The sequence below is a fragment of the Kitasatospora sp. NPDC087315 genome, from assembly GCF_044744345.1.
Classification (GTDB): domain Bacteria; phylum Actinomycetota; class Actinomycetes; order Streptomycetales; family Streptomycetaceae; genus Kitasatospora.
Genome location: NZ_JBIUYD010000017.1, coordinates 1 through 115343, shown reverse-complemented (window position 1 = coordinate 115343; position 115343 = coordinate 1). Strand labels below are relative to the sequence as shown.

Genomic DNA, 115343 nt, shown 5'->3' with positions numbered 1-115343 from the left:
TTCACTGCTGCTCGACATTGCCGATCCGGGCAACGACATCAACCACGCCCCGATCCTGGCCCGGGTCCGGCTCAGCCGGCACGACTACCCGCGGGCACTCCAGTACAAGATCGACGAGAAGTGCAAGTAACCGCCGTACGGCGCACCGGCCCCGGTCCGAGACCGGGGCCGGTGCGCGCTGCACCCGCCCCCTACCTGCTCAAGACCCGGTGAACGCCGGCGCGGCTGTGCTGCCAGTCTGGATCCGACCCTTTGAAGACGGTCTCCAGTGTCTTGCGGATCTCGCCGGGGCCCGCGCCGCCAGGCGCGCATCCTCGCCGCGCGGCGCCGGCGGACAGGTGGCTTCGCCCGTGCCCTGAGCGCGGCCCGGGCGGCAGTGGCGGGACGCCTCGGGATTGCCGGTGCCGGCAGCCCGGAGAGCTCCCGTCATCACAGGTCACAACGCGGGTCTTCGTCTTCAGGGCACCCGTCGGCAGTCATCGTTCGGTAGATCCACTTCAAATCTCGAGCACGCGTTTCACATATCCCCCTCTTTGGGCGGCCTCGATGCTCTAGATTGATTTTCGCCTCGCATGGTCGGACGCGAGGCGACAAATAATGATCTACAGGTCCGGTGCTGCGGACGGCTGGTAGTCGCGTCCCCGGCGGCAGACGTGGGGTGATCAATTCTTGGCGCCCGAGAGGGGGCTTTGAGTGTGGAGAGCAACCGTCGACGGTTTCCCGCGTATCTCGGGACTCTGGCAGGACATTCGGGTCCGCCGGCGCCTGGGCGGGATGTTCGAGTAGCGCTGCAATAGCCGGTTTGCCGTCCGCGGGGGGTGGGGCCTCCCGGGGGTAGGAACAGCGCGGCACGGGAGGCGGGGCCTCCCAAGGGGAGGAACAGTGCGGGAGGCGCGGGCCTCCCGGGGGGAGGAACCGTGTGGAGCGAACACGTCGAACCCACTGGTGACCTGGAGCGGGCTGTGGAGCAGGGGGAAGAGGAATTAGTCAGCCCGTTTCTATCGGCGCGGGGGCGCCCGATGAACGGGATAATCAGCCGGCCCGAGATCGACTGGGAGCAGCAGTACCGCCGTACTGTGATCATCAGCGATACCGTGGCCACCGCCTTCGTGGTAGCGGCGATAGGCGGCTTCTTCGGGGTTCGGGACGCGGCCAACTGGCACGAGAAGTGGGGAATTCTCGCCTTCGGCACCGAGCTGCTGGTGCTGGGAGCGCTCGCGATGACCCGGTCGTGGGCTCCGGCCGTGCTCGGCCAGGGCGCCGAGGAATTCCGCCGGCTCGGACGCTCACTGTTCACGGCGGCCGTCGTACTGGCGCTCGGCGGGATCGCCCTCACCTCGCGCAACATCAAGCTCTGGATCTTCGTCGCGATCCCGGCGATCACGCTCATCACCATGACCGAGCGGTATCTGCTGCGCCTCTGGCTGCATAAACGGCGGAAGGAAGGACGGTGCCTGCGCCCGGTGCTCGCTGCCGGGAGCCCGGCCACCGTGCGCGACCTGATCACCCGGACCCGCAAGTTCCCGCACCTCGGCTGGCGGGTGGAGGCGGTGTGCACGCCGTACGCTCTCGGGGACAACGGTGGCCGACTGGACGGAGTGCCGGTCGTCGGCCGACTGACGGACGTCGCCAACCACGTCCGCCGCGACGGCTACCGTGTCGTTGCGATCACACCGGACCCGCACTGGTCACCGGACCGGCTGCAGCGGCTGGCCTGGAACCTCGAAAACGGCGATGCCGAGATGGTCGTGGCCCCCGTGCTGATGGAGGTGGCCGGCCCGAGGCTGCACGTCGACGCGGTGCTCGGGATCCCGATGCTGCGGGTCAGCATGCCGACCTTCACCGGGGGCCGCCGGGTGGTCAAGGAGGTCGTCGACCGGCTGGGCGCCGCGGCCCTGCTGATCCTGTTCGCGCCGCTGATGGTGCTCGTCGGGCTGCTCGTACTGGTGGACAGCCGGGGTGGGGCGTTCTTCCGACAGCACAGGGTCGGCAAGGACGGCCGCGAGTTCACCCTGGTCAAGTTTCGCACCATGGTCGCCGGGGCCGACCGGGCACGTGCCGGGCTGGCCGACCGCAACGAGGGCGCCGGCCTGCTGTTCAAGCTCCGCCGGGATCCGCGGGTGACCCGGGTGGGAGGAGTGCTGCGCCGGTACTCGATCGACGAGCTCCCGCAGCTTCTCAACGTGGTCACCGGCTCGATGTCGCTCGTCGGTCCGCGGCCTCCGCTACCGGAGGAGTCCGCCGCGTACGGCCCGGACATCCGGCGGCGGCTGCTCGTCAAGCCCGGGCTCACCGGCCTGTGGCAGATCAGCGGGCGCAGCGACCTGCCGTGGGAGGAGGCGGTCCGGCTGGACCTGCGGTACGTGGAGGACTGGTCGCTCGCCCTTGACGCGGTGATTCTGTGGAAGACGCTGCGTGCGGTGCTTCAGGGGCAGGGGGCCTACTGATGCGCGGGGGGCGTCGTCCGATCGGCGCGCGGATGGCCGGCCAGAAGGGCCTGCCCGAGGGGAGGAACGGGTCATGAGGGTCAGCGTCCTGGGGCTCGGCTACGTGGGCTGCGTGTCGGCCGCGTGCCTGGCCAGTCTGGGGCACGAGGTCATCGGGGTGGACGTGAACCAGGTGAAGGTCGACCTGGTCAACGACGGCAAGGCCCCGGTGGTCGAGGAGCGGATCGGCGAGCTCATCGCCGAGGTCGTGCGGGCCGGAGCGCTACGCGCCACCGCCGACGTCCGCGAGGCGATCATGGGCAGCGAGGTGTCGCTGGTCTGCGTGGGCACGCCGTCGGAGCCCAACGGCAGCCTGTGCACCACTTACCTGGAGCGGGTCACCGAGCAGATCGGTGCCGCGGTGGCCGAGCGGGGCGGGCGGCAGACCGTCGTGTTCCGCAGCACCATGCTCCCGGGCACCTGCCTGAACCTGCTGGTACCGATCCTGGAGAAGTACGCCGGCGGCACGGCCGGCGTGGACTTCGGGGTCGCGGTCAACCCGGAGTTCCTGCGCGAGGGCACGAGCGTGCGGGACTTCTTCGACCCGCCCAAGACCGTCATCGGTGAGCTCGACCCGGCGAGCGGCGACGTGGTCGCGGCGCTGTACGAGGGATTGCCCGGCGAGGTGTTCCGGGTGCCGGTCCCGACGGCCGAGGCGATCAAGTACGCGGACAACGCGTTCCACGGCCTCAAGATCGGCTTCGCGAACGAGCTGGGCGCGGTGTGCCAGGCGCTCGGGGTGGACTCGCACCAGGTGATGGACGTGTTCCTGGCCGACCGCAAGCTGAACATCAGCCCCGCCTACCTGCGGCCCGGCTTCGCCTTCGGCGGCTCCTGCCTGCCCAAGGACCTGCGCAGCCTGGTCCACGCGGCGCAGCGGGCCGACGTCTCGGTGCCCATCCTCTCCCACGTGCTGCCCTCCAACTCCGAACACCTGCAGCGCGCGGTGGAGTTGGTCGAGCGCACCGGCAGGCGTCGGGTGGGCCTGTTCGGTCTGTCCTTCAAGCCCGGCACCGACGACCTCCGCGAGAGCCCGCTCGTCGAGCTGGCGGAGAGGCTCTTCGGCAAGGGTTACGACCTGCGGATCTACGACCCCAACGTGAACCTCTCCCGGCTGCTCGGCGCGAACCGGGAGTACATCGAGACCCGGCTGCCGCACCTCGCGCAGCTGCTCGCGGAGTCCGTCGGCGAGGTGCTCGAGCACGCCGAGGTGTGCGTGGTCGGGACCAGGGATCCGGCCGTGCTGTCCGCGCTGCCCCATGGCGACGGCCCGGTGATCGTCGACCTCGTCCACCTTCCCGACGCCGAGGCGCGCCGGACCGAACGGGGGTACGTGGGCCTTGCCTGGTGACACATCGTTCGGTGACACGGTCAGTGGCGACGGGCCGGCCCGTCGCGCGCTGATCCTGGTGGAGAACCTGTCGGTGCCGTTCGACCGGCGGGTGTGGCAGGAGTGCACGACGCTGCGCGACGCGGGCTGGGAGGTGCACGTCATCTGTCCCCGGGGGAGCAAGCGGGACACGGAACCGGAAGCGGCCATCGACGGGGTGCGGATCCACCGCTATCCGTTGCGCGCGGCCACCGGAGGGCCGGCCGGCTACCTGCGTGAGTACGGGTCGGCGTTGTGGCACACGGTCCGGCTGGCCCGCAAGGTCGGCCCGGTCGACGTGGTCCACGCCTGCAACCCGCCCGACCTGCTGTTCCTGCCGGCACTGTGGCTGAAGCGGCGCGGCGCGCGGTTCGTGTTCGACCAGCACGACCTGGTACCCGAGCTGTACCTCTCCCGGTTCGACCGCGGCGAGGATCTGCTCTACCGCGCCGTGTGCGCGCTGGAACGGCTGACCTACCGGGCCGCGGACATCGTGCTCGCCACGAACGAGAGCTACCGGGACGTCGCGCTGCGCCGTGGCGGTCAACGGCCGGCGGACGTCTTCGTGGTGCGCAGCGCGCCCGACACCGACCGGTTCCAGCCGGTACCGCCCGAGCCGGAGCTGAAGCGCGGCAAGCCTCATCTGCTGTGCTACCTCGGCGTCATGGGCCCGCAGGACGGCGTCGACTACGCCTTGCGGGCCCTCGCGAAGCTGCGCGACGAGCTCGGGCGGACCGACTGGCACGCGGTGTTCGTCGGCGCCGGCGACGCCTTCGACGCGATGGTGGAGCTGTCCCGGCGGCTCGGGCTCTCCGAGCAGGTGCAGTTCACCGGGCGCGTTCCGGACGCCGATCTGGCGCGCTACCTGTCCACCGCGGACGTGTGCCTTTCTCCCGACCCGCGCAATCCGCTCAACGACGTGTCGACCATGAACAAGGTCCTGGAGTACATGGCGATGGGCCGGCCGATCGTCTCGTTCGACCTCCGGGAGGCCCGGGTCTCCGCCGGTGACGCCGCCGTCTACGCGCCCGCCAACGACGAGGCGGGGTTCGCCGGGCTCATCGCGCTGCTGCTGGACGATCCGGAGAAGCGGGCCTTGATGGGCAAGCTCGGCCAGGAGCGGATCAACGGGCCGCTCTCCTGGCGGAACTCCCAGCGATCGCTGCTCGCCGCCTACGCCGCCGCCTGTCGTGACCACGCTCCGGCGTCGGCGGGCGACCAGAACCGGCCAGGGGGAAGGCCGCGCCGTTGAGCGATGAAACGATACGCCTGGTCACGATCGGTCGGATCCTCCGTCGGCGCTGGCGGCTTCTCGCCGTCCTCGCCGTGGTGGGTGCGCTCGTCGGCTACGGCAGCTCCCTGCTGTTCCCGCCGAGTTACACGACGTCGGCATCGGTGCTGCTGCCTGGGGTGTGGCAGGAGCGCGAGCTGATGACCCAGGCGGAGATCGCGACCAGTTCGGTGGTGATCGACCGCGCGGCCGCCGCGCTCGGCTGGAAGGGCGTCGACGGCACCCAGCTGCGGGACCGGGTGAGCGCCACGGCCTCGGACGGGAACATCGTCAAGGTCTCGGGTACGGCCGAAACCCCGGAGCGCGCACAGCAGCTGTCCGATCAGATGGCCAAGCAGTTCGTCGCGTTCAGCGCGCGGATAGCGGGCGACGGCACCGACCCCGGAGCGGCGCAGCCCGAGGCGCTTCGGCAGATGGTGGTTCAGGCCAGCCGGCGCATCACCGAACTGGCCGATTCGGCCAATCCGGGGCAGACCGTGGAGAGCGTGCAGACCCGCACCGAACTCGCGAAGCTGCGCACCGCGCTGGAGGAGGCCGTCAAGAAGCTGGACCAGGTCGACCCGGCCTCCACCAAGGCCGCCATGGTCGTCATGGGGCCGGCGGCCCGGCCGACCGGCGCGGTGGCGCCGACGAGGATTCAACTCATCGTCGGCGGTGCGCTGTTGTTCTTCCTGGCGGCGGTCATCGGCCATCTCGCCGCCGCCCGGATGGGTCGCCGGCTGCGCACCGAACCGGAGATCGCCGCAGCGCTGGGCTCGGCGTTCCTCGGCACCGTCGACGTACCCGCCGACCTGCCCGGGCACCGGCCGGAAGGCCGTGGCCCGCGGGCCCGGATCCGCCGGCTGCTGGGCATCGACGTCCGGTGGGACCTGCCGGCCCCGCAGGCCTCCGGTGACGAGGCCAGCCGGCGGATCCGCTTCCAGCGGGTGTGCGCCCGCCTGCGGGACCGGCTGCCGTCCCCCCGGCGGCTGCTGGTCGTCGTCCCGGACGGCGACGAGCCGGCCCGCCTGGCCGCCGGGCAGCTCGCGGCCGAGGCGGGCGGCGATCCCTCCCCGAGCTCTTCGAGCAGGGGATACCCCATGCTGCGGGTGGTGGGGGTTTCGGTGTCCCGGCCGCTGGTGCCGGACCGTGACGACGAGTCCGGTGCCCTGGTCGTGCTCAGCGCGGGCAGCTGGACCGCGGCGGAGCTCGCCGGCATCGCCGGGGCGTGTGCGGACGCGAAGCACGAGGTCGTCGGCATCGTCCTCGCGGCCCCGGTCCGGGCCCGTACGACGCAACCCTCCGACCGTCAGGGCGCCACGCCGGCGCTCGCGGTCGGCGACGATGCGAGGAGAGGTTCGGAGTGACGACGAGCAGGACCGCGGAGTCGTCGGCCGCCCCTCCCCTGGTGGACCTCCAGTCGCTGGTGGTCGCGGTGCGCAGGCGCCGCCGCCTCTGGTGTTCCCTGGCCCTGATCGGGCTGCTGCTCGGCGCCGCCGCGGCCGTCCTGCAGCCCGCGCCGCCGAGCGCGGTGACAACGGTGCTGGTCGCGCATCAGGCGGACCAGCCGAACGACCCCGGAACGCTGATCCGCACCGACGCCGCCCTGCTGCACACCGTGGGGATCGCCGGCCAGGCCCTCCAGTCCCTCGGGTCCTCGGAGAAGCCGGAGGACTTCCTGAAGGACTACGGGGGCCTCGGCCTGACCAACAACCTGCTGCAGATCACCGTGACCGGACACAGCGACACGGAGGCGGTGGCCCGCGCCAAGGCGCTCGCCGAGGCGTTCGTCGCAAGCCACGTGAAGCGGATACAGCAGGCCGCGGACGCCGAGGCCAAGGCCCTGCTCGACGAGCGCGACCGGATGAAGGACGAACTCGCCCAGGTCAACAAGGCGATCGGGGACGGATCGCAGCAGAGCGGGCCGAAGACATCGGCGAACCTGGAGTCGCTCTACGCCAGCAGGGCCGATCTCACCTCGCGGATCACCGACTTCGGCCAGCGCGCCGCGGCGGCTGGGGCCGGCACGCCCCGGCTCGTCGCCGGCACCCAGATCGTGGACGCCCCGCACGCGGTGAAGCAGTCCCTGCCGAAGACCGCCGCGACCGACGCCGCCATCGGCCTCGTCCTCGGCCTCGTCCTCGGGCTCGCGGTGGCCTCGGTCGGCGCGGTGGTGGCGGACCGCCCGGTGCTGCGCCGGGAGATCGCGGCGGACCTCGGCGCCTCGGTCATCGCCGAGCTGCCCCACCGGCCGGCCGGACGGTGGCAGCGCAAACGGACCCGGGCGGCCCGGACCAGGCTCACCACGACCCTGGCCCGCACCGTACGCGGCTCCGAGGAGGCGGTGTCGCTGCTGGAACTGGGCTGTGCGCGCAACGCGAGCGCCATCGCCCTGGACCTCGCCGGGGCACTGGAAGCCGAGGGGCCGGTGGCCGTCGTGGACGGTCTGCCCGGCTCGCAGCTCGCCGGCCGCCGCCGCAAGGCCGGAGGCCCGACCGTGGTCGACGGCGGGGGCGCCGAGTCCGTACCGGGTGAGCAACACCGGCTCGGCGTCGGCTCGGTGGCACCCGGCACGGCGTGGACCGACCTTCGCCACCTCGGCACCCGGACGGTGCTCGTCGTGCGGGCCGGGCACGGCAGCGCCGCCTGGCTGCACACCGTGGCGCGCCAACTCGCGGACCAGCACATCGCGGTGATCGGGGTGGTGCTGATCGACCCCGATCCGCGTGACCGGACCGACGGCACGCTGTGGGACAGGACCGACGTCGCGCCGAGCGGCCGCAACGAGCGGCCGGCCCGGCAGATCGGCACGGGCCGGCGGCGGACGGAACGACTACCGGTGTGGACCGCACGGGTCCCCGACAGCGACCAGGAGGCGAGGTAGGACATGTGTGGCATCGCAGGCACGTACCGATGGCCGGACGGGAAGGCCGTGACCGACCTGCTCACCGAGACCCTCGCCCACCGCGGTCCGGACGGGGCGGGCCGGTACAGCCACCCCGTCGGTGACGGCGAAGTGCACCTGGGGCACCGCCGGCTGGCCATCGTCGACCTGTCGGAGACCGGCGCCCAGCCGATGGTCTCGGACGGCCTCGTCCTGACGTACAACGGCGAGCTGTACAACGCGCCCGAGCTGCGCGCCGAACTGGCGGCCGCTGGAGTGCGCTTCCGTGGCACCTCCGACACCGAGGTGCTGCTGGAGGCCTGGCGGCGCTGGGGCACGGACTGCCTGCCCCGGCTGCGCGGCATGTTCGCGTTCGGGATCTTCGACGAGCGAACCGGTGAGCTGGTGCTCGCCCGCGACCAGCTCGGCATCAAGCCGCTGTTCCTGGTGCGGCGCGGTGAGGGCCTGGTGTTCGCCTCCGAGCTCAAGGCGCTGGCCGCCGCCACCGGGGGCTCGCTGGAGGTGGACCACGCGGCGCTGGTGGCCTCGCTGCTGTACTACTGGGTGCCGGACACGCGGTGCGCGTTCCGCGAGGCGGAGAAGCTGCCGCCGGGCAGCTGGCTGCGGTGCCGGCCCGACGGCCGGGTGGAGCGCGGCCGGTTCTGGCACCTGCGCGACGTCGCCGCCGAGGGCCGGGAGCGGGCCCGGGCCGGCGAACTGCCGGACCTCGCCGCCATCGTCGAGGAGTCGACGAGGCGTCACCTGCTCTCCGACGTTCCCGTGGCGACCTTCCTCTCCGGCGGGCTGGACTCCAGCTACCTGACCGCGCTGGCGGCCCGCGACCACCCCGGGATCTCCGCCTACACGATCGGGTTCCGCGCCGAGGACGCCAGGTTCGAGGCGATGCCGGACGACCTGCGCTACGCCCGGCAGGTGGCCGAGCGGTTCGGCGTCGACCTGCACGAGATCGAGATCGCCCCGGACGTGCTCGACCTGCTGCCGCGGATGACGTACCACCTGGACGAGCCGATCGGCGACCCGGCCGCGATCAACACGTTCCTGATCTGCTCGGCCGCCCGGGAGGCCGGGGTCAAGGTGATGCTCTCGGGGATGGGGGCCGACGAACTGTTCGCCGGCTACCGCAAGCACCTGGCCAACCTGATCGCGCTGCGTTACCAGCGCGTCCCGCGACCCCTGCGGCGCGGCCTGTCCGCGGCCGTGGACCGGCTGCCGGTCGCCACGGCCCGCCGGGGGTACCGGTCGGTGCGGTTCGCGAAGCGGTTCCTCTCCTTCGCCGATCTGCCGGAGGAGACCGCGTTCCGGCGCAGCTACACCATGTACGACCAGGAGGAACTGCTCGCCCTGGTGAATCCGGACCTGGCCGGGACGGTCCAGGACGTGCTGACCGAGCACGCGGACGTCTACCAGGACAACGACCTCGACGACTTCGTCAACCGGATGTGCCTGGGCGACGCGCGGATGTTCCTGCCGGGCCTGAACCTCGCGTACACGGACCGCTCCAGCATGGCCGCGTCGACCGAGGTGCGGGTGCCGTACGTGGACGTCGAGGTGGTCAGGGCGGCGTTCACCGTGCCCGGCGACCGCAAGATCGTCGGACGCCAGGGCAAGGCCGTCCTCAAGGAGGCGGCCACCTCGATCCTGCCCCGGGAGATCGTGTACCGGCCCAAGGGCCTGTTCAGCGCCCCGCTGCGGGCCTGGATGAGCCGGGACCTGGCACCGCTGGTGCGCGAGGTGGTGCACGACGGCGTGCTCGTCAACTCCGGTCTCCTGCGCCGCGACGCGCTCGCGCGCATGGTCGCCGAGGACGCCGCCGGGCAGCGGGACTTCTCCAAGCATCTGTGGCATGTGCTGACCCTCGAGTACTGGTACCGCGACGCGACCTCCGGGTCCGGCCGGAGCACTCGCCCGGCAGCGTAGAAGACGGCTTAGAAACAAGGGGACTTCGGTGAAACAGGTCGTGCAGAACTACAAGAGCGGCGAGCTGGCGGTGCTCGACGTGCCGGTGCCGGGGTGCAAGCCGGGCGGCGTGCTGGTCCGCACCGCCTACTCGCTGATATCCACCGGGACCGAGCTCATGAAGGTCTCCGAGGCCGGCATGTCGATGCTGGGCAAGGCCCGCTCCCGGCCGGACCAGGTGGCCAAGGTCATGCAGAGCGTGGCCACCAACGGGCTGCCCGCCACCTACCGCAAGGTGATGGGCAAGCTGGACTCCTACACGCCGCTGGGCTACTCGCTGTGCGGGGTGGTCGAGCAGGTCGGCGCCGGGATCGACGATGTGAAGGTCGGCGACCTGGTGGCCTGCGCCGGCAATGAGCACGCGCTGCACGCCGAGCTGAACTGGGTGCCGAAGAACCTCTACGCCCCGGTGCCGGACGGCCTCGCGTCGCGGCACGCCGCCTTCGGCACCGTCGGGTCCATCGCCCTGCAGGGCGTGCGCCAGGGCGAGCCGCAGCTCGGCGAGGTGGCGCTGGTCATCGGCCTCGGGCTGATCGGGCAGCTGGTGGTGCAGCTCCTCACCGCCGCGGGGGTGCGCGTCGTCGGGGCCGACCCCGACCCGGTGCGCTGCGAGCTGGCCGAGCGCCTGGGTGCCGTGGCCTGCGGCGATCCCGGGTCCGCGGCCGTGGAGACCGCCGTCGCCGAGCTGACCGACGGGCACGGCGTGGACCAGGTGTACCTGGCCGCCGGCGGCGGCAGCAACCAGCCCGTCGAGCTGGCCGCCCACCTGGCCCGGGACCGCGGCCGGGTCGTCGACATCGGCAAGTGCCGCCTGGACCTGCCGTGGAACGCGTACTACGAGAAGGAGTTGGACGTCCGGTTCTCCCGCTCGTACGGCCCCGGGCGCTACGACCCGTCGTACGAACTGGAGGGGCGGGACTACCCGGTCGGCTACGTGCGCTGGACGGAGCGCCGCAACCTGGCCTGCTTCCTCGGCCTGATGGCCCGCGGCCGCGTCGACGTGGACCCCCTGGTCTCCCACATCGCCGACTTCGACGACGCCGTCGAGACGTACCGGCGCCTGAAGGACGGCGACCTGAAGGCCGTGGCCGTGCTGTTCCGCTACCCCGAAGCCGCGGGGGACGAGAAGGCGCAGGCCCCGGCGGTGGCGGTGCCCGCGGTGCGACGCGACGCCAGGACGGCCGCCCCGGCCCGGTCCGCGCCCGCCCGATCCGCGGGGGCGCCGGTGCGCCTCGCGTTCATCGGTGCGGGCAACTACGCGACGTCGATGCTGCTGCCGCACCTGGCTCAGCGCGAGGGCGTCTCGCTGTCCACGGTCGTCACCACGACGGCGCTGTCCGCGGCCAACGCGCAGCGCAAGTTCGGCTTCGCCCAGGCGACCACCGATCTCGACGCCGTGCTCGGGGACTCGTCCATCGACGCGGTGTTCGTGGTCACCCGGCACAGCTCGCACGCCGAACTGACCCGGCAGGCGCTGCTGGCCGGCAAGACGGTGTTCGTGGAGAAGCCGCTGGCCCTCACCGAGGACGAGCTGGCCGGTGTGCTCGCGGCGGTGGAGGAGTCCGGCAACGACCGGTTGCAGGTGGGCTTCAACCGCCGGTTCGCGCCGCTGCTGCGGGAGGCCAGGACCCGGTTCGGCACCCGGACCGGTCCGGCGAGCCTGCGCTACCTGGTCAACGCGGGCCGGCTGCAGCACGGCAGCTGGTACCTCCAACAGGGCACCGAGGGCTCGCGGTTCGCCGGCGAGGGCGGCCACTTCATCGACACGGCGAGCTGGCTGCTGGAGGCCGACCCGGTCTCGGTGTACGCGGTCGCCACGTCCGGCAACGAGGACCTGCAGGTCGTGCTGCGCTACCCGGACGGCTCCACCGCCACCCTCAGCTACGTCACCACCGGCGCGCCCGGCTTCCCCAAGGAGACGCTGGACCTCGTCGCGGACGGCAAGGTGCTGAAGCTCGACGACTTCGTCCGCGCCTCGGTGTATTTCGAGAACACGGTCGGCCGCAAGCGGTGGGTCAGCTCGCGGCTGCCCAAGGCCCGGGACAAGGGCCAGTCCGCCGAACTGGCCGCGTTCATCAAGGCCGTGCGGACCGGCGGGCCGATGCCGGTGCCGCTGGAGTCGCTGGTCGCCACCACGGCGGCCACCCTCGCCGTGCAGGCCGGCCTGGCCGGCGGCGCGCCGGTGGCGCTGGCGAGGTCGCTGTGACCATGAGCCCGGGGTGGTACCTGCGGCGGCTGTCCCGGATGGGACCGCGGGAGGTCGGCGGCCGGGTGGGCGACGCGGTGCGCAGGCGGCGGTGGCGGTCGGCGCCGCCGCAGGGCCCGAGCGTGGCCGGCGCCCGGTTCACCGCCGTCCTGCCCGCCGGGACGATCGCCGCAGTGCCACCGGACGCCGCGAAACGCCTCGTCGCCGAGGCGGACCGGCTGATGGACGGGCACGCCGAGTTCTTCGGGGTGGACCGCGACGACCTGGCCGCCCCGGACTGGTGGTCGGACCCGAAGACCGGGCGCCGGGCGCCGTCCGGCTACGCCTTCGACGTGCCGTACCGGAACGAGGACGCGGTCGGGGACATCAAGCAGATCTGGGAGCCGTCCCGGCACCAGTACCTGACCGTGCTCGCCGCCGCCTACGCGATCACCGGGAACGAGCGGTACGCCGAGCGCGTGGCCGAGCATCTGCGGTCGTGGTGGGCGGCCAACCCGCCGCTGCGCGGCGTGCACTGGATCAGCGGCATCGAGCTGGGCATCCGGCTGCTGTCCTGGGTGTGGATCCGCCGGCTGCTCGACGGCTGGCCGGGCGCGGCCGGGCTGTTCGAGGGCAACCCGGTGGCGCTGAACCAGATCTGGCACCACCAGCGCTGGCTGGCCGCCTTCCCCAGCCGGGGGTCCTCGGCGAACAACCACGTCATCGCCGAGGCCGCCGGGCAGTTCGCCGCGGCCTGCGCGTTCGGGTGGTTCCCCTCCTCGGCGCGCTGGCGAGCCGGCGCGCTGCGGTCGCTGGAGCGGCACCTGCGCGGCAACACCTTCCCTTCCGGCCTCAACCGCGAGCTGGCCACCGAGTACCACGGACTCGTCCTGGAGCTCGGCCTGGCCGCGCTCGCCGAGGCGGACGCCGCCGACGTGCCCGTCCCCGCGACCGTCCGGCTGGTGCTGCTGCGGATGACCGACGCGCTCGCGGCCGTCGTGGACAACCGGCTGCGGCCGCCGCGCCAGGGGGACGCGGACGACGGGCACGGTCTGGTGGTGGACGGCGCGGGCACCGACCGCTGGGCCTCGCTGCTGGCCACCGGCAACGCCGTGTTCGGCCGGCTCCCCTGGTGGCCGGCGGCGACCGGCACCGATGTGCGCACCCCGCTGCTGGCCGCGCTCCTGCGGCCGTACGGAACGAACGGAACCGTGACCCGCCCGGCGAGCCGGCCGGTCCACTTCCCCGACGCGGGGATGAGCATCCTGCGCGCCGGGGAGGAGATCTGGTGCCGCTGCGACGGCGGTCCGCACGGGTTCCTGTCCATCGCCGCGCACGGCCACGCGGACGCGCTGTCCGTGGAGGTCCGGCACGACGGGGTCGACGTGCTCGCCGACCCGGGGACGTTCTGCTACCACGGGCAGCCCGAGTGGCGGCGGTACTTCCGCTCGACCCTGGGCCACAACACCCTGGAGCTGGACGGCGCCGACCAGTCCGTCTCCGGCGGCCCGTTCCTGTGGATCAGGCACGCCCGCAGCCGCGTCCTGGTCGCGGACACCTCCGACCCGACCGTGGTCCGCTGGTGCGCCGAGCACGACGGCTACCAGCCCTCGGTGCACCGCCGCCGGGTCGAACTGACCGCCGCGAGCCGGGAGCTGCGAATCGTCGACGAGGTGCACGGCCCGGGCGGCACCGTACGCCTGGCCTTCCACCTCGGCCCGGCGATCGCCGCGGAGCTGACGGGCCGGCGGGCCGTGCTGACCTGGACCCGCGACGGCGAGGAGCGCTCCGCGGTACTCGACCTGCCGGGGCAGCTGTCCTGGCAGGCGCATCGCGGCGAGAGCGAGCCGCCGCTGGGCTGGTACTCCGCCGGCTTCGGACGCAAGGAACCCGCCACCACGCTGGTCGGCACCGGCTTCGCCGACGGCGCGCAGGGGTTCACCACCGTACTCGGGTTCCGCGGCTAGGGGGGGGCGGGTGGGGATCAAGAGGCGGCGGTGGGGGGCGTCGGCGGCGGCGCCGCTGACGCTGGCCCTGCTGGCGGCGACCGGCTGTACGAGCTCGCCGGACGCCCCGGCGGAGCCGACCGCCACGTCATCCGGGTCCGTGGCCGGGTCCGTGGCCGTGGCCCGGGTGTGCGCCAACCCCGCGGCCGGGCCGACGAGCGCGCCGGCGGGCGCGGTGACGGTCGACCCCGCGGTGGTCGGTGACCTGGCGGCGAAGACCGGGAGCAGCCCCCCGAACACCACGTTCTGGCTGCTCCCGGGCAGGCACACGCTCGAACCGGACCGCTACGCCCAGGTCATGGCAAAGGAGGGGGACACCTACCTCGGCGCGCCGGGCGCGGTGCTCGACGGCCGGAAGACCAACAACTACGCGTTCAGCGGTACCGCCCCCGACGTCACCATCCGCTATCTGACCGTGCAGGGCTTCGTCGCACCGCACGACGAGGGCGTGGTCAACCACGACATGGCCGACGGCTGGGTGATCGAGCACGCGACGATCCAGTACAACTCCGGCGCCGGGCTGATGGCCGGTGCCCGCCAGCAGGTCCGCGCCAGCTGCCTGCGCGACAACGGGCAGTACGGAATGAACGCGTACAAGACCGGCGACTCCATCAAGGGCCTGCTGGTCGAGGGCAACGAGGTCGTGGGCAACAACACCGACGACTGGGAGAAGCAGCAGCCGGGTTGCGGCTGCACCGGAGGCATCAAGTTCTGGGCCGTCAACGGCGCCGACATCCGCGGCAACTGGGTGCACGACAACCGCGGAACCGGGTTGTGGGCGGACAACGACAACAACGACTTCCGCTTCGAGGACAACGTGCTGGAGGCCAACGACGGTGCCGCGCTGATCTACGAGACCAGCTACAACGCCGTCATCCGGAACAACACGATCCGGCGGAACAACTGGGTCGAGGGCCGCCGGCACGCCGCGGACGGCGACGACTTCCCGCACGCGACCGTCTACGTGTCGGAGGCCGGCGGCGAACCACGGGTCCCGGCCCGCACGGACAGGATCGAGATCGACCACAACGTGCTGGAGGACAACTGGTCAGGGATCACCCTCTGGGAGAACGCCGACCGGTTCTGCAACAGCCCGGCCAACACCTCGACCGGCTACTGCACGTTGCTGGTGAAGGACACCCGACGCTGCGTGAAGCCGGCGATCGACACCGCACCGCTCTACGCCGACTGCCGGTGGAAGACCCAGCGGGTGGACATCCACGACAACCGCTTCGCCCTCGACACGTCCGTCGTCAAGTGCTCGGTGGAGTGCGGCCGCATGGCGGTGCTCTCCAACTACGGCACCTATCCGGACTGGTCGCCGTACAAGGGCAAGCGGGTGGCCGAGGCGATCACCCTCAAGCAGGACAACCGCTGGCACGACAACGTCTACCGCGGGCCGTGGAGCTTCATCGCCGACGACCCGGGCCGGCCGCTCGACTCCGCGCAGTGGCAGGGCATGCCGTACCAGCAGGACGCGGGCAGCACCTTCGCCGCACAGGCCGGTGGTTGAGGTGCGCGGGGACCGGACGCGCGGCGGGCCGACGGGCGGACCGAATCAGGCGACCGCGCGGCCCGGTGCCGAACACGGCCCTGACGGCACGCCGAAGGCCGTCTGGATCGTCTGGGCGCTGCTGGGCCTCAACACGCTCGGCTCCGCCGGGGCGAAGACCATCGTCACGCTGCCCCGCTCCCTCATCCAGATGGCCACCATGGGCTCGCTGGTCTCCGCGTTCGCGCTGGCGCTCGCGCTCAACCTCCGGCTGCGCGTCCGGGCCGGCGCCTTTCTGTTCCTGCTCACCATGCTGCTGGTGCCGAGCGTGATCTCCAGCCTGCATCTGGAGGTCGGGTTCGGTGCGCTGTTCCGCTGCGGCCGGCTGACGATCTTCATCAGCACGCTGTGGCTGATCAGCCGCTGGTGGGCCGACAGCCTGCTGTTCGTCCGGACCCACATCCGGATGTATTTCGCGGTGCTCGTGTCGGTGGCCGCCGGTCTGGTCATCTCACCGGGCACGGCCATGCCCGAGTACTACGGCGGGCGCCTGGTCGGCGCGTTGTGGCCGCTCACCCCGCCGCAGATCGGACAGTACTCCGCGGTGATCATCGGGCTCACCGTGCTGCTCCTGCTGGACGGCCGGACCACCGGGGCCGGCGCGGCGGTGATCATCGTGCCGTCCTTCGTCCTGCTCGCGATGACCCACACCAGGACGGCCACGATCGGCCTGCTCGTCGGGTTGGCGGTGGCGATCGGCTCGCTCATCCTGACCAGCGCCGCCGCCCGCCGGTTCTTCTCCTGGGCGGTGCTGTGCGCCACGGTGGCCGCGGTGGCGTTCGCCTCCGCGCTGCAGACGTGGTTCATGCGCGGACAGAGCAAGGAGAACTTCTCCAACCTCACCGGTCGGGCCAAGGTCTGGGACGCCCTGCTGACGGAGCCCCGGACGATCCCGGAGAAGGTGTTCGGCACAGGTCTGGGCGACAAGTCCTTCGGCGGGCTGCCGATCGACAACAGCTGGCTGGCCGTCTACAACGAACAGGGTCTGCTCGGCATCGCCGTCGTGGCGGCGATCCTCCTCGCGCTGGGCGGGGTCGCGTTGCTGCGCCCGCCGTCGCTGTCGAGGGCCTGCGCGATCTTCCTGATCACCTACGTCGCGATGTCGTCGTACACCGAGGCCGGGCTCGGCGACGCCTCTCCGTACCTGCTGCACCTGGCCCTGGCCGCCGCCCTGCTCGCGACACCCGCCGAGGCCGCGCCCTTGACGACATCCCTGACCACGTCCTTGACAACACCTTTGACAACGCCCGCAGTCCCGCGACGACGCATCCCGCGCCGGGACCGGAATCGGGAGGTGACCTGACCATGCACATCCTCGTGGTGCACAACCGCTACTCCTCGGCGCAGCCGAGCGGGGAGAACGAGGTCGTCGACCAGGAGGTGGGGCTGCTGCGCGAGGCCGGCCACCGGGTCGAGGTGTTCGAGCGGCGCAGCGACGACATCGCCGCCCGGTCCCTGCTGGGCAAGGCCGCGGTGCCGCTGCTGGTGCCGTGGAACCCGGCGGTCCGCGCGGAGCTCGCCGCCCGGCTGCGCACCGAGCGGCCGGACGTGGTGCACGTCCACAACGTCTTCCCGCTCCTGTCGCCCGCGGTGCTGGCCGCCTGCGCCGACGCCGGTGTGCCCGCCGTCGCCACGCTGCACAACTACACCCAGGTCTGCCCGCCGGGCACGCTGTGGCGGGACGGCCGGCTGTGCACCGAGTGCGTCGGGTCGGCGGCGACGCTGCCCGCCGTCCGGCACGGCTGCTACCGGAACTCCCGGCTGGCGACGGTGCCGCTCGCGGTCAGCCTGTCGGTCAACCGGCGGCGGTGGTGGTCCGGCGTGGAGCGGTTCTTCTGCATCTCCGCGGCGCAGCGTGACGTCCTGGTGCGGTCCGGCGTGCCGTCCGAGCGGCTGGCGGTGAAGCACAACTTCGTACCCGACCCGGGCGCCCGCCGGGCGGGCGACGGCGAGCAGCTGCTCTTCCTCGGCCGGCTCGCGGAGGCCAAGGGCGTGCGGCTGCTCATGGCCGCGTGGGACGAGATCGCCGCAGGCGGCGGTGTGGGCGTGCCGCTCGTGCTCGCCGGCTCGGGGCCACTGCGGCAAGAGGTGACCGCCTGGGCGGCGGGCCGGGACGACGTGCGGTACGTCGGCCTGTACGACCGGGCCCAGTGCGAGCAGGCCGTCGCGCGGTCGGTCGCCGTGGTGGCTCCCTCGATGTCCCTGGAGACGTTCGGCCTGGTGATCGCGGAGGCGATGGCGGCGGGGGTCCCGGCCGTCGCCGCCGGTCACGGTGCCTTCGTCGAACTCGTCGAGGACGGGGTGACCGGGCTGCTGCACCAGCCGGGCGAGCCCGCCTCGCTCGCGTCCTGCCTGCGCCGGATCACGGCCGGGCCGGCCCGCAACCGGGAGATGGGCCAGGCGGCCCGGCGCCGATACGAGCAGAACTTCAGCCCGGCCGTCGGGCTGGAGCGCCTGGTGGAGGAGTACCGCACCGCGATCGCGGGTCGGTCCGGCGGCGCGGACGGCGCGCCGCCGGCAGGAAACGGAAACGCTGGCTCGCGGCGGGGCACCCGCGCGAGCAGGAATGGGGGCAGTAGATGACACGATGCCGACTCTGCGGCTCGGCGGCGATGGCGAGCGTCGTCGATCTCGGGGCGACCCCGCCGTGCGAGAGCTTTCTCGCCGCGGACCGACTGGACCGGCCGGAGCCGGCGTACCCGCTGCACCTGCGGGTCTGCACCGACTGCTGGCTCGCGCAGATCCCTCCGCTGATCACACCGGAGGAGACGTTCACGCAGTACGCGTACTTCTCCTCCTACTCGACCTCCTGGGTGGAGCACGCACGCACGTTCGTCGCCGATGCCGTACAGCGGCTGGACCTCGGCCCCGACGCCTTCGTGGTCGAGGTCGCGAGCAACGACGGGTACCTGCTCAGGCACGTGGTGGACCGGGGGATCCGCTGCCTCGGCATCGAGCCGTCGGTGAACGTCGGCGCCGCGGCGCGGGACGCGGGCGTGCCCACGCTCACGGAGTTCCTGGACCCGGCCACCGGCTCGGCCGTCCGCGCCGAGCACGGCCCGGCGGACCTGGTCGTGGCCAACAACGTGTACGCGCACATCCCCGACGTGGTCGGGTTCACCCGGGGGCTGCGCGCCCTGGTCGCCGACGACGGCTGGGTCTCCATCGAGGTGCAGCACCTGCTGACCCTGATCGAGGAGAACCAGTACGACACGATCTACCACGAGCACTTCCAGTACTACACGGTCGCGTCCGCGACCCGGGCGCTGGCGAGCGGCGGACTCGCGCTCGTGGACGTCGAGCTGCTGCCCACGCACGGCGGCTCCATCCGGCTGTGGGCCCGGCCGGCCGAGGCGGCCGGCGAGCCGACCCGGCGGGTGGCCGACGTGCTGGACCGGGAGAAGGCCGCCGGGCTGCAGGAGCTGTCCGGGTACACCGAGTTCTCCGCCCGGGTGGCCAAGGTGCGCCGGGACCTCCTGCGGTTCCTCATCGAGGCGGCCGAGCGCGGCGAGACGGTCGTCGGCTACGGCGCCCCGGGCAAGGGCAACACCCTGCTCAACCACTGCGGCATCCGGCCCGACCTGCTCCCGTACACGGTCGACCGCAACCCCTACAAGCACGGCAGGTTCACCCCGGGCACCCGCATCCCGATCCTGCCGCCGGAGCAGATCAGCACCGACCGGCCGGACTACGTCCTCGTCCTCCCGTGGAACCTGCGGGCCGAGCTGGTCGAGCAGTTGTCCTTCGTGCACGCCTGGGGCGGCCGGCTGGTCTTTCCCATCCCGGAACTGAGCATTGTCGAGGTGAAGCCATGAAGGTCGTACTGTTCTGCGGCGGTTATGGGCTGCGGATGCGCAGCGGAGCCTCCGACGACGTGCCCAAGCCGATGGCGATGGTCGGCCCGCGGCCGCTGATCTGGCACGTCATGCGCTACTACGCGTACTTCGGGCACACGGAGTTCATCCTGTGTCTCGGGTACGGGGCCCACCACATCAAGAACTTCTTCCTCAACTACGAGGAGACGACGTCCAACGACTTCGTGCTGCGCAACGGGCAGACCGAGCTGCTGTCCACCGACATCGCCTCCTGGACCATCACGTTCGCGCAGACCGGCATCGAGTCGCCGATCGGAGAGCGGCTGCGCCGGGTGCGGCACCACCTGGACGGCGACGAGATGTTCCTCGCCAACTACGCCGACGTGCTCACCGACGCCCCGCTGCCGGAGATGATCGACCGGTTCGCCCGGCGCGACGCCGGTGCGTCGATGATGGTGGTGCCGCCGCAGTCCTCGTTCCACTGCGTGGACCTGGGCGAGGACGGCCTGGTGGGGGGCATCACCGCGGTGAGCGAACTGCCGCTGTGGGAGAACGGCGGCTACTTCGTGCTCCGCCAGGAGGTCTTCGACCACATCCCGGAGAACGGGGACCTGGTCGCCGACGGATGTACCGGACTGGCCAAGCGCGGCCGGCTGGTGGCACACCAGCACCGCGGCTTCTGGAAGCCGACCGACACCGTGAAGGAGCGGGCCGCGCTCGACGCCGCCTACGCCCGGGGCGACCGCCCGTGGGCCGTGTGGGAACGGGACGGCGCGGGGGCGGGCGCGACCGGCAGCGGGGACGGCGGCGGGGACGGCACCGGGGCGGGGACCGCGTGATCCGGCTCGGGGCCGGGCACCTGGACCGGATCGTCGCGGTAGGGGCGCACTGCGACGACATCGCCATCGGCGCCGGCGGCACGCTGCTGACGATGTGCCTCGCGCGGCCGGGCGTCCGTGTCGACGCGCTGGTGCTCTCCGGCGGTGGCAGCGAGCGGGAGCAGGAGGAGCGGGTCGCGCTCGCCGCCTTCTGCCCGGGTGCCGAACTGCGCCTGACCGTGCTCGAACTGCCGGACGGCCGGCTGCCCGCGCACTGGGACGAGGCCAAGGCCGCGGTCGAGGAGCTGCGCGCGCGGACCGAGCCGGACCTGGTCCTCGCACCGCGTACCGACGACGCGCACCAGGATCACCGCGGCCTGGCGAAGCTGGTGACCACCGGGTTCCGCGACCACCTCGTGCTCGGCTACGAGATCGTCAAGTGGGACGGCGACCTCGGCCGCCCGGTGGCGTACCAGCCGCTGTCGCCGGAGACCGCCGAACAGAAGGTGCGGCTGTTGCAGGAGCACTACCCCTCGCAACGGCACCGGCCCTGGTACGACCGGGAGGCCTTCCTCGGGCTGGCGCGGATCCGCGGCATCGAATGCCACGCGCGCTACGCCGAGGCGTTCGCCGTCACCAAACTCACTCTCAATCTGGGCACTCTCAATCTGGGGGGATGAACCATGCGTGTACTGCTGACCGGACACCAGGGCTACCTGGGCACCGTGATGGCCCCGGTCCTCGCGGCCGCCGGGCACGAAGTCGTCGGCCTGGACGCCGGCCTGTTCGCGGACTGCGTCCTCGGCCCGCCGCCCGCGGACCCGCCGGGGCAGCGGGTGGACCTGCGCGACGTCACGGCCGACCACGTGGCCGGGGTGGACGCCGTGATCCACCTGGCCGCGCTGTCCAACGACCCGCTGGGCTCGCTGGCGCCGGACCTCACCTACGACATCAACCACCACGCCTCCGTACGGCTGGCCCGACTGGCCCGCGACGCCGGAGTGCGGCGCTTCCTGTACGCGTCCACCTGCTCGGTCTACGGCGCCGCCGGCGGCGACGACCTGGTGGCCGAGGACGCCCCGCTGCGCCCGGTGACGCCGTACGCGGAGTCCAAGGTGCGGGTGGAGGACGACCTGCACGCGCTGGCCGACGGCGACTTCAGCCCGGTGTTCATGCGCAACGCCACCGCCTTCGGCTACTCGCCCCGGCTGCGCGCCGACATCGTGCTGAACAACCTGGTGGGCCACGCGCTCCTGTCCGGCGAGGTGCTGGTGCTCTCCGACGGCACCCCCTGGCGCCCGCTGGTGCACGCCGCCGACATCGCCCGGGCCTTCGCGGCCGCGCTGATCGCGCCGCGCGAAGCGGTGCACGACCGGGCGTTCAACATCGGCAGCGAGACCAACAACGTCACGGTCGCCGAGATCGCCGGGCAGGTCGCCGAGGCGGTGCCCGGCTCGCGGGTGGTGATCACCGGGGAGGCCGGTGCCGATCCGCGGTCGTACCGGGTGGACTTCTCCCGGTTCCGCGCCGCCGTACCCGGCTTCGACTGCGAGTGGACGGTGAAGCGGGGCGCGCTCGAACTCGCCGACGCCTACCGGAAGTTCGGGCTGACCCGGGAGGGCTTCGAGCGGCGCTTCACCCGGCTGGCCGTGCTGCGCGCGGCGTCCGACGCCGGCACCGTCGACGACACCCTGCGGTGGCGCCGATGACCACGGTCGGCGAACAGATGCACGCGCTGGTGGAGCGGCTGTACCCGCTGTGCCGGAGCATCACCGGCGACGGTGTGCGCGCCACCCTGGAGATCGTCGGCGAGTACGTCCCGCTGCAGGTGCACGAGGTGCCGACCGGGACGCAGGTGCTCGACTGGACGGTGCCGCAGGAGTGGAACATCCGGGACGCGTACATCGCCGACACCGCCGGCAACCGGGTCGTCGACTTCGCCGCGTCCAGCCTGCACGTGCTCGGCTACAGCGTGCCGGTGGCGGCGACGATGCCGCTGACCGAGCTGCGCGGACACCTGCACACCCTGCCGGACCACCCGACCTGGGTGCCGTACCGCACCAGCTACTACACGCCGGAATGGGGGTTCTGCCTGGCCCAGGAGACCTTGGACGCGCTGCCGGACGGCGAGTACGAGGTGCGCATCGACTCCACCCTCACGGACGGCCACCTCACCTACGCCGAGCACGTCGTCCCCGGGCAGGTCCCCGACGAGGTGATCGTCTCCTGCCACGTCTGCCACCCGTCGCTGGCCAACGACAACCTGGCAGGCATCGCGGTGGCGACGTTCCTGGCGCGGGCGCTGGCGGAGCGGACGCCGTGGTACACCTACCGGTTCCTGTTCGCGCCCGGCACCATCGGGGCGATCACCTGGCTGGCCCGCAACGCGGAGCGGATGGAGCAGGTCAAGCACGGGCTGGTGCTGGCCTGCGCCGGCGACCCGGGCCGGCTGACGTACAAGCAGAGCAGGCGCGGCGACGCGGAGATCGACCGGGTGATGCGGCACGTCCTGCTCGCATCCGAACGCCCGCACAGCGTCACCGAGTTCACTCCGTACGGCTACGACGAGCGACAGTTCTGCTCGCCCGGGTTCGATCTCGGCGTCGGCTCGCTCAGCCGGACCCCGTACGCCGGGTACCCCGAGTACCACACCTCGGCGGACAACCCGGACTTCGTCTCCCCGGAGGCGATGGCGGACACGCTCGCCGTCTGCCGCGAGGCATTCGGCGTTCTCGACCGCAACCGGCGGTACCTCAACCTCAGCCCCTACGGCGAACCACAGCTGGGCCGGCGCGGGTTGTACGACTCGCTCGGCGGCCGCAGCGACGCGAAGCAGGCCCAGCTGGCCATGCTCTGGGTGCTCAGCCTCTCCGACGGCGAGCACAGTCTGCTGGACGTCTCCGAGCGGTCCGGGCTGCCGTTCGACACGGTCGCCGTCGCGGCCGGCGCCCTGCGGGGCGCCGGGCTGATCAAGGCATGACGCCGATGACCACCGAGGGGGTGAAGACGACGACACCGGCGACAGCCACATCGGCGGAGGCGCCCGGAGAAGCCCGGCGGACCGCCAAGCGGGCCGTCGTCGGCCGGCTGTCCTGGGGACTGGCCGACCAGGCGGCCTCCAGCATGACCAACTTCGCGGTGGGGATCTACGTGGCACGCTCGCTGGGGGTGACCGCGTTCGGCGTGTTCAGCCTGGCCTGGCTGGCCTACGGCCTGGTGCTCAACGTCGCCCGCGGGCTGGCGACCGACCCGCTCGTGGTGCGCTTCAGCGGTGTGCCGGACGCGCTCTGGCGCGCGGCGGTGGCCCGGTCGTCGGGTGCCGCGCTCGGCGTCGGTGCCGCCCTCGGCGCCGTGTGTCTGCTGGTCGGGCTCGGCCTCGGCGGCCGCGTGGGGCCCGCGTTCGCCTGCCTCGGCGTCGTCCTGCCGGCGCTGCTGCTGCAGGACGCCTGGCGGTTCGCGTTCTTCGCCGCCGGCACCGGGCAGAAGGCGTTCGCCAACGACCTCGTGCAGGGCGTCGCGCTCGTCCCGGCCATGGTCGTGGCGGCCCGCGTGGGCAGCGTGGCCGCCTTCCTGCTGGCCTGGGGCGCCTCCGCCGCGGTGGCCGCGGGGTACGGGTGTTTTCAGTCCGGCATCCGGCCCCGGGTGGCCCAGGCGCGCGGGTGGCTTCGCGAGCAGCGCGATCTCGGCTACCGGTACCTGGTCGAGAACGTCAGCCTCAGCGGCGCGAGCCAGCTGCGGGCGTACGGGCTCGGCGCGATCGTCGGGGTCGCCGCGGTGGGTGCGGTCCGGGGCGCCGAGCTCCTGCTCGGCCCGTTCCTCGCTCTGCTGATGGGGCTGTCGCTGGTCACCGTCCCGGAGGCGGCACGGGTGCTACGGCAGGCCCCGCACCGCCTCGGCCCGTTCTGCCTCCTGCTGGGCGGCGGGCAGGCCGCCGCCGCACTGCTCTGGGGCGGGGCGCTGCTGCTGATGCCGGACCGGCTCGGCGAGCTGGTGCTCGGCGGCGTCTGGCACTCCTCCGCGGCGCTCATCATGCCGGTCACCCTCAGCGTCGCGGGCGCGGGCCTCGGCACCGGCGCGGCCGCCGGGCTGCGCGCGCTCGGCGCGGCCCGGCGCAGCCTGCGCTGTCAGCTGTTCGCCTCCGCCTGCTATGTCGGCGGCGGGCTCGGCGGGGCGGCCGTCGCCGGCACGGTCGGCTCGGCCTGGGGCGTCGCCGCCGCGACCGTCAGCGGCTCGGCCGTGTGGTGGCTGCAACTGCGGTCCGCCCTGCGCGAGCACCGCCGGAACCCCATCCCCGAAGTGAGGACGCCATGACCGCCCTTCCCCGGTTGAGCATCGGCCTGCCCGTCTACAACGGCGAGGAATACCTCGCCGAGTCGCTCGACGCCCTGCTCGGCCAGACCTACGAGGACTTCGAGCTGGTCATCTCCGACAACGCCTCGACCGACGCGACCCAGGACATCTGCCGCCGGTACGCCGCGCGGGACTCGCGCATCCGGTACCTCCGGCTGCCCCGGAACATCGGCGCCGCACCGAACCACAACCGCGTGTTCACCGAGTGCCGTGGTGAGTTGTTCAAGTGGGCCTCGCACGACGACCTGTACGCCCGGGACCTGCTGCTGCGCTGCGTGGAGACGCTGGACGAGCGGCCGGACGTGATCCTCGCGCACGCCGACCAGGCGGTCGTCGACGGCGACGGCCAGGTGAAGGTCCCCTACGAGTACGGGCTCGCCACCGACTCGCCGCACGCGCCGGAGCGCTTCCGCAGCATGCTGTTCGAGCCCGGTGGCGACGACTTCTACGGGGTGATGCGGGCCGACGTGCTGCGCCGGGTGAAGCCGCTCGACAGCTACCACCACGCGGACCGCACGTTCGTCGCCGAGATCGGCCTGCGCGGGCCCTTCCACCAGGTGTCGGAGCTGCTGTACTTCCGCCGCGACCACCCCACCCGCGCCGAGCGGGCGAACCCTTCCAAACGCTCCCGGTGCGTCAACCTGGACCCGCGCCGGGCAGGCCCGCTGCACCCGACGCCCCGGCTGCTCGCCGAGTACGTCTGGGGCTTCGTCGCGGCGATCCGGCGGGCGCCGTTGTCCCCGGACGACCGGCGCGCGTGCTACCGCCACCTGGCCGCATGGATGGCCAGCCGGGTCCGGCCGGGCGCCGGCGAGCGGGTCGAGGACCGCGCCCCGGTCGACCCGGCCCTGCTCACGGTCTCCGTCGACGCCCTCGTGGCCGGACGTGAGGGGAGGCAGGTATGACGTCGGCGGACGGAACTCCGGTGCGCGTCGGGGTGTTCGGCCTGCTCGGCTCCGGCAACCTCGGCAACGACGGGTCGCTCGAGGCCGTGCTCGGCTACCTCCGCACCGAGCACCCGGCGGCGGTCGTGGACGCGCTGTGCGGCGGACCCGAGGTCGTCGCGACCCGGTACCGGATCCCCGCGACGCGGATGCACTGGTACCGCGGGGAGTACCGGACCGCATCGCGGGCGGGCGCGATCGCGGCGAAGGGCCTGGGCAAGCTCGTCGACGCCTTCCGCACCGCTGCCTGGGTGCGCCGGCATGACGTGGTGATCGTGCCGGGCATGGGCGTCCTGGAGGCCACGCTGCCGCTGCGGCCGTGGGGCTTCCCGTACTCGCTGTTCCTGCTCTGCGCGTCCGGCCGGCTGTTCGGCACCCGGGTGGCGCTGGTCTGCGTCGGCGCCGCCGCGATCGGCAACCGGCCCACCCGGGCCCTGGTGCGCTGGTCGGCGCGGCTGGCCGCGTACCGGTCGTACCGGGACGCCCCGTCCCGCGACGCGATGCGGGCGATGGGCGTGGACACCGCGCGGGACGAGGTCTACCCGGACCTCGCCTTCTCCCTGCCGACGCCGCCGGCGAGCGCGTCCCCGGGCCGGCCGGGCCCGGTCTGCGTCGGCGTCATGGCCTTCCACGGCGGCAACGACGACCGCGCCCGGGCCGAGGAGATCCACCGGCGCTACCTCGACGGGACGACCCGGTTCGTCCGCGCGCTGGTCGAGGACGGCAGGCCGGTCCGGCTGCTCATGGGCGACGAGGTCGACGTGCCGGTGGTCGCCGCGATCCTCGACGCGGTGGACTCTCCGCTGGTCACCGCCGCTGAGGCGGCCTCACTGGCCGACCTGATGAAGGAGGTGGCGGCTGCCGACACCGTGGTGGCGACCCGGTACCACAACCTGATCTGCGCGTTGAAGGTCGGCACGCCGACGCTCGCACTGAGCTACGCGGCGAAGAGCGACGCGCTCATGGCCCGGATGGGGCTGGGCGCGTACTGCCACCCGGCTCGCGAGGTCGACGCCGACCGGCTGATCGAGCAGTTCCGGGCGCTGGAGCAGCGATCGGGGGAGCTGCGGCGGACCCTCACCGAGCGGAACCTGACCGCCGTCCGACGCCTTGAGCACCAGTTCACCGCCCTGACCAGGGCCCTCTTTCTGTCCAAGGACTCCTCATGAAGGTCACCGAAGTCCCGGCGATCGCCGGCGCGTTCTTGTTCACCCCGAGCCCGTACGCCGACGAGCGCGGCTTCTTCTGCCGCACCTTCGACGCCGAGGTGCTGCGCTCGGTGGGCATCGACCCCAACGCCTTCGTGCAGCACAGCGTCTCCCGCTCGGTGCGGGGCGTGCTGCGCGGCATGCACCTGCGCTCCGGCGCCGGGGAGGCCAAGATCGTGCGCTGCTCGCACGGGGAGGTGTTCGACGTGGTCGTGGACCTGCGCCCCGGCTCGCCGACCTACCGCAACGTGGCCACCTTCCAGCTCTCCGGCGAGACGCAGGCGAGCGTATACATCCCGGCGGGGTGCGCGCACGGCTTCCAGGCGCTGACCGACGCCGACATCTCGTACCGGATCGACCGCCCGCACGACCCGAGCGAGGACGTGACGATCGCCTTCGACGACCCGGAGCTCGCCATCGCCTGGCCGCTGCCGGCCATATCGATGTCCAAGCGGGACCGGGAGGCGCCGAGCCTCGCCGAGGTCCTGCGTTCTGAGGAGAACTGAGCCCCCATGGCCGTTGACGACTTCCAGCTCCCCAAGTCCCGGGCGGCGAACGAGCGGCTGCACGTCCTGATCCCCGGCGGCGCACACACCTACGCCAAGGGCGACGACCAGTACCCGGAGAACCTCGCCCCGGTCATCAGCCACGGCCGCGGCGCCCACGTCTGGGACGTGGACGGCAACCGCTACGTCGAGTACGGCTCCGGCCTGCGCTCCGTCAGCCTCGGCCACGCCCACCCGCGGGTGACCGAAGCCGTCCGCCGCGAACTCGACCGGGGCAGCAACTTCGCCCGGCCGTCCATCCTCGAACTCGACGCCGCCGAACGCTTCCTGGCCACCGTGCCCACCGCCGAGATGGTCAAGTTCGCCAAGAACGGCTCCGACGTCACCACCGCCGCCGTACGCCTCGCCCGCGCCGTCACCGGCCGCACCCGGGTGGCGATCTGCGCCGACCACCCGTTCTTCTCCGTCGACGACTGGTTCATCGGCACCACCCCGATGAACGCCGGCATCCCGGAGGCGATCACCGACCTCACCGTCTCCTTCCCGTACGGGGACCTCGCGGCCACCGAGGAACTGCTCACCCGCCACCGGGGCGAGGTCGCCTGCCTGATCCTCGAACCCGCCGGCCACGCCGAGCCGCCGCCCGGGTACCTCGCCGGCCTGCGCGAGCTGGCCGACCGGCACGGCTGCGTACTGATCTTCGATGAGATGATCACCGGCTTCCGCTGGTCCGAGGCGGGCGCCCAGGGCCTGTACGGCGTCGTCCCCGACCTCTCCACGTTCGGCAAGGCGCTGGGCAACGGGTTCGCCGTCTCCGCGTTGGCCGGGCGCCGCGACCTGATGGAGCGGGGCGGGCTGCGTCACTCCGGCGACCGGGTGTTCCTGCTGTCCACCACGCACGGTGCGGAAACGCACTCGCTGGCCGCCGCGATGGCGGTGCAGACCACCTACGCCGAGGAGGGCATCACCGCTCGGCTGCACGCCCTCGGCGAGCGGCTGGCCGCCGGTGTCCGCGAGGCCGCCGCCCGCGCGGGCGTCGGCGACCACCTCGTCGTCCGGGGCCGGGCCAGCAACCTGGTCTTCGCCACCCTCGACGAGAACCGGCAGCCGTCGCAGCAGTACCGCACCCTGTTCCTGCGCCGGCTCCTCGCGGGCGGAGTGCTGGCCCCGTCGTTCGTGGTGAGCAGCGCGCTCGGCGACGCCGACATCGACCGCACCGTCGACGTGGTGGCCGAGGCATGCGCCGTGTACCGGAAGGCACTGGACGCCGCCGACCCCACGCCCTGGCTGGCAGGGCGGCCGGTGAAGCCCGTATTCCGTCGCTTGGCGTGACGTGACGTGACGTCAGCGACGCTCCCGCCGACCGGCGTCGGCCAGCCGGTCGGCCGTCCGGTCGACCAGCCACGCGGTCGCCGGTATCACCGCCAGCGCGGTACACCAGCCGCCGAGGGCGTCGGTCGGGTAGTGCGCGCCCAGAGCGACCTGCGCCCAGCCCATGGCGGCGCCGGCGACCAGCGCCGCGGCGAGCACGAGCAAGGTGCCGGCCGTCCTGCCGGGGCCGAGCCCGTCCCGGTCCCGGTCCCGGCGGCGAGTCGCGAGCATCGCCACCGCGAGGGCGAGCGCGGTGGCGAAGGCGGTGTGCCCGCTCGGGTAGGACAGGTACCCGCCGTGGATGGTGCGTCCCACCAGGTGCTTGAGCAGCGTCGCCGTCCCCACGGTCATGCCGACGCCGGCAACGATGAACACCGCCGCGCGAGGACGCCGAAGCAGCAGGCAGCCCGTCACGGTGGCCGCGACCAGCGTCGCGGCTCCCACGGGTTCCCCCAAGGAGTCCGCGGCCAGAGCGACGTACCGCCACGGCGGCCCCACACCGTCCACCGCCGCCTGGATCCGCGCGTCCACCATGCCGGGCTCGCCCTCGTCGGCATACCGGATCCCGAGCACGGCGACCACCAGTGCGGCGAAGGCCGCGATCAGCCCGAGCCACACGCGCAGCGGTGGGGGCAGCACCGCGGCCGCCGGCCGGCCGGTCACCCGCCCACCGCGTCCGGTCGACCCGCGGGCACGACGGCGGGGCGTTGTCTCCGGACGACTCCGGTGGCCGTGGGTCCGGGCACACCACGGCCCGTGTGTCCCGTCAGCACCCGGGCTCCCGCGGGCAGTTCGGAATTCGGGCACTGGTCGCCGACCGCTTCTGCGGCCCCGGCGAAAGCCCGCACTTCATCGCCGGACTCGTCCGCGTCGCGACCCCCCGCGCGGCGGCGGTCGAGCCCCGCGGGAACTGCCCGCTGCCGCCCTCCGTCATGGCCGGGATCGTCAGCCCGTACGAGCCGCGCGGCCGGACCGGGCAAGATGACAAACCCGTCAAGCACGAGTTGGGCCGGGCCGACTTCCAGGTCCGCTCCGGCCAGGCGATCCAACGCGAGCCCCCCATCGTGTCCGACCCACCCTCCAGCGGCCATGAACTGCCCCGCGAACACCCGCTCCCGGTACGACTCCACCGGAGCCGTAAGCCTGTGCGGCCCCGAACTCGCGGGCCTGGCCATCACCCTGGCCAAGGGCATCGGGATCGGCCTCCACTTGTCAACCTAACCGACAATCCGGTCGCGGCAAACCGCCGACGGCGCCGTCCGCGACTCGCCGTCCGGAGCCGCGGGAGCCATGGGAGCGGATGCCAATGGCTGGACCTGCTGGCTCGTCCGAACCGCCGACGGACCGGTCCTTCTCGACACCTTGCGCGCTATGTCGATCCAGCACGTGCAACCACCGGCGCGGGAGCTTCCCCTGCGGGCCGCAGGTCACCGGCTGTCCGGCTACCGGACCACGGAGGCCCACTCTAGGGTGGCGGATGGGGCAAGAGGGTGGCGGATGGGGCAAGTCCCCCCTCGGGCACGGAATTTCTCCCCGGGCCTTCGTCTACGACGAGGCCGAGCTCGCCGCCGCCGAGGCGTTCGGTCCCGACCGCGCGCGGGAGTTCCTCGCCGGGCGGTCCGCCGCCAAGGAGGCGGTGCTGAAGGCCCTCGGCACCGGCTTCACGGGCGGTATCCGCCCGCGTGACGTGGCCGTCCTGCGCACGGACGGCGGCGTCGAGGGCGTTGCGCAGGCGTTTGATCCGGGCGATGGCCGGGATCAGGTCCGAATCCTCCATGCAGTTCGGTGGCACATCGACGGTGGATCGAGGCGAGGCTCTTCGAGTGAAAAACCGGAGCAAGGCCGCCTGATTGGCGGTTCCGCCGGCTGCCGGGGATCTCCATACCATACGTTCAAGTCCGGCGCTAACAGCGGCGGCGCTCGTGTACGGAGTTCATTCACACCTGCCACAGACCACAAAGCCAAGAGGAATAGTCATGCGCCTCACCCGCTGCGCTCTCGCTGCTTCAACGGTGGCGGCTTCCGCCTCGGCCTTTGGCCTGCCCCTCTTCTTCTCGGGCTGGATGTCCCAGGGTTCCGATGCCACGCAGGTCCGCATGGTCAGCGCCCTCGGCACCTCGCGGATCGAAGCCGAATCACCCCAGCCCCCCGTCACGAATCCGGGCCCGCAGGGATCAGTGCCCCCCTGTCACAGCTACGGCGGCCCCTACTGCGGCTGGGTGGGAACATACTGGGGCGGCTGCGACAGGGAGTGGGGCCTGAGCTTTGGATTCAAGAACCCTGACTTGATCTGCCTCCACGACCCCCGCCCGAGCCCCTCGGCCACATCCAGCCCCTCGGACGAGCCCGGCCCCTCCGCCACACCCAGCCGCGCTCGGCCGAACCCGGCACCTCGGCCGAACCCGGCACCTCGGCCACACCCAAGCCCCTCGGCCAAGCCCGGCCCCTCCGCCGCGCCCAGCCCCCCGGCGGGCTCGGCCTCCGCCGCACCCGGTCCCTCGGCCGGCTCGGCCTCCGCCGGAAGCGGCAGTTCCTCTGTCGTACCCGGCCCCCCGGCGGGCTCGGCCTCCGCCGCACCCAGCCTCGCTGCCACACCCGGCCCCCCTGCCGGCCCGCCCTCCGTCACCCTCAGTCCCTTCGTCGCACCCGGCCCCCCGGCCGGCCCGCCCTCCGCCGGAAGCAGCAGTCCCTCCTGACCAGTCCTGCTGGAAGGGCCCCGATCTCCGCACCGGGGCCGGCCCGGCCGCCTCCCCGGAGGCCGGCCGTTCGTCATCGGTACGGCGGGGGTGGCGGCTCATCAGGCTCCTGCTGCAACGTGATGTCAGGGACCAAAGGTGCTGTCGGTTCCTCTTCCGGTCGAGGATCGCGCGGCGGAACGACGTCGGCGAAGCCGTGCCGTAGCCAGCATTCCCAGAACCATCAGCAAACCGCCGGCCGCGATCCCGATGTGCTTCGCGCTCAAAAGACGGTCGCTCCTGCCGGATGCCGCAGTATCGCGCGGAAGAGGGCGGACGGTGCCCCCGGAGCCGGGAGTCTCCGGCTCGGGCCGGCCGTTTTGAGGGTTGTCCCCTCCCAGGGGCGACGGGGAGCCGGACGCGCCTCTTCCGTCGGTGGCTTCACCACCGTCTGGAAAGGCACGGTCACCGCGGTCGCCGTCGTCCTGGCCGTTGGTGCAGTGGGTGGCCGGGAAGGGGAAAGCTCGTTCGTGGCGGCCGAATGCCCTCACCACGAAGAGCGGGTGTTCCCTGAAAAAGTCACGGATCTTCCACTGGTACTGATTGCTGCTCTGGGTGGGGTAATCCACGTTCAGATACGTCGAAACAGTAAAGCTGTTCCATGGTGCGGCCGGCGACGACGATGAGGATGACGAGTCCCCCTGGATGACGATAGCCTCCGGCCCGTACCGGCCGTTGACCAGGATCGCCCTGAAGTTCTGGTCGATGAGCACGACACGGCGGGAACTGTGGCAGTCACGCCAGGGATTGTGGTGATGGTGGTCCCCGTCCCTGTCCTCGTCCCCGTCCCCGTCCTGGAGCCACGGGGAGCCGGACGCGTGCCGTGCAGACGCCTGCGCGGCGACGCCTGCCGACGGAGACGCAAGGGCGACAACCGCGCCCGCCAGCGATGCTGCAACCCAGGGACGAAGATTCATGCAATGACCTCCATGGGCGGCGGACGCAGGCGACCACCTGCTGAGCGGCGCATCCGAATCTCAGATGAAGTTAAGAGGAGTCGACTCGTCACATCGTGAACATCCTCGGGGAGCCGTACCCGTGTCACTCAGCCGCAGCAGTCTCGGGTGAAAGAGGGAGTCAAGGGGGCGCAGGTTCAAATCCTGTCGCCCCGACTTGCACAACTGCAGGTCTTAGGCCGTTTTCGCCGCCGACGAGAACGGCCTTTCCGGCGTCTCGTCGGCCTGGGAGCGGGGGACGGCCATGGGCTGGGCGGTGTTGAGGAGCAGAGCCGGTGGCGGCGAAGGAGTGGAGCGCCCGCACGGTGGCGCTGAGCTGGGTCGATCCGGTGGGCGCGGACGGGCGGCCCGGGGTCATAACGATTCTTGATGGCGGGGAGTGGGGCTTGCTATTGGACAGGTGGCCGGAATCGTGTTGATATTGCCCGGAAAATGTGATGGGCGGCCAGGACGGCGGCCCGTCGAATTCGGGGAGGCTGGCATGGGAACCACTGAGAACACCGAAGAGATGTACAAGCTCTTCAACAAGGCGGCGAAGGTCTACGACCAGAGCGGTGTGGAGTTCTTCCGGCCCATCGGGCGTCGCCTCGTCGAGTTCTCGGGGATCTCCGCGGGGGCGTCGGTCCTCGACGTCGGTTCCGGCCGGGGGGCCGTGCTCTTCCCGGCGGCGGAGGCCGTCGGGGCGGGCGGCGAGGTGGTCGGCATCGACATCTCCGAGGAGATGGTCAAGTACGCGCAGGCGGACGCGGCGAACCTGGGGCTGCGGCACGTCGGCGTGCAGGTCATGAACGGGCAGCGGCCGGAGTTCGAGGCCGGGCGGTTCGACGCGGTCGTCGGCAGCTGCAGCCTGTTCATCTGGGTCAAGAGCGCCGACGACGTCCGGCCCTACCTGGAACTGCTGCGGGCCGGTGGGCGGTTCGCGACGGCCGCGCCGTCGTTCTTCTCGACCGCGCACGGCAAGTGGGCGCTGTTCCCGGAGGCCGTGAACGAGCTGCTGATGCCGTACATGCTGCTGTCGCTGAAGCAGAGCGGGGCGTACGACTCGCAGTTCGCCAACGCCGGCGCGAACTGGCTGATCACGGCGGAGTCGATCGAGAAGACCCTGGCGGACGCCGGGTTCGTCGACATCGAGGTGGTCGAGGAGGAACTGCCGGTCGTCGTGACGTCGGGCGAGCAGTGGGTCGAATTCACCTACACCACCGGAATGCGCGGAATGTGGGAGCGCATCGAGGAGAACGAGCGTCGTGAATTGATCGCCGAGGTTTCCCGGCGGCTGGACACGCTGCGGGACGAGCACGGCGTCATCAGCGTTCCGGTGCCGATCGTCTACATTCGGGCGAACGCCCCGAAGTCCTGATTCACGGCCTCCGGGAAATTCGCCGGAGGGAGCAGTGGGACGTCCGCGGTCTGCATGGGGGAGAAATGGCAGCAGTGGTCGAAGGTGAGTGGCCGGTCACCGCGAGGGAGGCGGAACTCGCGGAGATCGACGAGTGGACGGCCGCGGGGGTCGGTGTACTGCTGGTCGGCGAGCAGGGGGCGGGGAAGACCACGCTGCTGAACGCCGCGCTGGAGCAGGCCGGGGGCAACGGGGACCGGGTGGTGAGCGGCGACGCCGTGCGCGACCTGTTGAACGGTGGCACGGCGCCGGCCGCGCTCCGCCGGGTCACCGTGGCGATCGACGACGTGCACCTGGTCGACCGGGTGACCCTGGAGCTGGTGTGCCGGCTGGTGGGCGGCGGCCGGGCGGTGCTGCTGGCCAGCACCGAGCCCGGGGCCGCGCTGCCCGACGCGCTGCGCCGTCTGCTGATCGGCAAACGGGTGCGCAGGCTCGCCGTGGACGCCCTCGACCGGTCGGGCGTCGTCCGGATGCTCACCGCCCGGCTCGGCGGGCCGGTGGCGGTCGACGCCGCGGCCCGTTTCTGGGACCTCACCCGCGGCAATCCGCTGATCCTCCGTGAGGTGGCGGACCAGGCGCTCGCCGAGGGAAGCCTCCGGCGGGTGGAGGGGCGGTGGTGGTGGCCGGGTCTGCAGGGCACGCCCGACAGCCAGCTGGTCGATCTGGTGGACCTGCTCCTCGGCGAGCTGGACCCGGGCGAGCGCGAGCTCGTGAACATGCTGGCGTTCGCCGGGCCGCTGGAGGCCGGGCTGCCGGTCGTCGACGCGCTGCGGGAGGCGGCGGAGGCGCTGAACCACCGTGGCGTGCTGGTCGCCGAGCGGTCCCGCTCCCGGCTCTCCCTGCGGCTCGCGCACCCGTTCTGCGCGGCCGTGGTGGCGGCGAACCTGCCCGAGCTGACGGCCCGCCGGCTCAGGTCGGAGATCGCCGACGCGATCCTGGGCACCGGGGCCAGGCGTTCCGGCGACGCCGTCCGGATCGCGGCGCTGAGCCTCGGGACGAGGGCGTCGGCCGGGCCCGTGCGACTGCGCGAGGCGGCGGCCGGTGCGCTGCGCGCCGAGGACCACCCGCTCGCCGAGCGGCTGAGCCGGGCGGCGCTCGCCGCCGGTGCCGCTTCCGCAGCGTCCGGTGCCGCAGCGGGCGTCGACGCCGGGGCTGCCGTGCTCCTCGGCGAGGCGCTGGCCGGTCAGTCCCGCCACGTGGAGGCCGAGGCCTGCTTCGCGCGGGCCGCGCACTCCGCCGCCGTGCTGCGCCCGCGGGCCCTGAACATGGGCCTCGGCCTGGGGCGGCTCGCGGAGGCGGAGGCGGTCGCCGAGACGGACCTCGGGGCGCGGGCCCTGGTGCGGCTGCTCAAGGACCGGATCGGCGAGGCCCGGCAGCTGGCCGTGACGGCGGAGGGGGCCGGTGCGCTGCTCGCCCTCCTGCGCCACGAGTCGGGCGACGACGAGGGCACGCCGGCCGTCGGCCGGGGCCCGGCGCCGGACGTGGAGCACCTCTACGTGGCCGGACTGGTGGCCGCGCACACCGGGGGGCCGGCCGGGGCCCGGCCGGTGCTGGCGGAACTGCGCGCGGCCGCCGACGGCGGCGGCCTCCGCGGGCGCACCTACGCCCGGCTCCTGGAGGCGCACCTCCTGCGGGCCGAGGGCCGTGCGGCCGAGGCGGTCGAACTGCTCCGGGAGGCGGCCGCGTTCGGCGGGACCACTGACTGGCTCGCCACGCGGTCCCTGCGCCTGGCCCGGCTCGCCGGTGCGGTGGCCGAGTCGGGGGACGAGGCGGAGGCGGCCTCGCTGCTGGCGGAGGCCCGGGAGGCGCAGCGGGAGGAGTGCGCGTACCCGCTGATGGCGGATGCCGTGGAGCTGGAGGCCGCGCTGGTGACGGCGCGCCAGGGCGACCACGCGGCAGCGGCCGCGCGGGCGCTGGAGGTCGCCGGGCGGGCGCTGGCCGCGGGCCGGAACGCCCAGGCGCTCTCCGCGCTGCACCTGGCGGCCCGGACGGGTGCGGCGCCCCGGGCCGCGGCGATCCGGACACCGGCCGGTCCCGGCGGGTCGGCCGGTGGCGCGGTGGTCCTGCGCCACGTCCTCGCGCTCGCGGAGGGCGACGGCGCCGCCCTGGACGAGGTCTCGGGGCGGTTCGCCGCGCTGGGGCTGCTGCCGCTGGCGGCGGAGGCCGCCCATCAGGCGGCCGGGGCCCATCAGGCGGCCGGCAACCGCCGGGCGGCGCGGGCCGCGCAGGCCGCCGGGGCCGAACTGGTGGCGCGCGGTGGCGTCGAGCCGCCGGTGTGGGCGGTGCCGGCCGACCGTCGGGAGCAGGGGGCCGGGACGAGGCTGACCGCCCGGGAGCGGGAGGTCGCGGCGCTGGCCGTCTCCCGGCTGTCCAACCAGGAGATCGCCGACCGGCTGGTGCTCTCCGTCCGCACCGTGGAGAACCACCTGTACCACGCGTACGGGAAGCTCGGTGTCACCGCGCGCAAGGAACTCGCCACCGTTCTCGCAGAACCGGCCTGAGTCGCACGAACGGTACGAGCGGTCGGCAGGCGGTGGGCGGGTCCGGGGGGGGGCATCCCGGACCCGCCCACCACCGTGCGGGCGCGGGTCAGGCGGTGGAGGCCCTGGCCTGTTCCTCGGTGATCCGCGCGTTCCAGGCGGCGAACGTCGGGGTGTCGGTCAGCTCCCCGAAGGCCACGGGCAGGCCGGCCCGGCGCCACTTCGTGACCAGCCGCATCATCTCCAGTGACCCGAGGCCCAGTTGGATGAGGTTGTCGTCGTCCCCGACCTCGGTGGGGTCGATGCCGATCAGCTCGGCCAGCGCCGCGCGCAGGTCCTCGCCCGTCAGGACGGTGGCCGCGGCGTTCTTCCGGTTGGTGTTGTCGGTCATGGTGCTGGGTGTCGTCCTTCCGGCCTGGCGGCGTCGGTTACTCGGCGGGCTGGGCGGTGATCTCCAGAATGGCCACCCCGGCCTCGAAGCCGGGGCTGCCGGTGAAGAGCATCACCTTGTCGCCCGGACCGACCTGGCGGGTGCGCCACAGGTGCTCCAGGCCGATGAAGACGTCGGCGGCGCTGATGTGGCCGACCTTGCTGGTGTGTTCCCAGATCCCGCTGTCGAGGGTGAAGCCGATCGGGTCGAGGAACTGGTCGCGCAGCGCGTCCAGCGTGGCGCTCGGGTGGCAGACCCGCTTGATCTCGTCGACGGTGATGCCGGCGTCCTCCAGCGCCTGGTCGAGGGCCTTCTGCAGCACCTCGCCCGGGTGCTCCATGGGCGGGGTGTTGCCCTTGGCCCACTCCTCCATCCAGAACTTGACCCGGGCCTCGTAGTCCAGCTCCCGGCCCACGGTCACGGCCGGCGGGAAGATCGGCTCGCTGCCGCGGTGCAGCGCCTCCATCCCGGGGGCGGAGTGCGTGCCGACGGACAGCAGCTTGGCGATGCCGCCGGTGTTCGAGACGACCGCGGCCGCGGCGCCGTCGCCGAAGATGGACAGGCGCGAGGTGGTCCAGCGGTCGACCAGCGGCGCGGAGTAGTTGTCCGCGGCGGTGAGCAGGACCGCGGCGGTGCGCGGGTCGTGGGCGAGCCGGTGCGCGGAAAAGACGAGGGAGGAAAGCATTCCCTGACAACCCTGCTTGATTTCCAGCGCCGTGATCGGCGTGTTCAGGGTATTGGTGAGAATGTAGTGCGCGGGCGACCAGCCGTCGGGGCCCTGGTGGAACGCGGAACTGTGGAACAGCGCACCGAAGTCCTCGGCCGCGTGCCCCGAACGCCGAATTGCCTCCTTGGCCGCCAGGACGGCCATTTCGGGGGCCGACAGCGAATCGGAGACCGCGACGGACTCGAGGCCCGACGCCTCCCGGACGTCCGCACCGTACCAGCCGGCCGCCACGGCCTGCTCCGTCGTCACCAGGCCGGGCACGTAGGTGCCGAGGCTCGACAGGTAGACGTCCTCAAACTTCATGGTGGTTCCCTTCCGGCGCCCGTCGATCGGATGCGCATGGCCAGATCCGTGCTCTTCGGCTCCAAGCCGACCACGGCGCGCGGGCCGGCGCCTGAGTACCGGCTACTCAGATCGCGGGCGGCCCGCCGGGTCCTACGCAGGTGAGCGGGCCCGGCCGCAATCCGTCCCCCGGTATCCATCCGCTTTATGGGCGCTTAACCACCCGGACGGTAATTTGACGGGCAGTCAGCGGCCCCTGGGTGGGATGGCGATGTCCCGGTGTTGCTCCCCTGTGCCGCGGGGGTGCATCGTCCGGGCGGGCCGGACCGAGTGGCCCGACGGGAAGGCTGTGCCCGAAATTCCAGGTCGCTCCGCCCGCTGCAGGCGGATTGCGAGTCCTGTTGTATTCCGGTTCGCGGTACGGGGGAGAGTGTTTGCATGACATCTGATCGGCTGGGGTGCGGGTGCGGTTTTCCGGCACCCGGACAGAACCAGGAACAGAACCAGGAAGGGTTCTCGTGCGTGCGCGCCCCGATGGGTGCGCGGTCCGTCGCGCGGGCTGCCGAAGGGGGGCAGCCGTGGTCGCCCGTTCTGAGGTGATGGCTGGCCGTAACCTCGTGGCGGTGCCGTCGGTGGGGCAGGTGGACCGGGTCGCCCCGGACGCCGCGGTCCCGCGTCGGCCGGTGCGCAGTGCGCCGTCCGCCTGGCGGATCCTCGTGGTGGAGAACGACGACGAGGACGCGGAGCCCCTGACGGCGGGCCTGCGGCGGCACGGGCACCTGGTGGAGCGGGTGTCCGGCGGCATCCCGGCGCTCGGCGCGTACGAGGGCGTCGACGTGGTCCTGCTGGACCTCGAACTGCCGGACCTGGACGGACTGGAGGTCTGCCGGCAGATCCGCGCCGCGGGGGACACCGCGGTCATCGCCGTGACCGCGCGGGGGACGGAGCTGGACCGGGTCCTCGGACTGCAGGCCGGCGCCGACGACTACCTGGTCAAGCCGTACGGCTTCCAGGAGTTGCTGGCCCGGATGGAGGCGGTGATGCGGCGCGTCCGGAAGGCGGCCGCCGATCCGTCGGTGATCGTCCGCGGCCCGCTGCGGATCGACGCGGGGGCCCGCCAGGTGCGTCTGCACGGCCGGCGGATCGACGTCACCCGCAAGGAGTTCGACCTCCTGTACCTGCTGGCGGTCCAGCCCGACACGGTCGTCTCGCGCAAGACGATCATGCAGACCGTCTGGGGCGACGTCTGGTCCCGGCGCACCATCGACACCCACATCAGCAGCCTGCGGGGCAAGCTCGGGAGCAGTGACTGGATCCGCAACGTCCGCGGTGTCGGCTTCCAGCTCGGCTGGGCCTGAGCCTCGTCGCCCCTTCTGTGCGGCGTCCTTCCGAACCCCGCCGCGACCGCTTCACCTGTTCCACACGTTTTCGTCAACTCCACTGATGAGCTGCGAAGTTTAAACTCATCTGACATTTCCGGGCAACAACTTGAGGAACCTGCACTCAGTCTGACTCCGAGTTGGGCGCTCGTTCCTTGAACGCGTCGGAGCCACCCGGCAGGATCGGTGATGGCTCCGGCGCGACGACCGGGTGCCCCTCACCTCAGGTCGTCGGCCCCAGACACCGCCTCCTCCTTTTCCCGCCGGGAAATCGACACCCAGCGCACAGTTTGGAGTTCACCCATGTCCGAAACCGTTCAGCACAATGCCTTCGCCGACGATGCCGAGCTGCGCAGGATCAACCGGGCGACGGTGGAGACGTACATGACCTCCCTCGGCGAGGCCCGGCTGAAGCGCCACCTGCTCTTCACGGAGGACGGTGTCGGCGGCCTCTGGACCACCGACACCGGCGCCCCGATCGCCATCCGCGGCCGGGACCGGCTCGGTGAGCACGCCGTGTGGTCGCTGAAGACCTTCCCGGACTGGGAGTGGTACAACGTCCAGATCTTCGAGACCCAGGACCCCAACCGCTTCTGGGCGGAGTGCGACGGCCGCGGCAAGATCCTCTTCGCGGACTACCCCGAGGGCCACTACGAGAACCACTTCCTGCACTCCTTCGAGCTGGAGAACGGTCTGATCAAGCTGCAGCGGGAGTTCATGAACCCGTTCGAGCAGCTGCGCTCCCTGGGCATCCCCGTCCCGGAGATCAAGCGCGCCGGCATACCCACCTGATCGGTCGTCGCCCCGCCGCATAGGAGCATCCCGTGGACGAAGTCCTGCCCGACATCCGTCTCCGCAAGGCACTGCACCAACCCAGCTGGCCCGACCCGGCGCAGACCGAACGAGTGACGGAGACGCTGGCCGCCGGGCCGGCGCTGGTGCGCGCGCAGGACCTCGGCGTGCTGCGCGCCGCGCTCGCCCGGGTCGCGGCCGGCGAGGCCATGGTGGTCCAGGCCGGCGACTGCGCCGAGGACCCCGACGAGTGCACGGTCGCGGACGTGTCCCGCAAGGCGGCACTCCTCGACCTGCTCGCCGGAACGCTGCGCATGACCGCCCACAAGCCCGTCGTCCGGGTCGGCCGCATCGCGGGCCAGTTCGCCAAACCCCGCTCCAGCGCGACCGAGTCGGTGGGCGGCGCCCAGCTCCCCACCTTCCGGGGCCACATGGTCAACGGGCCCGAACCGGACCCCGAGGCCAGGCGGCCCGACCCGCTGCGCATGCTCACCTGCCACATGGCGGCGGGCGACATCGTGAAGCACCTGGGCTGGCGGGGGAACGCGCCGCTGCACGACGTCCTCGGCCCACCGGTGTGGACCAGCCACGAGGCGCTGCTCCTCGACTACGAGATCCCCATGCTGCGCCGGGGCGAGGACGGCACGCTGTTCCTCGGCTCCACGCACTGGCCGTGGATCGGCGAGCGCACCCGGCAGCCGGACGGCGCGCACGTCGCCCTGCTCGCCAAGGTGAGCAACCCGGTGAGCTGCAAGGTCGGCCCGTCGATGGAACCCGCCGAACTGGTGGCGCTGTGCGGGATCCTCGACCCGGACCGCACCCCGGGCCGGCTGACGCTCATCGCCCGGATGGGCGCCGAGCGGGTCACGGAGCGCCTTCCGCGGCTGGTCGAGGCCGTCCGCGCGGCCGGGCACCCGGTGATCTGGCTGACCGACCCGATGCACGGCAACACGGTCGCGGCGCCGGACGGCAACAAGACCCGCCACGTGGACACCGTCTCGCGCGAGGTCCGGCGCTTCCAGCGGGCCGTCACCGGGGCCGGCGGCGTGCCCGGCGGGCTGCACCTGGAGACCACCCCCAACGACGTCACCGAGTGCGTCTCGTGCCAGGCGGACCTCGACCGCGTCGGCGACAAGTACACGACGTTCTGCGACCCGCGGCTCAATCCGCGGCAGGCCGTCGCCGTCGTGTCCACCTGGAGCGTCTGATCCCCAGACGCGTCGTACCCCGCTCGATCCGAGTCAGGCGTGAGAAGGAAGCAAATGGTCGGGATTCCTCCCATCGAGCCCTACACGTTGCCGACCGCGGGCGACCTGCCCGCCAACACCGCCCAGTGGACCCCAGATCCCGATCGTGCCGTGCTGCTCGTCCATGACATGCAGCGCTTCTTCCTGGCACCCTTCCCGGGCAGCGTCCGCGACCCCCTGGTGAGACACGCGGCGGCGCTGCGCGAGCGCGCCGCCGAACTCGGCGTCCCCGTGGCGTACACCGCCCAGCCGGGCAGCATGACCCCCGAGGAGCGCGGCCTGCTGGCCGACTTCTGGGGTCCCGGCATGCGGGGCGACCTCGCGGACCGTGCCGTCGTCGACGACCTGGCGCCCCGGGACGGCGACTGGCAGCTGACCAAGTGGCGCTACAGCGCCTTCCACCGGTCGGACCTCCTGGAGCGCATGCGGGCGGCCGGCCGCGACCAGCTGATCCTCTGCGGCGTCTACGCCCACGTCGGCGTGCTGATGACGGCGGTCGAGGCCTTCACCCAGGACATCCAGGCGTTCCTCGTCGCGGACGCCGTCGCCGACTTCAACGAGGACTTCCACCGGATGGCGCTCGACTACGCGGCCGGGCGCTGCGCGATGGTGGTCACGGCCAAGGAGGTCTTCGCATGACCGCGGCGGCCGGTGACCTGCTCGACCGCGTCCTGAACGGTCGGGCCGGGGCCTTCGCCCTGCTGTACCGGCCGGAGGCGGCCGGCCCCGGCGTCCTCGACGTGCTGACCGGCGACGTCACGACCCCCGCGACGCTCGCCGGGATCCCGCTGCCGGACGCCGCCCGGACGGCCGGGGCGCACCACGAGGTCCTCGCGGTCGTGCCGTACCGGCAGATCACCGAGCGTGGCTTCGTGGCGACCGACGACGGCGCGCCCCTGGTCGCGCTGAGCGTCACCGGACAGGAGCGGATCCCGCTGGCGGAGGCACTGCGCCGGATCCCGCAGGTGCCGACCGAACTGGCCGACGCCCACTTCGACGTGGACGACGAGGCCTACCAGGACATCGTCCGCAGGGTCGTCGGCGACGTGATCGGCGCCGGCGAGGGGGCCAACTTCGTCGTCAAGCGGTCCTTCGTCGCCACCATCACCGACTACCGGCCGGCCAGCGCCCTGGCGTTCTTCTCCCGGCTCGTCCAGCGCGAGGTCGGCGCGTACTGGACGTTCCTGATCCACACCGGGGAGCGCACGCTCGTGGGCGCCTCGCCCGAACGGCATGTCAGCCTCGACGCCGGCACCGCCGTGATGAACCCGATCAGCGGCACCTACCGCTACCCGTCGACCGGCCCGACGCTGCCGGACGTCCTCGACTTCCTCGCCGACCGCAAGGAGACCGAGGAGCTGTACATGGTCGTCGACGAGGAACTCAAGATGATGGCCCGGATCTGCGAGGAGGGCGGCCGGGTCAACGGGCCGTACCTCAAGGAGATGGCCCACCTCGCGCACACCGAGTACTTCATCGAGGGCCGCACCGCGCACGACGTGCGCGACATCCTGCGCGAGACCATGTTCGCCCCCACGGTGACCGGCTCCCCGCTGGAGAGCGCCTGCCGGGTGATCGACACGTACGAGCCCGGCGGGCGCGGCTACTACAGCGGCGTCGCGGCGCTGGTGGGGCGCGACGAGCACGGCCGCCGGGCGATGGACTCGGCGATCCTCATCCGCACCGCGGACATCGACGCGTCCGGCCGGGTCGAGATCGGCGTCGGCGCCACGCTGGTGCGCCACTCCGACCCCGCCCGCGAGGCCGCGGAGGGCCGGGCCAAGGCGTCCGCGCTGGTGAGCGCGCTGGAGTCCGGCCGGGCCGGCGGCTTCGCCGACCACCCCGAGGTCCGCGCCGCCCTGGAGCGGCGCAACGACCCGATCGCCGGGTTCTGGATGCGCGGGGCCGGGGACGGGCTGCCGGCACACACCGGGCCGGCCGGCCGCCGGGTTCTGGTCGTCGACGCCGAGGACACCTTCACCTTCATGATCGCCGGCCTGCTGCGCGCCCAGGGTCTGGAGGTCACGGTCCGCCGGTTCGACGAGGAATACGCCTTCGAGGAGTACGACCTCGTCGTGATGGGCCCGGGGCCGGGCGACCCGGGTGACACGGCCCACCCCCGGATCGGCCATCTGCACGCCGCGGTGCGCACCCTGCTCGCCGAGCGACGGCCCTTCGTCGCGGTCTGCCTGAGCCACCAGGTGCTCAGTCTCGCGCTCGGCTTCGAGATATCCCGGCTGCCCGCCCCCAACCAGGGGCTGCAGAAGGAGATCGACTACTTCGGGGCCGTCGAACGGGTGGGCTTCTACAACACCTTCGCCGCGGTGAGCGACGACGACAAGCGCGAGGTGGAGGGCGTCGGCGTGATCGAGGTCAGCCGGGACCGGGGGACGGGGGAGGTGTTCGGGCTGCGCGGTCCGCACTTCATGACCATGCAGTTCCACGCCGAGTCCGTGCTCACCCAGAACGGCCCTCGCATCCTGGCCGGCGCCTTCCGGAACGTTTTCGGCACATGACGAAGGAACAGCGGGAGATCTCCATGCACAGTTACGTGGTTGTCGACGCCTTCTCGACCGAGGTGCTCAAGGGCAATCCGGTCGCCGTCTACTTCGGGGCGGACGACCTGACGGAAAGTCGGATGCAGTCGATCGCCAGGGAGATGAACCTCTCCGAGACCACCTTCGTGCTCGCGCCCGAGCAGGGTGGCGACGCGCGCATCCGGATCTTCACCCCGGTCAACGAACTGCCCTTCGCCGGGCACCCGTTGCTCGGCACCGCCATCGCGATCGGCAACCGGGGGCCGCTGGACCAGCTCAAGCTGGAGACGGCCAGGGCGATCGTCCCCTTCGAGCTGGTCCGCACGAACGGCGTGGTCACCGGCGCCTGGATGCAGCAGCCCATCCCGGAGTGGGAGCCCTTCGACCGGCGCGAGGAACTGCTGGCCGCCCTCGGCGTGCAGGACCCCGCGCTGCCGGTGGAGATCTACCGCAACGGGCCGCGTCACGTGCTGGTCGGCCTGAGCAGCGTGGCGGAGCTGTCCGCCCTGCGCCCCGACCACCGGGCGCTGAGCGCGTTCGAGGACATGGCGGCCAACTGTTTCGCCGGTTCCGGTACGCAGTGGCGCAGCCGGATGTTCTCGCCCGCGTACGGGGTCGTCGAGGACGCGGCCACCGGCTCCGCGGCCGGTCCCATCGCGATCCACCTGGCGCGGCACGGCCTGGTCGAGTACGGGCGGCGCATCGTCATCACGCAGGGCGTCGAGATGGGCCGGCCCTCGCCCATGCACGCGCTCGCCGAGGGCAGCGGCGAGCGGGTCGCCCGGGTCGAGGTCGGCGGCGAGGGTGTCATCGCGCTCGAAGGCGTGCTGCACCTGTGACGCGCCCGAAGGCGAGCGGTCCATCCCCCCGGTAGTCCAGACACCCCGGAGAGACGTATGAGCAGCACCAGGTCGGAGAGCATGACCGGGACCGTCGAGGTCCGCTTCCCCGAGTACGCGCAGCCGCCGGCCGAGCCGGTGGGCCTGCTGCGCGGCTGGCTCGCCGATGCGGTGGGCAACGGGGTCCGCGAGCCGCTGGCCCTGGCGCTGGCCACCGCGGACGCGGCCGGCCGGGCGTCGACCCGGATCGTGGTGATCAACAAGGTGACCGACCGCGGGTTCGTGTTCATCACCCACGCGGGCAGCCGCAAGGGCCGGGACCTGGCGGTCAACCCGTGGGCGTCGGGTGTCCTGTACTGGCGGGAGACCAGTCAGCAGATCATGGTCGACGGGCCGGTCGTGCGGCTGTCCGACGCGGAGGCGGACGCCCTGTGGCGCGCCCGCCCGGTGTTCACCCACGCCATGTCGACCGCCTCCCGGCAGAGCGAACCGGTGAGCGGCCCCGACGAGGTCGAGGCGCTGCGCAAGCGGGCCCTGGAACTGGCGGAGAGCGGCACGCCGCTGCCCCGCCCGGAGGGCTTCGCCGGTTACGAACTGCGCTTCGACAGCGTGGAGTTCTGGGCCAACGGGTCCGACCGGCTGCACGAGCGGCTGCGCTACGACCGGGACGGCGAGGGGTGGCGGGCCGGCCGTCTCCAGCCCTGACCCGGCACCCGGCCCGACACCTGACCCGGCCCGCAGCACCAGCGGTACCCGCAGCAGCCGCGGAATCCGCAGCACCCGCCCGACCCGCCGAACCCGCCGAACCCGCCGAACCCGCCGAACCCGTCGAAGTGGAACGCGAGTACACCATGCAGTCAGCCGCCCCCCTCCTGCACTCCGGCTTCCGGGCCTCCGCCCGGCGCGTCCCGGAGCACCCCGCGCTGCTCCTGCGCGGACGGACCTGGACCTACCGGGAACTCGACGGCATCGCCCGCCAGTGGGCCGCGGCGATCACGCGGTCGGCGGCGCGGCCGCGGCGCGTGGCCATCCTCGGCCACCGCAGCATCGTCACGTACGCCGGCTTCCTGGCCGCCCTGTACGCCGGGGCGACCGTGGTCCCGCTGAACAAGAAGTACCCCGTCGCCCGCAACCGCGACATCCTGGAGCGCGCCGAGGCCGATGTCGTGCTGGCCGACGCGGGCTCCCTCGCCGGGCTCGGCCCGCTCCTCGACGGCCTGGCCGGCGCCCCCGCGGTGGTGCTGCCGGAGAGCGACGAGGTGCCCGGGAACGTCCCCGCGGCGGTCCGGGTCCTCACCCGCGCCGACGTGGCGGCCTGCGTCCCGTCGGGCGGGCCCGTGGCGGTCGCCCCCGAGGACGGCGCGTACCTGCTCTTCACGTCCGGCACCACGGGCCGTCCCAAGGGCGTGCCGGTCTCGCACGCCAACGTGGCCGCGTTCCTGCACGCCAACACCGAGCGGTACGGCTTCACCGAGCAGGACCGGTTCACCAACACCTTCGACCAGACCTTCGACCTGTCGGTCTTCGACCTGTTCATGGCCTGGGGGAGCGGCGGCTGCCTGGTCCCCATGGACACCTTCGACCTGATGACGCCGCTGGACTTCGTCCGCACCCACGGCATCACCGTCTGGTTCTCGGTCCCCTCGGTCGCGGTGCTCCAGCACCGTCGCGGCGCGCTGGTGCCGGACAGCCTGCCGTCGCTGCGCTGGAGCCTGTTCTGCGGCGAGGCGCTGCCCGCCGCGACGGCGCAGGTCTGGGGGGAGGCGGCGTCCGGGTCCGTGGTGGAGAACCTGTACGGGCCGACCGAGGCGACCATCGCGTGCCTGGTGCACCGCTGGGACCCGCGGACCTCGCCGGCCGGGGTGGTCAACGGCGTCGTCCCGATCGGCTCCCCCTACCCGGGCACGGCCGCCGCGGTGTTCGCCGAGGACGGCAGCCCGGTGCCCGACGGCGGGACCGGTGAACTCTGCCTCTCCGGGGACCAGGTCTTCGAGGGCTACCTGAACGCGCCCGAGCAGACCGCGGGCGCCTTCCACCTCGCCCCGCCGGCGGACGGCGGTCCCGGCCGCCGCTGGTACCGCACCGGCGACCTCGTCCGCCGCGCGGAGAACGGCGAGTTCGGCTACGTCGGCCGGCTGGACACCCAGGTCAAGATCCTCGGCCACCGCATCGAGACGGGCGAGGTCGAGGCGCACCTGCTCCGGCAGGAGAACGTCGAGCAGGCCGTCGTCCTCGCGGTGCCGGGCGAGGAGGAGGGCGTGACGGTGCTCACCGGGATCCTGGTGGGCAAGGACCTCGACGTCTACGACGTGGACGAGGAACTGCGCCGGACCCTGCCCCCGTACATGATCCCGCTCTTCTACCACCTGCTGGACGGCTTCCCGCTGAACGACAACGGGAAGGTCGACCGCAAGGCGCTGCGCCACCGGGTCGTCTCCGGGGAACTGGAGCCGATCCTCCCGTGAGCGGGTGTCCGACGCCCTCCAGGAACGCGTCCGAACAGGAAGGAACGCCGTAGATGAACGACCCTGCCGCGGTCGCCGCGCTGCGCGACCGCGTACGCGGTGAGGTGCTGCTGCCGGGCGACGACGGATTCGCCGCCCGGTGCGCGGGATTCCAGACCGCCTACCGGCACCGCCCGTCCGTGCTGGTCCGCGCCGCCGACCCCGGGGACGTGGCGGCGGCCGTGGCGTACGCCGGTGCGCGGGAACTGCCGGTGGCGGTCCAGGCGACCGGGCACGGCCTCTCGGTCCCCACCGACGGCGGCGTGCTGATCAGCACCGCGAAGCTGTCGCAGGTCACGATCGACGCCCCGGCCCGCACGGCGCGGATCGGGGCGGGCACCCGCTTCGCCGCCGTCGTCGACGCGGCGGCCCGCTACGGCCTGGCCCCGCTCAACGGCTCCGCCCCCGGGGTCGGCGTGGTCGGGTACGTGCTGGGCGGCGGACTCGGGCTGCTGTCCCGGGAGTTCGGCTACGCGGCCGACCGGGTGCGGTCGATCGACCTGGTCACCGCCGACGCCCGTTCCCGGCGGGTCACCGCGGACAGCGACCCCGAGCTGTTCTGGGCGCTGCGCGGGGCCGGCGCCAACTTCGGCGTGGTCACCGGCATGGAGATCGACCTGGTCCCGGTCAGCCGGCTGTACGGCGGGGAGCTGGTCTTCGACCTCGCCCGCACCCCGGACCTGCTCGCCGGCTACCTCCGCTGGACGCAGACGCTCCCGGAGGAGCTGACCTCCTCGGTGTCGCTGCTCGACTGCCCCGATCTGCCGTTCTTCCCCGCGGCGGTGCGCGGCCGGTTCGTGGCCCACGTGCGCATCGCGTACACCGGGGACTCCCGGACCGGCGAGCGGCTGGTCGCCCCGCTGCGCGCGCTCGGCCCCCGGCTGGCGGACACCGTCGCGGAAATGCCGTACACCGAGTGCGGCACGATCTACAACGACCCGCCGCAACCGCACGCCTACCGGGGCGACAACGTCCTGCTGCGCGCCTTCGGTCCGCAACAGGCCGCCGAGGTGACGGAGTTGGTCGGGCCGGGGGCCGCCGTGCCGTGCGTGCTCGACGTCCGTCACCTGGGCGGGGCGCTCGGCCGGCCGGCCGAGGTGCCCAACGCGGTGGGGCACCGTTCGGCCCGCTACCTGCTGCGCGTGCTGACGCCCCTGATGGGCGCCGGGCCGGAGGAGGCGCGCGGCGCCACCGACAAGGTGCTGGGGGCGCTCGCCGCCGAGTCCGTCGGCGGCCGGTTCCAGAGCCTGGTGTACGGCGGGTGCGCGGACGGCGCTCCGGCCGTGCCGGCGACGGACTTCTGGGAGCCGGCCGACCACCGCCGGCTGGCCGCGCTGAAGGCCTGGACCGATCCGGCCAACCTGTTCCGTTTCAACCGCAACATCGAGCCCGCGGGCTGAACGGCGCGACGGCCGGAACGGCACACCGCGGTGTTGTGCGGCGCCCCGGAATTCCGGGGCGCCGCTCCGTCGTGTCCTATTCCGCGGGAACGGCGGGAACGAGCCCGTCCAGGGCGGGGCCGAGCCCGGCCAGCGAATCCAGGGAATGCACTCCTTCGACGGTCGCCTCCACGTCGAACCAGGCCCGGAAATCCACCGGGTGGCCGATGAGTTCGGCGGGGCTGCGGGGAAGTTCCGCGCTGCGCGCGGCCTCCTCCGACTCCCACAGCAGAAGGGCGCCCCAGCGGCCCGTCGACGGATCCGACAGCCAGATCTTCAGGAGCAGGCCGGGAATGTCCGTCCAGTGTTCCGACTCCGCGCGGATGAAATCGCGGAGCGTGCCGGCGTTCTGCCGGGAATCGGTGACGTCCCACCACGCAATCATCGCCTTCATTGCGTCAGTCTAGGCTCGGCGGCCGTCGCCGGGGAACGGACTGCCCGTCAAATTCGTGGACGGACAGTCGAATTGAGTAGTGACTACTCAGGCGGCGGCGGCCGGCCGGTGATCGAATGGGGGACGTTCGTCAAGTCGGCGGGGCCCGATGCGGGAGGCCGGCCGGCTCTGTGATGCCGCCTGTTGACATGGGAGGACGAGTGGCACCAACCGATCTGTCGATCCTGGACCTGCCGTACGACGCGGATCCGGACCCCGACGCACTCGTGCGGGCGGCGATGGAGTGGCACTTCGGCCCGGAGACCGGCTCGCCGTTCTGGCTGAAGCGGGCCGGGACCCTCGACTTCGACCCCCGGTCGGACGTCAAGTCCCACGCCGACCTGGCGCTCTTCCCCAACGTCGCGAACGAGCTGAGGGACGTGCCCGCGGCCGACCTGGTGCCGCGCGGCTACGGCGGGAACCCCGACGTCGTCGGCGTCTTCGAGAGCGGGGGCACCACCGGCGCGCCCAAGCGGGTGGTCTGCCCGGCCGACTGGCTGGAGAAGCTGGTCGCCTGGAGCAACGCCAACCTCGACGTGCACGGCTTCCCGCGCGGCGTCGACTGGCTGGGGATCACCCCGTCCGGTCCGCACGTCGTCGGGGAGATCTTCCGGCGCTCGGCCCGCACCCACGGCCGGTACGCCTTCCAGGTCGACCTCGACCCCCGGTGGGTCAAGCGCCTGATCGCGGAGGGCCGGGGCGGCCAGGCGGACGCCTACGCGGGACACGTCATCGACCAGGCCACGCACGTCCTGCGCACCCAGGACATCGGGGTGATGACGGTGACCCCGCCCCTGCTGGAGCGCATCGCCCAGCGCGAGGAACTCGTCGAGCTGATCAACCGGAAGGTGAAGGCCATCCGCTGGGGCGGCACCCAGATGGACCCCGACACGGAGGCCCTGTACCGGACCGAGATCTTCCCCGAAGCCACCCTCTACGGGCACTACGGCAGCACGATGATCCTCGGCATCGCCGGTCAGCGCCACGGCACGCCGCTGGGCGAACCGTGCGTCTTCGACACCTTCTCGCCGTACATCACCTTCGAGGTGGTGGACCCCGCCACCCGGCGGCCGGTGGCGTACGGGGAGCGCGGCCAGGTCGTGATGCACCACGTCAGCAAGGCCCTGCTGCTGCCCAACAACCTCGAACGCGACACCGCGATCAGGGTGGCGGCGCCCGAGGGCCGGATCGGCGACTCGGCGGCCGGCATCGCCCCGGTCGCCCGCTTCGACGACGAGGTCGTCATCGAGGGGGTCTACTGATGACCGCCGGGCCGCAGCAGCCGGCGGACCGGGACGGACCGGACGGGCCCGCGATCCCCGTGCTGGACGCGCTGGGCCCGGCCGGCCCGTACCGCGCCCACAACCGCCAGGAGATCACCGATGTGACCGGCGCGGTCATGGCCGAACTGAGCCTGGTGCCCGCGCTCTACGTCAACCGGACGATGAAGGCCCTGCACGCCGCGACCCCGCTGCCCGCCGCCGAGCGGGCGAGTGCGCTGGCCCGCGCCGCCGAACTGTTCCGCACGGCGACCCTGGGCGGGCTGACGGTGCGGGAGTACGAGGCCGCCGTCAGCCGGGTCTCCGGCCTGCCGGTCAACGTCGTCCGGACCGCGACCGCGACCTGCGCCGACCGGGTCGCGAGCTCCTACCGCAGCGTCCAGTCGGCCAGACCCGCCGGGGCGGTGCCCGACTGGCGCGACCCGCTGGTCCGCACCTCGCAGGCGGTGTGGACCCGGCGCGGCGAGGTCCTCGCCGTGCACGTCCCCGGCAACCACCCCGGCACGCACGGGTTCTGGCCGGAGGCGCTGGCGCTCGGCTACCGGGTCGCGGTCCGCCCCGCCGCCCGCGAGCCGTTCACCGCGCACCGCCTGGTCCTCGCCCTGCGCGAGGCCGGGTTCGGCACCGACAGCGTCGTCCTGCTGCCCTGCGGCCACGAGGCGGCCGACGCCGTCGTGCGGGGCGCCGACCTCGCCTACGGCGGGGACGAGGTCATCCGGCAGTACGCCGACGAGCCCGGGGTGCTCTCCCTGCAGCCGGGCCGCTCGAAGATCCTGCTGACCGCGGACACGGACTGGCGCGACCACCTCGACATGATCGTCGACTCGGCGACCCGGCACGCCGGCAGCGGCTGCGTCAACGTCACCGCCGTCCTGGTCGAGGGCGACCCGGCCCCGCTCGCGGGCGCGATCGCCGAGCGGCTGGCCGCCCTGCCCAGCCTCCCGCCGCACGACGAGAAGGCCGTCCTGCCCGTGCAGAACCTCAAGTCGGCGCGGACGCTGGAGAAGTTCGTGCTGGACCGGGCGCGGGGCACCCGGGCCTGGCTCGGCGGCACCGGGTTCGTCGACGACCTCGGGGACGGCAGCGCCGTGCTGCGCCCGGCCGTGCACCAGGTCGACTCCGCCTCCGCCTCCCAGCTCGGCGCCGAGGTGCCCTTTCCCTGCGTGTGGGTCGGCCCGTGGAGCCGTGCGGACGACATCGAGCCGCTGCGCGACACGCTGGTCCTCACCGTCGTCACCGGGGACGAGGAGCTGGTGCAGGCCCTGATCGACGAACCGACGATCAGCAACGTGCACGTCGGGAGCCACGCCACGCACTGGCACCGGCCCGGTCTGCCGCACGACGGCTACCTGGGCGAGTTCCTGATGCGGAGCAAGACCGTGGTCCGGGTCTGAGCGGGGCCGCCGGCGGCCGGTAACGGCAGGCAGTACCGGCGGGCGGCACCGCCCCACGAACACCGGCAGCACAACCCGGCCCCGGAATTGCCTTCCGGAAACCGGACCGGGTTGTGCTGCTGTTTCATGCCCATTGCCATAAACGACAGTTCTGCCCGGCCGGGAAGGTAGTTATTGGACACCTTCCGGGGGGACGGCAGATGATTCTGCGGAGCCGCCGAACCGGCGACCCGAAGGGGGAGGAGTGGAGTGCACGCATCCCGAGCGAATCCACCGGAAATGGATTTCACGGCCGTCGTCGCCGAGATCTGGTGCGAGGTCCTGCAGGTCCCCGAGGTGGGCCACGACGAGAGCTTCTTCGATCTCGGTGGACACTCCCTGCTGCTCCAGATGGTTCGTGAGCAGGTCGTCCGGCGCACCGGCCAGGACATCGAACTCGTCGAGTTCTTCACGCACCCGACCGTGCGGTCCCTCGCCCGCCGCCTGAAGGAGGGCGGGGCCGCCGCACCCGCCGAGGGCCGCCGCCGCCCGGCCGGCCGGCTGAACCGCCTGGGAAACCGGCGGGCCCAGCTGGGCGGACAGGCACCCGACCCCGACGGAGAATTCGGTGAGTGACATCGGAACCCCGGAAGACACCAGCGGATTCATCGCCGTGATCGGAATGGCCGGCCGCTTTCCCGGCGCCGCCGACACCGACGAATTCTGGGCCAATCTCGTGGCCGGCCGGGACACCGTCACCCGCGACGCCCCCCAGGTCGTTCCGGGCGGCGCGCCCGACGGCGGCGACCTCACCTACGTGCCGTCCCGCGGCCGGCTGGACGGCGCCGAGTGGTTCGACGCCGACTACTTCGGCTACTCCGCCAGGGAGGCGTTCCTCCTCGACCCGCAGCACCGGGTCTTCCTGGAGTGCGCGGTCGCGGCCCTGGAGGACGCCGGCGCGGACCCCGACCGCTTCCCCGGCACCGTCGGCGTCTACGGCGGCTGCACCGAGACCCGCTACGCGGAGGCGCTCGCCGCCCAGAGCGACCGGCTCGGCGGAGTCACCGAGGACGACATCGTCCTCGGCACCGCCCCGGACTTCCTGGTCGCCCGCACCGCCGAGCGCCTCGGCCTGCGGGGCCCGGCCGTCGCCGTGCAATCGGCCTGCGCCACCGCCCTGGTGGCCGTCCACACGGCCGGACGCGGCCTGCTCGCCGGCGACTGCGACCTGGCCCTGGCGGGCGGCGTCGCCGTGCACGTGCCCCCGAAGAAGATCACCTGGACCGGACCGGACGGCACCCTGGCGCCCGACGGCGTCTGCCGCGCCTTCGACGCGAAGGGCGAGGGCACCGTCGCCGGCAACGCCGTCGGCGTGGTCGTCCTCAAGCGCCTGGCCGACGCGCTGGCCGACGGCGACCACATCCGCGCGGTCGTCCGCGGCTCGGCCGTGACCAACGACGGCGCCGGGCGGATCGGTTTCACCGCGCCCACCGTCGCGGGCCAGGCCGCCGCCGTCCGGGAGGCACTGCTCACCGCGGGCACCGACGCCCGCACCGTCACCTACGTCGAGGCCCACGGCACCGCCACCCCGATCGGCGACCCGATCGAGGTGACCGCCCTCACCCGGGCGTTCCGGGCCGACACCGACGAGCGGGGCTTCTGCGCCATCGGCTCGGTGAAGACCAACATCGGGCACGCCGACGCGGCGGCCGGCGCCGCGGGCCTCATCAAGACGGTCCTGGCGCTCGGCCACCGGCAGATCCCGCCGAGCCTGCACTTCACCGAACCCAACCCGCAGATCGACTTCGAGAGCGGCCCGTTCCGGGTCGCCACCGAACTCGGCACCTGGGCGCCGGGCGACCTCCCCCGGCGCGCCGGGGTCAGCTCCTTCGCGGTCGGCGGCGTCAACGCCCACCTGGTGCTGGAGGAGGCGCCCGAGCGGCCGGTCCGCGCGTCCGAGCGGCGAGCCCACCTGCTGGTGCACTCCGCCCGCACCGCCCCGGCGCTGGGCGTCCGGCTGGCCCGGTTCGACGCGCACCTGGCCGGCCCCGCGGCGCCCGCGCCCGCCGACGCCGCCTGGACCCTCCAGACCGGCCGGCGCGAGCACGGGCACCGGGCGTTCACCGTCCTCGGCGACGGCCGGGAACGGACGACGGTCCACTCGACCGGAGCGCCGCGGCAACGGCCCGTGGTGTTCCTCTTCCCCGGGCGGATCGGACCGGCGGAGGCCTGGCGGCTGCACCTCACCGAACCGGCCTTCCGGGAGGCGTTCGACAGCGTCCTGGACGGCGTCGACGAGCAGCTCGTCCGCGCGGTGCGGGAGACCGCCCGCGGCCTGGCCCTGCCGCGCGACCCGGTGGTGCGCGACACCTACGTGTTCGCCCTCGAGTACGCCCTGGCCGCGCTCTGGCAGCGCTGGGGCATCCGGCCGGGCGCGGTCCTCGGCACCGGCACCGGCTCGCTGGTCGCGGCCGTCGTCGCGGGCGTCCTCCCGGTGGCCGGCGCGGTGCGGCTGATCGCCGAACCGGCCCGCTCCGGCGGGACCGAGGAGGACCTGCGCGCGCTGCTCGACGCGCTGGACCCGCGGCCGCAGCGGATCCCCGTCGTCCTCGGCGACGGCAGCTGGAACGACCCCGGGACACCGGTCACGGCCGGCCGCTGGGCGGCGGAACTGCGCACCGCCGCCGACCTGGACGCCGCGCTGGACACGCTCCTCGCCGACCCCGAGCGCGTTCTCCTCCAGGTGGGCGCGGGTTCGAGCCTGGTCGAGACCGCCCGCCGCAAGCCCCGGTGCACCCCCGGGCACCTCCTGCTCGCCGGGCTGGCCGGCCCCGACGACGGCGGTGACGCGCTGGCGGTCCTCTACGACGCGCTGGGCCGGCTGTGGCTGTCCGGCGCCCGGGTCTCCTGGGCGGGCGTGCACGAGGGCGAGCGGCGGGCCAAGGTCCCGCTGCCCGGCTACCCCTTCGAGCGGCTCCCGTACCTGGTGCGCCACCCGGACGAGGAGTCCCGGACGGCCGGCGGGAACGGCGCCGTCGCCACCGCCGGCGTCACCGGAACCGGCGTCGCGGAGACCCGGACGGCGGACGAGGAGCCCGCCGTCACGAGCACCGCCCCCGCCGACGGCAGCCGGCCGGAGTCCGCCGACGACACCCCCCTCGGCGTGGTGCTGCGGCTGTTCGGCGACGCCCTCGGACTGCCCGACCTGGAACCGGACGAGAGCTTCTTCGAACTCGGCGGCGACTCCCTCATCGCCGTCAAACTCCTCGCCCGGCTCAAGGAGATCTACCCGGTCGAGATCAGGATGAGCGCCCTGTTCGCGTCCGCGACGGCGGCCGACCTGGCCGCACTGATCGAGCAGCAACTGGCCGCCCCGCACCAGGACACCGAGGAGGAGTCGGCATGACCGGCACCGGAACCGCGACCGGCGGCGGCCCCGCACCCGAGGCCACCACCCCGGCCGACCTGCAGGCCCGCTGGCTCTCCGGCCGCAGGCCCAGGACGGAGACCACGCTCGACCTGTACTGCTTCGCCCACGCGGGCGGCTCGGCGGGGGAGTTCGTCCGCTGGGGCGGCGCCCTGTCCGGCATCCGGGTCTGGGCGGTCAAGCTGCCCGGCCGCGCCCCCCGGCAGGACGAGGCCCCGTACACGCGGATCGGCGACCTGGTCCGTGACCTCGTCGAGCAGGCCGACTTCGGCCGACGGGACTTCGCCTTCTTCGGGCACAGCCTGGGCGCGCTGATCGCCTTCGAGACCACCCGGGCCCTGCGCCGGGCCGGACGGCGCCTGCCCCGCGCCCTGCTGCTGTCCTCCATGCAGCCGCCGCCCCTCCCGGAACGCCGGAACATCCGGGACCTGCCGGACGACGAACTGCTCGCCGCGATCGAGGAACGCTGGGGCGCGCTGCCGATGGTCGTCCACGAGGAATCCGACCTCAAGCGGCTCGCGCTGCGCTACCTGCGCGCGGACGCCGAACTCGCCGACTCCCACGAGTACGTCGCCGAGGAGCCGCTGGACATCCCGATCACGGCCTTCGTCGGCGACCAGGAGGACCCCGGCCAGCTCGCCTGGGCCCCGCACACCCGGAACGCCTTCGCCGCGCACGTCCTGCCCGGCGGTCACTTCTACTTCCGCGACCCGCAGTCGCAGGCCGAACTGCTGCGCATCGTCAACGACGCGCTGACCACGGAGAATTAGGGGACAGCCATGCACTACACCACCTTCGGCCGCGCCACCGGCCTGCGGGTCTCCGAGTACGCGCTCGGCACGGCGAACTTCGGCACCCTGTGGGGCGGCGGCGCCAGCCGCGAGGAGGCCCGCAAGATCTTCGACCGCTTCGCGGAGGCCGGCGGCACCTTCCTCGACTCGGCCGACAACTACCAGATCGGCGAGTCCGAGAAGCTGCTCGGCGAGTTCCTCGGCGCCGACCGCGACCACTTCGTGGTCAGCACCAAGTTCACCCTGGGCGCCGGCCGGCCCCGGATCTCCAACACCGGCAACAGCGCCAAGAACATCCGCAGTTCGGTCGAGGCCAGTCTCCGGCGCCTCGGCACCGACTACATCGACGTGTACTGGGCCCACCTGCCCGACTCGGTCACCCCGGTCGAGGAGATCCTGGGCGCCCTCGACGGCCTCGTCCGGTCCGGCAAGATCCTCTACGCGGGCTTCTCCAACTTCCCGGCCTGGCGGATCTCCCGCGCCGTCACCCTCGCCGAACTGCGCGGACTGCCCCGCCTGGTGGGCATCCAGCTGGAGTACAGCCTCGCCGAGCGCGGCGCCGAGCGTGAACTGCTCCCGATGGCCGAGGCCCTGGGCCTGGGCGCCACCCTGTGGGCACCGCTCGGCGGCGGCCTGCTCACCGGCAAGTACCGGCAGAGCCGGAGCGGCCGGCTGACCGACTGGGACGGCCAGGCCATCCGGGTCGAGGACTCCGAGCAGCGCACCGCCGTCCTGGACGCCGTGCTCGCCGTCGCGGAGGAGACCGGCGCCCCCGCCGGGCAGGTCGCCATGGCCTGGCTGCGCGCCCGGTCGGCCCGGTCGGCCACCGCGATGGTGCCCGTCATCGGCCCGCGCACCGCCGAGCAGCTGGAGGACTACCTCGCCGCGCTCGAACTCACCCTCGAAGACGCCCAGTTCGAGCGTCTGGAGCAGGCCGGCGGGTTCCGGCCCGGCCAGCCCTACGAGCTGATCGCCAACCACCAGGACGCCGCGCTGGGCCGCGAGGGCGACCGCTTCGTCCGCCCGACCGTTCCCGTGGCCTGACCGGGCCGCACGAGCACGGACTCTCAACCGGAAAGGGAACGGCGGACCCCATGACAGACCTCGCACCGGGCGACCACGACGTCGACCCCGACGCCCACATCGCCGTCGTCGGCCTGGCGGCGCGCATCGGGCAGGCCGACGGCCTCGACGCCTTCCGCGGGTGCCGGTCCGCCGGCCCGGCGGACCCGACCGCCGGACCGCTGGCCGACCCCTACGCGTTCGACCACCGATTCTTCGGCATCTCACCGCGCGAGTCGGCGATCCTCGACCCGCAGCAGCGCCTCCTGCTGGAGTGCGCCCAGCACGCCCTGGAGGACGCCGCGCACGACCCGGCCAGGGACGAGGCGGTCGTCGGCATCTACGCGGGCGGCGCCACCACCACCCACGCGGCGCGGCTGCGCGGCCGGCCCGCCGGGGCGCCCCCGATCGACGACCGGCAGATCCGGGCCGCCACCGGGGCCGACTTCCTCGCCTCGCGGGTCGCCTACAAGCTGGGGCTGACCGGCCCCGCCGTCTCCGTACAGGCGGCCGGGGCGACCGCCCCGGTCGCCGTGCACACCGCCGTCCAGGCGCTGCTCGGCGGCGAGTGCGACCTCGCCCTGGCCGGGTCGGTCGGCGTGCTCGGCCCCGAGGGCGCCGAGCCGGGCGGCGGCTGCGCGGTGGCCGTGCTGAAGCCGCTCCGGGCCGCGCTGGACGACGGCGACCGGATCTACGCGGTGGTCCGCGGCACCGCCGTCGGCACCACGGGGCCGGGCGAGTCCGCGGCGGAGGGCCGCGCCCGGATCGTCCGGGACGCCCTCGCGGTGAGCGGCGTCGCCGCGGACACCGTCGCCGAACAGGACACCGCCCCGGGGAGAGGCGTCACCGACACCGCGCCCGCCGCGGCCGCCTTCGTACGGGCCGTCCTCGCGGTGCACGACGGGCCCGGCCGGCGGGCGGGCGACACCGGGCCGCGCCGCGCGTCGGCCGGCGGTTCCGGCCCCTTCGGAACGCACGCCCACGTGATCGTCGAGCAGCCGCCCGCGGCGCCGCGGACCGGACCGGCCGCCCCCGACGCGGACGGCTGGCAGCTGCTCCCGTACTCGGCGAAGTCCGCGACCGCGCTGGCCGCCGTCGCGGCGCGGCTCGGCCGCCACCTGGAACGGGCCGCGGACGGCGCGGCGCTCCAGGACGCGGCGTGGACCCTGCAGACCGGCCGGACCAGGTACGCCCACCGGGGCTTCGTGGTGGCCCGCGACCCCGCCGGGGCCGCCGCCGCGCTCGCCGGGGTCAAGGTCAAGGACAAGGACCGGCCCCGCGGGTCGGCCGCGGACGACCCGCCGCCGGTGGTCTTCACCTTCCCCGGGCACGGCGGCCAGCACGCCGGCATGGCCCGCGGGCTCTACCGCCTCGACCCGTACTTCCGGGCCGATCTGGACGCGTGCGTGGCGCACGTCCTGGACGCCTCCGGCATCGACCTCGGCGTCGTCTACGACCCGGTGGGGGAGGCGGCCGAGGAAACCGCACGGCAGGCCGTCGCGGACGGCCGGATCGCCCAACTCGCGGTCTTCGTCCTGGAGTACGCCCTCGCCAAGGCCTTCGTCCGGTGGGGCGTGCGCCCCGCGGCGGTCGTCGGCCACAGCCTCGGCGGCTACGCCGCCGCGTGCACCGCCGGGGTGTTCTCCTTCCCCGACGCCGTCCGGATGGTCCTCAAGCGCACCGAACTGCTGCTGACCCTGGCGCCCGGCGCGATGGCGGCCGTCCGGCTGCCGGAGGCCGAACTGCTGCCGCTGCTCCCCGAGGGCGTCGGGATCGCCGTGATCAGCGGCCCCGACCAGGTGACCGTCTCGGGGCCGCGCGAGCCGGTCGAGCGGTTCGTCGAGGAGCACGCGGCCAAGGGCCTGGAGACGCGCCTGCTGAAGGTGCCGGGAGCCGGCCACTCCTCGCTGGTCGACGCGGTGCTCGACGAGTACGAGGAGTTCCTCGCCGGCATCACCTTCCACCGCCCGGCGATCCGGGTGGTCTCCGACACCACCGGGACCTGGGCCGACCCGGACGAGATCCGCACGCCCGGCTACTGGTGCCGGCACATGCGCCACGCCGTCCGCTACCACGACGTCCTGGAGACGCTGAACGCCCTGCCGGGCTGCGCCCTCGTCGAGGTCGGACCGGGCACCACGCTCACGTCGCTGGCCCGGCGCCATGCCGAACTCCGCTGGAACCACCCGATCCTGCAGGGCCTGCCGCACCCGACCGACGAGACGCCCGACCCCGAGATCCTGCTGTCGACGCTGGGCGCGCTGTGGGCCGCCGGCGTCGAGATCGACTGGCCGGGACTGCACCCGCGGCGCACCCCCCGCCGGACCTCGCTGCCGGGCTACCCGTACGAACGCTCCGCGTTCCCCGTGCCCGCGGTCTGACCGCGCACCTCCCGGCACCCCGGCGTTCCGTTCGACCGTCATCCGTTCCACGACCACAGGAGAGCAGTGTCCATGGGGAAGAGCCTCTACGAGCTGGGTGAGATGCCGCCGCTCGGCTCCGTTCCGGAGAAGATGTACGCGTCCGTGATCCGCCGGAGCCGCTTCGGCGAGCCGCTGAAGTCCTTCGCCACCGAGGTCGTCGACACCCCGAAGCCGGGGCGCGGCCAGGTCCTCGTCTGGGTGATGGCGGCGGGCATCAACTACAACAACGTCTGGGCCGGCCTCGGCTACCCGCTGGACGTCATCGGCGCCCGGCAGAAGCGCGGCGAGCCCGAGGACTTCCACATCGGCGGCTCCGAGGGCTCGGGCGTGGTCTTCGCCGTCGGCGACGGCGTGGCCGGGGTCTCCGTGGGGGACCAGGTCGTGCTCTCCGGCGGCCAGTGGGACGAGACCTCGGAGGACATCCGCCTCGGCGGGGACCCGACCTTCTCGTCCACCCTGCAGGCCTGGGGGTACGAGTCCAACTTCGGCACCTTCGCCCAGTTCGCGCTCGTCGACGACTACCAGTGCCACCCGAAGCCCGCGAACCTCACCTGGGAGGCCGCGGCCGCGTTCATCCTCACCGGCTCGACCGCCTACCGCCAGCTGTTCGGCTGGGCGCCCAACACGGTCAGGCCGGGCGACCCGGTGCTGATCTGGGGCGGTGCCGGCGGGCTCGGGTCGATGGCCATCCAGCTGGTCCGCAACGCGGGCGGGCTGCCCGTCGCGGTGGTCTCCAGCGAGGAGCGCGCCGAGTACTGCCGCGGCCTCGGCGCGGTCGGCACGGTCGACCGCCGCCAGTTCTCCCACTGGGGCCGGATGCCCGACCTGAACGACCCGGCCGCGTTCGGAGCCTGGATGGGGGAGCTGCGCCGCTTCGGCCGGGCCTACTGGGAGGCCCTCGGCGACCGCCGGGCGCCGAAGGTCGTCCTGGAGCACAGCGGCCAGGACACCATCCCCACCTCCATGTACCTGTGCGACACCGGCGGCATGGTCACCATCTGCGGTGGCACCTCCGGCTACGCCGCCGACGTCGACCTGCGGTTCCTGTGGATGCGCCAGAAGCGCCTGCAGGGCTCGCACGGCTTCAACCCGGCCCAGTGCCGGGCGGTGATCCACCTCGTCGCCTCCGGGCAGCTCGACCCCTGCCTCTCCGGGCTGTTCAGCCTGCCGGAGATCGGCGAGGCCCACCAGCTGATGCACGAGAACCGCCAGCCCCCCGGCAACATGGCGGCGCTGATCAACGCGCCGCGCGCGGGGCTCACCGACCTCGCCTGAGCGGCCCTTCGAGGATGTCCGCCTGCCACCCTTGATGAACGGACGGCAATGAGCACTGATTCCATGACAGAGCGCACTCCGCTGCCGCTGCCCGCGCTGCTGGCCGGGCGGGCGGACGAGATGCCCGACACCGTCGCCTACGTGTACCTGCGCAACGGCGAGGAGGTCGGCGAGGAGGTCACCTACGGGCAACTGCACCGCGAGGTGCTGGCCAGGGCCGGCGCCCTCGCCGGGCTGGCCGGCGAGCGCCGCAGTGCCGTGCTGATGTACCCCAACGGGCTGGAGTTCATCAGGGCCTGGCTGGCCTGCACCGCGGCCGGCCTGATGGGGGCCCCGGTCCAGGTGCCGACCCGCCACCACGCGGTGCAGCGCCTGCGGACCATCGCCGACGACGCCCGCACGACACTGGTGCTGACCACCCGTGAGGTCCGCGACCAGGTGCTCACCGACTTCGCCGGGCTGCCCGAACTGGAGGGCCTGGAGATCGTCGCCACCGACGAGCTGCCGGTGCCGGCCGCCGGGACCGCACTGCCCGTGCCGGCGCTGTCGGACGTGGCCCTGCTGCAGTACACCTCCGGCTCCACCGGAACGCCCAAGGGCGTGATGGTCACGCACGCCAACTTCTGGTTCAACGCCGGGGAGACGGACCAGCTGTGGCCGCTGGAGGACGACGGCTCCGTCGTCTCCTGGCTGCCGTTCTTCCACGACATGGGCCTGCTGCTGGGCATCGTGCTGCCGCTGTGGGCGGGCCGGCCCTCGTACCTGATGGGGCCGGAGGCCTTCATCCGCCGCCCCGGCCGCTGGCTGGAGGCGCTGTCCCGGTTCGGCGGCACGCACTCCTCGGCCCCGAACTTCGCCTACGACCTGTGCGTGCGCAGCGACAGCGTGCGCGGTTCGATCGACCTCTCGCGCTGGCGGATGGCCGCCAACGGCGCCGAGCCGGTCCGTGAGCACACGCTGCGGGACTTCGCCGGCAAGTACGCCGCCAGCGGCCTGGAGAGCGCCGCCCTCGCACCGAGCTACGGCCTCGCGGAGCACACCCTGAAGGTCAGCGGCAGCGGGCCGGGCATCGAGCCGGCGCCGCTGGTGCTGGACGCGCGGGCGCTGGGCCGGGGCAAGGTGGTCCCGGTCGCCGGCGAGCCGGAGGCCGTCACCGGGACCAGCACGATCATGAGCGTCGGCCGTACGGTCGGCGACACCCGGGTGCGGATCGTCGACCCGCACACCCTCCGCGAGGCGGCACCCGACGAGGTCGGCGAGATCTGGGTGACCGGTCCGTGCGTGGCGGCCGGCTACTTCGGGCGCGAGGAGGAGAGCGAGCGGACCTTCCGGGCGCGGATATCCGGAGCCGGGGCGGACGGGCCGTTCCTGCGCACCGGCGACATGGGGTTCGTGCACGGCGGGGACCTCTTCGTCACCGGCCGCCTGAAGGACCTGATCATCGTCAAGGGCCGCAACCACTACCCGCAGGACCTGGAGCACACCGTCGAGGGCAGCCACCCGCTGCTGCGGCCGGCCTCCGCCGCCGCGTTCCCGGTGGACGACGGCCGGGAGGAGTCCGTGGTCGTCGTGGTCGAGGGCGACAGCCGGGTGGGCCGGTACGCGAGCGCGGAGGAGGTGACCACCGCCGTGCGGGAGGCGTTGCGCCGCAACCACCGGATCGACGTCGCCGACGTGGTGCTGATCCGCCGCGGGACGCTGCCGAAGACCACCAGCGGAAAGGTGCGCCGCCGGCCCTGCCGGGAGCAGTACCTGACCGGGACCCTCAACCGGCTCGAAGCCCCGGCGGCGAAGTCTTGACCCGGATTTGACCCTTTGCTCACGGGGGTCTGACATTTCTTCACGCCGCTGTGGAGGTTCGCTGTTCCGCCGTTCGCCGGGTGTCCCAATTGCCGACTCTTCGAGGGTGGTTGACCGGTACGATCAATCCATGGAATTGCGTCAGCTGGAGTACCTCGTGGCGGTGGCCGAAGAAGCCAGCTTTACGAAAGCGGCCGCGCGCGTTTTCGTGACCCAGCCCTGTGTGAGTGCGCAGATCAGACGGCTGGAAGGGGAGTTGGGCAAGGACCTGATAGACCGGAGCGGTCGGACGGTCCAACTGACGGGTGTGGGCGCGGCGGTGCTGCCGCACGCGCGTGCGGCACTGGCCGCCGTCGACAGCGTGCGGGACGCGGTGGAGAACGTCACCGGCGTCGTGCGCGGACAGGTGGCGCTGGGCTCCGTCGCGTCCTCGCTGTCCCTGCGGCTTCCCGATCTGGTCGCGGACTTCAGCGAGAAGTACCCCGCCGTGGAGATCTCCCTGAGTGAGGGGAGCACGGAACACCTGGTCGAGGCCGTGCGGGCGGGCCGGATCGACGTCGCGATCATCGGTGTCGGCGTCGATCCGCCGGCCGGGCTGGAAACCCTGGTCATCGCCGACGAACTGCTGGTCGGGGCGGTCGGTCACGCCCACCCGCTCGCCGGGCGCGGCAGCATCACCGTGGACGAGGTGGAATCCCACACGCTGATGTGCCTGCCCGTCGGCAGCGCCGTGCGCGCGGCCTCCGACGCGACCTGGGCGGCGGCGGGCGTCAAACCCCGGGTGGCCTTCGAGGCCAGCGATCCCCGGGTGCTCGCCCAGCTCGCCTCCCGGGGCATCGGCATGGCGATCCTGCCGGAGCGGTTCGTGCTCTCCCAGCCGGAGCTGCTGCACCCGGTGCGGATTTCCAGCATGCACCTGCGGGGCGGTCTCGCCCTGGCCTGGCGGGCCGGCGGCCGGATGAGCCCGGCGGCCAAGGCCCTCGCGAAACAGGCGCGCACCCAGCTCGGCTAGCCCGCGCCGCCGGCCCTTCGCCGACCGTTCCCGATCCTCCCACCCGACCGGAAGACGCCCCGTGAACGCAATCGACCTCGCGCGACTCCAGTTCGCCGTCACGGCGACCCTGCACTTCCTGTTCGTCGCGATGACCCTCGGACTGGTCACCGTGGTCGCCCTGACGCAGACCCGGGCGGTGCGCACCACCGACCCCGTCCTGCGCGCCACCCGGATGCGGCGGGTGCGTTTCTGGGGCGGCCTCTACGTCGTCAACTACGCGCTCGGCATCGTCAGCGGGCTGGCCCAGGAGTTCCAGTTCGGCATGAACTGGTCCGGCCTGTCGCACGTCGTGGGAAACGTCGTCGGCGCCCCGCTGGCGATCGAGACGGTCGTCGCGTTCTTCCTCGAATCGACCTTCCTCGGGCTCTGGGCCTTCGGCTTCGCCCGGGTGCCGCCGCGCGCCCACCTCGCGCTGATCTGGGGCGTCGCCCTCACCGCGTACGCCTCCACGTTCTGGGTGATGGTGGTCAACGGCTTCATGCAGAACCCCGTCGGCTACGAGATGCGCGACGGCGTCGCCCGGGTCACCGACTGGGGCGCCCTGCTCACCAACGGGGCGACCTGGTACGCGGTGGTGCACATCGCCGGTGCCGTGGCCCTGATCGCCGGGCTGTTCATGGCCACCGTCAGCGCCTACCACCTGCGCCGCGACCGGGACACCGAGTTCTTCCGCCCGACGCTGCTCCAGGGCTCGTACCTCGCGGGCGGCGGCGCGCTCGTCACCGTGGTGGCGGGGTTCGTGCACCTGGGGGCGCTCAAGGACTACCAGCCGGAGAAGTACGCCGTCGTGATGGGGCAGAGCGGCGCCGAACTCGACGCGGTCCGCGCCGGGGCACAGTCCCGGTACGGCGCCGGCGACTGGATGCCGCCCGCCTGGGTGGGCGGAGCGGCCGTGCTCATGCTCCTCATCGGTGTCCTGCTGGCCTTCCTGGTCTGGATCCCGGCCACGGCCGGCCGTGGCCGGGCGGGCGGGACGCCACCGGCCCGGCGGTTCGGGCTGCGGCTCCCCGCCTTCCTGCTGCCGCTCGCCTTCCTGGCCCTGATCTGCGGCTGGCTCAGCCGGGAGGTCGGCCGGCAGCCCTGGATGGTCACCGGCGAACTGACGGTCCGGGACGCGGTCGCGGACGTCCCCGTCAGCGGGATGCTCGCCTCCCTGGCCGTCTTCACGCTCGTGCTCACCACCCTCGCCGTCGTCGACTGGGCGCTGATGGTCCGCTTCGCCAGGCTCGGACCGGACGTGGGACTGCTCGGCGACACGGACCTCTTCCCGGACGCCGAAGAGCGCGGGGCGCCGCGGGAGGACGGCCGGGGCGCACCCCCGGCGGACGTTCGCCCCTCCTACTGACCCATGCCATGAACGCACACATGTCCAGCTGATGGGGAATCAACGGTGGATGTCTTTTGGTACGCCCTGGTCGGGCTCCTCCTCGCCGGTTACCTGGCTCTGGAGAGCATCGACTTCGGCATCGGGATGCTGATGCCGTTCGCCGACACGGAAGCCGGCCGCGTCCGGATGCGGCGCGCGATCGTCCCCCGTTTCCTCGCGAACGAGGTGTGGCTGGTCGCCTTCGGCGGGCTCCTCTTCGGAGCCCTGCCCGTGGCGGAGGGCGAACTGCTGCGCGCGCTGCGGCTGCCCTTCCTCGCCGTGCTCTGCGCCTGGTTCCTGCGCGACGGCGCGCTGTGGTTCCGCCCGGCGTACGAGGGCGCCCGCTGGCGACGCACCTGGGACATCGTGCTGTCGGCCGCCAGCCTGGTCCTCGCGGCCGGCTGGGGCGCGGTGCTGGGCATGCTGGTCCGGGGACTCTCGGTCGGGCCGGACGGGCACTCGGTGGCGGCCGCGGCCGATCTGGTCCACCCCTTCACGCTGCTCTGCGCCGCCCTGGCGGTGGCCGGCTGCCTGCGCCAGGGCCTGCTCTGCGCCGCCCGCAGCCTGCCGGAGGGGAACCCGGTGCGGGTCGGGTTCGGCCGGCTGACCCGGGTGCTGACCCCGGTTCTCCTGCTGCTGCCCCTGCTCGTCGTGGTGGCCGCCGCGGTGGTCACCGACGCCCCCGTGGCGGTGGGCGTCGTCGGGGTGCTCACCGCCGCGGCCGTGTACGCCTCCGACCGGGTCCAGGCGACCGGGCGCACCGGAGCGGCGCTGCTGCTGGGCGCCGCGCCGCTGGTGGCCCTGCCCGTCCTGGTCGGCGCGGTCAACGGCACCACGGTGCTGGCCACCCACTCGGGCCAGGGCGGACTGGAGCTGTCCCGGGCGATCGCCGACTCCGGCTCCCTGACGCTGCTGGCCGCGATCGTGCTCCCGGCCCTCGTCCCGGTGACCCTCGGCCAGTTCTGGTTCTGGCGGGTTTTCACCGGGACCGGAATGCAACCGAGGTGACCTGCGGTCATAACCGCAGGCCCTGGGTGCGATAACGGAATGTTATTGGCTCCTCCCCGGCCGGTCGGTAAAATGGGGCCATGAGCAACGTGTCACACGGGCATCCGGAATCCGAGATTCGCGCGGCGATCGCGGCCGAGCGCAGGGAACTCGCCGCCGTATTCGACGAGCTGCCCGCGGAGACATGGGACGAGCCGTCGCTGTGCACCGGCTGGCGGGTCCGGGAAGTCGTCGCCCACATGTCGTTCGGATTCCGCTACTCCGTTCCCCGGATGGCCAAGGAGCTCGTCCTGGCCGGCGGCAGCCTGAACCGCATGACCGACCGCTGCGCGCGCAAGGACGCGGCCGAGTTCTCCACCGACCGGCTCGCGGCCTTCCTGCGGGACAACGCCACCCACCCGTGGAAGCCCCCGGTCGGCGGTTTCGCCGCCGCGCTCGGCCACGACGTCGTGCACGGACTCGACATCACGGTGCCCATCGGTCTCGACCGGAAGCTCCCCGAGGACCGGCTCCGCATCCTGCTGGACGCCGTCGACCCCAAGGCGTTCAAGTTCTTCGGCGCTCAGCTCGACGGCGTCCGGCTGAGCGCGGACGACCTCGACTGGAGCTTCGGCAGCGGATCGCAGGTCACCGGCGCCGCCCAGGACCTGCTGCTCCTCACCTTCGGCCGCAAGGTGCCGAAGGGCCGGCTCCGGGGTGCCGCGGCGGACCGCTTCACCCTGGGCTGAGGTCCGCCCAGCTCCGCACGGCGCGCCCGAGGGCCGCCCGGCTGTCCGCCGGGCGGCCCTCGCGCTTCCCCGGTCCGTTCACTCCGCGCCGCGGCAGGCCGGCCGCCCGCTCCGGCGGATCGGCTGCGGGCCGTAGAACGCCGCGGCGGGGTGCGGTAACCGGCCGCGGGACCGCACCGGGCGGCCGGGCCGCGAGCCGATGCCGGGGAGGGCGAGCAGGACCGGCGGACGGGTCCAGTCCTCCTGCTGGAGCACGACGTCGATGCGGGTGCGGGCGCCGGCGCAGATGTCCACCGGACCGACCGTACCCACCAGCAGCGGGGAGTCGCCCCACTGCTCGGCCGAGGTCCGCGCCCCGAGCGTCACCGCGTGCAGGTGCCAGGTGCCGGGCGGCACGTTCTTCACCCGGAAGGGCCCGGTCCCGTCGAGCTTCGTCCAGGCCGCGGGCTGCCCCTGGAGGATCGGGCTGTCGAACAGGCCGATGTACAGCGGCGAGCGCGACGTCCCGAGCACATGGGCGGTGCCCGCCACGGATCCCAGCGGGCCGCGCTCGACGGGGCTGGGGGCGATGCCGGGGTCCTCGTCCGTGTCGTGCCGGCCGATCCGCCGGTACTGGGTGGGGGAGACGCCCACCGAGGTCGTGAAACGGCGGGAGAACGTGCTGGGACTGCTGTAGCCCACCCGTGCGGAAATCTCTGCCACATTCAGGGAACTGTGCACCAGGAGGGATTTCGCCTCGTGCAGCCGAACGGCGCTCAGAAAGCGCCCTGGAGTTACTCCGGTGGCTCGCTGGAAAACCCTGATCAAATAGAATTTGCTCACCATTACCGATCGGGCCAGATCGTCCAGGACGAGTGGCTCGTGGTAATTCTGGCGAATGATCGTGACGGCGCGGCGCGCATGGTGCTCCATTCTCCGCACTCCCTGATCCGGTCGACGACGATGAGAAACGGGCGTGCGGCCGCTGTGGCGCCGTTCCGGTGTCCCGCAGAGACTGGAACGGCAGCAGGAAAGCGCGCCCGTACGAGAACAGAGTGATGTTCAGCGGAGGGTGCTGCCGGGGGAGCGGGGCGTCGCGCGGACGGGCCGCGCACCTGACACACCCGGAGGTGTCGGCGGCTCGTGCGGGCAGTCGGCCCGGAGGAGGACTCCGGCCGTGGGCGGCGATGCTGACTGTGCGGAAGACTCTTCGTGCGACGGTCCGTGCCGGAGCCGGCCCCGCCCGGGTCTGTGTTCACCTGCAGACACTCAGCAACCCCCCGTTGCAGTCTGTTACGGCGGCTTTGAGCCTTGCATACGGATCCGCTTCGAGGCAACCGACAAAACGTCGGCGGCGGATACGCAGGTCACGTGATTTATGGAAAGTTTGCCGGGGGGGTCGGCGCCGGGCGCCGGATGGGCAATCTGGGCGATGACACCGCCGCGGAGCGAACCGCAGGCTGGGAGCGCCGACGGAGCGTGTGACCCCCCGTCGGGAAACGCCGCGCAGCCGCCGCGTGCCGTCGATGGCACCTTCCCCGAACCGGGACGCGCGCTGCGGGGCCGCGATTCGTCGCGCGCCCCTTTCACGACGTGGCCGCACCGGCACGTCGAACGAACACCCCCGCGCCCCGCGGCACGGGTGGCGCTCGGTCAACGCCTTTTCCGTCGACGCCCGGCCGAATCGAGGACCGTACCGATCATGACGACCCATCAAGTTGAGCTGCTGTTCCTGGACTTAGGTCTCATCCTGCTGCTCGCCCGCGGTCTGGGCGCGCTGGCCGGCCGTCTCGGCCAGCCGCCCGTGGTCGGCGAGATCCTGGCCGGCATCCTGCTCGGACCGACGCTGTTCGGCAGCCTGGTCGCCAACCGGCTCTTCCCCGCCGACGTGCGGCCCCTGCTGGGGGCGCTGGCGAACATCGGCGTCGCCCTGTTCATGTTCGTCGTCGGGCTGGAACTCGAACACCGTTTCCTGCGCGGCCGGGTGAGGATCACCGTCGGCGCCGCGACGGGCTCGACCCTGGTGCCGTTCGCCCTCGGCATCCCGCTCGCCTTCTTCCTGCTGCGCAACCACCCGACCGAGCAGCGGGCCGCGTTCGTGGTGTTCATCGGCCTGTCCGTGTCGGTGACCGCGTTCCCGGTGCTCGCCCGCATCCTGGTCGGCCGGGGCATGTCCCGCCTCGCGATCGGCGGCCTCGCACTGGCCACCGCCGCGGTCGTCGACGTCGTCGCCTGGTCCGCGCTGGCCGGGGTGCAGGCCGTCGTCGGCGGCGTCGGCGGCTACTGGCAGGTCTCCCTGCTCGTCCCGTTCACGGTGCTCCTGCTGGCCCTGCGGCCCCTGCTGCGGCGGGTGCTCACCCACGGCGCCCCCGGGAAGGGGCTCACCCCGACGGGCATGGCCGTCGTGATGGTCGGCATCTTCCTGTCCGGAACGGCGACCGAGGCGATGGGGATGCACTACATCTTCGGCGCCTTCCTGTTCGGTGCGCTGATGCCCCGCGAGGGGACGGAGGCGACGCGCGAGGAGCTCTGCGAGCGCACGGGCGAGATCACCTCGCTGCTGCTCCCCGTCTACTTCGTGGTCGCGGGCCTGAAGGTCGATCTGCGCGGGGTGGGCCTCGAAGGGCTGACCGAGCTGGCCGTCATCCTCCTCGTCGCCATCGGCGGCAAGTTCGGCGGGACGTACCTGGGTGCCCGCTCGCAGGGACTCACCGCGGAGGACTCGGGGACCCTGGCGGCGCTGATGAACACCCGGGGCCTCACCGAACTCGTGATCCTCGGCGTCGGACTGCAACTCGGCCTGCTGGACGGCCCGCTGTACTCGCTGATGGTCGTCATGGCGCTGGTGACCACCGCCATGACCGGGCCGGTCCTGAACCTGATCGAGGCCAGGAGCGCCCGCCGGGCGCCGGCCGTGGTGCCGGGCCCCGGTGCCGGGGGTGGCGCGGTCGAGGAGGACATGGCCACGGCCGGACGGCAGGGCCGTGCGTCCGGCTGAACGATTGCGGCTCGAATCAGCCGTGTTCCGGCCGGGCCCCGATGTGTAGGGTGGGGAAGCGTGAAGGCGGAGACCCTGAGAGGCAATCTGGAAGGCATGCTGCTGTCGGTGCTGGAGCCCGGGGCGCAGCACGGCTACGCGGTGATCGAGGAGCTTCGGCGGCGTAGCGGCGACGCCATCAACCTCCCGACCGGGACGGTCTATCCGGCGCTGCACCGGCTGGAGGCCGCCGGGCTGGTCGACAGCGAGTGGATCACCCACAACGGCCGTCGCCGGCGGAACTACTTCCTCACGACGGCGGGCCGCCGGGCACTGGCCGACAAACGGACGGCGTGGCGGGAGGTCTCCTCCGTGATCTCGGTCGTCCTGGGCGGGCAGCCGTGACGCACGCGGCCGTGCTGCAGAGCTTCACCGACCATGTGGCGGAGCACCTGGTCGGGCCGGACTCGCGCCGTTCGGCCATCGTCGACGAGATACTCGACGGCCTCCAGTGCGCGGCGGAGGGCAATCTGGACGTCTGCGACGACCTGGAGGAGGCGGCGCAGCGCGCCGTCCTGGAGTGGGGCGCGCCGTCCGAGGTCGCCCGTGCCTACAACGACGCCACGCTGCGCATCAGTGCCAACCGGCTGTCGCTGCAGGCGGTCTGTGCCCTGCCGCTGCTGGCGGTGGCCTGGGGTTCGGCGCTGCTCGGCGGGCCGGCCGGCCCCTGGCCGCAGCATCCGCCGCTGCTGCTGGTGGGGCTGGCGGTGGTGGGTTTCGGCTGCGTGCTGTCACTGGCGGGCGGGCTCTCCGGCATCCGCAAGGGCATCGGTTTCGAGGCGGCGGCCGCTCCGCGGGACCAGGTGGTCGCCACCGGTACGCTCGCGGCCCTGATCGGGCTGCTCTGCGTGCTGGGCGCGCTGACCCTGTTGCTGGTCAACCGGGGTGTGAGTCATCCGGAGTCGCTGGACTGGCCCAAGGTCGTCCTGCCGGCGACGCTGACGCTGCTGGCCGCCGGGTACTTCGGGACGGCCCTGAAGCGCTTCCTCTCCGTCCTGCGCGGGGCGGATCCCGTGTAGCGCCGTCTCCTGTCCGGCCCCGGCCGCCGACACGGCGGTTTCCGGGGGGACGTTGCACCACGTGGTCGGTCGTCCGGGCCGCGATGAGTTCACGCAGGCGCCCGGCCGGGGTCTCCCGGCCGGGCGTTTCGCGTTGGCGGCCCCGGTCCCCTCACCCGGCCCTCGGGCCGGTCGTTGTGCCACTCGCGGCCGGTCGCCCACCAGGGGACCGGTGCGTTCCGGGGCCGTTCCGTCGTGTGCCAACTCGCGACCGGATCGGTTCATTTGATATTGCGTCACCGGTTGTGGCCGGGCTATGGTCTCCTCCTACATGCGTAGCGTAGCTACACAGTAGCGTCCCTACAGGAGGGGTTACCTTGGAGCGCATGACGCGGTGGGTGCTCGCCCACCGGCTGTCAGTCGTCCTGGTCTGGGTGGTGCTCACCCTGGCCGGTGGTGCCATGTCGGGCAGCACGATCGACAAGCTTTCGTTCGAGTCCCGGCTCCCGGACAAGCACTCCCAGGAGGCGAACGACGCCCTGGCCCAGCGCTTCTCGCAGACCGGCGGCAAGAACGCCCCGCTGCTGCTCGTCGTGACCGTGCCCGACGGCTCGACGGTCGACAGCGGCGGTGTCCGCGAGCAGTGGGGCGACCTGATCGCCAAGGTCACCCCGAAGGGCGGCCGCAGCGTCTCGTTCGCCGGTCCCGGCGGCGAGTCCCTGGTCTCCCAGGACAAGCGCACCACGGTCGCGCTGGTCTACCCGCCGGCCAACCGCTCCAACGCCCCCTACGAGCAGTCGCTCCCGGCGATCAAGACGGCGGTCGAGAGCGCGAGGATCGGCGGCGCCCCGGTCGAACTGACGGGCCAGCCGGTCCTGTCCGGCCGCGACAGCGGAGGCCAGCGCAGCCCGATCTACGAGACCTTGATCGGGGCCCTCGGCGCCCTGGTCGTGCTGGCCCTGGTCTTCGCCAGCGGCCTCGCCGTGGTGCCGCTGCTGATGGCCATGGTCGCCATCCCGACGACGTTCCTGCTGGTGCGCGGTATCACCGGGATCACCGACGTCTCCTTCATCGTCCAGTACCTGGTGGCGCTGATCGGCCTGGGCATCGCGATCGACTACGCGCTCCTGATCGTCACCCGCTGGCGGGAGGAGCGGCAGAAGCCCGGATCCGACGGTTCCTCGCCCGAGGAGCGCCGGGAGGCGGTCGTCCGGGCCGTCTCCAGCGCGGGCCACGCGGTGGTGCTCAGCGGCGCCACGGTGGCGATCTCGCTCGCCGCGCTGGTGGTCCTGCCGGTCCCGTTCCTGCGCAGCGTCGGCTACGCGGGCCTGCTGATCCCGCTGGTCAGCGTCGGCGTCGCGATCACCCTGCTGCCCGTCCTGCTGTACGCCTGGGGCGACAAGCTCGACCGGCCGCGCCGGGTGCACCGTCCGGACAGCCGGCTGTGGGGCCGGATCGCGGGCTTCACCACCCGCCGTCCCGCGCTGTGCGCGGTGCTCAGCGGCGCGGTGCTGCTGGCCCTCGCCGCCCCCGTGCTCGCCCTGCGCCTGGGCCAGCCGGCCACCGTGACGCTCGCCCAGGGCGGCAAGCCCGCCGCGGCCTACCAGCGGATCGTCGACGCCGGCTTCGGCGAGGGCATCGCCCGCCCGCTGGAGGTCGTCGTCGACGCGGGCGGCTCGGACGCCGTGCAGGGCAGGCTCGCCGCGCTCGAAGGCGTCGCGGGCTCGGCCGCCCCGGCGGACTGGGCGCGCGGCGGACAGCGCGTCATCGACGTGTGGACCAAGGCCGACCCGTCCAGCAGCACCGGCCGGGACACGGTCACCAAGGTCATGGACCTCGCGGAGGACACCCCGGGCACCCTGGTCGGCGGTGGCCCCGCCACGGACGTGGACTTCATCGACGGGGTCTACGGCTCCCTCGGGCTGATCCTGGTCTTCGTCGCCCTGCTCACCTTCGTGGTGCTCGCCCGGACGCTGCGCTCGGTGGTTCTGCCGATCAAGGCGCTGATCCTCAACGCGCTGTCCACCTGCGCGGCGTACGGCGTGGTCGTCCTGATCTGGCAGAAGGGCTACGGCAGCGAGCTGCTGTTCGACACCCCGGCGATCGGGGCGGTGACCATCTGGGTCCCGATGGCGGTCTTCGCCTTCCTCTTCGGGCTGTCCATGGACTACGAGGTGTTCATCCTCCACCGCATCCGCGAGACCCACCTGGAGCTGAGTGCCAAGGGCGTGCGCGACACCGTGGTGCCGTCCGTCGTGACGGGCATCAGCCGCACGGGCCGGCTGGTCACCTCCGCGGCGTTCATCCTCTTCCTGGCCTTCACCGCACTGGCCAGCATTCCGATCACCGATGTGAAGGTGTTCGCCACCGCTCTGGCGGCGGGCATCATCATCGACGCCACCGTGGTCCGGGGTCTGCTCACCCCGGCTCTGGTCACCCTCCTCGGGCGGTCCAACTGGTGGTTCCCACGCTCCTTGGGCCGGCTGCTCGTCACTACCCCCGAACGGGTACCCGCCCCGAGGAACCGCCCCGCCGTTGACGACGCGGCAGGGGAAGCGGGACGGACGGACGGCTCGTCCGCCGCTCCCGCCACGCAGGCCGGCCCGCAGAACCGCGCCTGACGGTGCAGGCCACCGCGCCACGGCGCGGTGGCCTGCACGCGCTTTCTCACCGCTTCACCTGAGTGCGCAAGGCTGGTGGCGCGGGCGCCGACGGCAACGCGGCGCCCCCGACCGGACGAGTGCGAAGGGAACCGACAGTGTCGATACAGAGCCCCAGCCACGATGTGGTGATCCTGGGATCGGGAATCGCCGGATCCACCCTCGGCGCGGTGCTGGCCCGCAGCGGGGCGAAGGTGCTGATCGCCGACGCGGGCACCCACCCCCGCTTCGCGGTGGGCGAGTCCATGATCCCTCAACTCGTCGCCTGGCTCCAGGTACTGGCCGAACGCTACGACATCCCCGAGTTCGAGGCCCTCACCGACGCCACGACCATCAACCAGCAGGTGAGCAACACCTTCGGCCGCAAGCAGCACTTCGGCTTCATGCTGCACCGGCCGGGCCAGGAGCCGGACCCGACCGAGGCGCACCAGTTCGTCATCCCCGACGCGCTGACCTCGGCGAGCCACCTGTTCCGCCAGGACAGCGACGCCTACCTGCTGCGGGTCGCCGTCGGGTACGGCTGCGACACCCGTCAGCAGTGGCGCGCGGAGAAGATCGACTTCGACGACGACGGCGTCACCGTGACGGGCACCGACGGGCACCTGGTCCGGGCGCGCTACCTGGTGGACGCGAGCGGCTTCCGCTCGCCGCTGGCCGACCACCTGGGCCTGCGCGAGCAGCCGGCCCGGTTCCGGCACCACTCCCGCTCGCTGTTCACGCACATGATCGGCGTCAAGCGGTTCGACGACGTGCTGGAGGTGCCCGAGCAGGACCGGCCGCCGGTGCCCTGGCACAACGGCACCATGCACCACCTCTTCGAGCGGGGCTGGTTCTGGATCATCCCGTTCGACAACCACGAGCTCTCCCGGAACCCGCTGTGCAGCGTGGGCGTCACCTTCGACCCGCGGCTGTACCCCAAGCCGGAGGGCATCGGCGCGGAAGAGGAGTTCGAGCTGCTGCTGAGCCGCTTCCCGGCGGTGGCGCGGCAGTTCAAGGGGGCCAGGAAGGTCCGGGAGTGGGTGTCCACGGGCCGGCTGCAGTACTCCTCCAACAAGACCGTGGGACAGCGGTGGTGCCTGATGTCGCACGCCGCGGGCTTCCTCGACCCGCTCTACTCCCGGGGCATGTCCAACACCTTCGAGATCATCCACGCGCTCGCCCCGCGGCTGCTCGCCGCACTCGCGGACGACGACTTCGACGAGGAGCGCTTCCGCTACGTCGAGGAGCTCGAACAGGGCCTGCTCGACCACAACGACACCCTCGTCAACTGCTCGTTCATCTCCTTTTCCCACTTCCGGCTCTGGGACGCCGTCTTCCGTGTCTGGGGGAGCGGCAACACACCCGGCACGCTGCGGATCAACAACGCGCTGCGCAAGTACCGCGCCGACCGCGACGCGCGCGTCTTCGACGAGCTGGAGAAGGTGCCGCACGTCGGCCTCTGGTGGCCCGACAACGACGATTTCAAGGCCCTTCTGGACGGTACGGCGAGGGCCTGCGAGCAGTACGAGGCGAAGGAGATCGACGGCGACCGGGCGGCGGACATCATTATGGGACTCGTCAGGGGTTCCGAGGCGGTCCACCCGGGATTCGGCTGGAAGGACGAGAACCGGCGGTTCATGCACCCGGACCGCGGCCAGATCGTGGAGTTCCTGCAGTGGGCGGCCGGATCGCCGGTGCCGGCGCTGAGCACCATCGGCCGCGAGAGCCTCGGCGCCCTGCGCGCGGCCGGTGCCGGGTCGGCCCCCCTCCCCGCGGAGGGAGGCCGGTGAGCACCGTGGCCCCGGAGGGGGTGGCGAGCGTCCAGGAGGCGAACAAGGCCCTCGCCCGCCGCTGGTTCGACCAGGGCTGGAGTCGCGGGGAGCTGGACGTGGCGGACCTGATCTTCGCCCCGGAGTTCCGGCTGGGCGGCCGGCCGGTGGGCCCCGAGGGCCCCCGGGAGAGCGTCCGGCTGCGGCGCGCGGCGTTCGCCGGGCTCACCGTCGAGGTCGGGCTGCAGGTGGCCGAGGGCCCGTGGGTGGCGAGCTGGTACACGACCCGGGGCACGCACGTGGGGGAGTTCGCCGGCGTTCCGCCCACCGGGCGGGCGATCTCCTCGGAAGGAATCCAGCTGTGGCGGGTGGAGAACGGGCTCGTCGTCGAGGACCGGAATGTCTTCGACGTGCAGCGGGTTCTTTCCCAGCTGCGGGCGCAGGACCGGGACAACCCGGGCCCGGCGCCTTTCGCTACCGGTCCGCGTGAATGATCCTGTTCTCGTAGGCGAAGATGACGGCGTGCACGCGGTTGCGCAAATGGAGTTTCTCCATCGCGTTCCGGATGTGCGATTTCACGGTGCTCTGGCTGAGCTTCAGCTCCGCCGAGATCTCGGCATTGCTGAATCCCTGGGCCACGAGGTGGAAGACCTGGAGCTCCCGCTCGGTCAGCGTTTCCAGCGGGGAATCCCCGGACTCCTCCCGGGCCCGGGGGATCAGCAGGGAGCGGCCGGTGGCCGTGATGCGGACCGCGGCGGCGACCTCCTCGGACGTGCTCGCGCAGGACAGCACGCCGTGGACACCGGCCTGCAGCACGTGGTCCGCCGCCGCGTCCACGTCGTCGACCAGGACGAGCGCCTTGGCCGCGGGCAGCGGCGACCGGGTCCTGGACAGTGCGCCCACGATGTCCAGGGCCCGGCCCGCATGCTTGTGCGTGCTCACCACCACCACATCGGGTCGCAGCTCCCGGTACCGCTCGACGGCGCTCTCGCGGTCGTGCGCCGTACCGACCACCGTCAAATCGGGACAGTTGTCCAGAATGGTGCGCAGGCCGGCCAGCGAGATGGGGTGCGAGTCGACGACGAGGATGCTGAGGCGGGGCGCCACCGGCATGTTTCTCCCCCTGGGATCATGGTTACGCGGTGGCAGTATGGTTCCACAGCGGGATCGCATCCATACAGTGATCCGGACAGTACGGTCCGGTGGACCCCGGCCGGCCCTCCACGGGCCGCGGGTCCCCGGGGCCGGTGGCCGGGCCGGACGGGGACCAGGGGCGTGACGAACACCCGCTCCCGGACTGCTGGTCGGTCCGGGAGCGGGTGCTCGTCGCTTCCTGGTGTCGGGTGCCTGGTGCCGGGTGCCCGGCCGGGACGGGGCCGGGCACCGTCAGGTCCGTCGGGCGGCCGTCACCGTCCGCCGCGGCCGCCGCCGATCCGGGCGCGCAGCCACCGCTCCACGGGGCGCTCGTAGAACTGGTACAGCAGCGCACAGGCGGCCAGGGTGATCGCGAGGGCGAGGACCGCCCACCCCGCATTCGACCAGCTCGCCTTCACCGGGCGCATGTAGTACTCCATGACGCCGTTCTTGTCGAAAAGCGAGGAGGAAATCTCGAAGAGCACCGTGAAGTGCAGGAGGTAGAAGGCGTACGACCATTCTCCGAGTTTCACCATGGGCCGCGTGCCGAGCCACGAAGTGCCGCCCGAGATCTCCTTTCCGGCGACGGCCACGATCAGCAGGGCGAACAGCGGAGCGGTGACCTGGGGAAGGGCGTCGTAGACGACGAAGAGACGCCAGGTCTCCTCGCGCAGCAGCCACAGGACGACGTAGCCGGCGGCGACCAGGGCGGCGGCCGGCGCGACGCCGATCGGGGAACGCCAGCCCTTGCGCACGGCGGCCGCGGCGACCACGCCGAGCAGGAACTCCCAGACCCGGGCGACCGGCGAGAAGGTGCCGAGGAGCAGGCCGTTCACCCCGGTGAACTTCGGCCGCGCCTGGGGCGGGTAGGCGTCCCACAGCCAGATCCTCAGGCCCCAGCCCACCACCAGCAGCAGGACGGCCGCGACGCCGAGCCAGCGCAGCGACCGCCGCGCCAGGGGCCTGGCGACGAACGGGAAGAGCGCGTAGAAGAACGCCTCGCAGGCGAGGGACCAGGCCACCGGGTTCGCGCTGTCCAGGATGTGGCCGGGCACCCAGGCCTGGTACAGCAGGACGGCGGAGAGCGCGGTCACCTTCAGGGTGTCGGCGTGGTCCGGCCGGGCGTCGGGCAGCTGGAGCAGCAGCGGGACCAGCACGGCCACCAGCAGCACCGGCCAGATGCGGGCGAACCGGCGGCCGTAGAACGGGCCGACCCGGTCGCCGGCCGTCCACGTCCAGGTCAGGACGAAGCCGGAGAGGACGAAGAAGAACGTCACGCCGGAGGAGCCGAGGGACAGCAGCGGCTTGGCGTCCGGCAGCGGCAGCAGGGTGCCGACGTGCGACAGGAAGACGGCGAGGGCCGCGATCCAGCGCAGGCCGGTGAGGGAGTTCAGCCGGGCGGCCGGACCGGCGCCGGGGGCGGAGGGCGCGGGGAGCGGTGATTTCCGCTCTTGCGCGGAGGATCTCATGGAAACGACACCAGCCATTTCGACGGGGACGGGGCCGGGTGCGGCCGGCGGTCTTCTGAGGTCGGGAAATCGTGCGGCAGCATTGCACCACCGGCCGATGAAACCGGGGTTAAGCAGGTATAAATCGGTGCCGCGGGGCTTCTTCGGGTATTCCGTTCACTGGCCCGTCCGCCGGGGCCTAGGTTAATGTGTTCGAGCGTGTCCGGTCGAATTTTTCAGGAATTGGGGGAACAGCATGCGGCGATTTCCTTATGCCTCGGCCATGGTGACCGGGGCGTCGGGCGGGATCGGTGAGGGGTTCGCCAGGCTCCTGGCGCGGGAGGGCGTCGACCTCGTCCTCGTGGCGCGGCGGGGCGAACTCCTCGAACGGCTCGCGAGCGACCTGCGGGCCGCCCACGGGGTGACCGTGGAGGTGCTCCGGCTCGACCTCACCGACGAGAGTCAGCTCGCGCTCGCCGAGCAGCGGCTCACCGATCCCGAGCGGCCGGTGGAGCTGCTGGTGAACAACGCGGGGTCGAGCGGCTCGGGGTACTTCGCGGAGCTGCCGGCGGAGCGCGAGCTGCACACGGCGGTGCTCAACGCGGTCGTCCCGCTGAGGCTGTCCCACGCCTGCCTGCCGGGCATGATCGCCCGCGGCTCCGGCGGGATCGTGAACGTCTCCTCGCTGGTCGCCGTCCTGCCCAAGCCGCGCTCGGCGACGTACGCCGCCTCCAAGGCCTTCCTCTCCTCGCTGAGCGAGAGCCTGGCCATGGAGGTCGCCCGCCACGGCGTCCACATCACCACCGTGCACACCGGCCTGACCCGCTCCGGGTTCCACGAGGCGGCCGGGGTGTCGACCGACGCGCTGCCCGGCATCAAGTGGCTGACGGCCGATCAGGTCGCCCGGGCGGGCCTGGACGCGGTGGCGGCCGGGCGGACGTCCACGGTGCCGGGCCTGGCGTACCGCGTCCGGCTGCCCCTGATGCGGGCGATGCCGCGGTCCGTGGTCCGGGCCATCACGCGGCGCGTCCACGAGCGGCGGGCGGCATGACCGCGCGGCGCCGGATCTCCCCCCGGCACCGGGTCCGCAACAAGGCCGTGGTCCTCCTCCACCGGCTGGGGCTGCCCTTCGGGCCCATGTACCTGCTCACCGTCCCCGGCCGCCGGAGCGGCCTGCCGCGGACCAACCCGGTCGCCCCGGTGGTGGTCGACGGCGTTCGCCACCTTCTCCAGGCGTACCCGGAGTCCGACTGGGTCAGGAACGCCCGCGCGGCGGGCCACGGGACGCTGACCCGGGGCCGGCGCTCGCAGCGGGTGGACCTGGTCGAGCTGCCGGTGGCGGAGCGGGGCCGCGTGCTGCGGGAGTTCCCGCGGCAGGTCCCGCGGGGCGTGGGCGCGTTCGTGCGCAACGGGCTGGTCGAGTCCGGCTCCCCGGAGCACTTCGAGGCGGCCGCGGAGCGCTGCCCGGTGTTCCGCGTCACGCCCCGGACGCCCTGAGGCCGCGGCCCGCGGCGCACCCGCGGGCCGCGCACCCGCGGGCCGCGCACAGCACCGAGCGGCCGGCTCCCACACCTTCGTGGGAGCCGGCCGCTCGTGTCGGCCGCTCGTGCCGGCCGGGCGCACTGCCCGGAGCGCGGAACGCCCGGCCGCCGACGGCCGTTCCGCGTGCCGGGTCAGTGCGGCAGCGCCTTCTCGACGTCCGCCTCGGTCGGCAGCGGCGCACCGTGCACGTCGACGCCGGTGGTCAGGTAGCGCAGCTCGTCGGGACCGTCGTTGCGCAGCCAGCCGGCCATCCGCCGCAGGTCGTCGGGCATCGGGTAGACGAACCGGCACTCGGGGTCGCGCAGGCCCAGGTGGTCCAGCACGACCGGCGCCTCGACCACCGTCTTCAGCAGCTCGGCCCCGGCGTCGGCGGCGGTCCGCTCCCCGCGGTCGACCGCGTCGCAGATCCGCACCATCTCGTCGAACAGGGCCTTGTAGCCCGGGGACCCGGGAACGGGCAGCCCGGGGTACGCGGCCTTCTCCATCGCGCGGAGCACGCCGTCGTCGCCGGACTCCTCGAAGCGTTCGGTGAACCGGTCGAAGCGCAGGTTGATCGGCACCTCGGCGGCGCACCAGACGCGGTACACGGCGTTCCACAGCGTGTGGTCCTGGAAGGAGACGAAGGAGCTGTTGACGAGCTCGTCGTTGTGCCGGATCAGGCCCTGCTGGAGTTCGTCGACGTAGCGGAAGCGCTCCTCGTCGAAGTCGTTGTCGGAGAGCGCCTCGAGGAGCCGCCAGGCGAGCGAGTTGATCACCTCACCGGTGTTGGTGAGACCACGGGAGTACAGCGGGTCGAGGAAGCCGGCCGCGTGGGACATCAGGAACCAGCGGTGACCCACCGTCCGGGTCGAGGTGTACTGGATCCGGTCGGCCGACACCCACGGCCGCACCGTCCGCGCGTCCGCGAACAGGCGCTCCACCGCGGGGAAGCGTGCCGCGAAGGCGCGGAACTCCTCCTCCGGGGTCACGTCGCGGTTCCGCGGGTACTTCCGCTCGTCGAGCGTGAGCCCCACGCTGACCAGGGGGTTCTTCGAGCCGGGAGAGTTGTTGAACGGGATCGACCAGAACCAGCCGCGGTCGAAGAGGTGGTGCATGGTGCCCTCGACCCACGGGATCGGCGGCGCGTCCTCGGGCCCCACGCGCAGGCACTCGTCGGTCGGCCGGACCCCCAGCATGTGGGTGAACATCGAGCGGGAGTGGTGCTTGAGCGCCTCCGGCGGACGGCGCAGGTCCAGCTTCGCGGCGAGCGGCGAGCGGAAACCGCTGGCGTCCACCAGGCAGCGGCCCTCGTACCGCTCGCCGCCCCGGCCGACCACGGCGACGTGGTCCTCGGCGAGTTCCACGTCCTCGACGTGGAACGCCTGCCGGGCGTCGCAGCCGTAGCGGATGGCCGTGTGGAAGAGGTACGCGTCAGTGTCCTGACGGAACAGATGACCGGTCTGCAGGGCCTTGGACGGCGGGCTGAACTGCAGGAACTCGGCAGGGTCGGGCTCCTTGCCCTCCTCGTGCCGGATGAAGCCGAAGTGCCGCTTGGTGCCGGACGTCGGCGAGATGTCGTCGCGGATGCCGTCGGAGGAGGTGAGCGACTCCAGCTCGGGAACGCCGTAGCGCCGGGCGAGCAGCCGGAACACCTTGAGGGTGTAGAGCGTCGTCGACTCGCCGACGGCGAACCGCGGGTGGACGCCGCCGTCGAGGAGAAGGACGGAGACGCCCTGCTTGGCGAGGATGGCGCCGAGGGTCGAACCGGCGATGCCGGAACCCAGAATGATCACGTCGTGGCGCGGCGGCGCGGCGAGCCGCAGGCCGGCGCGGTTGCCGGAGGGTTGTCCGGGCATGGTGTCCTCCTGGTCGGACTGAGGCAGGTGGGCGGCGCCACAGGTGCGCCGGAGCGGAACGGGGTCGGCCGGGACAGCGCGAATGGCGCGCTGCCCCGGCCGGGGCCCGGCGGGCCGTTCGGCGGACGGACGTCCGGTGGTGGAGGGCGCGGGCCCCGCCCCCGGGCCGGGTGGGTCACCCCCGGGCCGGGTGGATCAGCCGCGGGGCCGCGCGTCGGCCGGGGCGCCGTGCAGGCCGTGCCGGACGGCCTGCGGACCCTTCAGGTCGCCGCGGGCGCCGGGCGGCGGCATGAATCCGCGCATCTCGTTCTCGTTGGCGAGCTGCTGCATCTTCTCCCAGTCCGGCATGCCGCCGCCCGAGACGAGCTTCGACAGCCCGATGAAGAAGTTCTCCACCCCGCCGGGGGTCGCGATGACCAGCAACTGGCCGGGCTCGTCACCCACGTTGAGGAAGCGGTGCGGCACGGCGCGCGGGCCGAAGATCACGGTCCCCTCGCCGATCCGCTCGGTGACCCCGCCGACCTCGAACTCGTAGGTGCCCTTGTTGACGAAGAACGCCTCGTCGGCGGTCTCGTGGACGTGCAGCGGCGGACCGCTGCCCGGCTGGGTGGAGATCTGGTAGAAGCTGTACAGACCGCCGGTGTCCTCCTTGCGGAGCAGGAACCGGCCCTCCTCGCCGAACCAGCAGACGGGCTCGACCTCGTCCCGGTTGACGACTTTCCGTTCGGGCTTCGACAAGGTTCATTCCTTTCGGTCGGATCGTCCGGAGGCGGACGGCAGCCGTGGTGACAGGCAATCAGTGGTTGCAAAGAGGGTGATAAAGAGCGGGAAAACCCGGTGCTGGGGTGTGGCCGGGTGCCGGCCAGCCGGGGCGTCAGGCGAGTGACGTGCCGCCGTCCGCGACCAGGCAGCTGCCGGTGAGGTACGCGGCGCGCTCGGAGGCGAGGAACGCGACGACCTCGGCGATGTCCTCCGGGGTGCCGTTGCGCCGCAGCGCGGCCCGCTCGGCGGCCGCCCGGCGCTGCTCCTCGGGGATGAAGCGGGCGAGTTCGGTGAGCACGAGGTTCGGCTCCACCGCGTTGACCCGCACCCCGTGCGGGCCCACCTCCAGTGCCAGGGTGCGCACGGCGGCCTCCACGCCCGCCTTGGCCACGGTCAGCGGCAGGAACCGGGGTGCCGGCCGCTTGGCGAGCGCCGCCCCGACCGCCACCACCGAGCCGCCGCCCCGGGCGACCATGCCGGGGAGCACGGCCCGCGCGGTCAGGAACAGCGCCTTGAGCTGCTGGCTGACCACGTGCTCCAGGTCCTCCCAGGAGAGGTCCGCCGCAGGGGCGATGCGCGCCTCGTGGGCGCCCAGCCCGGCGGCGTTGAGCACCAGGACCTCGATCGGGCCGAGCGCGGTCGTGACGGCCCCGACCAGGGCGGTCACCCCGGCGGGGTCGGTGACGTCGCCCTGGACGGCCACCGCCTCACCGCCGTCCCGCCGGATCGCGGACACCAGGTCCTCGGCCCGGTCCGCGCTCTTGTGGTAGTTGACCGCGACCCGCGCCCCGCGGGCCGCCAGCAGCCGGGCGGTGGCCGCGCCGATGCCGCGGGAGGCACCGGTGACCAGGGCGACCCGGCCCGCGAACTCCGGGGTTCCGGGTGTCCGGCCGGCGGCCCCGGGGGCGGGTGCGTGCGGTTCGTGCTCCTCGTGTGCCGGATTCACCGGATCAGCTCCTCGGATCGGGAACGGGTCCTCGGTCCACCGAGGACGAAGGTCGGATCAGGGAAGGCGAAGTGCCTTCCAGGGCAGGGAAGTTCGGTTCAGGGGCCGGGTTCAGCCGAGCACCAGCCAGGTGCCGCCGAGCGCGATGCCGAACGCCAGGCCGGCGAAGACGGTGCGCAGCAGATTGGCGCGCGCCCACCGGGTGCGCAGGGCGTCCCAGCCGTCGGGGATCTCGCCGGCCGCGGCCCAGCCGTCGATCCGCCGGTTCATCCGCACGTTGCGCAGCTCCGACACCAGGGCGACCCCGGCCACCGAGGCCAGCGCCGCCGCGAAGGCGGCCTTCGCGGCGGCCCCCGGCGCCAGCACGGTGAGCCCGAGGCCGGCGGCCAGGGCCACCTTGTTGACGGTCGGCATCAGCGGGTCGAACCCCGGGTCCAGCAGCCGGTGCACGTCGGACCAGGTCTGCCGCGGCAGCCGCAGCAGCATCGGGACGATGGCGCGTTCCACCGCGAGCAGGGCGCCCGCGAGGATCCCCGTGCACAGGACCAGGACGACGGCCAGAATGGTGACCAGCATCGGGCCGGTTCACCCCGCCCCGTGGCCGAGCGGCTCGGCCGTCCGCAGCGGGGCCCGCTCCAGCCGGTCGTCCAGCATCAGCGAGTAGCTCTGGCCTCGCGCGACCGAGTCGAAGAACGCGTACATCGCCGCGTCGCGCAGCCGGCACAGCGGGCCGCTGTGGGCGAGCCCCAGCGCGCCGATGCGCCACGAGGTCGTCACCATGTCCGCCGCCCGCGCGCGACGGGCGGACTCGAACGCGCGCAGGGTGGCGGGCACGGCGTCCGGCTCGCACCGGCCCAGCAGGTCGGCGAGCACCACACCGCTCTCGATGGCCTGACCGGCGCCCTGGCTGAGGTTGAGCGTCATCGGATGGGCCGCGTCGCCGGTGAGCACCACCCGGCCCTTGCTCCACCCGCCGGCCGGCGGCCGGTCGTGGATCGGCACCGGCAGGATCGCCTCCTCGTCGGTCGAGGCGATGATCCGGCCGACCGGGTCCGGCCAGTTCCGGTACGCGGCCGCCAGCCCGGCCCCCCGCGAGAGGCGCAGGGTGTCGATCCCGGCGGTCGCGCGGTCACTGGTGATGGCGTCCCAGTAGACCTCCTCCTCGTTCAGCCGGCAGTACAGGAAGCGCAGCCCGCCCTTGCCCCACATGTTGAAGAACGTGCCGGTGGGCACCAGCGACTCGCCCGGCAGCCGGGTGATGGCCTGGCAGGCCGTGTAGCCGGCGTACCGCGGCGGCGGCTCGAAGCCGTTGCGCAGCGTGGCGCGCACGGTGGAGCGGAGTCCGTCCGCGCCGATCAGCACGTCGCCGCGGGCCGTGGACCCGTCGTCGAAGTGGGCGGTGACGCCGTCGGCGTCCTCGGTAAAGCCGGTGAACCGGCGGCCGAGGTGGATCCGCTCCTCGCCGACCGCCTCGGTCAGCACCGTGTGCAGCGTCGACCGCCGCAGCGCGCAGGCCGGCGCACCGATCCGCTCCGTCGGGCCGTCCAGCCGCCACCGGGCGAGTCGCCGGCCGGAGTCGGAACGGAACTCGTGGAAGCGCATGCGCACCGCGTCGGCGGCGACGGCCTCGTCCAGCCCGATCCGGCGCAGCGCCAGGAAGGCGTTGTGCCAGAGCATGAAGCCGCCGCCGGTCAGCAGCCGTCCCGGCGTGGGGCGGGCCTCGAACACCTCGCAGGCGATGCCCTGCCGCAGCAGCCCCGCCGCCGTGGTGAGCCCGCCGATGCCGGCCCCGATCACCAGGGCCTTTCGGATGGTCGCCATGGGCCGTGGTCCGCTCAGCCCTGCGACGGCACGCTGTCGAGGCGGGCCCGCAGGTCGAAGATCCGCCGCTCGATCTCGCCCTTGCTCCAGTACGGGAACATCGGGGCCGCGGTCTCGCGGTGGGTCGGGGCGTCCTCCCAGGTGCGGAACGCCTCCTCGCTCTCCCACTCGGCGAGCAGGATGTAACGGCCGGGCTGCTCGGCGTCGCGCAGCAGCTCGTCGCGCAGGTGGCCGGGGGTGCCCTTGACCGCGGCGGTGACCTGCCGGTACGCCTCCTCGAAGGCCGCCTGGTCGTTCTCCTCGACCCGGGCGGAAACCATGATGCGAACGGTCACGACGGACCACCTTTCATCGGTGTGGTGCCCGGCACGTGCTCGACCACGTCGAGCACGTGCTTGCGGGCTGATTCACGGAACTGCTCCAGCCTGGCGCTGAGTTGCTCCCTCGCCGGGCCGTTCTGGAAGGCCTCCAGAGCGGCCCGGTCGGCCCAGTCGGCCATCACCAGGTAGGTGCGGGGGGTGCGCGGGTCCCGGGCCAGCGACTGGGCGACGGAGCCCGGCAGTAGCGCGGCGGCCCGTGCGGTCTCCAGCCAGGCGGCGCGGAACTCCTCCTCGCGGCCCTCCCGGACCGTCATCTCCAACACGGCGCGGATCACGGCGTGCGGTCTCCTTCGGGTCAGATGCCGCCGTCGACGTCGAGCGTGGCGCCGGTGACGTAGCGGGCGGCGTCGGAGACGAGGAACAGCACCGCGTCGGCGATCTCCGCCGGCCGGCCGAGCCGGCGCAGCGAGATCCGCTGCTCGTACGCGGCCCGCCCCTCGGCGCTGACCGCCTTCATCTGGTCCGTCTCGACCAGCCCGGAGGCGATGCAGTTGACGCGCACGCCCCGCGGACCCAGCTCCTTGGCCAGCGCCCGGGTCAGGCCCATCACCCCGGCCTTGGACGCCACGTAGTGGGCGGCGCCCGGCATGCCGTGGTGCGCCACGGCGGAGCTGATGTTGACGATCGAGGCGGTCTCCGCGAGGTGCGGCAGCGCCCCGCGGATGACGTGGTACGTGCCGGACAGGTTGGTGTCGAGGATGCGGTGCCACTCGTCGGGACCGAGGTCCGTCAGCGGCAGGTGGCTGATGACGCCCGCGTTGTTCACGACGGCGTCGATCGCCCCGTACCGCTCGTGCGCCTCGGCCGCCAGCCGGGCGGCGTGCTCGTGGTCGGCGACGTCGGCGCGCACCAGGGTCCCCCGGGCGCCCAGTTCCGCCAGTTCGGCGCGGAGCGACTCGACCTGCTCGCTCTCGTTGACGTAGCAGGCCGTCACCGCGGCGCCCTGGGCGGCCAGGGCGAGCACGGTGGCCCGCCCGATGCCCCGGGCGCCACCGGTCACCAGGGCGTGCCGGCCCTTGAGGCCGAAGCCGAGGGCGGCGGTCATCGGGCCACCGCCGTTCCGGCGCCGGCGCGGGCGGCGGCCTCCACGCGCTCCTTGATGAGCGCCAGCTGGACCTTGGAGTTCTCGTTGATGCGCGCGGTCATCGCGGCGTCGTCCACCGGGGCGTCCGGCTTCATGCGGAACTCCTGTACCCAGCGCAGCTCCACGCCGGCGCCGGTCTGCTCGTACGTCCAGTGGATGTTCATGAAGGCGAACGGGCCGGTCTCGACCCGGCGCGCCCGGACGCTGCGGTTCTCGCGGTCCATGACGCGTTCGGAGACCCAGCTCCAGACCTTGCCGTCGGGCTCCGGGTGGAGGGCGAGGCGGAACCGCACCGTGTTGCCGTGCCGCTCCAGGACGTCCGCGACGGCGTACTCGCTGAACAGGTCCGGCCAGCCGGCCACGTCGTTGGTGATGTCCCAGACCAGGTCGAACGGCGCGTCGATCACGATGCCGTTCTCGGTGCGCGCCGCGGCCAGCCGCAGCTGCTCGTTGACCAGGCCGCAGATGCCGGGGAGCTGGGTGAGGCCCTCGGCGTCCAGGCGGATGTCGTAGCGGTTCTCGACCTCGGTGAGGATGTTGATCAGACCCAGCGAGTCGATGCCCAGGTCGTCGATCGTCACGGCGGGGTCGTCCGTCTGCAGGCTCTCCAGCGGGACGCCGGTGCACTGTTCGACGATGGTCAGGAACGCGTCGTACTCAAGGGGTACTGCGGTCATCGGGGTGGGGTCCTTTCGGCATCGCGGGGTGGTAGGTGGGGCGCGCCGTCACGGGGCGAGGGCCCGGACGACGAGGGCGGAGTTGAAACCGCCGTGGCCGCGGGCGACGACCAGGGCCGTGCGCAGCCGCGCCGGCCGGGGCTCCACCACGAGGTCGAGGCCGTACGCGGCGTCCGCGACGACGGCCGGCCCGGTCGGCGGGATCACCTGGTCGCGCAGGGCGAGCAGCGCGGTGACGACGTCGAGCGGCCCGCCGCCGGCGTACAGCCGGCCGTAGCGCGCCTTGGGCGCGGTCACCGGCACTCCGCGCGGCCCGAACACCTCGGCCAGGCAGGCGGCCTCGATCCGGTCGCGCTCGGGCGTGCCGTCGGCGTCGGCGAGGACGAGGTCGACGTCCTCCGGCCGGACCCGGGCGTCGGCGAGGGCGAGCAGCACGGCCCGGCGCAGTGCGACCGGGGTGCCGGCCTCCGGCGTGCCGGGGGCCGGGTCGAAGGTGGCCGCGTGACCGGCGATCTCGCCGTACGGGGCCTCGACACCGCGGGCGCGGGCGCCCTGCTCGTCCTCCAGGACCAGGATCGCCCCGCCCTCGCCGGCCACGTGACCGGGGGAGGCCGCGTCGAACGGCAGGTAGGCGCGCTCCGGGTCGGCGCCGGGGCTCAGCCCCCCGGACGTGGTCTGGCAGGTCAGCGCATAGGGGCTCAGCGGTGCCTCGGTGCCGCCGGTCAGGACGAGCCTGGCGTCGCCGTGCAGGAGCGCGCGGCGGGCCTGCGCGATGGCGTCCAGGCCGCCGGCCTGCTCGGCCACGGCGACCCCGCAGGGGCCCTTCATGCCGTGCCGGATGGACAGTTGGCCGGTGGTGGCGGCGTAGAACCAGGCGATCGACTGGTACGGCCCGACGTGCCGCGGTCCCTTCGACCACAGGGCCTCGATCTCGCGCTGGCCGAAGGCGTTGCCGCCGGAGGAGGAGGCGGTGATGACCCCGAGGTCGTACGGGGAGAACTCCTCCGGCCGCACCCCGGCGTCGGCCAGGGCCTCGTCGGCCGCCAGCAGCGCGAACTGGCTCCAGCGGTCGGTCTGCACCGCCAGCCGGGGGTCGACACCGGGCAGGTTGCCGTCCCCGAAGACCTCGCCGACGGTGCGCACGGGGAAGCCGGCCGCGTCGAAGTGCGTCACCGGGCCGAGGCCGTTGCGGCCCTCCAGCACGCCCTCCCAGAACTCCTTCGTCCCGAAGCCGTTCGGCGCCACCGCGGAGATGCCGGTGACCACCGCGCGGCGTGTGGCCGTCGCCGTGTCAGTCATGACGTGCCCCCTTCCCCGGCGCGGTGAGCACCATCGCCGTCTGGAACCCGCCGAATCCGCTGCCCACGCTGAGCACCGTGTCGGTCCGTTGCTCACGGGCCGTCAGAGGTACGTAATCGAGCCCGAGTTCGGGATCCGGGTGCGCGAGGTTGGCGGTGGGCGGGACGGTGTCCTTCTCGATGGCGAGGGCGCAGGCCGCGACCTCCAGGGCGCCGATCGCCCCCAGGGAGTGACCCACCATCGACTTGATCGAGCTCACCGGCACCCGGTACGCGTGCTCGCCGAGCGAGACCTTCAGCGCGGCCGTCTCGTGCCGGTCGTTCTGCCGGGTGCCGGAGCCGTGGGCGTTGACGTAGTCCACCGCGTCGGCCGGTACCCGGGCGCGGTCCAGTGCCACCCGGACCGCCTCGGCCAGTTCCTTGCCGTCCGGGCGCAGACCGGTCATGTGGAAGGCGTTGCTGCGCTGCGCGTAGCCCGCGACCTCGCAGTACACGCGCGCCCCGCGGCGTCGTGCGGACTCCTCGTCCTCCAGGACCAGGACGGCCGCGCCCTCGCCGAGTACGAAGCCGTCACGGTCGCGGTCGAAGGGCCGCGAGGCGTGCTCGGGGTCCTCGTTGTTGGGCGAGGTCGCCCTGATCGCGTCGAAGCAGGCGACGGTGATCGGCGAGATGGGCGCGTCGGTGGCCCCGGCCAGCACGACGTCCGCCGAGCCGTCCTCGATGAACTGCGCGCCCTGGGCCACCGAGTCGAGGCCCGAGGTGCAGCCCGTCGACAGCACCCGGACCGGGCCCTGCGCGCCGGCCGTCCACGCCACCTCGGCGGCGAGCGTGCCGGGCACCAGCGCCCCGTAGAGGTACGGGTACGGGTTCGACGCGTCCACGACCCAGTTGCTGCCGCGGTCGCTGACCCGGACGTACTGCTGCTCCAGCGTGATGGTGGCGCCCACGGCGCTGCCGATCGACACTCCGATGCGGTGCGGCGGCACCCCGTCGGTCCCGGCCCCGCTGTCCGCCAGCGCCTCCCGCGCGGCGACCACGGCGAACTGCGCCGCGCGGTCCATGCGCAGGACCTCCTCGGCGGTGAGCCCGGCGGCCGCGGCGTCGAAGTCGCACTCCGCGGCGATCCGGGAACGGTAGGCCGAGGCGTCGAAGTGGGAGATGGCGCGGGTGGCCGTCCGGCCGTCGGTCAGCAGCTGCCAGAACGCCTTGGTCCCGACACCGCCCGGGGCCACCACGCCGATCCCGGTGACGACGGCCCTGCGCCGGGTCACGCCGGCTCCTGGCCCGGCAGGGGCTCGGTGTCGACGTGGCCGAGTTCCGGACGGGGCGCCAGCGGGCCCAGCTGGAAGACCATGAACGCCGGTTCCGTGCCGTGGTTCTCCAGCCGGTGGCGGACGTTGATCTGCAGGTGCAGCGCCTCGCCCGCGGCGAGCGGGACCGGCTCCCCGTCGATCCTCGTCAGCAGCTCGCCGCTGACGAGGTACAGGAACTCCTCGGAGTACGGGTGGTAGTGCTCGGTGACGACCTCGCCGGGCAGCAGGGTGAGCACCCCCATGAAGCCCGCGGTGGCCTCTGCGGTGGCCGGGCTGAGCAGCGTCCGCAGATCGCCGCCCCGTCGCCGGTTGGACTCCACGTCCTTCGCCGCGATCCTGGTCATTCGTGCGCTGGCCACGCCAGCCTCCTCTCGTCATCCCGCACCCTCGGTGCGGGCCCCCTACCGGTGACGCCTCGTCGCCGGGCCATTCGGGCACGATGGGTCTCAGCCCTGCGCGCGCCAGGTGTAGAACTCGTGGGCCATGGCGTCCTGAGGGCCGCGCCAGGTCTCCGGGTCGTACGCCGTGATGTGGGGCCTCAGCCGCTCGCTGACATCGACGAACAGTTCGTGGCCCTTCATTTCGGAGATGGGGCCGCGGACGTCGTCGTCGGATGCCATGTAGTGCAGGTAAAGATCGTGGAAGCGGAACAGCCTGCGTTCCGCCACGCCGATCAGATGGGGAAGTTCGCCGGCGTCGGATTCGGCGAATATGCGTTTCACGTCGGCTTCGGCGGACGGCCTCATGCGAGCCACGATGAGAGTGCTGCGCATTCTGTTCCCTTCCGTTCCTGGGCCGGTCGCTCGGTGACCGGTGAAAACAGGATCACTCGGTGCGATAAAATTCGGATGAGGGCCCGCAAAAGCTCTCGCCGGAAAGTCGGAAGACCCTGGGGAGGCCGGGCGCCGGCCGCGGTCGCGGCGCCGGCCGGCCGGCGGACCGCCTGCCCCCGGTCTCCCAGATTGCCCAGTCGGCGCGGCCGACCTCGCCCGCAGCACCTGCTTGAACCCGCCTTGACCTGCGCTTGTGCGCGCCGACACGGTGCTCTGGTAGGGGCGGTCCGGCCTAAAGTACGCCCCGCCTCGTCCTTTGGGCTGTAGGTGGTACCAACATCGCCTCGTTAGGGTCGGACACCTGCGCCGCCCGTTCCCAGCGTTCGTCGTTGCGCTGATGTGAGGTGCGTGCGGTATTCACCTAGGGGGAACACGTGGACAGTTTGACCGTATTCGACACAGGTGGAAGAGACACCGCGCCCGTGGACGGGCGCGTGCTCCGGGAGGTGTGCGGCCGTTATCCGACCGGCGTCGCCGTGATCACCTGCGAGGTGGCCGGCGGAGAGGAGCCGGTGGGGCTGACGGTGAATTCCTTCACCTCGGTCTCGCTCGACCCCGCCCTGGTGCTTTTCTGCGTGCACCGGGACTCGCGGGTCCTCTCGGTCGTCGAAAAGGTCGGCGCCTTCGCCGTCAACATCCTGGCGGCGGACCAGGCGGACTTGTGCCGGGCCTTCGCCCGCCGTGACACCGCGGACTTCGGCGGTCTGCGGCACGGCCCCGGCGTGACCGGCTCCCCGGTCCTGGCCGACGCGCTGGCCTTCCTCGACTGCCGGCTGCACGCGATGTTCCCCGGCGGGGACCACGTCATCGTGGTGGGCCGGGTCGTCCACCTCGGCCTGCTCCGCGAGGACCAGCCGCTGACCTTCTTCCGCAGCGCGCACCCGCGGCTGGAGGTGCTGGGATGACGGTCGTCATGGACAAGCAGCCGACCTACGGCCTGCCGGACATCACCCGCCGCGGGGTCGCCCTGTGCCTGCTCGGGCCGCTGGAGGTCGTCGTCGACTCCGTCGAAGTTCCGCTGCCCCAGCGGAAGTTGAGGCAGCTGCTGGCCACCCTGCTGATCCGGCCGAACGCTACGGTGTCCAACGAGGCGCTCATCCGCGAACTGTGGGGCGACCGCCCGCCGACCACCGCGCTCGCCGCGCTCCGCGTGTACGTCTCGCAGCTGCGCAAGTTCCTGATCCGGCACGACCTCGACGGCCGCTGGTGCACCCTGCGCACCCGGGCGCCCGGCTACCAGCTCCAGGTCAACGAGGGCATCCTCGACACCGTCTGCTTCGACCGGCTGTGCGCGCTGGCCGCGGAGTCGGCGGCGGCGGGGCACCACGAACTCGCGTCGAAGCAGTACCGGGAAGCCCTGGACCTCCGCCGGGGCCCGACGCTGGAGGGGCTGCGGGACAGCTCGGCCCTCTCCGGCACCGCCCTGCAGTACGACGAGGTGTGGATGAGCGCGCTCAAGCGGCGGATCGACCTGGACCTGCAGCTCGGCCGCCACCTGGAACTGATCGGCGAGCTCAGCCGGCTGGTGGCGGAGAACCCGTTGAGCGAGGGGTTCTGCGCCCGGCTCATGACGGTGCTCCACCGCAGCGGCCGCAGCGGTGACGCCCTGGCCTCCTACCGCTGCACCCGGGCCCACCTCATCGAGGAGCTCGGCATCGAACCGGGGCTGGAGCTGCGCATGGCCCACCAGGCCGTGCTCGCCGACGACGAGATGCTCCCCGTGCCGATGAGGGCGTCCGCCTAGTCGGGAACAGTGTCCGGTCACGGGAAAAGCCGGGCTTTATCCGAGCTTTTCCGTGACCGGACACGATGTTTGCATGCGTTGGTCCTTGAGGAATCTGCTGCGTCTTTGCGGGAATGCCGTCATCACCTACGGCCAGTGCCAGATCGCCGTTTCCGTCCCACAGCTGGAGGAGCCGGCCCCGGGGCATCCCGAGCGCACGCTCCGGGGCCGGCCGCTGACGGAGACGGAGAAGGCCCTCGACCGTCAGCTGGACGGCGTCGCGGAGCGGGTCGGGCCGGGCCTGGGACTGTTCTGAGCGACCACGAGCAGGACGAAGGCGGCCACCGCGGTGATGGTGCGCGTCCGGTTGAACAGGTCCCAGCGGTGCAGGATCTCGGCGTAGTCGGCCGGCGGCGAGGTGACCGCCCAGACCTTGATCCGGGCGTTGATCGGGACGTTGCCGAACCGGGTGACCAGGAAGGAGATCCCGGTCAGTGCCGTCGCGCCGGCCGCCAGTAACCGGTCGCGGCCGCGCGTCTGCAGGGCCAGGGCCAGCGACCCGAGGGACGCGACCCCCATCGCGGTCAGCATCACCGGGGAGTTCATCTTCATGAGTTCGGCGTGGAACGACAGACGCATGTCCAGCGGCACTTCCCAGAAGGTCGGCCCCAGATTGACCGCACCGTAGCCGAACGCGCCGGCGAGCAGTCCGGTGGCGGTGACCGCCACGGCTTTCGTTGTGCGAACGCGCATCGTTCTTTCCCTCATCGAGTGATCGGGTTCTTGCTGCCGCCAGCAGCGTAGACCGGCCGGGCACGGGTCCCGGCGGCACGATCCGCCCCGGCGGCACCCGGCGCGCGGGCGGCACCCGGCGCGCGGGCGGTGGCCGCGGATCGTGGCAACTGAATCACCGTCGGATTATCGCTACTGATGGCCGCCTGAGGAGCTTGGCAGGTCGCTGCCCGACCATCGGTGAACCTCCGGGCGAGCACGCCCATCGACTGGGGTGACAGGGGCACCGCACGGTGCACGACCGGTTCGTTACGGTGGACGCGTCGTCACGGCGCGGCCGCCGCCGCGACACGCCCCGTCCTCAGGAGGCCCAGCCGGTGTCAGAGTTCGAGCTCCAGACGGACACCGAGGAGACGTCGGGACTCGCGGCGGCCGTCCGGGACGCCCGGGACGCCAGTGCTTTCCTGTACGCGGGCCTTCCGGTGGCGCTGGTCTGCTTCCTCGGCTGTTTCGCCGTGCCGGCCGCGCTGTTCTTCACCCTGTTCGTGATCGGTGCGCCCGCCTGGCCGGAGGTGGTGCGGGCCCTGCGCCGGCTGGCGGGTCACGAACGGATGCGCGCCGGGGCCTTCCTGGGTGCCGCGGTTCCGGAGCAGTACCTGCCGCTGGACGGCTCGCTGTCGGACCGGTTCCGGCTGGCGATGACCGATCCCGGCACCTGGCGCGACGCCCGCTGGCTGCCCGTGCAGACCCTGGGCGTGATCGTGCTGAGCCTGCTGACCCTGGTGCTGTGGCCGGTCGGCCTGCTGGTCGACGGCGTGCGGCTGGGCCTGGCCGTCGGGGCGGCGGGGCGGCGGGGTGTCCCGTCGCGGGCCGAACCGGTGGTGCTCAACCTGCACGTGTTCCTGGCGGAGCGTCAGGCTGGCTGGACGGCAAGGCTGTTGTGCCCCTCCGAGTCGGCCCGGCTGGCCGAGCGGGTGGCCGAGCTGTCGGAGAGCCGGACCGGTGCCGTCGAGGCGCACAGCGCCGAACTGCGGCGCATCGAGCGGGATCTGCACGACGGCGTTCAGGCGCAGCTGGTCGCCCTGTCGCTGCGGATCGGGCTGGCCAGGCAGCAGTTGGCGAAGGACCCGGAGGCGGCCAGGGCGCGGCTGGACGAGGCGCAGGAGGGCGCCGAGCGGGTCCTGGCCGATCTGCGGCAGGTCGTCCGGACGGTCCATCCGCCGGTACTGACGGACCGTGGACTCGCCGGAGCCGTCCGGGCGCTGGCCGCCGCTTCACCGATTCCGGTGGAACTCCGGATCAGCGCCATGGAGAACGGCCACCGGCTGCCGGCGTCGGTGGAGGCGGCGGCCTACTTCGTGATCGCCGAGGGGCTGACCAACGTCCGCAAGCACAGCCGGGCGACCAGGTCCTCGATACGCTTCCACCGCGGCGGCGGACAGTTGACCATCACGGTGACCGACGACGGTCGCGGAGGCGCCGACGAACACGGCGGCTCCGGCCTGGTCGGCATCCGCCGCAGGGTGGCCGCGCTCGACGGCACGGCGACCCTCACCAGCCCTGTCGGGGGGCCCACGGAGCTGAAGGTGGAGCTGCCATGCGGATCGTGATCGCGGAGGACAACGCCCTGCTGCGGGAGGGGATGGTCCTGCTGCTGAGCAGCAACGGCCACGAGGTGCCCGCGGCGGTCGGCGCGGGCCCGGAGATCCTGCCCGCGCTGCGCGGGCACCGGCCCGATCTGGCCGTCCTCGACGTCCGGCTGCCGCCGTCGTTCCGCGACGAGGGGCTGCGCGCGGCGATCGCCGCTCGGCGCGAACTGCCGGACCTGCCGGTCCTGGTGCTGTCCCAGTACGTCGAGGAGACCTACGCGGCCGAGCTGCTGGCCCATGGCGCCAACGGGGTGGGGTACCTGCTCAAGGACCGGGTGGGGCGGGTGGAGCAGTTCCTGGAGGCGGTGGCGACGGTCGCCGCCGGCGGCACCGTGCTCGACCCGGAGGTGGTCACCCAGTTGCTCAGCCGACAGGTCGCGGCCCGGCCGCTGCGCAGTCTGAGCCCGCGCGAGCACGAGGTACTGGGGCTGATGGCGCAGGGCAAGGCCAACAGCGCGATCTCGGAGCAACTGGTGATCACCGAGCGGGCGGTGAGCAAGCACATCCGGAGCATCTTCGACAAGCTCGAACTGCCGCCGGAGGGCGGCAGCGTGCACCGCCGGGTACTCGCCGTACTGACCTTCCTGGGGCACGACGTCCAGGAGTCGTAGCGGCCCGGAACACGGCGGAACCGGGTGCCAGGGGCGGTCGGCCGCTTCGTGGGCGGTGGTTCCGCCCACGACAGCCTCCCGCTCGTGGGTGGCGGGACGTCAGCCCGCCATGTCACCGACGCTGGTGCGGGCGGACGGGACGGCCTCGGCCGCGGTCGGGACGTCAGTTCTCACCGTTGCTCGCCTTTCGCCGGCGGGCGATGCCCCAGACCAGGGCGATCGCGTCCAGGGCGAACCCGGCGACCATGACGGTGGTGTGGGTGCTGCCCGTCACCCCGTGGGAGACCACGGAGGTCAGCACGGCACCGGTGAGGAAGACCACCAGCGGAAGGACCACCCAGCCCGATCCGGGTTTTCCGGTTGAACCGGCCATGAGAAGACTCCTCGAAACCTCTGGAAGACGCGGCCGCGACCGCGCCGCCGTACGTCTCGAGTCTGGCCGACCGCAGCGGTCCGGAAAGTACACCGCACACCCGAAGGGGGGTGTTGCCTGCACTACTCTTCCGGGTTCCGGGCGGAGCCGGCCCGACCCGGCCGAGCGTCCGGCCGGTGCCGCTCCGCCCCGGCTTGAAGGGTTTCCGGTCCCGGCAGGCCGATGGACTGGTACTCGGTGTAGGCGCCCAGGCCCACCGGGCCGTACTCGCGGCCGAGGCCACTGGCCTTGAACCCGCCGAACGGGGCGCGCATGTCCCTGGGGGCGCCGTTGACGGTGAAGGTGCCGGTGCGGACGCGGCGGGCGACGTCGAGCCCGTGGTCGGGGTCGGCGGTCCACACGCCGCCGGCCAGTCCGTAGGCGGAGTCGTTCGCGAGGGCGACGGCCTCGTCCTCGGTGTCGAACGCGATCACCGACAGGACCGGGCCGAAGATCTCCTCCCGGGCGATCCTCATGCTGCTGGTGACGTCGGCGAAGAGGGTGGGGCGTACGTAGAAGCCCTTCTCCAGACCGGGGTCGTCCGGTGCGCCGGGGCCGCCGAGGACCGGGCGGGCGCCCTCGGCGACACGGACGGCACCGGCGCGACCTCGACGGCGCGCGCCTTCGCGGACGCCTACGCCGCCTCTCTCACCGCCCGCCCGGTGCTGTGCGAACTCGCGAGCGTGCTGGCCGGCGTGCTGGAACGCACGGTGTCCGTGGAGACGGTGCGCGACTACAAGCGGCGGGCGCTCGCGAACAACGACCGCCTCGCCGGCATCGTCCACACCCGCCTGCCCGGGCTCGACCCGTCGGCGGCGAAGGAACTGGCCTCGGCGACGATCGTCCTGATCGCCGGCCTGTGGCCGCTCGCCCACCCCGGCCCGACCGTCGTGGCCGCGGTGGAGGACCCGGCCCTGCTCGCCGCCCACGTCGACTTCACCGCCCGCTACAGCCGCATGATCGAACTGCTGGCGGCCTCGCTGTCGGCCTGAGCCGCACGAGACGCGGTGCCCGGCGGCGTGCGGCAGGAAGGTGCCGAGCCGCTCCAGGCCGCCCTCCCGGCCGACCGGAGACCCGTCCGCGTCATCGGCCGAACGCCCGAACCGCCCGATGGGCTTCTTGTGATGCTCGATCGATTGCTGACAGGATCTCAATTCGACCTGCCGCACCAGGGTATGTTGACGAAGCGGCCTCAGGGCGGCATGCGGAGGAGGCGGAATGGCACGGGTGAACCTGCGGGCCGCGTTCATGAGCGGCCTCTCGTCCACCGTCACGGCACAACAGGTCTTCACCAACCGGGTCGACGAGGTGGCCGCCTTCACCAGGTCGCTGGAGGGGCTCCGCCGGATCCTGGACGAGGCCGAGGTCTCGCCGGTCGTGGACCGGGCGCAGGGGCGCCGCAACGTCCTGACGCTCTACGGGGTGGGCGGCATAGGCAAGACGACGCTCTCCCACGAGCTTGAGCGCCGGCTGCTCGCCGACGCGGCGGCCGAGGAGCGCGACGATGTCGTGGCCGTGCGCGTCGACGTCTCCGAGGACGGCGCCTGCGACATCGAGAGCCTGCTGCTGCGCCTGCGGGCCGGGCTGGGGCAACTGGGCAGCCGGTGGCCGGCCTTCGACCTGGCACTGGCCTCCTACTGGGCCCGCGCCCATCCGGGGGAGACGCTCCAGGACTTCCTGGACTCCTCCCCGGTGCTGCGGCGCGCCTCCCGGAGCATCGGCCTGGGTGACCAGATCGCGGAGGCCGTGCGACAGGTCGACCCCGCCGGGCTCGGCGGCCTCACAGGGCTGGCGCACCGGGCGGCCCTGGCCACCTACCGCGCCGTCCGGGACCGCGTGCGCGAAGGACGCCTGCTCTCCGACTGCGAGCTGTTCGCCGAACTGGTCGAGGCCGACGCCGACTACGAGACGCTCTCGTACTTCCCCTACCTCCTGGCCTGGGACCTGGAACACCAGACCCGCCGGGGCCGGCCCGCCCGGCGGCCCACGGTGTGCGTGTTCCTCGACACGTTCGAGGTGGTCAACGGCCGGGCCGACCGCACGGTGGAGCGCCTGATCCAGCGGTGCGTCTACCTGATGCCCAACGTGCTCTTCGTGATCACCGGCCGCAACCGCGTCGACTGGGCCGATGAGGGGGTGGGCGGGGAACTGGACTTCACGGGGCCGCAGTGCTGGCCGCACCTTCACTTCAGCAACAACACGGCCGAGCCCCGGCAGCACCTCGTCGGCTACCTCTCGGACTCCGACGCCGACAGTTACCTCAGCGAGGCGCTCACCCAGGACGGCGAGCCCGTGATGCCGGCGGCCGTCCGTGAGCGCATCATCGCCGGCGGCCAGGGCCTGCCGCTGTACCTGGACCTGTCGGTGTCCCACTTCGCCGCGCTGCTCGCCCGCGGCGGGCAGCCGTCGGTCGCGGACTTCGGCGGCTCGTTCACCGCCGTGGCCACCCGGTCGATCCGGGATCTGCCCCGGGACGAACGCGACCTGGTCCGTACCGCGGCGCTCACCGACCGGGTCGGCGCCGAACTGCTGCGGGCCGGACAGCGCGGTGTCTCCGACGGGAGCGTGGCCCGGTTCCTGCGCCGGCCGTTCCTGACGCACGACGACGCCTACGCCCTGCCGTACGCCCTGCACGCGGCGCTGCGCCGTGCCATCGGCGAAGCCGACCGGACGCTCCGGGACGGCTGGTCCGACCGCGACCGCAGGGAGGTCGCCGCCCGGTTGCTGACCTGGCTGGGCGAGCGCCTCGGGCCGTCCGGCGGCCGGGTCGCCGTCGCCCAGGCCCTCGAATCCGGGCTCAAGCTCTCGGCGGCGCACGGGGTCTTCGAGGACTGGATGGCGCGGGCCACGCAACGCCTCGTCGAGGCCGGGCAGTGGTCGGAGCTGGGTGCCGGGCTCACCCCCGGTGTCTCCGGGGCGCCGGAGTACCGCGCCGTCCTCGCCGCGATACGGGGAGTCCAGCTGCGCCGTACGGGCCGCGCCGCGGAGGCGGTCGAACTGCTCGGCGGCGCGGGGGAGGGCGTGCCGCCCGGCAGCCCGACGGCGCAGCTGGTACGCATCCACCTCGCCCATGCCCTGCGCAACCACGGCGACTACACGGAAGCGGCGGAGATCTACCGCGCGCTGGTGGGCGGCGAGTTCGACACCGCGGCCCGGTACTGGCTCTGCGACTTCGACTACCTCAACGGGCGCTTCGCCGCCGCCCTCGGGTCCCTGCGGGAGCAGCGCAGCCGGGGGCCGGAGGACGAGGGCGAACGGCTCCGGCTGGTCGGGCACATCTGGCGGGTGAACGCCCGCTTCGACGAGGCGACCGCCGCCTACACCGAGGCGATCGGCCTGGCCCGGCGCGAGGGCCTGGCCGCCGCGGAGGCGAAGGCGCTGGCCAACCTGGCGCAGACGGTCTGCTGGTCCGGCGACACGGCCACCGTGTCGGACGCGGCGCTCCGGGCGCGGGACCTGCTCGACCTCGTGCCCAATCCCGTCGAGCTGGTCAAGATCCGCTCCGCGGAAGCGGTCGCGTACGCGGTGGCCGGTGATGCCGGGGCCGCCATGGACGCGGTCGGGGGCACCCGGCGGCTGGCGGACGGCATCGGCTACCGGGGCGGCCACAACCTGGCGGACGTGGCCGAGATCCTGCTCGGTGTGCTCGGCGGCGACCACGACGGGGCCCGCCGCACGCGGGCCGAGCTCGACGCGCGCACCCGCAGGTCGGGGGGCAACACCTACTGGGTGCCGATCGTGACCAGTTGGATCGACGGCGTGCCGAAAGCCGTCGAGCACGGTCCCGGTGTCGAGTGGGTCGACGGTCCGGCCGTGTCGTTGGGCCGCTGGGCCGAGGTGGTCACGCGACGATGAGGCGTCAGGGCCTCGGAACACGGGGCCGGGCCGGACGAGGGGAGCAGATTTCATGACCGACCCGGTAGGCGCCGGCCAGGTACGTGGCCCGGCACGCGTCGGCCCGGTACGCGTCGGCCTGGTCGGGGTCGGCATCATCGCGGCGACTCATCTCGCCGTCCTGGCCGAACGGGACGACGTGGTACTGGAGTTCACGGTCGACCCCCGGCCGGTGGGGCCGGTCGCGTTCCGCGGCGCCGCGCCGCCCCACCACAGCAGCCTCGCCGAGGCGCTCGACGCGCACCGGCCGGATCTGGTGGTCCTCGCCACCCCTACGCAGACGCACACGGAGCTGGCGGCGCTGGCCCTGGTCCGCTCCACGGCCAGGGTGCTGGTGGAGAAGCCCCTCGTCCACGATCTCGGCTCACTCACCCGGCTGCGGGCGCTGGACGGGAAGGCCGACGTGCGGGGCCGGCTCTTCACCGCCCACCACTTCGCCTTCTCTCCCGAGGTGGAGTGGGCGGCGGAACTGATCGCCGCGCACCCCGGCTGGGGGCCGGTCACGGCCATCACCTCGGCGTTCTACGACCCCTATGTGCTCCGGGGGCCCGAGGCCTTCGCCTCGTACGTCTCCAGCTGGACGGACTCCGGGGTGAACCAGCTCAGCATGCTCACCCGTTTCGTCGACCTCACCGAGCTCACCGCCGTCCGGCAGACGGACGGTGGCGCGAGCGCATGGTGCACCATCGGGTTCCGCTCCCGGGGCGAGCCGGGTACGGCCCGGCTGCGCAGCAGCTGGCTGACCGGCTCCAGCAGCAAGGAGAGCAGCCTCGTCCTCGGCCGGCCGGGCGTGGAGGTCTGGATCGACCACACCGCCATGACCGGATTCGCCGCCCGGGACGGTGAGTTGCTCGCCGCCTTCGGCAACGACGGCCGGACCCCGCGGAAGGTCGCCCACTACCGCCCCCTCTACGCGAGCCTGCTCTCCGGCCGGCCCGACCCGGTGCTCGGCTTCGACGCCGCCGCTGCCATCACCGGGATCCATCACGCGGTGCCCGCCGTACGGTAGCTCCCGGGTCCGCCGGTCACGCGGACCTGGTCCCGGCCGGGATCGTCCCGCCCCGCCGGCCGCAGCGACGACCTTCCGGGCCCGACCGGGTGGTGGGGCCGGCACCACCCACCGGGCCGGGGGATAGCCCCCTGCCGCTTCGGGGTGGTGGCGTCATGGCCGCCGCGGCCTGCCGGTCCGTACGTTTCATGGGGTCAGCGCAGGTCACTGCGGGGGACGACGACCGGCCGGAGACGCGATGCCACACGCCAGCACGACCCTTGACGCCAGCGCCGAACCCCGTGCGGCCAGCGACTTCGCGCCCCTCCTGAGGGCGGTCAGGGACCAGGGGCTGCTCGACCGCCGCATCGGCTGGTACGCGGCCGGAGCCACCCTGAACCTCGTGGCCCTGTCCGGCACGGTCGCGGCCATGGTGCTCGCCGGGGACACCTGGTGGACCGTGCTGTTCGCGCTGCCGCTGGCCGTCCTCTGGGCCCGCACCGCCTTCTTCGGGCACGACGCGGGCCACGCCCAGATCACCCGCGGCAGGCGGGCCGGGCGAGTCGTCGGGCTCCTGCACAGCAACCTCCTCCTCGGGATGAGCTACGCCTGGTGGAACGACAAGCACAACCGCCACCACGCGAACCCCAACCATGTCGACAAGGACCCGGACGTCGGCGTCGGCGCCCTCGTCTGGACCCAGCGGCAGGCCGAGCAGCGCGCGGGCCTGGCCCGCTGGCTCACCCGCAACCAGGCCTGGCTGTTCCTCCCGATGCTGCTGCTGGAAGGCATCGCGCTGAAGGTGTCCGGATTCCAGGACCTCAAGCGCCAGCCGCCGCGCGAACGCACCGTCGAGGCGCTGCTCCTGGTGGCCCACCTCGTGGGCTACGCGACCGTGCTGCTGACCGTGTTCTCCCCGGGCCGGGCCCTGGTCTTCGCCCTGCTGCACCATGCCCTGTTCGGGCTCCACCTCGGCCTCACCTTCGCCCCGAACCACAAGGGCATGGAGATGCCCGACCCGGACGGCGAAGGCTGGGGCCACCTGCGCCGGCAGGTGCTCACCTCACGCAATGTGCGCGGCGGGTTCGTCACCGACTGGGCGCTCGGCGGCCTCAACTACCAGATCGAGCACCACCTGTTCCCCAGCATGCCGCGGCCTCACCTGCGGCTCGCCCAGCCGCTGGTCCGCGCCCACTGCGCGGCGGTCGGGATCCCGTACACCGAGACGTCGCTGCTCGACTCCTACCGCCAGGCGCTGCGCCACATGCACGAGGTCGGTGCGCCGCTGCGGGCGCCGCGGTAGCGGGCCGGGCCGGCGACGGGGAGGAACCACCCCGGGACCGCCACCGCGGACCGCTACTCGGCCTCCGCCGAGCCGGTGAGACGCAGTTTGCGCTGGGCGCGCTGGTAGAAGGTGGTCCCGCCGAGACGGATCACCCGTGCGGCGGCGGGCCGCATGACGACGTCGATGACGTCGCCTGGCCGGGCGGCTCCCACGAGCAGGCCGTCCGCCTCGATGCCGAGCTCTCCGCTGGTGGGCAGGACTTCGAGGGCGAGCTTCTCCCCGGCGGAGAGGAACAGCGCCCGGTTGAAGGCGGAGTGCGGGGCGACCGGGATCACGAGCATGCCCTCCGCGCTCGGGGAGACGAGCGGACCTCCGGCGGAGAAGCTGTAGGCCGTCGAGCCGGTCGGTGTCGCCGCGATCACCGCGTCCGCGAGGTAGCGGACGAAGGAGTGCCCGTCCACGCGCAGCGAGACGGCGGCCGAGGGGTGTCCCGGCCTGCGGACCAGCACGATGTCGTTGAAGGCCACGGCCTCCCGCCCGGCGACGACGGCGCTCACCGCGGAGCGGGGCTCGGTGGTGAAGCGGTGCTCGTCGATGGCCGACAGAGCCGACGGAAGCCCGGGGACGTCGATCTCGGCCAGGAACCCCAGACGCCCGAGATTGACGCCCAGAACCGGGGCGTGCCCGGCTGCCGCCAGCCGCATCGCCCGCAGCATCGTGCCGTCCCCGCCCAGGCCGACGATGAGGTCCGCCCGGCGCGACAGATCCTCGGGAGTGACCGCGACCGCCTGATCGGTCGTGCGCCCCATGTCCTGCGCGCAACCGAGGACGATGGCGCCACGGGCGTGCGCCCAGGTGGCGATCGCCTTGATCGCACACTCGCAGTCACGTTGCGGATGCAGGACAAGCCCGACAGTGCTGACGGCTCGCATGGACCGGCTCCTCGGGTGTCGACCCAGTGGACGGCTCTCCCCCTTCGTGATTTCAGTGACGCACGCGGCAACGGCCCGGACAACCCGGCGAGCGCGCAAGCCGCACCGGAGGCGTTCGGCGGGTGGGTCGGCGGGTGATTCAGCGTGTGAGCGGTGGGGAACGCGCCGGGTGCGGGAGCCGGACGCCACCGTGGGAGAGGCAATGTCGTCATGGACACCGAATCGCTTGTACGTACCCGCCGCGCCTTGCACGCGGTCGCGGAGCTGGTCCTGGCCGGCCCGCAGTTCCGGACCAGTGGCACGATCAGGCTGCGCGCCTCCCTCGGAGGCTTCGCCACCCGGGCCGAGCCGAACGTGCAGGTCGTCGGTGCGGATCTGGTGGCGTCCGGACAGCGCCTCTTCCTGGAGCGGACCACCTGCGCGGCGCTGGCGGCCGCGATCGGGGTCACGGCCGGTGCGCCCGCCGGGCTCTACCAGGGCGGATCCGGGGTCGGCCCCGAGGACGTGATCGAAGCCGATCCGCAGCCGGCGCACCGGATCGCGCACGGTTTCGCGGTCGGCGACGCCGCACTGCGCCGGATGTTTCCCGGGGCGGATCCGGTGATCTGGCCCGAGCACTTCGACATCGGCGTGACCGTGGCCGCGGTCGACTACGGAGTCTCCCCGGGCGACGACTTCCAGGCGGAGCCGTACGCCTACGTCGGCCCGCGCACCCGGCAGCAGGGGACGTACTGGAACGCGCCGTTCGGCGCGGTGGCCACGGTCCGCGAGCTCGGCGGCGTGGACGGCGTGCTGGCCTTCCTCGAACAGGGCCGTCAGCTGGTCGCCTGATCATCGCTGGCGGCCGTAGCTGCGGCCGTCGATGAGGCCGAACGGCACCGCCCGGAGCGCCGTCTCGTCCACTGTCCTGTCGCCCGGGGGCTTGTTGAGCGGTCCGGTGCGGGCCTGGCCGGGTGGTGTCGGTTGCGAGGCTGCGACGGCTCGACGGGGCGGGAGCAGGGGCCCTTCCCCCTCCGGGCCCTTCGGGGGCTGCCCGCCGGGGTGAGCGCGTTTGGTGCGGCGGGCTCCGGTTCGGTGGTGGTGCGCGCCGGGGGAGCGTTCAGTCGGCTGTAGCCATGGGTAGTGGAGTGGCTACCAAGGGTCATGGCTGATGGTGGCGGGGTGCGGCGTCGGGCACCCGGCCGTGTTGGAGCAGCTTGACCCGCCGTCACGGCGTAGGCGTGGCAGTAGGGAGTGGCGGTGGTGCCGGAGCAGGATCGGCCGGGCGGACAAGCCGGTGCCGGACAGGGTGAGCCGAAGCGGGCCGCCGGCCCGGCCGGGCGCTCCGCGGCGGAGGTGGAGGCGCCCGTGCGGGACGGCGGCGGGGGCGGGCTGGGGCCGCCGCGGCCGCCGGTCGGGGCGGAGGCCGTCCCGGATTCCGGCCCGGTCCTTCCCGGCGACGCCCCGTGGCTGGACCGGATGCTTCCGCTGCTGCGCACGCCGATGGCCGAGCGGCCGGCCCCTGACGACGGTCCGCTCGACGGGGGGAAGCCCGGACCGGAGAGTGCGGCGTGTGTCCTGGACCTCGCGCTGCGGGTCGGGGAGCTCCTGCTCGCCAGTGGCGAGGCGGCCGAGGACGTCGAGGCGGCGATGCTCGGGATCGCCCGCGCCTACCGGGTGTACCCCTGTGAGCCGCAGGTCACCTTCACCCTGGTGTCGATCTCCTACCAGCCGACGTCCGCGGAGTCCCCGCTGATGGTGGAGCGGACGGTGCGCCGTCGCGTCAGTGACTACGCGCGGCTCGCGGCCGTGTTCCGGCTCGTGTCCGACATCACGGCGGGCGGAGTCGACGTCGACGACGCCGGCCGGCGGCTGGCCTGGGTCCGTCAGGGCCGGCCCTACCCGGTCTGGCTCCTCGTCCTCGCCTCCGGTCTGCTGGCGGGGGCCGCCACGGTGTTGGTCGGCGGGAAGGCGGACGGCCGGGCCTGGCTGGTCTTCGCGAGCGCCTTCGTCGCCGCCGTCGCGGGGGATCGGCTGGCGGCGCTGGTCGCCCACCACGACCTGCCGGAGTTCTACCAGTTCGTGGTCGCCGCGATGCCCGCCGCGCTGATCGGCATCCTGCTGTCGTTCAACGACCTGCACCTGCGGGGTTCGGTCGTGATCACCGGCGGGCTGTTCGCCTTTCTGCCGGGCCGCTTCATGGTCGCGGCGGCGCAGGACGGGCTGACGGGTTTCTACCTCACGGCCGCCGCGCGGCTGCTCGAGGTGCTGTACCTGGTGGCCGGGATGGTGATCGGCGTCATGCTGGTGCTCTACGTCGGCGTCAGCAGCAACGCCGACCTGAGGAACTGCGAGAGCCCCGACGGGGTGGCCAACCCCCCGCTCCAGCTCGTGGCCGCGATGCTGGTGGCCCTGGCCTTCGCGGTGCTGTTGCAGACCGACCGGAGCACCGTGCCGCTGGTCGTCCTCAACAGCGCCGTCGGATGGGCGACCTACGGTGTGCTGGTCAACGCCCTGACCGAGCCGATCGTGGCCGCCGGGTCCGCCGCCGGGCTGGTCGGGCTCTTCGGCCAGCTCATGGCCCGGTACCGGGGTGTGTCCGCGCTGCCGTACGTGACCGCCGCGATCGGTCCGCTGATGCCCGGTTCCGTCCTGTACTTCGGCCTGCTGTCGTTCACCCAGGGCCGGCTCGACGCCGGGCTGGCCTCCGTCGGCCGCGCGTCCGCGACGGCGATGGCCCTGGCCATCGGCGTCAATCTGGGGGGCGAGGTGGCCCGGCTGTTCAAACCGCTGTCGAACCCGGAACCCGCCCGCGGCGCCCGCCGGTGCGGCCCGCCCCCTCCCACCGGACCGGACGGTCAGCCGGGCTGGCCCTGCTGACGGCGGACCGCCGGGGGCGGGCCGCCAGCCGGGGGGGGGCGATGCCCGTCAGCCCAGTCGTACGGGGAGTTCGTACAGGTCGTTCTGGGTGACGACCGGCTTGTTGCGCAGGGCGGACCGCTCGACCGCCAGGGCGAGTCCGGGGAACCGCGCGTAGAGCGCGGGCAGTGCCACCCCGGCCTCCAGCCGGGAGAGCGCCGAGCCGGGGCAGACGTGCGGGCCGTGGCCGAAGGAGATGTGGCGGTTGGGGGAGCGGGTGATGTCGAAGTCGCCGGCGGAGGGGCCGTGGGCCTGCTCGTCGCGCCCGAGCGCCGCGTAGGAGACGATCAGGGCGTCGCCCCGGGGGATGACCTTGTCACCGACCGGGACGTCCTCGGTGGCGAACCGGATCAGGACGTGCGAGGTGGGCGTGGACCAGCGCAGCGTCTCCTCGATCACCGCGTCCCAGCCGACCTGCCCGGAGCGGACGAGGGCCAGCTGGTCGGGGTGGGTGGAGAGGTTGACCACCGCGTTGACGATCAGCGAGATCGTCGTCTCGTGGCCGGCGGCGATCATCAGCTGGAGCGTGTTGACGATCTCCTCGTCGGTCAGCCGGTCACCGTCCTGCGAGGCGAGGATCAGCGCGCTGGTGAGGTCGTCGCCGGGCGCGGCGCGGCGGGCCTCGACCACCCGGCGCATCATGGCGCCCAGTTCGGCCAGGGTGGCGACGACCTCCTCGGGCGGGGTCTGGGTGGAGAAGAACCTCTCGAAGAGGACCTTGAGCCGGGGGTGGTCGGCGGGGGCGATGCCCATCAGCTCACTGACGACGTACATCGGCAGCGGATAGGCGAACCCGGCCTTCAGGTCGACGACGGCGTCCGGCGCGTGGGACGCGAGCCCGTCGAGCAGTCCGTCCGTCAGCTCGGTGACGCGCTCCCGCAGCAGCTCCACCCGGCGCGGGGTGAGGGCCTGGGCGACCAGGGCGCGCAGTCTGCGGTGGTCCTCGCCGTCCACGGTCAGCATGGAACGGCCGGGGTTCGCCAGGCCGATCAGGGGCCAGTCCTGGGGGATCTCACCGCGCTGCCAGGCGCCCCAGACGCCGATGTCCTTCACCAGGCGCCGGTCGGTGAGCAGTTGCCGTGCCTCCGCGTGGTGGGTGACGGCCCAGACCGGGACGCCTCCCGGCAGCTCCACCTCGGCGAGCGGGCCGGCGGCCCGCAGCAGGGCGCTCTCGGCGTCGAGGTCGGTGACGAACGGGTCGAGCGCGATGCGCCCGGTGCTCGGGATGGTCATATCCTCGCGTCTCCAAGGGCAGGGGTCGGGGTGAATCGCACGGGCAGCCCGGTCAGTCCGCGCAGCCACGGGGACGGACGCCGGGTGAGGGACTCCGCGGGGACGGCCAGGTCGATGTCGGGGAGCCGGTCGAGCACCACCTCGATGCCCGTGCGCGCGATGACCTCCGCGATCTCCTGAGCGGGGAAGGGGCAGCGGTGCTCGCCGTGGCCGAAGGAGAAGAACGCGTTGTTGCCGCCGGTGAGGCAGGTGCCGTCGGTGCGCACCTGGGGGTCGGTGTTGGCACCGGCCAGGCCTAGCAGCAGCAGGTCGCCGGTCCTGATGTGCTGGTCGCCGAGCCGGGTGTCGCGGGACGCCCAGCGACCGGCCACGTTCTGGGTGGGGGTGTCCTCCCACAGCACCTCGTTCATGGCCTCGGCCACGCTGTTGCGACCGCCGAAGAGGGAGGCGGCGAACCGGGTGTCGGTGAGCATCAGCCGCAGCGAGTTGCCGATCCAGTCGGCGGTCGGCTGGTGGCCGGCGGCCATCATCACCATCAGGTCCTGCGTGATCTCCTCGTCGGTGAACCCGGAGGAGTCGGCCAGCATGTGGGAGACCACGTCGCGGCCGGGCTCGGCGTGCTTGTCCGCCAGCAGGCGCTGCATGGACTCCGCCAGGTGCCGCATCCCGGCCATCGCCTGTTCCTGGCCGTTGATCATGTCGTTCATGGCGGTGACCAGGCCGGGCCCCTGCTCGTCGGCGAACCCGTAGAGCCGGGCCAGCACGCGCAGCGGAAGCAGCATCGCGTACTCGGCGATGATCTCCGTCGCGCCCCCGGCGCAGAACGCGTCGATCAGCTCGTCGGCGAACTGCTCGGTGTACGCGCGCAGTTCGGTCGGGTCCACGGCACCCAGCGCGTCGCCGACCATGGCGGCCCGCTGGCGGTGGCGTTCGCCGACCGTGTAGAGGATGGACGGCTGCTTCTGGCCGATCATCGGCCGCAGCGGCCAGTCGGCCGGAATCCGGTCCCACTGGTTCCACAGGTCCGAGTCCCGGCTGAAGAGCACCGGATCGCCGGTGACCTGGTGCAGTTCGCGGTAGCCCAGAACCAGCCAGGCCGGTACGTCGCCGTCGAGCAGCACGGGCGCCACCGGGCCGTGCTCGTGACGGATCTGCCGGTACAGCTCGGCCGGTTCGGTCTGGAACCGGGGGCCCGACAACGCGACGGGGGCGGGGCCGTGGGCACTGGTCACTGGGCGGACTCCTGGGGGGCGTACCGGGATCGGACGTGTTGCACGAGCGAGATGAGCACGTTCTTGCTGGACTCGCGCGAGCGGGCGTCGCAGTCGAGCAGCGGCACGCCCGGGTCGAGGTCGAGCGCCTCCCGCACCTGCCGCGCGCTGAACTCGGGGCCGGCGAAGTCGTTGCAGGCCACGACGAAGGGGGTGCCGAGCGCCTCCAGGCGGTCGATGGCGTACCAGGAGTCCGAGATCCGGCGGGTGTCCACCAGGACGACGGCACCCAGGGCGCCCGAGAACAGCCGGTCCCACAGGAACCAGAACCGCTCCTGGCCGGGCGCCCCGAACAGGTAGAGGACGTTGAGGTGGTCCAGTGAGATACGGCCGAAGTCGAAGGCGACGGTCGTGGAGCTCTTGGTGCCGACCCCGGAGGTGTCGTCGACGGCCTCCCCCGCCCGGGTCATCGTCTCCTCGGTGCTGAGGGGCCGGATCTCGCTGACGGAGCGCACCATCGTGGTCTTGCCGACGCCGAAGCCGCCGACGATGACGATCTTGATGCCGTTTTCCGAGGTGGCCCGCAATTCCGTGCGGGCGCCCGGAAGACCGGCGGCTGCCGGACGGTCAGAGGCTACGGAGGCCAACGAGCACCTGCTCCAGGAGGTCGAGGTCGGGAATGCTGTGAGCCGTGGCGGAGGTGCGCGGATGGCGCGCGCTGATCCGGCCCGCGTCGAGCAGGTCGGACAGCAGGATGCGGACGATGCTCACCGGCAGGCGCAGTTCGGCGGCTATCTCCACCACTGCCGTGGGCCGTTGGCACATCCGCAGGATCGCGGTGTGCTCGGACTGCATGCCCGGGACCGGGGCGAACTCGGCGACCACCAGGGTCACCAGGTCGAAGGCGTCGGACCCGGCGCGGCTGCGGCCCCCGGTGAGGGTGAAGAGCCGGTCGGGTGCGTCGTCCCTGCCGGGCCGGCTCATGAGCGGGCGGCCGTGCGGGGCGCGGCGCGCAGGTGCTCGCCGAGCTGCTCGACGAGTTCGCTGACGTTGTGGCCGACGAGCCCGGGGTCCGCGTCCTCGGCGGCGATGACGGCCAGGTGCGCGCCCTCGCCCGCCTCCACGATGAACAGGATGCCGCCGTAGAACTCGGTCATCGCCGACCGCACGCCGCCGGAGCCGTCGCCGAACTCGATGGACGCGCCGTGGGACAGCGACTGGATGCCGGCGGCTATCGCGGCGAGCTGGTCGGCCTGGTCCACCGACAGTTCGGGGGTGCGGCAGAGTTTGAGGCCGTCGCGGGAGAGGAGCAGCGCGTGCCGGGCGCCGGGGGTGATCTTCAGCAGGTTCTCCAGCAGCCAGTCCAGCTTCTCGTCGGCGGTGGCCGTGGCGTTGGGGACGGTGGCGGTCATCGAGGGGTGTCGCCTTCCGGGTGCGGGTGCGGGGCCGGGATGTGGCCGGTGGTGGTGGACGGGTCGTCCGGTTTCTCCGGAGCCCTGACGCCGTCCGGCGAGGCCGTGCGAACGGCCTGGCGGAACGTACTGAAACGGGCCATACCCGCCTTGACGCCGCCCTGCGGCCGCTCCGTGGGGGCGACGGCCGGGTGGCGGGCGCTCTCGGCGGCGGCCAGGGTCTGTCCACGCCGGCGGTGCGGCAGAGCGCCGTTGCCGTCGTCGGGCGCCGGAGCCTCGCGGGCGGGGACGGGCTCGGCCCGGCCGGGCGCCGTGCCCGCGGTGACGGCCCGCGGCGCCGGACGCCCGACGCCCGCGGCCACCGCCGGCGTCTTCGCGGGAGCGGTTCCGTGCGGTGCGGCGGCGCGGCTCAGCAGTTCCTGCGGAACGAGGACCAGGACGCCCGTGCCGCCGCGTGCGGACGGCCGGAAGGAGACGGTCAGGCCGTGCTTGCGGGCCAGCCGGCCCACCACCGAGAGGCCCAGCCGGGTACCGGAGAGTCCGCCCAGCCCGGTCGCCTCACCGCGGACGGCGCGCTCCGCGCGGCGCAGCTGCACGTCGCCCATCACCAGGCCGCTGTCCTCGACGGAGACGAGGGCACCCGCGGGCACCTGCTCGACGTACACGTGGACCTCGGCCGTCGGCGGAGAGAACTTCGCGGCGTTGTCGAGGAGTTCGGCCAGGACGTGCATCACGCCCTCGGCGGCGTGTCCGACGACGGCCACCTCGCCGACGGAGTGCAGCCGTACCCGCTGGTAGCCGCTGATCCGGCCCATCGCCCCGCGCAGGACCGACTCCATCCCGATCGGCCGGGCCCAGCGGCGGCCCGAGCGTGCGCCGGTCAGCACCGCGACGGAGTCGGCGAGCCGTCCCGCCTGTGCGGTCCGGTGGTCCAGGTGGAGGAGGTCTCCCAGGACGTTCTCGTCGGTGTGGCGCTCCTCCATCTCGCGCAGGTCGGCGAGCAGGCCCGTGGCCATGGCCTGCATCCGGCCGGCCGCGTTGGCGCACGCGGCGATCGCCGCGGCGCGGGTGGCGGCGGCGAGCCGGGCCTGCTCCGTCAGCCGGGCTGTCTCGCGGGCGTGTTCGCCGATCAGGCGGGTCCGCTCGTCGGCGAGTTCCGCACTCCGCCGGGCGGTCTCGTCCGCGAGCCGGGCATGTTCCCGGGCGGTCTCGTCCGCGAGTCGGTCGCGTTCGTGGCGCAGTTGGTCGGCCTCCTGCCGCGCCGCCGTGACCCGCCTCCCGAGTACCCGTGAGGTCTGGACGGCGTAGGTGGCCGCGGTCACGGCGACGCACAGCAGCAGCGCGCCGGCCCCCGCGCCCCAGCCGAGCGCGCTACGCACCGACGCCGGCGCGGCCGCCGTGGAGACCGCCACGACCGCTCCGGTGGCCAGGGCCGTTGTCAACAAGGCCAGGACGGAGGCGCGTAGCGGCGGACGCTCGTGATGCGGAGCGAAGGAGGGTGACGCCGTCATCAATATCCTCGGAGTGCTCGTGAGCCCGATTCCCCGGGGGTGCCGTCGACAGAGACTGACGCCGACCCGGTCAACGAGGGGCCACTATAAATCAGTTATTGATCGCTTTTGAACCGCTTCCCGGGGTCGAAGTGATCACAGGCGCACCCTCCGGGCGCTGTGACCAGGCAGTCACGCCGTTCTGGCGACGATTCAGCTGACGCTCCGACGGGCTTCGACGTTGACGTCGCAATCACGCCGGACCCCGGCGGTGGCGGCTGCTGGACTTGACGGAACATCACCGATCCCCGGACAGGAACGCCCCCGTGCCCGCTGCCGCCGCTCCCCACGCCGACGTGTCCACCCGGACCGGCCCGCCCGCCCTCGGCCCGATGGGCGGCTGGCTCGCCGTCATCTCCGTGACGACGGGAATCTTCTCCATCGTCACGACCGAGATCCTGCCGATCGGTCTGCTGACGCCGATCGGCGCCTCCTTCCGGATCTCGGACGGCGCGGCCGGGCTGATGATGACACTGCCCGGGATCGTGGCCGCCGTCGCCGCCCCCGCCGTGACCGTCGCGGCCAGGGGGACCGACCGGCGCACCCTGCTCTGCGTGCTGATGTCGGTCCTCGCCCTGGCCGACCTCCTCAACGCGCTGGCCCCCGCCTACTGGACGGTGCTGGCGGCCAGGATCGTGCTCGGCCTGGTCATCGGAGCCTTCTGGTCGATCGGCGCGGGGCTCGCCCCGCGCCTGGTGCCCGGCCCCCGGCGGGCCACGGCGAACGCGGTGATCTTCTCGGCCGTCCCGCTCGGCTCCGTACTCGGCGTGCCCGCCGGGGTCCTCCTCGGCGACCTCGCGGGCTGGCGTGCCGCCTTCACCGCCATGGCCGTGCTGACGCTGCTCGTGCTCGCCGCGCTCCTGGTGTCCCTGCCCCCACTGCCCCCACGGACCACCACCCGCCTGACCGTGCTGCGCGACCTGCTCCGCACCCCGGGCGTGCGGACCGGGCTCGCGGTGACCTTCCTCGTCGTGACGGCCCACTTCGGCACCTACACCTACGTCACGCCCTTCCTGGAAGACGTTTCGCACGCGGGACCGCGCCTCGTCACCGCCCTCCTCCTGGCCTACGGCGTCGCGGGCGTGGCCGGCAACTTCGCGGCGGGCGCCTGGGCGGCGCGCGCACTGCGCCCCGCCGCCACCACGGCCGCGGGCCTGCTCGCGACCGCGACCCTGCTGCTCCCCGTCATCGGGACGACCGGCCCCGGCGCGGCCGTGCTCCTGGTCCTGTGGGGCCTGGCCTACGGCGCGGTACCGGTCTGCGCCCAGACCTGGTTCCTCGCGGCGGCGCCGACCGCGCCCGAGGCGGCGTCCGTCGTCTTCACCTCCTCGTTCCAGGCCACCATCGCGCTGGGGGCGCTGGCCGGCGGAGCGGTCGTGGACGCGGCTTCGACCTCCGTGGTCATGGTGCTGGGCGGGACCGTCGCGGTGCTCGCCGCGGCGGTGGCGTGGATCGGCGGCGGCCGGGTCCGGTAGGCGGGGCACGGGCCGGGAGCGCCGGACCGGGAGCACCGGACTCCCATCCGCACTGGTCAAGCGGTGTGCCGGCGCGGGGGCGGGGCGGCGTTCGGGTGGGTCCGCCGCAGAGAGCAAAACGGCCCAAAGCTAGCATGGGCGCATCGCCTAGCTCGAAAGATGGACCTGTGACTGTCAACGAAGACGTGTTCACTAACTGGAAGAACCGCGAGGAGATCGCGGAGTCGATGATTCCGATCATCGGGAAACTGCACCGGGAGAGGGACGTCACGGTCCTGCTGCACAGCCGCTCCCTGGTGAACAAGTCGGTGGTCAGCATCCTCAAGACCCACCGGTTTGCCCGCCAGATAGCCGGCGAGGAGCTCTCGGTCACCGAGACGCTTCCGTTCCTGCAGGCTCTCACCACGCTCGATCTCGGCCCTTCCCAGATCGACATCGGCATGCTCGCCGCGACCTACAAGACCGATGACCGAGGCCTCTCGGTCGACGACTTCACCGCCGAAGCCGTCGCCGGGGCCATGGGCGCCAACAAGCTGGAGCGCCGCCAGGCGCGCGATGTCGTGCTGTACGGGTTCGGCCGTATCGGCCGCCTGCTCGCCCGCCTGCTGATCGAGAAGGCCGGCTCGGGGAACGGCCTGCGGCTGCGCGCCATCGTCGTCCGCAGCAGCGGTGACGAGGACCTGGTCAAGCGCGCCTCGCTGCTGCGCCGTGACTCCATCCACGGCCAGTTCCACGGCACGATCACCGTCGACGAGGCGAACAACAAGATCGTCGCCAACGGTCACGAGATCCGGGTGATCTACTCGGACGACCCGACGACGGTGGACTACACGGCGTACGGCATCAACGACGCCATCCTCATCGACAACACCGGCAGGTGGCGTGACCGCGAGGGCCTCTCGAAGCACCTCCGCCCCGGTATCGCCAAGGTGGTCCTGACCGCGCCGGGCAAGGGCGATGTCCCCAACATCGTCCACGGTGTCAACCACGACACGATCAAGCCGGACGAGCGGATCCTGTCCTGCGCGTCCTGCACCACCAACGCGATCGTGCCCCCGCTGAAGGCGATGGCGGACGAGTACGGCGTCCTGCGTGGTCACGTGGAGACCGTCCACTCGTACACCAACGACCAGAACCTCCTGGACAACTACCACAGCTCCGACCGCCGTGGCCGCTCGGCGGCGCTCAACATGGTCATCACCGAGACCGGCGCGGCCTCCGCGGTCGCCAAGGCGCTGCCCGACCTCGACGCGACGATCACCGGCAGCTCGATCCGCGTCCCGGTGCCGGACGTCTCGATCGCGATCCTCAACCTGCAGCTCGCACGCGAGACCACCCGCGCGGAGGTCCTCGACTACCTCCGCAACGTGTCGCTGACCTCGCCGCTCAAGCGCCAGATCGACTTCATCAGCGCGCCCGACGCGGTCTCCAGCGACTTCATCGGCTCGCGCCACGCCTCGATCGTCGATGCCGGTGCCACCAAGGTCGACGGCGACAACGCGATCCTCTACCTCTGGTACGACAACGAGTTCGGCTACTCCTGCCAGGTCGTCCGCGTCGTCCAGCACGTCTCCGGAGTGGAGTACCCGACGTACCCGGCCCCGGCGGTCTGATCGTGGGGGGACCGACCCCGGCGGACTGACCCCGGCGGACGGTCCGTTCGGCACGCGCCGGGGCGGCGGAGGGCAACTGCCCTCCGCCGCCCCGGCGCGTCGCTTCCCCGCGCCAACTGCGGTGACAGGAATGCGGGCTCATGCACCCCTGAGGCACTCCGGTCCGGGCCCCAGTACGTCGTGACCCGGTCGGGTTCCTGCCCGAGGACGGCTCCCCGGAGGACCTCGCCCTGGGGCTTGACGGGTGAACCGGTTTGCGCGGCGCACCGGACGCCCCTGACATGTGACCTACCGTCAGCCCCATGTCTCGGGTACCTCGTGGGTTCATGATCGTGGTTCTTGGCGCGTTTGGCGGAGGATCCTGGTTGGGGGGTGCGCCGGCGGCGTCCGCGGCATCGACGGTGACCCAACTGGACATCGCCGGCAACTGCTCCCTGTCGTTCCAGAACACCGACGCCGCCGGGCTCGCGTACTTCATCGTCGAGCCGATCGGCACGTCGGGCGATCCGTGCCGGATGCAGATCGCCGATTCGAACGGTGTCCCGTTGGTGGACGTCACCGCGATCGGCACTCCGGCGGTCGCGTACCTCGACGCCGCCGGTACCTATCAGGAGCAGGTCACCGACGTCACGCAGGGCTCGGTGGCCGGAGGCTCCAACCCGACGGTGACGGGCAGCCCGGTCCTGCCGACGCTTCCGGCGGGCAAGGCGACCAGCGGCGGGTGCTCGAAGGCGCTGCAGACGCGCACCGTCGCCGGGGTAGTGGTGCCGCAGTACGCCACCGGCTGGAACATCGTTTCGAGCGACAGCGGCGCGTCATGCACCAACCAGGTCGGCGCGGTCGGCACGAGCCCGTCGGCCACGGTGGCCGCTGACACGGTGCAGGTCGCCGTTCCCGACCCGTTCGGTCTCTCACTGACCAAGTCGGTCACCTCCGGCGGGGCCGTGATCACCACGGCGAACGTCGGCCAGACCGTCACCTACCAGTACACCGTCACCAACACCGGCCAGGTGCCGTGGACGGTCTCGGTCAACGATGCGCACCCGGGCCTGTCCCCGGTCACCTGCCCCGGCACGCCATTGCCGGCGGGGCAGAGCCAGACGTGCCAGGCCACCTACACCCTCACCGCGGCAGACGGGGCCGCCGGATCGGTGACCGACACCGCCACGGCGGCCGGGCTCGACCAGACCAGGCCGTTCGCCACGGGAGCCACCGTCACCTCCGCCCCCGCCACCGCCCGGCTCAACGTCACGGCCGCCAGCTCGTCTCCCTCTTCCTCCCCGTCTTCGAGTCCGACTTCCTCCCCGTCCCCTTCTCCGTCCCCTTCCCCCTCCCCGACTTGCTCTCCGTCCCCGAGACCTTCCGCGACACCGAGCGCGGGGCATTTGGTCGCCTCCTCCCCGGCCGCCGTGGGCCAGGAGCTGCCCGCGACCGGAACGGGGGCCGGCCGGACCGGGTGGATCGCTGCCGTGCTCACCGCGGCAGGGGTGACCACCGTCCTGATCGGCAGGAGGCGTCAGCAACGGCACTGACCCCGTCCGGACGGGCGCCGTTGCTCCCCGTGCTCCCCGTTCCTCACCTCCTCCCCGGTCCGGGCCCGGGATTTGCCTCAGGCGCCCGGTCGGCCTATCGTTCTCTAGTCGCTCGACAGGGAGCACCGGACACGCATCGGCGCGGACGGTCCCGGGGCGGCCAATCCACGAAACACCACTTCCCGGTTCTGTCG

General features: G+C 72.7%; 99 protein-coding genes and 3 pseudogenes (1 of these 102 running past the window's edge). 70 read left to right on the top strand and 32 right to left on the bottom strand.

Features of this window, described 5'->3' with window-relative positions:
- From ACIO5D_RS24350 to ACIO5D_RS24245, 22 genes are all read left to right on the top strand, one after another.
- Positions 1-130, top strand: the 3' end of a protein-coding gene (locus tag ACIO5D_RS24350; protein WP_400797704.1) for an alpha-keto acid decarboxylase family protein. It extends 1703 nt beyond the left edge of the window; the window shows 130 of its 1833 coding nt (coding positions 1704-1833); the start codon falls outside the window, past its left edge; it ends in the stop codon at positions 128-130.
- Positions 131-1019: 889 nt separating this feature from the next.
- Positions 1020-2447 (top strand): sugar transferase, encoded by a 1428-nt coding sequence (locus ACIO5D_RS24345; RefSeq protein ID WP_400657475.1) that lies wholly within the window; start codon positions 1020-1022, stop codon positions 2445-2447.
- 73 nt (positions 2448-2520) lie between these two features.
- Positions 2521-3837 carry a nucleotide sugar dehydrogenase gene (locus tag ACIO5D_RS24340; protein WP_400657477.1) on the top strand — a complete coding sequence of 439 codons (1317 nt, stop codon included), beginning with the start codon at positions 2521-2523 and terminating at the stop codon, positions 3835-3837.
- A complete protein-coding gene (locus ACIO5D_RS24335; RefSeq protein ID WP_400797702.1) occupies positions 3827-5107 on the top strand; it encodes a glycosyltransferase family 4 protein in 1281 nt (426 codons plus the stop codon). The genes ACIO5D_RS24340 and ACIO5D_RS24335 overlap by 11 nt, the downstream gene beginning before the upstream one ends.
- Positions 5104-6492, top strand: coding sequence for a Wzz/FepE/Etk N-terminal domain-containing protein (locus ACIO5D_RS24330; RefSeq protein WP_400797699.1), 1389 nt, complete (start codon positions 5104-5106; stop codon positions 6490-6492). Before ACIO5D_RS24335 ends, ACIO5D_RS24330 begins: the two co-directional genes overlap by 4 nt.
- Entirely contained in the window at positions 6489-8009 is a 1521-nt protein-coding gene (locus tag ACIO5D_RS24325; RefSeq protein WP_400797696.1) for a Wzz/FepE/Etk N-terminal domain-containing protein, read from the top strand. The genes ACIO5D_RS24330 and ACIO5D_RS24325 overlap by 4 nt, the downstream gene beginning before the upstream one ends.
- Positions 8010-8012: 3 nt before the next feature.
- Positions 8013-9947, top strand: coding sequence for an asparagine synthase (glutamine-hydrolyzing) (gene asnB / locus ACIO5D_RS24320; RefSeq protein ID WP_400797693.1), 1935 nt, complete (start codon positions 8013-8015; stop codon positions 9945-9947).
- A gap of 28 nt (positions 9948-9975) precedes the next feature.
- Positions 9976-12192 (top strand): bi-domain-containing oxidoreductase, encoded by a 2217-nt coding sequence (locus tag ACIO5D_RS24315; protein WP_400657490.1) that lies wholly within the window; start codon positions 9976-9978, stop codon positions 12190-12192.
- Positions 12189-14138, top strand: a complete 1950-nt coding sequence (locus ACIO5D_RS24310; protein WP_363607708.1) for an alginate lyase family protein — start codon at positions 12189-12191, stop codon at positions 14136-14138. Before ACIO5D_RS24315 ends, ACIO5D_RS24310 begins: the two co-directional genes overlap by 4 nt.
- 10 nt (positions 14139-14148) lie before the next feature.
- Entirely contained in the window at positions 14149-15690 is a 1542-nt protein-coding gene (locus tag ACIO5D_RS24305) for a right-handed parallel beta-helix repeat-containing protein (protein ID WP_400797690.1), read from the top strand.
- Between the two features lies 1 nt (position 15691).
- Positions 15692-17032 (top strand): O-antigen ligase domain-containing protein, encoded by a 1341-nt coding sequence (locus tag ACIO5D_RS24300; protein WP_400657500.1) that lies wholly within the window; start codon positions 15692-15694, stop codon positions 17030-17032.
- A gap of 2 nt (positions 17033-17034) precedes the next feature.
- Entirely contained in the window at positions 17035-18312 is a 1278-nt protein-coding gene (locus ACIO5D_RS24295) for a glycosyltransferase (RefSeq protein ID WP_363607711.1), read from the top strand.
- Positions 18309-19544, top strand: a complete 1236-nt coding sequence (locus ACIO5D_RS24290) for a class I SAM-dependent methyltransferase (protein ID WP_363607712.1) — start codon at positions 18309-18311, stop codon at positions 19542-19544. The genes ACIO5D_RS24295 and ACIO5D_RS24290 overlap by 4 nt, the downstream gene beginning before the upstream one ends.
- Positions 19541-20383, top strand: a complete 843-nt coding sequence (locus ACIO5D_RS24285; protein WP_400657507.1) for a glucose-1-phosphate cytidylyltransferase — start codon at positions 19541-19543, stop codon at positions 20381-20383. Before ACIO5D_RS24290 ends, ACIO5D_RS24285 begins: the two co-directional genes overlap by 4 nt.
- Positions 20380-21042 carry a PIG-L deacetylase family protein gene (locus ACIO5D_RS24280; RefSeq protein ID WP_400797687.1) on the top strand — a complete coding sequence of 221 codons (663 nt, stop codon included), beginning with the start codon at positions 20380-20382 and terminating at the stop codon, positions 21040-21042. The genes ACIO5D_RS24285 and ACIO5D_RS24280 overlap by 4 nt, the downstream gene beginning before the upstream one ends.
- Before the next feature lie 3 nt (positions 21043-21045).
- Positions 21046-22071, top strand: coding sequence for an SDR family oxidoreductase (locus tag ACIO5D_RS24275; RefSeq protein ID WP_363607715.1), 1026 nt, complete (start codon positions 21046-21048; stop codon positions 22069-22071).
- Entirely contained in the window at positions 22059-23342 is a 1284-nt protein-coding gene (locus ACIO5D_RS24270) for a DUF4910 domain-containing protein (RefSeq protein WP_400797684.1), read from the top strand. The genes ACIO5D_RS24275 and ACIO5D_RS24270 overlap by 13 nt, the downstream gene beginning before the upstream one ends.
- A gap of 5 nt (positions 23343-23347) precedes the next feature.
- Positions 23348-24673 (top strand): hypothetical protein, encoded by a 1326-nt coding sequence (locus tag ACIO5D_RS24265; protein WP_400758920.1) that lies wholly within the window; start codon positions 23348-23350, stop codon positions 24671-24673.
- Positions 24670-25617 carry a glycosyltransferase family 2 protein gene (locus tag ACIO5D_RS24260; RefSeq protein ID WP_400797681.1) on the top strand — a complete coding sequence of 316 codons (948 nt, stop codon included), beginning with the start codon at positions 24670-24672 and terminating at the stop codon, positions 25615-25617. The genes ACIO5D_RS24265 and ACIO5D_RS24260 overlap by 4 nt, the downstream gene beginning before the upstream one ends.
- Entirely contained in the window at positions 25614-26825 is a 1212-nt protein-coding gene (locus ACIO5D_RS24255) for a polysaccharide pyruvyl transferase family protein (RefSeq protein ID WP_400657520.1), read from the top strand. The genes ACIO5D_RS24260 and ACIO5D_RS24255 overlap by 4 nt, the downstream gene beginning before the upstream one ends.
- Complete coding sequence (locus ACIO5D_RS24250) at positions 26822-27370, top strand: dTDP-4-dehydrorhamnose 3,5-epimerase family protein (protein WP_400797678.1); 549 nt, start codon at positions 26822-26824, stop codon at positions 27368-27370. The genes ACIO5D_RS24255 and ACIO5D_RS24250 overlap by 4 nt, the downstream gene beginning before the upstream one ends.
- Before the next feature lie 6 nt (positions 27371-27376).
- A complete protein-coding gene (locus ACIO5D_RS24245) occupies positions 27377-28702 on the top strand; it encodes a glutamate-1-semialdehyde 2,1-aminomutase (protein WP_400758824.1) in 1326 nt (441 codons plus the stop codon).
- A 12-nt stretch (positions 28703-28714) separates the two neighbouring features.
- On the opposite strand, the gene ACIO5D_RS24240 is transcribed toward ACIO5D_RS24245, so the two are convergent.
- The gene (locus tag ACIO5D_RS24240; protein ID WP_400797675.1) at positions 28715-29404 is read right to left on the bottom strand and encodes a phosphatase PAP2 family protein; all 690 of its coding nucleotides are present in this window, start codon (positions 29402-29404) and stop codon (positions 28715-28717) included.
- A gap of 426 nt (positions 29405-29830) precedes the next feature.
- On the opposite strand from ACIO5D_RS24240, the gene ACIO5D_RS24235 reads away from it, so the two are divergent.
- The gene (locus ACIO5D_RS24235; RefSeq protein WP_400797672.1) at positions 29831-29962 is read left to right on the top strand and encodes a hypothetical protein; all 132 of its coding nucleotides are present in this window, start codon (positions 29831-29833) and stop codon (positions 29960-29962) included.
- 79 nt (positions 29963-30041) lie between these two features.
- Positions 30042-31025 (top strand): 4'-phosphopantetheinyl transferase superfamily protein, encoded by a 984-nt coding sequence (locus ACIO5D_RS24230; RefSeq protein WP_400797669.1) that lies wholly within the window; start codon positions 30042-30044, stop codon positions 31023-31025.
- Positions 31026-31562: 537 nt separating this feature from the next.
- Here the strand turns inward: ACIO5D_RS24230 and ACIO5D_RS24225 are convergent.
- Positions 31563-32189, bottom strand: coding sequence for a hypothetical protein (locus tag ACIO5D_RS24225; protein WP_400797666.1), 627 nt, complete (start codon positions 32187-32189; stop codon positions 31563-31565).
- Between the two features lie 724 nt (positions 32190-32913).
- On the opposite strand from ACIO5D_RS24225, the gene ACIO5D_RS24220 reads away from it, so the two are divergent.
- Both ACIO5D_RS24220 and ACIO5D_RS24215 read left to right on the top strand, forming a co-directional pair.
- On the top strand, positions 32914-33789 hold the full coding sequence (locus ACIO5D_RS24220; protein ID WP_363607725.1) for a methyltransferase domain-containing protein: 876 nt from the start codon (positions 32914-32916) through the stop codon (positions 33787-33789).
- Positions 33790-33854: 65 nt separating this feature from the next.
- Positions 33855-36329 (top strand): LuxR C-terminal-related transcriptional regulator, encoded by a 2475-nt coding sequence (locus ACIO5D_RS24215; RefSeq protein ID WP_400797663.1) that lies wholly within the window; start codon positions 33855-33857, stop codon positions 36327-36329.
- A gap of 88 nt (positions 36330-36417) precedes the next feature.
- Here ACIO5D_RS24215 and ACIO5D_RS24210 read toward each other — a convergent pair whose 3' ends face one another.
- Together ACIO5D_RS24210 and ACIO5D_RS24205 are read right to left on the bottom strand one after the other, a co-directional pair.
- Positions 36418-36699: a phosphopantetheine-binding protein gene (locus ACIO5D_RS24210; protein ID WP_363607727.1), complete on the bottom strand. Its 282-nt coding sequence runs from the start codon at positions 36697-36699 to the stop codon at positions 36418-36420.
- Positions 36700-36736: 37 nt separating this feature from the next.
- Positions 36737-37768, bottom strand: coding sequence for a ketoacyl-ACP synthase III family protein (locus ACIO5D_RS24205; protein ID WP_363607728.1), 1032 nt, complete (start codon positions 37766-37768; stop codon positions 36737-36739).
- Between the two features lie 578 nt (positions 37769-38346).
- Here ACIO5D_RS24205 and ACIO5D_RS24200 point away from each other — a divergent pair.
- The 9 genes from ACIO5D_RS24200 to ACIO5D_RS24160 all read left to right on the top strand — a co-directional run bounded on the left by ACIO5D_RS24200 (position 38347) and on the right by ACIO5D_RS24160 (position 48445).
- Positions 38347-39105, top strand: coding sequence for a response regulator transcription factor (locus ACIO5D_RS24200; protein ID WP_363607729.1), 759 nt, complete (start codon positions 38347-38349; stop codon positions 39103-39105).
- Positions 39106-39429: 324 nt separating this feature from the next.
- On the top strand, positions 39430-39918 hold the full coding sequence (locus tag ACIO5D_RS24195; protein WP_363607730.1) for a PhzA/PhzB family protein: 489 nt from the start codon (positions 39430-39432) through the stop codon (positions 39916-39918).
- A gap of 32 nt (positions 39919-39950) precedes the next feature.
- The gene (locus ACIO5D_RS24190; RefSeq protein WP_400758807.1) at positions 39951-41126 is read left to right on the top strand and encodes a 3-deoxy-7-phosphoheptulonate synthase; all 1176 of its coding nucleotides are present in this window, start codon (positions 39951-39953) and stop codon (positions 41124-41126) included.
- Positions 41127-41180: 54 nt separating this feature from the next.
- Positions 41181-41804, top strand: a complete 624-nt coding sequence (locus tag ACIO5D_RS24185; RefSeq protein WP_363607732.1) for an isochorismatase family protein — start codon at positions 41181-41183, stop codon at positions 41802-41804.
- The gene (locus ACIO5D_RS24180; protein WP_400797660.1) at positions 41801-43681 is read left to right on the top strand and encodes an anthranilate synthase family protein; all 1881 of its coding nucleotides are present in this window, start codon (positions 41801-41803) and stop codon (positions 43679-43681) included. Before ACIO5D_RS24185 ends, ACIO5D_RS24180 begins: the two co-directional genes overlap by 4 nt.
- Complete coding sequence (locus ACIO5D_RS24175) at positions 43678-44541, top strand: PhzF family phenazine biosynthesis protein (RefSeq protein ID WP_400657552.1); 864 nt, start codon at positions 43678-43680, stop codon at positions 44539-44541. The genes ACIO5D_RS24180 and ACIO5D_RS24175 overlap by 4 nt, the downstream gene beginning before the upstream one ends.
- A 57-nt stretch (positions 44542-44598) precedes the next feature.
- Positions 44599-45246: a phenazine biosynthesis FMN-dependent oxidase PhzG gene (phzG, locus tag ACIO5D_RS24170; protein ID WP_363607735.1), complete on the top strand. Its 648-nt coding sequence runs from the start codon at positions 44599-44601 to the stop codon at positions 45244-45246.
- Positions 45247-45392: 146 nt separating this feature from the next.
- A complete protein-coding gene (locus ACIO5D_RS24165; RefSeq protein WP_363607736.1) occupies positions 45393-47006 on the top strand; it encodes an amino acid adenylation domain-containing protein in 1614 nt (537 codons plus the stop codon).
- A 53-nt stretch (positions 47007-47059) separates the two neighbouring features.
- Positions 47060-48445, top strand: coding sequence for an FAD-binding protein (locus ACIO5D_RS24160; RefSeq protein ID WP_363607737.1), 1386 nt, complete (start codon positions 47060-47062; stop codon positions 48443-48445).
- 76 nt (positions 48446-48521) lie between these two features.
- Here ACIO5D_RS24160 and ACIO5D_RS24155 read toward each other — a convergent pair whose 3' ends face one another.
- Positions 48522-48878, bottom strand: a complete 357-nt coding sequence (locus ACIO5D_RS24155) for a hypothetical protein (RefSeq protein ID WP_363607738.1) — start codon at positions 48876-48878, stop codon at positions 48522-48524.
- A gap of 173 nt (positions 48879-49051) precedes the next feature.
- Between ACIO5D_RS24155 and ACIO5D_RS24150 the strand changes: the two genes are divergently transcribed.
- The 13 genes from ACIO5D_RS24150 to ACIO5D_RS24090 all read left to right on the top strand — a co-directional run bounded on the left by ACIO5D_RS24150 (position 49052) and on the right by ACIO5D_RS24090 (position 66504).
- Entirely contained in the window at positions 49052-50179 is a 1128-nt protein-coding gene (locus ACIO5D_RS24150) for a phenazine antibiotic biosynthesis protein (RefSeq protein ID WP_400797793.1), read from the top strand.
- On the top strand, positions 50179-51591 hold the full coding sequence (locus ACIO5D_RS24145; protein ID WP_400657562.1) for an aldehyde dehydrogenase family protein: 1413 nt from the start codon (positions 50179-50181) through the stop codon (positions 51589-51591). The genes ACIO5D_RS24150 and ACIO5D_RS24145 overlap by 1 nt, the downstream gene beginning before the upstream one ends.
- Positions 51592-51870: 279 nt before the next feature.
- Entirely contained in the window at positions 51871-52206 is a 336-nt protein-coding gene (locus ACIO5D_RS24140) for an acyl carrier protein (RefSeq protein WP_363607741.1), read from the top strand.
- A complete protein-coding gene (locus ACIO5D_RS24135) occupies positions 52199-54976 on the top strand; it encodes a type I polyketide synthase (protein ID WP_400797656.1) in 2778 nt (925 codons plus the stop codon). Before ACIO5D_RS24140 ends, ACIO5D_RS24135 begins: the two co-directional genes overlap by 8 nt.
- The gene (locus ACIO5D_RS24130; RefSeq protein ID WP_400797653.1) at positions 54973-55767 is read left to right on the top strand and encodes a thioesterase II family protein; all 795 of its coding nucleotides are present in this window, start codon (positions 54973-54975) and stop codon (positions 55765-55767) included. The genes ACIO5D_RS24135 and ACIO5D_RS24130 overlap by 4 nt, the downstream gene beginning before the upstream one ends.
- Before the next feature lie 9 nt (positions 55768-55776).
- The gene (locus tag ACIO5D_RS24125) at positions 55777-56832 is read left to right on the top strand and encodes an aldo/keto reductase (protein ID WP_363607744.1); all 1056 of its coding nucleotides are present in this window, start codon (positions 55777-55779) and stop codon (positions 56830-56832) included.
- Between the two features lie 50 nt (positions 56833-56882).
- A complete protein-coding gene (locus ACIO5D_RS24120) occupies positions 56883-59231 on the top strand; it encodes an acyltransferase domain-containing protein (protein WP_400797650.1) in 2349 nt (782 codons plus the stop codon).
- A gap of 72 nt (positions 59232-59303) precedes the next feature.
- Complete coding sequence (gene ccrA / locus ACIO5D_RS24115) at positions 59304-60548, top strand: crotonyl-CoA carboxylase/reductase (RefSeq protein ID WP_363607746.1); 1245 nt, start codon at positions 59304-59306, stop codon at positions 60546-60548.
- Between the two features lie 63 nt (positions 60549-60611).
- Positions 60612-62348: a fatty acyl-AMP ligase gene (locus tag ACIO5D_RS24110; protein ID WP_363607747.1), complete on the top strand. Its 1737-nt coding sequence runs from the start codon at positions 60612-60614 to the stop codon at positions 62346-62348.
- A 130-nt stretch (positions 62349-62478) separates the two neighbouring features.
- Entirely contained in the window at positions 62479-63360 is an 882-nt protein-coding gene (locus ACIO5D_RS24105) for a LysR family transcriptional regulator (RefSeq protein WP_363607748.1), read from the top strand.
- Positions 63361-63421: 61 nt separating this feature from the next.
- Positions 63422-64747, top strand: a complete 1326-nt coding sequence (locus ACIO5D_RS24100; protein ID WP_400797647.1) for a cytochrome ubiquinol oxidase subunit I — start codon at positions 63422-63424, stop codon at positions 64745-64747.
- A 45-nt stretch (positions 64748-64792) separates the two neighbouring features.
- Positions 64793-65776, top strand: a complete 984-nt coding sequence (locus ACIO5D_RS24095) for a cytochrome d ubiquinol oxidase subunit II (protein WP_363607750.1) — start codon at positions 64793-64795, stop codon at positions 65774-65776.
- Positions 65777-65856: 80 nt separating this feature from the next.
- On the top strand, positions 65857-66504 hold the full coding sequence (locus tag ACIO5D_RS24090) for a maleylpyruvate isomerase family mycothiol-dependent enzyme (RefSeq protein ID WP_363607751.1): 648 nt from the start codon (positions 65857-65859) through the stop codon (positions 66502-66504).
- Positions 66505-66582: 78 nt separating this feature from the next.
- Here the strand turns inward: ACIO5D_RS24090 and ACIO5D_RS24085 are convergent, their stop codons facing one another.
- Positions 66583-67416: a helix-turn-helix domain-containing protein gene (locus tag ACIO5D_RS24085; protein ID WP_363607752.1), complete on the bottom strand. Its 834-nt coding sequence runs from the start codon at positions 67414-67416 to the stop codon at positions 66583-66585.
- Between the two features lie 769 nt (positions 67417-68185).
- On the opposite strand from ACIO5D_RS24085, the gene ACIO5D_RS24080 reads away from it, so the two are divergent.
- The 6 genes from ACIO5D_RS24080 (at position 68186) to ACIO5D_RS24055 (ending at position 75420) form a co-directional block, all read left to right on the top strand.
- Positions 68186-69481 carry a cation:proton antiporter gene (locus ACIO5D_RS24080; RefSeq protein ID WP_400797644.1) on the top strand — a complete coding sequence of 432 codons (1296 nt, stop codon included), beginning with the start codon at positions 68186-68188 and terminating at the stop codon, positions 69479-69481.
- A gap of 60 nt (positions 69482-69541) precedes the next feature.
- Positions 69542-69865, top strand: a complete 324-nt coding sequence (locus ACIO5D_RS24075; protein WP_363607754.1) for a helix-turn-helix transcriptional regulator — start codon at positions 69542-69544, stop codon at positions 69863-69865.
- Positions 69862-70539 (top strand): hypothetical protein, encoded by a 678-nt coding sequence (locus tag ACIO5D_RS24070; RefSeq protein ID WP_363607755.1) that lies wholly within the window; start codon positions 69862-69864, stop codon positions 70537-70539. Before ACIO5D_RS24075 ends, ACIO5D_RS24070 begins: the two co-directional genes overlap by 4 nt.
- 365 nt (positions 70540-70904) lie before the next feature.
- On the top strand, positions 70905-73139 hold the full coding sequence (locus tag ACIO5D_RS24065; protein WP_363607756.1) for an MMPL family transporter: 2235 nt from the start codon (positions 70905-70907) through the stop codon (positions 73137-73139).
- A 137-nt stretch (positions 73140-73276) separates the two neighbouring features.
- On the top strand, positions 73277-74947 hold the full coding sequence (locus tag ACIO5D_RS24060) for an NAD(P)/FAD-dependent oxidoreductase (RefSeq protein ID WP_400797641.1): 1671 nt from the start codon (positions 73277-73279) through the stop codon (positions 74945-74947).
- Positions 74944-75420 carry an ester cyclase gene (locus ACIO5D_RS24055; protein ID WP_400797638.1) on the top strand — a complete coding sequence of 159 codons (477 nt, stop codon included), beginning with the start codon at positions 74944-74946 and terminating at the stop codon, positions 75418-75420. Before ACIO5D_RS24060 ends, ACIO5D_RS24055 begins: the two co-directional genes overlap by 4 nt.
- Here the strand turns inward: ACIO5D_RS24055 and ACIO5D_RS24050 are convergent.
- Together ACIO5D_RS24050 and ACIO5D_RS24045 are read right to left on the bottom strand one after the other, a co-directional pair.
- Positions 75401-76039, bottom strand: coding sequence for a response regulator transcription factor (locus tag ACIO5D_RS24050; RefSeq protein ID WP_363607759.1), 639 nt, complete (start codon positions 76037-76039; stop codon positions 75401-75403). The genes ACIO5D_RS24055 and ACIO5D_RS24050 overlap by 20 nt on opposite strands.
- Before the next feature lie 293 nt (positions 76040-76332).
- Positions 76333-77529: an acyltransferase gene (locus ACIO5D_RS24045; protein WP_363607760.1), complete on the bottom strand. Its 1197-nt coding sequence runs from the start codon at positions 77527-77529 to the stop codon at positions 76333-76335.
- 262 nt (positions 77530-77791) lie between these two features.
- Here ACIO5D_RS24045 and ACIO5D_RS24040 point away from each other — a divergent pair, with 262 nt between their 5' ends.
- Entirely contained in the window at positions 77792-78559 is a 768-nt protein-coding gene (locus ACIO5D_RS24040; RefSeq protein ID WP_363607761.1) for an SDR family oxidoreductase, read from the top strand.
- A complete protein-coding gene (locus ACIO5D_RS24035; protein WP_400657590.1) occupies positions 78556-79005 on the top strand; it encodes a nitroreductase family deazaflavin-dependent oxidoreductase in 450 nt (149 codons plus the stop codon). Before ACIO5D_RS24040 ends, ACIO5D_RS24035 begins: the two co-directional genes overlap by 4 nt.
- A gap of 176 nt (positions 79006-79181) precedes the next feature.
- Here the strand turns inward: ACIO5D_RS24035 and ACIO5D_RS24030 are convergent, their stop codons facing one another.
- The 14 genes and pseudogenes from ACIO5D_RS24030 to ACIO5D_RS23965 all read right to left on the bottom strand — a co-directional run bounded on the left by ACIO5D_RS24030 (position 79182) and on the right by ACIO5D_RS23965 (position 89939).
- A complete protein-coding gene (locus ACIO5D_RS24030; RefSeq protein ID WP_363607763.1) occupies positions 79182-80885 on the bottom strand; it encodes a tryptophan 7-halogenase in 1704 nt (567 codons plus the stop codon).
- A gap of 195 nt (positions 80886-81080) precedes the next feature.
- On the bottom strand, positions 81081-81623 hold the full coding sequence (locus tag ACIO5D_RS24025) for a cupin domain-containing protein (RefSeq protein ID WP_363607764.1): 543 nt from the start codon (positions 81621-81623) through the stop codon (positions 81081-81083).
- A 136-nt stretch (positions 81624-81759) separates the two neighbouring features.
- A complete protein-coding gene (locus ACIO5D_RS24020) occupies positions 81760-82593 on the bottom strand; it encodes an SDR family oxidoreductase (RefSeq protein WP_363607765.1) in 834 nt (277 codons plus the stop codon).
- 111 nt (positions 82594-82704) lie between these two features.
- Positions 82705-83169, bottom strand: a complete 465-nt coding sequence (locus ACIO5D_RS24015) for a DUF1772 domain-containing protein (RefSeq protein ID WP_363607766.1) — start codon at positions 83167-83169, stop codon at positions 82705-82707.
- 9 nt (positions 83170-83178) lie between these two features.
- A complete protein-coding gene (locus tag ACIO5D_RS24010; protein WP_400657595.1) occupies positions 83179-84414 on the bottom strand; it encodes an FAD-dependent monooxygenase in 1236 nt (411 codons plus the stop codon).
- 14 nt (positions 84415-84428) lie between these two features.
- A complete protein-coding gene (locus tag ACIO5D_RS24005; protein WP_363607768.1) occupies positions 84429-84749 on the bottom strand; it encodes an antibiotic biosynthesis monooxygenase family protein in 321 nt (106 codons plus the stop codon).
- Positions 84746-85069, bottom strand: a complete 324-nt coding sequence (locus tag ACIO5D_RS24000) for an antibiotic biosynthesis monooxygenase family protein (protein ID WP_363607769.1) — start codon at positions 85067-85069, stop codon at positions 84746-84748. Before ACIO5D_RS24000 ends, ACIO5D_RS24005 begins: the two co-directional genes overlap by 4 nt.
- Before the next feature lie 20 nt (positions 85070-85089).
- Positions 85090-85839, bottom strand: a complete 750-nt coding sequence (locus ACIO5D_RS23995; protein ID WP_363607770.1) for an SDR family NAD(P)-dependent oxidoreductase — start codon at positions 85837-85839, stop codon at positions 85090-85092.
- Positions 85836-86315 carry an SRPBCC family protein gene (locus tag ACIO5D_RS23990; protein WP_363607799.1) on the bottom strand — a complete coding sequence of 160 codons (480 nt, stop codon included), beginning with the start codon at positions 86313-86315 and terminating at the stop codon, positions 85836-85838. The genes ACIO5D_RS23995 and ACIO5D_RS23990 overlap by 4 nt, the downstream gene beginning before the upstream one ends.
- Positions 86316-86354: 39 nt before the next feature.
- Positions 86355-86555, bottom strand: a pseudogene (locus tag ACIO5D_RS23985) (acyl carrier protein); the annotation flags it as partial.
- Positions 86556-86603: 48 nt separating this feature from the next.
- On the bottom strand, positions 86604-87854 hold the full coding sequence (locus ACIO5D_RS23980; RefSeq protein ID WP_400657599.1) for a beta-ketoacyl synthase N-terminal-like domain-containing protein: 1251 nt from the start codon (positions 87852-87854) through the stop codon (positions 86604-86606).
- Positions 87847-89124, bottom strand: a complete 1278-nt coding sequence (locus tag ACIO5D_RS23975) for a beta-ketoacyl-[acyl-carrier-protein] synthase family protein (protein WP_400657601.1) — start codon at positions 89122-89124, stop codon at positions 87847-87849. Before ACIO5D_RS23975 ends, ACIO5D_RS23980 begins: the two co-directional genes overlap by 8 nt.
- Positions 89121-89525 (bottom strand): cupin domain-containing protein, encoded by a 405-nt coding sequence (locus ACIO5D_RS23970; protein WP_400657603.1) that lies wholly within the window; start codon positions 89523-89525, stop codon positions 89121-89123. Before ACIO5D_RS23970 ends, ACIO5D_RS23975 begins: the two co-directional genes overlap by 4 nt.
- Positions 89526-89612: 87 nt before the next feature.
- Positions 89613-89939: a TcmI family type II polyketide cyclase gene (locus ACIO5D_RS23965; protein WP_363607773.1), complete on the bottom strand. Its 327-nt coding sequence runs from the start codon at positions 89937-89939 to the stop codon at positions 89613-89615.
- Positions 89940-90421: 482 nt separating this feature from the next.
- On the opposite strand from ACIO5D_RS23965, the gene ACIO5D_RS23960 reads away from it, so the two are divergent.
- From ACIO5D_RS23960 to ACIO5D_RS23950, 3 genes are all read left to right on the top strand, one after another.
- Entirely contained in the window at positions 90422-90904 is a 483-nt protein-coding gene (locus ACIO5D_RS23960; RefSeq protein WP_363607774.1) for a flavin reductase family protein, read from the top strand.
- Complete coding sequence (locus ACIO5D_RS23955) at positions 90901-91743, top strand: AfsR/SARP family transcriptional regulator (RefSeq protein ID WP_363607775.1); 843 nt, start codon at positions 90901-90903, stop codon at positions 91741-91743. The genes ACIO5D_RS23960 and ACIO5D_RS23955 overlap by 4 nt, the downstream gene beginning before the upstream one ends.
- A 73-nt stretch (positions 91744-91816) precedes the next feature.
- A complete protein-coding gene (locus tag ACIO5D_RS23950; RefSeq protein WP_363607776.1) occupies positions 91817-92038 on the top strand; it encodes a DUF6059 family protein in 222 nt (73 codons plus the stop codon).
- On the opposite strand, the gene ACIO5D_RS23945 is transcribed toward ACIO5D_RS23950, so the two are convergent.
- Complete coding sequence (locus tag ACIO5D_RS23945) at positions 91987-92475, bottom strand: DUF1772 domain-containing protein (RefSeq protein ID WP_363607777.1); 489 nt, start codon at positions 92473-92475, stop codon at positions 91987-91989. The two genes, ACIO5D_RS23950 and ACIO5D_RS23945, sit on opposite strands and share 52 nt — an antisense overlap.
- Positions 92476-92831: 356 nt before the next feature.
- Here ACIO5D_RS23945 and ACIO5D_RS23940 point away from each other — a divergent pair, with 356 nt between their 5' ends.
- Both ACIO5D_RS23940 and ACIO5D_RS23935 read left to right on the top strand, forming a co-directional pair.
- Entirely contained in the window at positions 92832-94064 is a 1233-nt protein-coding gene (locus ACIO5D_RS23940; RefSeq protein ID WP_400797633.1) for a histidine kinase, read from the top strand.
- Positions 94052-94714, top strand: coding sequence for a LuxR C-terminal-related transcriptional regulator (locus tag ACIO5D_RS23935; RefSeq protein WP_400758771.1), 663 nt, complete (start codon positions 94052-94054; stop codon positions 94712-94714). The genes ACIO5D_RS23940 and ACIO5D_RS23935 overlap by 13 nt, the downstream gene beginning before the upstream one ends.
- Positions 94715-94877: 163 nt before the next feature.
- Here the strand turns inward: ACIO5D_RS23935 and ACIO5D_RS23930 are convergent, their stop codons facing one another.
- Positions 94878-95087 carry a hypothetical protein gene (locus tag ACIO5D_RS23930; protein WP_363607780.1) on the bottom strand — a complete coding sequence of 70 codons (210 nt, stop codon included), beginning with the start codon at positions 95085-95087 and terminating at the stop codon, positions 94878-94880.
- A gap of 221 nt (positions 95088-95308) precedes the next feature.
- Positions 95309-95713 (bottom strand): annotated as a pseudogene (locus ACIO5D_RS23925) (aldehyde dehydrogenase family protein); the annotation flags it as partial.
- A gap of 45 nt (positions 95714-95758) precedes the next feature.
- On the opposite strand from ACIO5D_RS23925, the pseudogene ACIO5D_RS23920 reads away from it, so the two are divergent.
- The 4 genes and pseudogenes from ACIO5D_RS23920 to ACIO5D_RS23905 all read left to right on the top strand — a co-directional run.
- Positions 95759-96118: pseudogene (locus ACIO5D_RS23920) on the top strand (TetR/AcrR family transcriptional regulator); the annotation flags it as partial.
- A gap of 226 nt (positions 96119-96344) precedes the next feature.
- The gene (locus tag ACIO5D_RS23915; protein WP_400657615.1) at positions 96345-98981 is read left to right on the top strand and encodes a tetratricopeptide repeat protein; all 2637 of its coding nucleotides are present in this window, start codon (positions 96345-96347) and stop codon (positions 98979-98981) included.
- 52 nt (positions 98982-99033) lie between these two features.
- Complete coding sequence (locus ACIO5D_RS23910; RefSeq protein ID WP_400797630.1) at positions 99034-100029, top strand: Gfo/Idh/MocA family protein; 996 nt, start codon at positions 99034-99036, stop codon at positions 100027-100029.
- Between the two features lie 238 nt (positions 100030-100267).
- The gene (locus ACIO5D_RS23905; RefSeq protein ID WP_363607783.1) at positions 100268-101311 is read left to right on the top strand and encodes an acyl-CoA desaturase; all 1044 of its coding nucleotides are present in this window, start codon (positions 100268-100270) and stop codon (positions 101309-101311) included.
- Between the two features lie 53 nt (positions 101312-101364).
- Here the strand turns inward: ACIO5D_RS23905 and ACIO5D_RS23900 are convergent, their stop codons facing one another.
- The gene (locus ACIO5D_RS23900; RefSeq protein ID WP_363607784.1) at positions 101365-102225 is read right to left on the bottom strand and encodes an NAD(+)/NADH kinase; all 861 of its coding nucleotides are present in this window, start codon (positions 102223-102225) and stop codon (positions 101365-101367) included.
- Between the two features lie 210 nt (positions 102226-102435).
- Between ACIO5D_RS23900 and ACIO5D_RS23895 the strand changes: the two genes are divergently transcribed.
- Positions 102436-103056: a hypothetical protein gene (locus tag ACIO5D_RS23895; protein WP_400797627.1), complete on the top strand. Its 621-nt coding sequence runs from the start codon at positions 102436-102438 to the stop codon at positions 103054-103056.
- A gap of 411 nt (positions 103057-103467) precedes the next feature.
- Positions 103468-105084 (top strand): threonine/serine exporter ThrE family protein, encoded by a 1617-nt coding sequence (locus tag ACIO5D_RS23890; protein WP_400797624.1) that lies wholly within the window; start codon positions 103468-103470, stop codon positions 105082-105084.
- Positions 105085-105132: 48 nt separating this feature from the next.
- Here ACIO5D_RS23890 and ACIO5D_RS23885 read toward each other — a convergent pair whose 3' ends face one another.
- Genes ACIO5D_RS23885 through ACIO5D_RS23860 form a run of 6 tightly spaced genes read right to left on the bottom strand, consistent with a single transcriptional unit; the run spans position 105133 to position 110490 of the window.
- Entirely contained in the window at positions 105133-106356 is a 1224-nt protein-coding gene (locus ACIO5D_RS23885; protein WP_400758762.1) for a cytochrome P450, read from the bottom strand.
- Entirely contained in the window at positions 106353-107588 is a 1236-nt protein-coding gene (locus tag ACIO5D_RS23880; protein ID WP_400797621.1) for a cytochrome P450, read from the bottom strand. The genes ACIO5D_RS23885 and ACIO5D_RS23880 overlap by 4 nt, the downstream gene beginning before the upstream one ends.
- Positions 107585-108214 carry a GTP-binding protein gene (locus ACIO5D_RS23875; protein WP_400657621.1) on the bottom strand — a complete coding sequence of 210 codons (630 nt, stop codon included), beginning with the start codon at positions 108212-108214 and terminating at the stop codon, positions 107585-107587. The genes ACIO5D_RS23880 and ACIO5D_RS23875 overlap by 4 nt, the downstream gene beginning before the upstream one ends.
- Positions 108195-108551 (bottom strand): DUF742 domain-containing protein, encoded by a 357-nt coding sequence (locus tag ACIO5D_RS23870; RefSeq protein ID WP_363607790.1) that lies wholly within the window; start codon positions 108549-108551, stop codon positions 108195-108197. Before ACIO5D_RS23870 ends, ACIO5D_RS23875 begins: the two co-directional genes overlap by 20 nt.
- Positions 108548-108979 carry a roadblock/LC7 domain-containing protein gene (locus ACIO5D_RS23865; RefSeq protein ID WP_363607791.1) on the bottom strand — a complete coding sequence of 144 codons (432 nt, stop codon included), beginning with the start codon at positions 108977-108979 and terminating at the stop codon, positions 108548-108550. Before ACIO5D_RS23865 ends, ACIO5D_RS23870 begins: the two co-directional genes overlap by 4 nt.
- Positions 108976-110490 carry an ATP-binding protein gene (locus tag ACIO5D_RS23860; RefSeq protein ID WP_400797618.1) on the bottom strand — a complete coding sequence of 505 codons (1515 nt, stop codon included), beginning with the start codon at positions 110488-110490 and terminating at the stop codon, positions 108976-108978. The genes ACIO5D_RS23865 and ACIO5D_RS23860 overlap by 4 nt, the downstream gene beginning before the upstream one ends.
- 371 nt (positions 110491-110861) lie before the next feature.
- Between ACIO5D_RS23860 and ACIO5D_RS23855 the strand changes: the two genes are divergently transcribed.
- The 3 genes from ACIO5D_RS23855 to ACIO5D_RS23845 all read left to right on the top strand — a co-directional run bounded on the left by ACIO5D_RS23855 (position 110862) and on the right by ACIO5D_RS23845 (position 115149).
- Positions 110862-112004: an MFS transporter gene (locus ACIO5D_RS23855; RefSeq protein WP_400657637.1), complete on the top strand. Its 1143-nt coding sequence runs from the start codon at positions 110862-110864 to the stop codon at positions 112002-112004.
- Positions 112005-112171: 167 nt separating this feature from the next.
- A complete protein-coding gene (locus tag ACIO5D_RS23850; RefSeq protein ID WP_400758760.1) occupies positions 112172-113617 on the top strand; it encodes a glyceraldehyde-3-phosphate dehydrogenase in 1446 nt (481 codons plus the stop codon).
- A 401-nt stretch (positions 113618-114018) separates the two neighbouring features.
- Positions 114019-115149 (top strand): hypothetical protein, encoded by a 1131-nt coding sequence (locus tag ACIO5D_RS23845; protein ID WP_400797615.1) that lies wholly within the window; start codon positions 114019-114021, stop codon positions 115147-115149.
- Positions 115150-115343 lie beyond the last annotated feature (194 nt).

Bases quoted from the DNA above. Each gene is read 5' to 3' on its own strand.
- ACIO5D_RS24345 (WP_400657475.1), top strand. From the start codon at position 1,020: ATGAACGGGATAATCAGCCGGCCCGAGATCGACTGGGAGCAGCAGTAC.
- ACIO5D_RS24340 (WP_400657477.1), top strand. From the start codon at position 2,521: ATGAGGGTCAGCGTCCTGGGGCTCGGCTACGTGGGCTGCGTGTCGGCC.
- asnB (WP_400797693.1), top strand. From the start codon at position 8,013: ATGTGTGGCATCGCAGGCACGTACCGATGGCCGGACGGGAAGGCCGTG.
- ACIO5D_RS24295 (WP_363607711.1), top strand. From the start codon at position 17,035: ATGCACATCCTCGTGGTGCACAACCGCTACTCCTCGGCGCAGCCGAGC.
- ACIO5D_RS24290 (WP_363607712.1), top strand. From the start codon at position 18,309: ATGACACGATGCCGACTCTGCGGCTCGGCGGCGATGGCGAGCGTCGTC.
- ACIO5D_RS24285 (WP_400657507.1), top strand. From the start codon at position 19,541: ATGAAGGTCGTACTGTTCTGCGGCGGTTATGGGCTGCGGATGCGCAGC.
- ACIO5D_RS24275 (WP_363607715.1), top strand. From the start codon at position 21,046: ATGCGTGTACTGCTGACCGGACACCAGGGCTACCTGGGCACCGTGATG.
- ACIO5D_RS24265 (WP_400758920.1), top strand. From the start codon at position 23,348: ATGACCACCGAGGGGGTGAAGACGACGACACCGGCGACAGCCACATCG.
- ACIO5D_RS24260 (WP_400797681.1), top strand. From the start codon at position 24,670: ATGACCGCCCTTCCCCGGTTGAGCATCGGCCTGCCCGTCTACAACGGC.
- ACIO5D_RS24255 (WP_400657520.1), top strand. From the start codon at position 25,614: ATGACGTCGGCGGACGGAACTCCGGTGCGCGTCGGGGTGTTCGGCCTG.
- ACIO5D_RS24250 (WP_400797678.1), top strand. From the start codon at position 26,822: ATGAAGGTCACCGAAGTCCCGGCGATCGCCGGCGCGTTCTTGTTCACC.
- ACIO5D_RS24245 (WP_400758824.1), top strand. From the start codon at position 27,377: ATGGCCGTTGACGACTTCCAGCTCCCCAAGTCCCGGGCGGCGAACGAG.
- ACIO5D_RS24235 (WP_400797672.1), top strand. From the start codon at position 29,831: ATGAACTGCCCCGCGAACACCCGCTCCCGGTACGACTCCACCGGAGCC.
- ACIO5D_RS24230 (WP_400797669.1), top strand. From the start codon at position 30,042: ATGCCAATGGCTGGACCTGCTGGCTCGTCCGAACCGCCGACGGACCGG.
- ACIO5D_RS24220 (WP_363607725.1), top strand. From the start codon at position 32,914: ATGGGAACCACTGAGAACACCGAAGAGATGTACAAGCTCTTCAACAAG.
- ACIO5D_RS24215 (WP_400797663.1), top strand. From the start codon at position 33,855: ATGGCAGCAGTGGTCGAAGGTGAGTGGCCGGTCACCGCGAGGGAGGCG.
- ACIO5D_RS24210 (WP_363607727.1), bottom strand. From the start codon at position 36,699: ATGACCGACAACACCAACCGGAAGAACGCCGCGGCCACCGTCCTGACG.
- ACIO5D_RS24205 (WP_363607728.1), bottom strand. From the start codon at position 37,768: ATGAAGTTTGAGGACGTCTACCTGTCGAGCCTCGGCACCTACGTGCCC.
- ACIO5D_RS24200 (WP_363607729.1), top strand. From the start codon at position 38,347: ATGGCTGGCCGTAACCTCGTGGCGGTGCCGTCGGTGGGGCAGGTGGAC.
- ACIO5D_RS24195 (WP_363607730.1), top strand. From the start codon at position 39,430: ATGTCCGAAACCGTTCAGCACAATGCCTTCGCCGACGATGCCGAGCTG.
- ACIO5D_RS24185 (WP_363607732.1), top strand. From the start codon at position 41,181: ATGGTCGGGATTCCTCCCATCGAGCCCTACACGTTGCCGACCGCGGGC.
- ACIO5D_RS24180 (WP_400797660.1), top strand. From the start codon at position 41,801: ATGACCGCGGCGGCCGGTGACCTGCTCGACCGCGTCCTGAACGGTCGG.
- ACIO5D_RS24175 (WP_400657552.1), top strand. From the start codon at position 43,678: ATGACGAAGGAACAGCGGGAGATCTCCATGCACAGTTACGTGGTTGTC.
- phzG (WP_363607735.1), top strand. From the start codon at position 44,599: ATGAGCAGCACCAGGTCGGAGAGCATGACCGGGACCGTCGAGGTCCGC.
- ACIO5D_RS24165 (WP_363607736.1), top strand. From the start codon at position 45,393: ATGCAGTCAGCCGCCCCCCTCCTGCACTCCGGCTTCCGGGCCTCCGCC.
- ACIO5D_RS24160 (WP_363607737.1), top strand. From the start codon at position 47,060: ATGAACGACCCTGCCGCGGTCGCCGCGCTGCGCGACCGCGTACGCGGT.
- ACIO5D_RS24155 (WP_363607738.1), bottom strand. From the start codon at position 48,878: ATGAAGGCGATGATTGCGTGGTGGGACGTCACCGATTCCCGGCAGAAC.
- ACIO5D_RS24150 (WP_400797793.1), top strand. From the start codon at position 49,052: ATGCCGCCTGTTGACATGGGAGGACGAGTGGCACCAACCGATCTGTCG.
- ACIO5D_RS24145 (WP_400657562.1), top strand. From the start codon at position 50,179: ATGACCGCCGGGCCGCAGCAGCCGGCGGACCGGGACGGACCGGACGGG.
- ACIO5D_RS24140 (WP_363607741.1), top strand. From the start codon at position 51,871: ATGGATTTCACGGCCGTCGTCGCCGAGATCTGGTGCGAGGTCCTGCAG.
- ACIO5D_RS24130 (WP_400797653.1), top strand. From the start codon at position 54,973: ATGACCGGCACCGGAACCGCGACCGGCGGCGGCCCCGCACCCGAGGCC.
- ACIO5D_RS24125 (WP_363607744.1), top strand. From the start codon at position 55,777: ATGCACTACACCACCTTCGGCCGCGCCACCGGCCTGCGGGTCTCCGAG.
- ACIO5D_RS24120 (WP_400797650.1), top strand. From the start codon at position 56,883: ATGACAGACCTCGCACCGGGCGACCACGACGTCGACCCCGACGCCCAC.
- ccrA (WP_363607746.1), top strand. From the start codon at position 59,304: ATGGGGAAGAGCCTCTACGAGCTGGGTGAGATGCCGCCGCTCGGCTCC.
- ACIO5D_RS24110 (WP_363607747.1), top strand. From the start codon at position 60,612: ATGACAGAGCGCACTCCGCTGCCGCTGCCCGCGCTGCTGGCCGGGCGG.
- ACIO5D_RS24105 (WP_363607748.1), top strand. From the start codon at position 62,479: ATGGAATTGCGTCAGCTGGAGTACCTCGTGGCGGTGGCCGAAGAAGCC.
- ACIO5D_RS24090 (WP_363607751.1), top strand. From the start codon at position 65,857: ATGAGCAACGTGTCACACGGGCATCCGGAATCCGAGATTCGCGCGGCG.
- ACIO5D_RS24085 (WP_363607752.1), bottom strand. From the start codon at position 67,416: ATGGAGCACCATGCGCGCCGCGCCGTCACGATCATTCGCCAGAATTAC.
- ACIO5D_RS24080 (WP_400797644.1), top strand. From the start codon at position 68,186: ATGACGACCCATCAAGTTGAGCTGCTGTTCCTGGACTTAGGTCTCATC.
- ACIO5D_RS24065 (WP_363607756.1), top strand. From the start codon at position 70,905: ATGACGCGGTGGGTGCTCGCCCACCGGCTGTCAGTCGTCCTGGTCTGG.
- ACIO5D_RS24050 (WP_363607759.1), bottom strand. From the start codon at position 76,039: ATGCCGGTGGCGCCCCGCCTCAGCATCCTCGTCGTCGACTCGCACCCC.
- ACIO5D_RS24045 (WP_363607760.1), bottom strand. From the start codon at position 77,529: ATGAGATCCTCCGCGCAAGAGCGGAAATCACCGCTCCCCGCGCCCTCC.
- ACIO5D_RS24040 (WP_363607761.1), top strand. From the start codon at position 77,792: ATGGTGACCGGGGCGTCGGGCGGGATCGGTGAGGGGTTCGCCAGGCTC.
- ACIO5D_RS24035 (WP_400657590.1), top strand. From the start codon at position 78,556: ATGACCGCGCGGCGCCGGATCTCCCCCCGGCACCGGGTCCGCAACAAG.
- ACIO5D_RS24030 (WP_363607763.1), bottom strand. From the start codon at position 80,885: ATGCCCGGACAACCCTCCGGCAACCGCGCCGGCCTGCGGCTCGCCGCG.
- ACIO5D_RS24015 (WP_363607766.1), bottom strand. From the start codon at position 83,169: ATGCTGGTCACCATTCTGGCCGTCGTCCTGGTCCTGTGCACGGGGATC.
- ACIO5D_RS24010 (WP_400657595.1), bottom strand. From the start codon at position 84,414: ATGGCGACCATCCGAAAGGCCCTGGTGATCGGGGCCGGCATCGGCGGG.
- ACIO5D_RS23995 (WP_363607770.1), bottom strand. From the start codon at position 85,839: ATGACCGCCGCCCTCGGCTTCGGCCTCAAGGGCCGGCACGCCCTGGTG.
- ACIO5D_RS23980 (WP_400657599.1), bottom strand. From the start codon at position 87,854: ATGACTGACACGGCGACGGCCACACGCCGCGCGGTGGTCACCGGCATC.
- ACIO5D_RS23965 (WP_363607773.1), bottom strand. From the start codon at position 89,939: ATGCGCAGCACTCTCATCGTGGCTCGCATGAGGCCGTCCGCCGAAGCC.
- ACIO5D_RS23955 (WP_363607775.1), top strand. From the start codon at position 90,901: ATGACGGTCGTCATGGACAAGCAGCCGACCTACGGCCTGCCGGACATC.
- ACIO5D_RS23950 (WP_363607776.1), top strand. From the start codon at position 91,817: ATGCGTTGGTCCTTGAGGAATCTGCTGCGTCTTTGCGGGAATGCCGTC.
- ACIO5D_RS23945 (WP_363607777.1), bottom strand. From the start codon at position 92,475: ATGCGCGTTCGCACAACGAAAGCCGTGGCGGTCACCGCCACCGGACTG.
- ACIO5D_RS23935 (WP_400758771.1), top strand. From the start codon at position 94,052: ATGCGGATCGTGATCGCGGAGGACAACGCCCTGCTGCGGGAGGGGATG.
- ACIO5D_RS23930 (WP_363607780.1), bottom strand. From the start codon at position 95,087: ATGGCCGGTTCAACCGGAAAACCCGGATCGGGCTGGGTGGTCCTTCCG.
- ACIO5D_RS23915 (WP_400657615.1), top strand. From the start codon at position 96,345: ATGGCACGGGTGAACCTGCGGGCCGCGTTCATGAGCGGCCTCTCGTCC.
- ACIO5D_RS23910 (WP_400797630.1), top strand. From the start codon at position 99,034: ATGACCGACCCGGTAGGCGCCGGCCAGGTACGTGGCCCGGCACGCGTC.
- ACIO5D_RS23905 (WP_363607783.1), top strand. From the start codon at position 100,268: ATGCCACACGCCAGCACGACCCTTGACGCCAGCGCCGAACCCCGTGCG.
- ACIO5D_RS23900 (WP_363607784.1), bottom strand. From the start codon at position 102,225: ATGCGAGCCGTCAGCACTGTCGGGCTTGTCCTGCATCCGCAACGTGAC.
- ACIO5D_RS23895 (WP_400797627.1), top strand. From the start codon at position 102,436: ATGGACACCGAATCGCTTGTACGTACCCGCCGCGCCTTGCACGCGGTC.
- ACIO5D_RS23885 (WP_400758762.1), bottom strand. From the start codon at position 106,356: ATGACCATCCCGAGCACCGGGCGCATCGCGCTCGACCCGTTCGTCACC.
- ACIO5D_RS23870 (WP_363607790.1), bottom strand. From the start codon at position 108,551: ATGAGCCGGCCCGGCAGGGACGACGCACCCGACCGGCTCTTCACCCTC.
- ACIO5D_RS23865 (WP_363607791.1), bottom strand. From the start codon at position 108,979: ATGACCGCCACCGTCCCCAACGCCACGGCCACCGCCGACGAGAAGCTG.
- ACIO5D_RS23860 (WP_400797618.1), bottom strand. From the start codon at position 110,490: ATGACGGCGTCACCCTCCTTCGCTCCGCATCACGAGCGTCCGCCGCTA.
- ACIO5D_RS23855 (WP_400657637.1), top strand. From the start codon at position 110,862: ATGGGCGGCTGGCTCGCCGTCATCTCCGTGACGACGGGAATCTTCTCC.